At 52.1% G+C, this 112,905-nt stretch carries 128 protein-coding genes and 3 pseudogenes (2 of these 131 cut by a window edge); 75 read left to right on the top strand and 56 right to left on the bottom strand.

The window, feature by feature from the left end:
• On the bottom strand, nt 1-1,743 hold the 5' portion of the coding sequence (locus B5G37_RS15900; protein WP_087252983.1) for a tyrosine-type recombinase/integrase. 393 nt of this gene lie to the left of the window's left edge; the window shows 1,743 of its 2,136 coding nt (coding positions 1-1,743); its start codon is at nt 1,741-1,743; the stop codon falls past the left edge of the window.
• 365 nt (nt 1,744-2,108) lie between these two features.
• Between B5G37_RS15900 and B5G37_RS01255 the strand changes: the two genes are divergently transcribed.
• The 3 genes from B5G37_RS01255 to B5G37_RS01245 all read left to right on the top strand — a co-directional run bounded on the left by B5G37_RS01255 (nt 2,109) and on the right by B5G37_RS01245 (nt 4,371).
• Nucleotides 2,109-2,717 carry a DUF6088 family protein gene (locus tag B5G37_RS01255; RefSeq protein ID WP_087252981.1) on the top strand — a complete coding sequence of 203 codons (609 nt, stop codon included), beginning with the start codon at nt 2,109-2,111 and terminating at the stop codon, nt 2,715-2,717.
• On the top strand, nt 2,718-3,716 hold the full coding sequence (locus tag B5G37_RS01250) for a nucleotidyl transferase AbiEii/AbiGii toxin family protein (protein ID WP_087252979.1): 999 nt from the start codon (nt 2,718-2,720) through the stop codon (nt 3,714-3,716). It abuts the gene before it with no gap.
• Between the two features lie 61 nt (nt 3,717-3,777).
• Complete coding sequence (locus B5G37_RS01245; protein ID WP_158099322.1) at nt 3,778-4,371, top strand: helix-turn-helix transcriptional regulator; 594 nt, start codon at nt 3,778-3,780, stop codon at nt 4,369-4,371.
• Between the two features lie 42 nt (nt 4,372-4,413).
• On the opposite strand, the gene B5G37_RS01240 is transcribed toward B5G37_RS01245, so the two are convergent.
• The 20 genes from B5G37_RS01240 to B5G37_RS01160 all read right to left on the bottom strand — a co-directional run bounded on the left by B5G37_RS01240 (nt 4,414) and on the right by B5G37_RS01160 (nt 18,762).
• Nucleotides 4,414-4,959: a GNAT family N-acetyltransferase gene (locus tag B5G37_RS01240; protein WP_087252975.1), complete on the bottom strand. Its 546-nt coding sequence runs from the start codon at nt 4,957-4,959 to the stop codon at nt 4,414-4,416.
• Nucleotides 4,960-4,980: 21 nt separating this feature from the next.
• Nucleotides 4,981-5,127 carry a hypothetical protein gene (locus tag B5G37_RS15135; protein ID WP_158099321.1) on the bottom strand — a complete coding sequence of 49 codons (147 nt, stop codon included), beginning with the start codon at nt 5,125-5,127 and terminating at the stop codon, nt 4,981-4,983.
• 323 nt (nt 5,128-5,450) lie between these two features.
• Nucleotides 5,451-5,861, bottom strand: coding sequence for a winged helix-turn-helix domain-containing protein (locus B5G37_RS01235; RefSeq protein ID WP_087252974.1), 411 nt, complete (start codon nt 5,859-5,861; stop codon nt 5,451-5,453).
• A gap of 73 nt (nt 5,862-5,934) precedes the next feature.
• Nucleotides 5,935-7,752, bottom strand: a complete 1,818-nt coding sequence (locus B5G37_RS01230) for an LPXTG cell wall anchor domain-containing protein (RefSeq protein WP_087252972.1) — start codon at nt 7,750-7,752, stop codon at nt 5,935-5,937.
• Nucleotides 7,753-7,974: 222 nt separating this feature from the next.
• Nucleotides 7,975-8,544, bottom strand: a complete 570-nt coding sequence (locus B5G37_RS01225) for a hypothetical protein (RefSeq protein WP_143482847.1) — start codon at nt 8,542-8,544, stop codon at nt 7,975-7,977.
• Between the two features lie 102 nt (nt 8,545-8,646).
• Complete coding sequence (locus tag B5G37_RS01220; protein WP_087252968.1) at nt 8,647-9,723, bottom strand: hypothetical protein; 1,077 nt, start codon at nt 9,721-9,723, stop codon at nt 8,647-8,649.
• Between the two features lie 36 nt (nt 9,724-9,759).
• Entirely contained in the window at nt 9,760-10,644 is an 885-nt protein-coding gene (locus B5G37_RS01215) for a mechanosensitive ion channel family protein (RefSeq protein ID WP_087252966.1), read from the bottom strand.
• 162 nt (nt 10,645-10,806) lie between these two features.
• Nucleotides 10,807-10,968 carry a hypothetical protein gene (locus B5G37_RS15130; protein ID WP_158099320.1) on the bottom strand — a complete coding sequence of 54 codons (162 nt, stop codon included), beginning with the start codon at nt 10,966-10,968 and terminating at the stop codon, nt 10,807-10,809.
• Between the two features lie 162 nt (nt 10,969-11,130).
• Entirely contained in the window at nt 11,131-11,262 is a 132-nt protein-coding gene (locus tag B5G37_RS15845; RefSeq protein WP_275532969.1) for a hypothetical protein, read from the bottom strand.
• Between the two features lie 230 nt (nt 11,263-11,492).
• Nucleotides 11,493-11,837, bottom strand: coding sequence for a hypothetical protein (locus tag B5G37_RS01200; protein WP_071442141.1), 345 nt, complete (start codon nt 11,835-11,837; stop codon nt 11,493-11,495).
• A gap of 52 nt (nt 11,838-11,889) precedes the next feature.
• Complete coding sequence (locus tag B5G37_RS01195) at nt 11,890-13,026, bottom strand: hypothetical protein (RefSeq protein WP_021950629.1); 1,137 nt, start codon at nt 13,024-13,026, stop codon at nt 11,890-11,892.
• A 33-nt stretch (nt 13,027-13,059) separates the two neighbouring features.
• On the bottom strand, nt 13,060-14,247 hold the full coding sequence (locus B5G37_RS01190; protein ID WP_087252964.1) for a hypothetical protein: 1,188 nt from the start codon (nt 14,245-14,247) through the stop codon (nt 13,060-13,062).
• 42 nt (nt 14,248-14,289) lie between these two features.
• Entirely contained in the window at nt 14,290-14,943 is a 654-nt protein-coding gene (locus tag B5G37_RS01185; RefSeq protein ID WP_275532968.1) for a glycoside hydrolase family 3 N-terminal domain-containing protein, read from the bottom strand.
• Nucleotides 14,930-15,592, bottom strand: a complete 663-nt coding sequence (locus B5G37_RS15840; protein WP_087252960.1) for a glycoside hydrolase family 3 N-terminal domain-containing protein — start codon at nt 15,590-15,592, stop codon at nt 14,930-14,932. The genes B5G37_RS01185 and B5G37_RS15840 overlap by 14 nt, the downstream gene beginning before the upstream one ends.
• Nucleotides 15,593-15,626: 34 nt before the next feature.
• On the bottom strand, nt 15,627-15,953 hold the full coding sequence (locus tag B5G37_RS01175; protein ID WP_087252958.1) for a hypothetical protein: 327 nt from the start codon (nt 15,951-15,953) through the stop codon (nt 15,627-15,629).
• 57 nt (nt 15,954-16,010) lie between these two features.
• The gene (locus B5G37_RS14895; RefSeq protein WP_143482846.1) at nt 16,011-16,331 is read right to left on the bottom strand and encodes a hypothetical protein; all 321 of its coding nucleotides are present in this window, start codon (nt 16,329-16,331) and stop codon (nt 16,011-16,013) included.
• A gap of 45 nt (nt 16,332-16,376) precedes the next feature.
• Complete coding sequence (locus tag B5G37_RS15645; protein WP_242962724.1) at nt 16,377-17,225, bottom strand: helix-turn-helix transcriptional regulator; 849 nt, start codon at nt 17,223-17,225, stop codon at nt 16,377-16,379.
• A gap of 30 nt (nt 17,226-17,255) precedes the next feature.
• The gene (locus B5G37_RS15640; RefSeq protein WP_242962723.1) at nt 17,256-17,789 is read right to left on the bottom strand and encodes a hypothetical protein; all 534 of its coding nucleotides are present in this window, start codon (nt 17,787-17,789) and stop codon (nt 17,256-17,258) included.
• 39 nt (nt 17,790-17,828) lie between these two features.
• The gene (locus B5G37_RS01165; RefSeq protein WP_071442138.1) at nt 17,829-18,041 is read right to left on the bottom strand and encodes a helix-turn-helix transcriptional regulator; all 213 of its coding nucleotides are present in this window, start codon (nt 18,039-18,041) and stop codon (nt 17,829-17,831) included.
• Between the two features lie 223 nt (nt 18,042-18,264).
• Nucleotides 18,265-18,762, bottom strand: a complete 498-nt coding sequence (locus B5G37_RS01160) for a DUF6462 family protein (protein WP_242962722.1) — start codon at nt 18,760-18,762, stop codon at nt 18,265-18,267.
• 661 nt (nt 18,763-19,423) lie between these two features.
• On the opposite strand from B5G37_RS01160, the gene B5G37_RS01155 reads away from it, so the two are divergent.
• The 12 genes from B5G37_RS01155 (at nt 19,424) to B5G37_RS01100 (ending at nt 34,192) form a co-directional block, all read left to right on the top strand.
• On the top strand, nt 19,424-20,560 hold the full coding sequence (locus B5G37_RS01155) for a helix-turn-helix domain-containing protein (RefSeq protein WP_087231558.1): 1,137 nt from the start codon (nt 19,424-19,426) through the stop codon (nt 20,558-20,560).
• 15 nt (nt 20,561-20,575) lie between these two features.
• Entirely contained in the window at nt 20,576-21,127 is a 552-nt protein-coding gene (locus tag B5G37_RS01150) for a hypothetical protein (protein ID WP_058963687.1), read from the top strand.
• Nucleotides 21,128-21,376: 249 nt separating this feature from the next.
• Nucleotides 21,377-21,775: a fimbrial protein gene (locus tag B5G37_RS01145; protein WP_204217826.1), complete on the top strand. Its 399-nt coding sequence runs from the start codon at nt 21,377-21,379 to the stop codon at nt 21,773-21,775.
• Nucleotides 21,776-21,814: 39 nt separating this feature from the next.
• A complete protein-coding gene (locus B5G37_RS01140) occupies nt 21,815-22,525 on the top strand; it encodes a hypothetical protein (RefSeq protein WP_006573828.1) in 711 nt (236 codons plus the stop codon).
• An 11-nt stretch (nt 22,526-22,536) separates the two neighbouring features.
• Nucleotides 22,537-23,535 carry a hypothetical protein gene (locus B5G37_RS01135; protein ID WP_087236008.1) on the top strand — a complete coding sequence of 333 codons (999 nt, stop codon included), beginning with the start codon at nt 22,537-22,539 and terminating at the stop codon, nt 23,533-23,535.
• Nucleotides 23,535-24,911, top strand: a complete 1,377-nt coding sequence (locus tag B5G37_RS01130; RefSeq protein ID WP_087231549.1) for a C39 family peptidase — start codon at nt 23,535-23,537, stop codon at nt 24,909-24,911. Before B5G37_RS01135 ends, B5G37_RS01130 begins: the two co-directional genes overlap by 1 nt.
• A 32-nt stretch (nt 24,912-24,943) precedes the next feature.
• Nucleotides 24,944-28,006 (top strand): PrgI family protein, encoded by a 3,063-nt coding sequence (locus B5G37_RS01125; RefSeq protein ID WP_087236007.1) that lies wholly within the window; start codon nt 24,944-24,946, stop codon nt 28,004-28,006.
• A 191-nt stretch (nt 28,007-28,197) separates the two neighbouring features.
• Nucleotides 28,198-28,725, top strand: coding sequence for a DUF5697 family protein (locus B5G37_RS01120; RefSeq protein ID WP_087236005.1), 528 nt, complete (start codon nt 28,198-28,200; stop codon nt 28,723-28,725).
• A complete protein-coding gene (locus tag B5G37_RS01115; RefSeq protein ID WP_006573834.1) occupies nt 28,726-29,388 on the top strand; it encodes a DUF6100 family protein in 663 nt (220 codons plus the stop codon).
• A gap of 243 nt (nt 29,389-29,631) precedes the next feature.
• Nucleotides 29,632-30,660, top strand: a complete 1,029-nt coding sequence (locus B5G37_RS01110; RefSeq protein WP_204217828.1) for a hypothetical protein — start codon at nt 29,632-29,634, stop codon at nt 30,658-30,660.
• A gap of 83 nt (nt 30,661-30,743) precedes the next feature.
• Nucleotides 30,744-32,606 (top strand): type IV secretory system conjugative DNA transfer family protein, encoded by a 1,863-nt coding sequence (locus tag B5G37_RS01105; RefSeq protein WP_343214169.1) that lies wholly within the window; start codon nt 30,744-30,746, stop codon nt 32,604-32,606.
• Between the two features lie 26 nt (nt 32,607-32,632).
• On the top strand, nt 32,633-34,192 hold the full coding sequence (locus B5G37_RS01100; protein ID WP_087231537.1) for a S1 RNA-binding domain-containing protein: 1,560 nt from the start codon (nt 32,633-32,635) through the stop codon (nt 34,190-34,192).
• 79 nt (nt 34,193-34,271) lie between these two features.
• Here the strand turns inward: B5G37_RS01100 and B5G37_RS01095 are convergent, their stop codons facing one another.
• Nucleotides 34,272-35,804, bottom strand: a complete 1,533-nt coding sequence (locus B5G37_RS01095; protein ID WP_087231533.1) for an ABC-F family ATP-binding cassette domain-containing protein — start codon at nt 35,802-35,804, stop codon at nt 34,272-34,274.
• A gap of 522 nt (nt 35,805-36,326) precedes the next feature.
• Here B5G37_RS01095 and B5G37_RS01090 point away from each other — a divergent pair.
• Nucleotides 36,327-37,511: an ATP-binding protein gene (locus B5G37_RS01090; RefSeq protein ID WP_087231530.1), complete on the top strand. Its 1,185-nt coding sequence runs from the start codon at nt 36,327-36,329 to the stop codon at nt 37,509-37,511.
• Complete coding sequence (locus B5G37_RS01085) at nt 37,508-38,236, top strand: hypothetical protein (RefSeq protein ID WP_087231527.1); 729 nt, start codon at nt 37,508-37,510, stop codon at nt 38,234-38,236. The genes B5G37_RS01090 and B5G37_RS01085 overlap by 4 nt, the downstream gene beginning before the upstream one ends.
• Before the next feature lie 328 nt (nt 38,237-38,564).
• On the opposite strand, the gene B5G37_RS01080 is transcribed toward B5G37_RS01085, so the two are convergent.
• From B5G37_RS01080 to B5G37_RS01045, 7 genes are all read right to left on the bottom strand, one after another.
• Nucleotides 38,565-38,768 (bottom strand): DUF4368 domain-containing protein, encoded by a 204-nt coding sequence (locus B5G37_RS01080; protein WP_242962721.1) that lies wholly within the window; start codon nt 38,766-38,768, stop codon nt 38,565-38,567.
• 129 nt (nt 38,769-38,897) lie between these two features.
• Entirely contained in the window at nt 38,898-39,332 is a 435-nt protein-coding gene (locus B5G37_RS01070; RefSeq protein ID WP_087231524.1) for a sigma-70 family RNA polymerase sigma factor, read from the bottom strand.
• A 486-nt stretch (nt 39,333-39,818) separates the two neighbouring features.
• Complete coding sequence (locus B5G37_RS01065) at nt 39,819-40,529, bottom strand: biosynthetic peptidoglycan transglycosylase (protein ID WP_087231521.1); 711 nt, start codon at nt 40,527-40,529, stop codon at nt 39,819-39,821.
• Nucleotides 40,530-40,579: 50 nt separating this feature from the next.
• Nucleotides 40,580-40,933, bottom strand: a complete 354-nt coding sequence (locus tag B5G37_RS01060) for a YxeA family protein (RefSeq protein ID WP_087231518.1) — start codon at nt 40,931-40,933, stop codon at nt 40,580-40,582.
• Between the two features lie 12 nt (nt 40,934-40,945).
• The gene (locus B5G37_RS01055) at nt 40,946-41,563 is read right to left on the bottom strand and encodes a hypothetical protein (protein ID WP_087252957.1); all 618 of its coding nucleotides are present in this window, start codon (nt 41,561-41,563) and stop codon (nt 40,946-40,948) included.
• A gap of 16 nt (nt 41,564-41,579) precedes the next feature.
• Nucleotides 41,580-42,383 carry an ABC transporter permease gene (locus B5G37_RS01050; RefSeq protein ID WP_087231513.1) on the bottom strand — a complete coding sequence of 268 codons (804 nt, stop codon included), beginning with the start codon at nt 42,381-42,383 and terminating at the stop codon, nt 41,580-41,582.
• Between the two features lie 14 nt (nt 42,384-42,397).
• Nucleotides 42,398-43,210, bottom strand: coding sequence for an ABC transporter permease (locus tag B5G37_RS01045; RefSeq protein WP_242962729.1), 813 nt, complete (start codon nt 43,208-43,210; stop codon nt 42,398-42,400).
• A 42-nt stretch (nt 43,211-43,252) separates the two neighbouring features.
• On the opposite strand from B5G37_RS01045, the gene B5G37_RS01040 reads away from it, so the two are divergent.
• On the top strand, nt 43,253-44,026 hold the full coding sequence (locus tag B5G37_RS01040) for a VanZ family protein (protein ID WP_242962720.1): 774 nt from the start codon (nt 43,253-43,255) through the stop codon (nt 44,024-44,026).
• Nucleotides 44,027-44,432: 406 nt separating this feature from the next.
• On the opposite strand, the gene istB is transcribed toward B5G37_RS01040, so the two are convergent.
• Both istB and B5G37_RS01030 read right to left on the bottom strand, forming a co-directional pair.
• Nucleotides 44,433-45,167, bottom strand: coding sequence for an IS21-like element helper ATPase IstB (gene istB, locus B5G37_RS01035; RefSeq protein ID WP_087231493.1), 735 nt, complete (start codon nt 45,165-45,167; stop codon nt 44,433-44,435).
• Nucleotides 45,160-45,699 (bottom strand): hypothetical protein, encoded by a 540-nt coding sequence (locus B5G37_RS01030; protein WP_140400329.1) that lies wholly within the window; start codon nt 45,697-45,699, stop codon nt 45,160-45,162. The genes istB and B5G37_RS01030 overlap by 8 nt, the downstream gene beginning before the upstream one ends.
• 75 nt (nt 45,700-45,774) lie before the next feature.
• Between B5G37_RS01030 and B5G37_RS01025 the strand changes: the two are divergent.
• The 12 genes and pseudogenes from B5G37_RS01025 to B5G37_RS00965 form a co-directional block, all read left to right on the top strand.
• Nucleotides 45,775-46,635 (top strand): annotated as a pseudogene (locus tag B5G37_RS01025) (type IV secretory system conjugative DNA transfer family protein); the annotation flags it as partial.
• 91 nt (nt 46,636-46,726) lie between these two features.
• Nucleotides 46,727-48,607 (top strand): recombinase family protein, encoded by a 1,881-nt coding sequence (locus B5G37_RS01020; RefSeq protein WP_087252955.1) that lies wholly within the window; start codon nt 46,727-46,729, stop codon nt 48,605-48,607.
• 26 nt (nt 48,608-48,633) lie between these two features.
• The gene (locus B5G37_RS01015; RefSeq protein ID WP_087235951.1) at nt 48,634-48,987 is read left to right on the top strand and encodes a TnpV protein; all 354 of its coding nucleotides are present in this window, start codon (nt 48,634-48,636) and stop codon (nt 48,985-48,987) included.
• Nucleotides 48,988-49,140: 153 nt separating this feature from the next.
• Complete coding sequence (locus B5G37_RS01010) at nt 49,141-49,824, top strand: response regulator transcription factor (protein ID WP_087235953.1); 684 nt, start codon at nt 49,141-49,143, stop codon at nt 49,822-49,824.
• Nucleotides 49,821-50,852: a HAMP domain-containing sensor histidine kinase gene (locus B5G37_RS01005; protein WP_087235955.1), complete on the top strand. Its 1,032-nt coding sequence runs from the start codon at nt 49,821-49,823 to the stop codon at nt 50,850-50,852. The genes B5G37_RS01010 and B5G37_RS01005 overlap by 4 nt, the downstream gene beginning before the upstream one ends.
• Nucleotides 50,853-50,971: 119 nt before the next feature.
• Nucleotides 50,972-51,637 (top strand): ABC transporter ATP-binding protein, encoded by a 666-nt coding sequence (locus B5G37_RS01000; protein WP_087235957.1) that lies wholly within the window; start codon nt 50,972-50,974, stop codon nt 51,635-51,637.
• Nucleotides 51,638-51,651: 14 nt separating this feature from the next.
• Nucleotides 51,652-54,225, top strand: a complete 2,574-nt coding sequence (locus tag B5G37_RS00995; protein WP_087236626.1) for an ABC transporter permease — start codon at nt 51,652-51,654, stop codon at nt 54,223-54,225.
• Nucleotides 54,226-54,785: 560 nt separating this feature from the next.
• Nucleotides 54,786-55,199, top strand: coding sequence for a sigma factor-like helix-turn-helix DNA-binding protein (locus B5G37_RS00985; RefSeq protein WP_087235959.1), 414 nt, complete (start codon nt 54,786-54,788; stop codon nt 55,197-55,199).
• Between the two features lie 103 nt (nt 55,200-55,302).
• Nucleotides 55,303-55,755, top strand: coding sequence for an RNA polymerase subunit sigma-24 (locus B5G37_RS00980; RefSeq protein ID WP_087252952.1), 453 nt, complete (start codon nt 55,303-55,305; stop codon nt 55,753-55,755).
• 10 nt (nt 55,756-55,765) lie between these two features.
• A complete protein-coding gene (locus B5G37_RS00975; RefSeq protein WP_087162339.1) occupies nt 55,766-56,227 on the top strand; it encodes a sigma factor-like helix-turn-helix DNA-binding protein in 462 nt (153 codons plus the stop codon).
• Complete coding sequence (locus B5G37_RS00970; protein ID WP_087235965.1) at nt 56,224-56,763, top strand: sigma factor-like helix-turn-helix DNA-binding protein; 540 nt, start codon at nt 56,224-56,226, stop codon at nt 56,761-56,763. Before B5G37_RS00975 ends, B5G37_RS00970 begins: the two co-directional genes overlap by 4 nt.
• Complete coding sequence (locus B5G37_RS00965) at nt 56,703-56,999, top strand: DUF3847 domain-containing protein (RefSeq protein ID WP_087235969.1); 297 nt, start codon at nt 56,703-56,705, stop codon at nt 56,997-56,999. The genes B5G37_RS00970 and B5G37_RS00965 overlap by 61 nt, the downstream gene beginning before the upstream one ends.
• Before the next feature lie 111 nt (nt 57,000-57,110).
• Here B5G37_RS00965 and B5G37_RS00960 read toward each other — a convergent pair whose 3' ends face one another.
• From B5G37_RS00960 to B5G37_RS00845, 23 genes and pseudogenes are all read right to left on the bottom strand, one after another.
• Nucleotides 57,111-58,139 (bottom strand): tyrosine-type recombinase/integrase, encoded by a 1,029-nt coding sequence (locus B5G37_RS00960; protein ID WP_087235971.1) that lies wholly within the window; start codon nt 58,137-58,139, stop codon nt 57,111-57,113.
• Nucleotides 58,129-59,115 (bottom strand): tyrosine-type recombinase/integrase, encoded by a 987-nt coding sequence (locus B5G37_RS00955; protein ID WP_087203496.1) that lies wholly within the window; start codon nt 59,113-59,115, stop codon nt 58,129-58,131. Before B5G37_RS00955 ends, B5G37_RS00960 begins: the two co-directional genes overlap by 11 nt.
• Nucleotides 59,112-60,083, bottom strand: a complete 972-nt coding sequence (locus tag B5G37_RS00950; RefSeq protein ID WP_087203495.1) for a tyrosine-type recombinase/integrase — start codon at nt 60,081-60,083, stop codon at nt 59,112-59,114. Before B5G37_RS00950 ends, B5G37_RS00955 begins: the two co-directional genes overlap by 4 nt.
• Before the next feature lie 157 nt (nt 60,084-60,240).
• Nucleotides 60,241-60,537, bottom strand: a complete 297-nt coding sequence (locus B5G37_RS00945) for a DUF3847 domain-containing protein (protein ID WP_087235973.1) — start codon at nt 60,535-60,537, stop codon at nt 60,241-60,243.
• Nucleotides 60,477-61,016 carry an RNA polymerase subunit sigma-70 gene (locus tag B5G37_RS00940; protein ID WP_087235975.1) on the bottom strand — a complete coding sequence of 180 codons (540 nt, stop codon included), beginning with the start codon at nt 61,014-61,016 and terminating at the stop codon, nt 60,477-60,479. Before B5G37_RS00940 ends, B5G37_RS00945 begins: the two co-directional genes overlap by 61 nt.
• Complete coding sequence (locus B5G37_RS00935) at nt 61,013-61,474, bottom strand: sigma factor-like helix-turn-helix DNA-binding protein (RefSeq protein ID WP_087252950.1); 462 nt, start codon at nt 61,472-61,474, stop codon at nt 61,013-61,015. The genes B5G37_RS00940 and B5G37_RS00935 overlap by 4 nt, the downstream gene beginning before the upstream one ends.
• A 10-nt stretch (nt 61,475-61,484) precedes the next feature.
• On the bottom strand, nt 61,485-61,937 hold the full coding sequence (locus B5G37_RS00930) for an RNA polymerase subunit sigma-24 (RefSeq protein WP_087252948.1): 453 nt from the start codon (nt 61,935-61,937) through the stop codon (nt 61,485-61,487).
• 102 nt (nt 61,938-62,039) lie between these two features.
• Nucleotides 62,040-62,453: a sigma factor-like helix-turn-helix DNA-binding protein gene (locus B5G37_RS00925; protein WP_087235979.1), complete on the bottom strand. Its 414-nt coding sequence runs from the start codon at nt 62,451-62,453 to the stop codon at nt 62,040-62,042.
• Between the two features lie 524 nt (nt 62,454-62,977).
• Nucleotides 62,978-64,732, bottom strand: a complete 1,755-nt coding sequence (locus B5G37_RS00915; RefSeq protein ID WP_087235981.1) for an IS1182 family transposase — start codon at nt 64,730-64,732, stop codon at nt 62,978-62,980.
• A gap of 218 nt (nt 64,733-64,950) precedes the next feature.
• Nucleotides 64,951-65,643, bottom strand: coding sequence for an ABC transporter permease (locus B5G37_RS00910; protein ID WP_087235983.1), 693 nt, complete (start codon nt 65,641-65,643; stop codon nt 64,951-64,953).
• Between the two features lies 1 nt (nt 65,644).
• Nucleotides 65,645-66,556, bottom strand: coding sequence for an ABC transporter ATP-binding protein (locus B5G37_RS00905; RefSeq protein ID WP_087235985.1), 912 nt, complete (start codon nt 66,554-66,556; stop codon nt 65,645-65,647).
• A gap of 74 nt (nt 66,557-66,630) precedes the next feature.
• Nucleotides 66,631-67,551, bottom strand: a complete 921-nt coding sequence (locus B5G37_RS00900; protein ID WP_087235987.1) for a HAMP domain-containing sensor histidine kinase — start codon at nt 67,549-67,551, stop codon at nt 66,631-66,633.
• Nucleotides 67,552-68,244, bottom strand: coding sequence for a response regulator transcription factor (locus tag B5G37_RS00895; RefSeq protein WP_087235989.1), 693 nt, complete (start codon nt 68,242-68,244; stop codon nt 67,552-67,554). It lies immediately after the preceding gene.
• Complete coding sequence (locus tag B5G37_RS00890; protein WP_087235991.1) at nt 68,234-68,425, bottom strand: helix-turn-helix domain-containing protein; 192 nt, start codon at nt 68,423-68,425, stop codon at nt 68,234-68,236. The genes B5G37_RS00895 and B5G37_RS00890 overlap by 11 nt, the downstream gene beginning before the upstream one ends.
• A 110-nt stretch (nt 68,426-68,535) precedes the next feature.
• The gene (locus B5G37_RS00885) at nt 68,536-68,889 is read right to left on the bottom strand and encodes a TnpV protein (protein WP_087235993.1); all 354 of its coding nucleotides are present in this window, start codon (nt 68,887-68,889) and stop codon (nt 68,536-68,538) included.
• A gap of 26 nt (nt 68,890-68,915) precedes the next feature.
• Nucleotides 68,916-70,274 (bottom strand): DUF4368 domain-containing protein, encoded by a 1,359-nt coding sequence (locus B5G37_RS00880; protein ID WP_242962719.1) that lies wholly within the window; start codon nt 70,272-70,274, stop codon nt 68,916-68,918.
• The gene (locus tag B5G37_RS00875; RefSeq protein WP_242962718.1) at nt 70,171-72,057 is read right to left on the bottom strand and encodes an AAA family ATPase; all 1,887 of its coding nucleotides are present in this window, start codon (nt 72,055-72,057) and stop codon (nt 70,171-70,173) included. The genes B5G37_RS00880 and B5G37_RS00875 overlap by 104 nt, the downstream gene beginning before the upstream one ends.
• 15 nt (nt 72,058-72,072) lie before the next feature.
• Complete coding sequence (locus tag B5G37_RS00870; RefSeq protein ID WP_087235949.1) at nt 72,073-74,070, bottom strand: MobA/MobL family protein; 1,998 nt, start codon at nt 74,068-74,070, stop codon at nt 72,073-72,075.
• 32 nt (nt 74,071-74,102) lie between these two features.
• Nucleotides 74,103-74,393 (bottom strand): annotated as a pseudogene (locus B5G37_RS00865) (type IV secretory system conjugative DNA transfer family protein); the annotation flags it as partial.
• Nucleotides 74,390-74,881, bottom strand: a complete 492-nt coding sequence (locus B5G37_RS00860) for a PcfB family protein (protein ID WP_087235946.1) — start codon at nt 74,879-74,881, stop codon at nt 74,390-74,392. The gene B5G37_RS00860 and the pseudogene B5G37_RS00865, both read right to left, overlap by 4 nt.
• Nucleotides 74,882-75,799, bottom strand: coding sequence for a DUF6017 domain-containing protein (locus tag B5G37_RS00855; protein WP_087235943.1), 918 nt, complete (start codon nt 75,797-75,799; stop codon nt 74,882-74,884).
• Nucleotides 75,800-75,970: 171 nt separating this feature from the next.
• Nucleotides 75,971-76,285: a DUF5720 family protein gene (locus tag B5G37_RS15895; RefSeq protein ID WP_343214168.1), complete on the bottom strand. Its 315-nt coding sequence runs from the start codon at nt 76,283-76,285 to the stop codon at nt 75,971-75,973.
• Between the two features lie 564 nt (nt 76,286-76,849).
• A complete protein-coding gene (locus B5G37_RS00845) occupies nt 76,850-77,644 on the bottom strand; it encodes a helix-turn-helix transcriptional regulator (protein WP_087231487.1) in 795 nt (264 codons plus the stop codon).
• A gap of 606 nt (nt 77,645-78,250) precedes the next feature.
• On the opposite strand from B5G37_RS00845, the gene B5G37_RS00840 reads away from it, so the two are divergent.
• From B5G37_RS00840 to B5G37_RS00815, 6 genes are all read left to right on the top strand, one after another.
• Complete coding sequence (locus B5G37_RS00840) at nt 78,251-78,673, top strand: DUF4320 family protein (protein ID WP_227603392.1); 423 nt, start codon at nt 78,251-78,253, stop codon at nt 78,671-78,673.
• Between the two features lie 8 nt (nt 78,674-78,681).
• Nucleotides 78,682-79,182, top strand: coding sequence for a hypothetical protein (locus B5G37_RS00835; protein ID WP_087231484.1), 501 nt, complete (start codon nt 78,682-78,684; stop codon nt 79,180-79,182).
• A 60-nt stretch (nt 79,183-79,242) separates the two neighbouring features.
• Nucleotides 79,243-79,830 carry a DUF6550 family protein gene (locus B5G37_RS00830; RefSeq protein WP_343229674.1) on the top strand — a complete coding sequence of 196 codons (588 nt, stop codon included), beginning with the start codon at nt 79,243-79,245 and terminating at the stop codon, nt 79,828-79,830.
• 80 nt (nt 79,831-79,910) lie between these two features.
• Nucleotides 79,911-81,611 (top strand): hypothetical protein, encoded by a 1,701-nt coding sequence (locus B5G37_RS00825; RefSeq protein WP_087231479.1) that lies wholly within the window; start codon nt 79,911-79,913, stop codon nt 81,609-81,611.
• The gene (locus B5G37_RS00820; RefSeq protein ID WP_242962716.1) at nt 81,586-82,092 is read left to right on the top strand and encodes a prepilin peptidase; all 507 of its coding nucleotides are present in this window, start codon (nt 81,586-81,588) and stop codon (nt 82,090-82,092) included. The genes B5G37_RS00825 and B5G37_RS00820 overlap by 26 nt, the downstream gene beginning before the upstream one ends.
• 14 nt (nt 82,093-82,106) lie before the next feature.
• Nucleotides 82,107-82,979, top strand: a complete 873-nt coding sequence (locus tag B5G37_RS00815) for an RcpC/CpaB family pilus assembly protein (protein WP_242959222.1) — start codon at nt 82,107-82,109, stop codon at nt 82,977-82,979.
• Nucleotides 82,980-83,013: 34 nt separating this feature from the next.
• On the opposite strand, the gene B5G37_RS00810 is transcribed toward B5G37_RS00815, so the two are convergent.
• Nucleotides 83,014-84,438 (bottom strand): ATP-binding protein, encoded by a 1,425-nt coding sequence (locus B5G37_RS00810; RefSeq protein WP_087398884.1) that lies wholly within the window; start codon nt 84,436-84,438, stop codon nt 83,014-83,016.
• A 106-nt stretch (nt 84,439-84,544) separates the two neighbouring features.
• Here B5G37_RS00810 and B5G37_RS00805 point away from each other — a divergent pair, with 106 nt between their 5' ends.
• The 29 genes from B5G37_RS00805 (at nt 84,545) to B5G37_RS00670 (ending at nt 104,715) form a co-directional block, all read left to right on the top strand.
• A complete protein-coding gene (locus B5G37_RS00805; RefSeq protein WP_087235932.1) occupies nt 84,545-85,348 on the top strand; it encodes a hypothetical protein in 804 nt (267 codons plus the stop codon).
• Nucleotides 85,341-86,717 (top strand): CpaF/VirB11 family protein, encoded by a 1,377-nt coding sequence (locus B5G37_RS00800; RefSeq protein ID WP_087235930.1) that lies wholly within the window; start codon nt 85,341-85,343, stop codon nt 86,715-86,717. Before B5G37_RS00805 ends, B5G37_RS00800 begins: the two co-directional genes overlap by 8 nt.
• A gap of 3 nt (nt 86,718-86,720) precedes the next feature.
• Nucleotides 86,721-87,653: a hypothetical protein gene (locus tag B5G37_RS00795; RefSeq protein ID WP_058963712.1), complete on the top strand. Its 933-nt coding sequence runs from the start codon at nt 86,721-86,723 to the stop codon at nt 87,651-87,653.
• The gene (locus B5G37_RS00790; RefSeq protein WP_087235928.1) at nt 87,650-88,528 is read left to right on the top strand and encodes a hypothetical protein; all 879 of its coding nucleotides are present in this window, start codon (nt 87,650-87,652) and stop codon (nt 88,526-88,528) included. The genes B5G37_RS00795 and B5G37_RS00790 overlap by 4 nt, the downstream gene beginning before the upstream one ends.
• 198 nt (nt 88,529-88,726) lie before the next feature.
• Nucleotides 88,727-88,873, top strand: coding sequence for a hypothetical protein (locus B5G37_RS15500; protein WP_164496941.1), 147 nt, complete (start codon nt 88,727-88,729; stop codon nt 88,871-88,873).
• A 51-nt stretch (nt 88,874-88,924) separates the two neighbouring features.
• On the top strand, nt 88,925-89,155 hold the full coding sequence (locus tag B5G37_RS00785) for a DUF6133 family protein (protein WP_087235926.1): 231 nt from the start codon (nt 88,925-88,927) through the stop codon (nt 89,153-89,155).
• Between the two features lie 103 nt (nt 89,156-89,258).
• Nucleotides 89,259-89,606, top strand: coding sequence for a hypothetical protein (locus B5G37_RS00780; RefSeq protein WP_242959225.1), 348 nt, complete (start codon nt 89,259-89,261; stop codon nt 89,604-89,606).
• Nucleotides 89,607-89,666: 60 nt separating this feature from the next.
• Nucleotides 89,667-90,083, top strand: coding sequence for a zinc-finger-containing protein (locus tag B5G37_RS00775; protein WP_087235924.1), 417 nt, complete (start codon nt 89,667-89,669; stop codon nt 90,081-90,083).
• Nucleotides 90,084-90,097: 14 nt separating this feature from the next.
• Entirely contained in the window at nt 90,098-90,673 is a 576-nt protein-coding gene (locus B5G37_RS00770) for a sigma-70 family RNA polymerase sigma factor (protein ID WP_087235922.1), read from the top strand.
• Between the two features lie 59 nt (nt 90,674-90,732).
• Nucleotides 90,733-91,434, top strand: coding sequence for a hypothetical protein (locus B5G37_RS00765; protein ID WP_006573859.1), 702 nt, complete (start codon nt 90,733-90,735; stop codon nt 91,432-91,434).
• Complete coding sequence (locus B5G37_RS00760; RefSeq protein WP_087235920.1) at nt 91,431-91,934, top strand: hypothetical protein; 504 nt, start codon at nt 91,431-91,433, stop codon at nt 91,932-91,934. Before B5G37_RS00765 ends, B5G37_RS00760 begins: the two co-directional genes overlap by 4 nt.
• Before the next feature lie 146 nt (nt 91,935-92,080).
• Nucleotides 92,081-92,686, top strand: a complete 606-nt coding sequence (locus tag B5G37_RS00755; RefSeq protein WP_087235918.1) for a hypothetical protein — start codon at nt 92,081-92,083, stop codon at nt 92,684-92,686.
• Nucleotides 92,687-92,960: 274 nt separating this feature from the next.
• Nucleotides 92,961-93,368 carry a single-stranded DNA-binding protein gene (locus B5G37_RS00750; RefSeq protein WP_087235916.1) on the top strand — a complete coding sequence of 136 codons (408 nt, stop codon included), beginning with the start codon at nt 92,961-92,963 and terminating at the stop codon, nt 93,366-93,368.
• 110 nt (nt 93,369-93,478) lie between these two features.
• Entirely contained in the window at nt 93,479-94,294 is an 816-nt protein-coding gene (locus tag B5G37_RS00745; RefSeq protein WP_087235914.1) for a hypothetical protein, read from the top strand.
• Nucleotides 94,295-94,327: 33 nt separating this feature from the next.
• Entirely contained in the window at nt 94,328-95,401 is a 1,074-nt protein-coding gene (locus B5G37_RS00740) for a DUF932 domain-containing protein (RefSeq protein WP_087235912.1), read from the top strand.
• A gap of 38 nt (nt 95,402-95,439) precedes the next feature.
• Nucleotides 95,440-96,285: a hypothetical protein gene (locus B5G37_RS00735; RefSeq protein WP_087235910.1), complete on the top strand. Its 846-nt coding sequence runs from the start codon at nt 95,440-95,442 to the stop codon at nt 96,283-96,285.
• 101 nt (nt 96,286-96,386) lie between these two features.
• On the top strand, nt 96,387-96,926 hold the full coding sequence (locus B5G37_RS00730; protein WP_087235908.1) for a sigma-70 family RNA polymerase sigma factor: 540 nt from the start codon (nt 96,387-96,389) through the stop codon (nt 96,924-96,926).
• A gap of 53 nt (nt 96,927-96,979) precedes the next feature.
• The gene (locus B5G37_RS00725) at nt 96,980-97,225 is read left to right on the top strand and encodes a hypothetical protein (protein WP_087235906.1); all 246 of its coding nucleotides are present in this window, start codon (nt 96,980-96,982) and stop codon (nt 97,223-97,225) included.
• A gap of 89 nt (nt 97,226-97,314) precedes the next feature.
• Complete coding sequence (locus B5G37_RS00720; protein ID WP_087235904.1) at nt 97,315-97,998, top strand: YkgJ family cysteine cluster protein; 684 nt, start codon at nt 97,315-97,317, stop codon at nt 97,996-97,998.
• 195 nt (nt 97,999-98,193) lie between these two features.
• The gene (locus tag B5G37_RS00715; RefSeq protein ID WP_087235903.1) at nt 98,194-98,637 is read left to right on the top strand and encodes a hypothetical protein; all 444 of its coding nucleotides are present in this window, start codon (nt 98,194-98,196) and stop codon (nt 98,635-98,637) included.
• A 95-nt stretch (nt 98,638-98,732) separates the two neighbouring features.
• On the top strand, nt 98,733-99,161 hold the full coding sequence (locus tag B5G37_RS00710) for a DUF6809 family protein (protein WP_087235901.1): 429 nt from the start codon (nt 98,733-98,735) through the stop codon (nt 99,159-99,161).
• Nucleotides 99,154-99,663, top strand: a complete 510-nt coding sequence (locus tag B5G37_RS00705) for a hypothetical protein (RefSeq protein ID WP_006573873.1) — start codon at nt 99,154-99,156, stop codon at nt 99,661-99,663. The genes B5G37_RS00710 and B5G37_RS00705 overlap by 8 nt, the downstream gene beginning before the upstream one ends.
• 193 nt (nt 99,664-99,856) lie before the next feature.
• Nucleotides 99,857-100,738, top strand: a complete 882-nt coding sequence (locus B5G37_RS00700; RefSeq protein WP_058963728.1) for a hypothetical protein — start codon at nt 99,857-99,859, stop codon at nt 100,736-100,738.
• A gap of 42 nt (nt 100,739-100,780) precedes the next feature.
• On the top strand, nt 100,781-101,338 hold the full coding sequence (locus B5G37_RS00695) for a decarboxylase (protein WP_087235899.1): 558 nt from the start codon (nt 100,781-100,783) through the stop codon (nt 101,336-101,338).
• Nucleotides 101,335-101,844, top strand: a complete 510-nt coding sequence (locus tag B5G37_RS00690; protein WP_087235896.1) for an adenylosuccinate lyase — start codon at nt 101,335-101,337, stop codon at nt 101,842-101,844. The genes B5G37_RS00695 and B5G37_RS00690 overlap by 4 nt, the downstream gene beginning before the upstream one ends.
• A 114-nt stretch (nt 101,845-101,958) precedes the next feature.
• On the top strand, nt 101,959-102,189 hold the full coding sequence (locus tag B5G37_RS00685; RefSeq protein WP_087221820.1) for a hypothetical protein: 231 nt from the start codon (nt 101,959-101,961) through the stop codon (nt 102,187-102,189).
• A 25-nt stretch (nt 102,190-102,214) separates the two neighbouring features.
• Nucleotides 102,215-102,964, top strand: coding sequence for a hypothetical protein (locus tag B5G37_RS00680; RefSeq protein WP_087235895.1), 750 nt, complete (start codon nt 102,215-102,217; stop codon nt 102,962-102,964).
• Nucleotides 102,965-103,216: 252 nt separating this feature from the next.
• A complete protein-coding gene (locus tag B5G37_RS00675; RefSeq protein WP_087235893.1) occupies nt 103,217-104,023 on the top strand; it encodes a DUF4313 domain-containing protein in 807 nt (268 codons plus the stop codon).
• Entirely contained in the window at nt 104,020-104,715 is a 696-nt protein-coding gene (locus B5G37_RS00670) for a hypothetical protein (RefSeq protein ID WP_204217825.1), read from the top strand. Before B5G37_RS00675 ends, B5G37_RS00670 begins: the two co-directional genes overlap by 4 nt.
• Before the next feature lie 296 nt (nt 104,716-105,011).
• Here the strand turns inward: B5G37_RS00670 and B5G37_RS00665 are convergent.
• Nucleotides 105,012-105,335: pseudogene (locus B5G37_RS00665) on the bottom strand (helix-turn-helix transcriptional regulator); the annotation flags it as partial.
• A 196-nt stretch (nt 105,336-105,531) separates the two neighbouring features.
• Between B5G37_RS00665 and B5G37_RS00660 the strand changes: the two are divergent.
• The 10 genes from B5G37_RS00660 to B5G37_RS00615 form a co-directional block, all read left to right on the top strand.
• On the top strand, nt 105,532-106,224 hold the full coding sequence (locus B5G37_RS00660; protein WP_058963734.1) for a response regulator transcription factor: 693 nt from the start codon (nt 105,532-105,534) through the stop codon (nt 106,222-106,224).
• Nucleotides 106,225-106,296: 72 nt separating this feature from the next.
• A complete protein-coding gene (locus B5G37_RS00655) occupies nt 106,297-107,205 on the top strand; it encodes an ABC transporter ATP-binding protein (protein ID WP_242962715.1) in 909 nt (302 codons plus the stop codon).
• Nucleotides 107,183-107,947, top strand: coding sequence for an ABC transporter permease (locus tag B5G37_RS00650; RefSeq protein ID WP_058963735.1), 765 nt, complete (start codon nt 107,183-107,185; stop codon nt 107,945-107,947). The genes B5G37_RS00655 and B5G37_RS00650 overlap by 23 nt, the downstream gene beginning before the upstream one ends.
• Before the next feature lie 7 nt (nt 107,948-107,954).
• Nucleotides 107,955-108,857 (top strand): HAMP domain-containing sensor histidine kinase, encoded by a 903-nt coding sequence (locus B5G37_RS00645; protein WP_058963736.1) that lies wholly within the window; start codon nt 107,955-107,957, stop codon nt 108,855-108,857.
• 106 nt (nt 108,858-108,963) lie between these two features.
• A complete protein-coding gene (locus B5G37_RS00640) occupies nt 108,964-109,137 on the top strand; it encodes a hypothetical protein (RefSeq protein ID WP_058963737.1) in 174 nt (57 codons plus the stop codon).
• A gap of 12 nt (nt 109,138-109,149) precedes the next feature.
• Nucleotides 109,150-109,839 carry an ATP-binding cassette domain-containing protein gene (locus tag B5G37_RS00635; protein WP_058963738.1) on the top strand — a complete coding sequence of 230 codons (690 nt, stop codon included), beginning with the start codon at nt 109,150-109,152 and terminating at the stop codon, nt 109,837-109,839.
• Nucleotides 109,839-110,594 carry an ABC transporter permease gene (locus tag B5G37_RS00630; protein ID WP_058963739.1) on the top strand — a complete coding sequence of 252 codons (756 nt, stop codon included), beginning with the start codon at nt 109,839-109,841 and terminating at the stop codon, nt 110,592-110,594. Before B5G37_RS00635 ends, B5G37_RS00630 begins: the two co-directional genes overlap by 1 nt.
• A 96-nt stretch (nt 110,595-110,690) precedes the next feature.
• Nucleotides 110,691-111,110: a winged helix-turn-helix domain-containing protein gene (locus B5G37_RS00625; protein ID WP_058963740.1), complete on the top strand. Its 420-nt coding sequence runs from the start codon at nt 110,691-110,693 to the stop codon at nt 111,108-111,110.
• A gap of 110 nt (nt 111,111-111,220) precedes the next feature.
• Nucleotides 111,221-111,889, top strand: a complete 669-nt coding sequence (locus tag B5G37_RS00620) for a response regulator transcription factor (RefSeq protein ID WP_058963741.1) — start codon at nt 111,221-111,223, stop codon at nt 111,887-111,889.
• Nucleotides 111,867-112,905, top strand: partial view of a HAMP domain-containing sensor histidine kinase gene (locus tag B5G37_RS00615; protein WP_077138511.1) — the 5' portion only. 482 nt of this gene lie beyond the right edge of the window; 1,039 of the gene's 1,521 nt are visible here — the first part of the coding sequence; its start codon is at nt 111,867-111,869; its stop codon lies off the right edge, out of view. Before B5G37_RS00620 ends, B5G37_RS00615 begins: the two co-directional genes overlap by 23 nt.

Below are 112,905 nucleotides of genomic sequence, written 5' to 3'. Positions count from 1 at the left end.
CTCCAATTCAAATGCTTCTTTGACTCCAGAAATCATGGGAATCTCGCGGCATCCAGCTTTTGTTTTGGGCGTGTTAATTCCAAAATACGTACCTCTCTCATCCCGATGATTGTAGTATACCAACGTATGATTTACGTTAATACTTCCTTTTTCGAAGTCTACATCCTGCCAGCGAAGCCCAGTAATCTCACCAACTCGCACGAACTTTTTAACTGCATTGGAACGATCAAGTTCCTTCTCACCCTCAAAGGCTATGAAGGATTGCATTTCATAGAGTTCCTTATTAAGCTTGCAAAGCATACGGCCAGGAACATCCTTCGGCTGCATTCTGCAGCGGTCAAAGATGTTCATGTATTCGCCTGCATCATTACATCTAAATGAAAGTCTGCACGCGAAGTTGGACATGTATCTATAGCCAAGGCCATTTGTAGATGCATTGGTTACAAGTATAGAGATACCACAAGAAACACCTTCACGAGTAAGATATACAAACTGATCCTCGTATGCTTCTGCATAAACTTCCTTGAAAGCGCTGAAATTGTCAATTACAAAGAAGATATGAGGCAAATCTGTATATCCAGCTTCTCGATACGCAGCATAAGAGCTCAAACCACAATCCAAGAATCTGGCTTTTCTCCGCTGTACCTCTTCTGTTAGCAGTTTAAAAAGGTTTTTGAACTTTTCACCTTCAGAAATGGTTACTACGCCACCAACGTGATGCAAAGTTTCAAAATTTTTAAGGTACATAGCACCAAAGTCTGCAATGTAGAAAACAGCATCCTTCGGTGAATACTTACTAGAAATGAGTCTAATAATACTTTGAATCAGGTTTGTCTTACCGATCTGAGAGGCACCGATGATCATTGTGTTATCATCGCAAAGATTGAAATGTGCCAAACCTTGGTACTGAGAACCAGGATCGTCATACACACCTAACGGAATAGACTCCACGGTATAATCACCAAGATTCGTAGGAACCGTAAGGTAGTCCTCAAGCGGCGGCAGGCAGATATTCGACAATCTGGCTACGCCCTTACTGCTACAGTAGGATGCAACATAATCCACAATTGCGTCTAACTGAGTAGTGTTTACACCCTCTGCTTTCTTTCTCTTTTGGGTATATACAGGTGTTCTTCTACCACAAGAAGACAAACTGTATATTGAGAATTCTTTGATGGAGGTATCGTCCATTTTCTCAGGAGCACCACTGTAGGCAGACTGTAGGAGTTCAAATACTTCATTATTACCGACAACGTAGATTTCTTTTGCGATTAGATTTATCTGGTCAAGTCGAAGATTAACACACTCCGATCTACGAATGCCGGTATAAGTATAGAGAGTCACAATGGCGAAGTCTCGCTTATTACCACCCTCAAGCAGACGTTGCCTGAATGCTTCTACATCCTTCTGCTCGACAGTACAGGGATTGGCATACTGGGTTTGAATTTTCATAAAATCATTCTTTACGATCGCCAGTTCTGTCTGACGACCGGAGAAGATCAGGAACTCATTAAAACTTCTCAAGGAAGACAAATGGTTATTTACAGACTTGGGACTGTATCGCTTAATTGTCTTCATGTATGAAATGTAATCAAGCACATTCGCACGGTACAACTGCTGCGGTTCACTTCCGAAGCTATCCAGGCACCATTTGAAGTAAAGCTTAACCTTGTCACAATAGTTCAGCGCCGTGTTCTCAGACTTACCTATACCGAGCAAATATTGTTTGAATTCATTTAACATCGAATTCACCTCCTACCCTTATTACACGAGACAAGGGGCAGGGATACAACAAAAAGATTATGTTTAACTCGGTTTGGCAGAAAAACATTTTGATTATGTTTAACTCAGATAAGTATTTCAATCGTGTTCATTTTGTGGGTTAAACATAATTATTCTTATGTTTAACTTATTTGTATCGCACTTTCCAGAGCAAAGAAGGGTTAATAAGCATCAAAAAATAGTCGAATTAATTTTGTCCCAAATTTTATGTTATTTTTGGGACATTTGATTTTTGCATAAAAAAGAGTGCTTTGGAAACAATATAAATAACTATTGCAAAACTGTCCCAAATATGATATAATATTTGGGACACAGGAGGTGTGACTATGAGTTCGTTCTATTCTGATATGATATATGAAAAAATTGTAGAGGCAGGAAATGAGGCTGTTTTTATTGCAACCGACTTTCTTGATATAGCCGATTACGAGACTGCGCGTAAAGCTCTTAACCGTCTTGATAGTTATGGAAAAATAAAAAAGATATGCCGTGGTGTCTATTACAATCCCAAATTTAGTGAGCTCCTCGGCGAATATGAAGCACCTTCTCCTCATAATGTCGCTCTTGCCTTGGCTCGTAAATTTAATTGGAATATTGCTCCTTCAGGAAATACGGCATTAAACCAGTTAGGGCTTTCAACACAGGTAACAGCACACTGGACATACATTAGCGATGGACCATACAATAAATTTACAATCGGAAACATCGAGATTGATTTTAAGCACAGAAGTAACAAAGAAATCTCCGGTATGTCCTATAAAACAGCGCTCGTTATTCAGGCCCTCAAAGCGCTGGGGAAAGACAATATAGACGAAAGCGTCATTACTAAACTCAAAAAACAGTTATCCTCAGAAGAAAAGGATAATCTCATAAAAGAGGCCAGACAAACAACCGCTTGGGTTTATTCTGTAATCCGAAAAATTTGTGAGGCGAAGTAAATGTATTCAATAGCGAGATTACCTGAAGATGAGCGCAGAATTCTTTTTAGAAATACGGCTCAAAAGATGGGAATGAACGAAGCCATCATCGAAAAGGACTTTTGGGTCTGCCTGACCTTGGACTATCTTTTCCATCGATGTGAGTGGAAAGATGTATTCACATTCAAAGGCGGCACCAGTCTTTCTAAATGCTATGGTCTTATCACACGCTTTTCAGAAGACATCGATTTGATTTTAGACTGGCGCGCCATTGGTTATTCTCTCAACGAGCCGTGGGAAGATAGATCTAACACAAAACAGGATGCCTTTAACAAAGAGGCAAATGCCCGAGCAGAAGTTTTCTTACGTGACACTTTGCTTCCTATCTTTAAGCGTGATCTTTCGGAGATCATAGGGCAGGAGGCAACCATCTACATAGAGGAATCAGACCCGCAGACGATAAATTTTGAATATCCGCATATCTTTACAACCGAATCTATTCTGCAGGCAATCCGGTTGGAGATTGGTGCATTGGCAGCCTGGACTCCTGCGAGGGAGAAATCCGTTACTCCTTATACCGCTGAATGCTATCCCAAAGCCTTCGACCAAGCAACAAGTACGATCCTTACAGCTGCAGCCGAGCGAACCTTCTGGGAAAAGGTTACGATTCTTCATCACGAGGCAAACCGTCCTGAAAATTTGGCAATGCCCAAACGATATTCGAGACACTACTATGATTTATACTGCATAGCACATTCGGAAAACAAAAATGCTGCTTTTGAAGATCTGGAACTCCTCAAAAAAGTTGTAAACTTCAAAATGAAGTTCTTCCCTCGCAAATGGGCAAAATACGAAGAAGCAATTCCCGGAACAATCAAGCTTGTTCCTCCGGCTTTTCGTTTTGATAGCCTACGTACCGATTATGAGGATATGGCTGAAATGATGTTTGGACAATATCCTTCGTTTGATGACTTGATGGACTATATTCAAACCCTCGAAAATGAGATTAATGCTCTGTAATGAGCAACTTAAAACATTCGCTTCTGACACAATATTTGCAGCGAAAAAAGGTGGTGATAGATTGGCAAGACAATATAAGAATGCACGTAAAAGCAAAAAGCTGATTGTAAAAGATGCAGCTTCCAAGCTCGATATTTCACCATCTACTCTCAGCGCATGGGAGTCTGAACGCAAGGCACCTTCGATTGAAAGCTTAGAAGCGATGGCAGATCTGTATCAGGTTTCTACTGATTATCTTCTTGGCAGAGAGGAAACGCCCCCAGCAACTTCTCTTCCCCTCCCAGGTGAATTGCTAAAGATATATCATGGTAAATCAGTCTGGTCGTCCGATTTCGGATGGGTATTGGTAAACTCAATAAAGAATGTACTGGTTTGTGTTGATGGTTCTTTGGTACCGTTTGATAACGCCGGTTCTGTTTATGTGGCACAGCCTCCGTTCTATGAAGCATCACTTCCAGATTCAAAACCGTTAAGCAAACCGGATCTTCAAAATTATGGGAAAATCTGGCTTGAACCAATCTCTCACGATACGGAACTCAGAGAACAACTTCGAGGAACCTATCGGGTTTACGAACACTGGGTAGAGAATAATTTCGGAAATCGCTTCTCGCTCGATACCTACGGAGTCAAATGGTTGGCTTTCAGCAATAAATAATATTCAAGGCAGGGTTGTCGTAATTGACAATCCTGCCTTTTATCATAAGTATTTCTGCATATAGAACTCACTTCGGTAAGTGCCGTCCTTGAGCTTAAACATATTCGGTCTTTCGCAAACAACACGGAATCCGAATTTTTCGTACAAGTGTCTTGCACGGTCATTGCCCTCTATGAACTCCAGCTCCATAATCTCGGTTCCTCGGTTCTGTGCCGCCGATACAAGCTCCTCGAACATTGCAGAGCCGATACCGAGGTTCCAATAGTCTTTGAGAATAGCATTGGCAATGGTTGCACGATGCGATACTTTCATGTCTCCTCTGAAGCTGATCTCACAGTTGCCGGCATCCTCACCGTCAACGTAACAGGTGATACCCAATGTATCAGGGGCAGAGCGCAAGCGGTTTACCCATGCTTCCTCTTGCCCGATAGTTGTTGTCCATTCTTCGGGATAGCGTGCAAGAAAATCAGTTTCACTACAAGATTTCTTTATGTAGTTCAGTAATTTTTCCGCATCCTCAACACATGGACTTTTTAAGATGGCGGTCCTGCCATCTTTCAATATGATTGTTTTTTCTTCAAATATCATTTCGATACTCCTTTCGGTAAATTACTCCTCGATTGAAAAGAGTGCTTTAATCATTTTTGCAACTTCATCTGGAGCCGGATTTGTATTGTCAAGTTTCATATAGTTCTCAAACGGCAGTTCTTCGCCGTCATAGGAATTAAGGCGATACTTTTCGCTCGTTGCCCTCATTTCAGATTCGCTCCAATTGAGATCACGCTTCCGTTTGCTTTTTTATCCCCGGCATTTTATCCCCCTGCGGGGATAGGACAACCGCCCGGTATGTTTATCCCCGTTCATAATTGTTGATATAGGGATTATACCGTCTAATTTTGTAGATTTTTCCGAGATTTTCCGTAGAATTTTCGTAGTCGGTCGCAAGTTTAGACAAGAACAAACAACAAAATGCTGTATAATGTCAAATTTTACCGCCCTTTGAATACTGCACCGTAAGAAAAGACTTTATGGCTCAAATAAATAGGGGAAACGACCTGCTATCAGGTCGTTTCCCCTATTTATTCCGTAATATTCTCAAAACAAAAGCCAACTTCTCGAACACAACGGATAGCAGAAGGTAAGCTGAGTGCTATCTCACGAAATTTTCTGCGCAGGCCGTATACATGACAGCTTACCGCATTGGCTTCATTTCCCATTGGATCTTCTCCCCATACAGCCTCATAAAGCTGCCTGTATGACAACACCCGCCCTTCATACAAGGCCAGTCGGTAAAGTAGTTCATACTCTTTTGTTGTCAGTAATACCTCCTGCTGATTATAGTATACCTTTCTTTTTCCTGTGTCAATTATGAGGTGGTTAAAAATCAATGTCGGTTCAACTACCATTTCAATCAGCTTCAAATCAGGATGACGCTCCAAAATCTTTGAAATTTCCTCTAAAGCAACATTATCCTGGTCTGATAGTTCCAAAATCACAATTCGTTTGATAGTCCCACCTTCCTTCTAAAACAGCCGCCATCTGTCTGATGGCGGCCGTAAAATGTTATATATTCTGTTCCTTTTTCTTTCTGCTGTAAAGCGTCATGCCATAGACGCCGGCTCCGGATGCAGCCAGAAGACCAATCCACAGCATCATGTTGCTGCCGTCCCCGGTCTGCGGAATAGTTGTATCGGAAGACTGATCGCCCGCGCCGGTCTGCTCTCCGTCCTGAACCGTACTGGTTGAAAACGGTGTGTTGGAGCCAAGGATAGCATACTGGCTCAGATGGGTAGTCTCAAACACCAGGAAGTCACCTTCCGCCACCGCGTCAAAGCGTTCCAGCTCTTCACCCAGATATACCGCCTGGTAGTATTTGTAGCCCTTCAGGTGGTCGTTCATCGGGATTTTGACCGTCATGGGGTTATCCTTGATTTCCAGAGCTTTACCGTCTTTTCTAACGCTGATCTCGTAAATGGACAGCAGGCCCGGCAGCTCCTCTTTCAGTTCCGGACGGCTTCCCAGCACGCTTTCCTGTGCAATGGTGTCGGCATAAAGCTCTGCACCCTCTGGCACTCCATCGGTCAGGGAGATGGAAACACCGGTTTCGGAAGCAGTCAGATCTTTGGCGCCAGTATCCTCACCAGGTTTTGTTCCAGGATCAGTGCCCGGATCGGTAGAAGTCCCGGACGGGGATACTTTGATCACATCATTGGTGCAGTAGTAGCTATACATGCCGGTCTTTACCACGTTGGTGGTATAGCCTGCCGGAATATCTTCTTCGGTCGCACCGCTGACGCCTTCTCCAGCCACAGGCACTACAATTTTTGTCAGGGTTGTCTGACCCCAATCCTCCGCAGTTACGTCATCAACGGCGGTCTGATAGACCAACCACTGGGATTGATTCGGGTCTGCTCCCCAATAAAACCTCTGCCCGTCCTTGATCAGCACTGTCATAGAGCTGATATCGCCTGTTTTGGCGCTGATGGTTTCCCCTGAGTCGGTATATCCCTCAGGCAGAGCGTCCTTTTCAAGTCCGTCAACGGTAGCAATTTGAACGGCAAGATATTCTTTTTGGCTAGGAAGTCCTTCCACCTTCACCAGCTCGTGGATATAGCCCACAGGCTTGCCGTTTGTTAAATCGCTGCCGGTGTAGATTGTTCCGTAACTAACGCCGTATTTCTTTCCGTCCTCGCCCTTGGTGAGAACCTTCCAGTCTTGAGCAACATAGTTACTTTCATATATGACATTTTCCCATTCGGTGGTCTCCCCCTCGATGCCGGAATTGGCGGTCAGGGCAAGCTCTGTTTCCAGATTACCTGTGAAGGGAAGGGTTGAGGATGTTGTCGATACAAAGGCCGCAGAATAAGTGTTTTCACCTGCGCTCTTATACGCTGTCACAGAAGCGTTTGAGCCGACCTTGAGCAGACCCTGTGTTCCCTCGGCCATAAAGCGAATCGCCGCAGTCTGAGACGTTTTGTTTTCATTGATGGTCAGGGAGCCGTCTCCGGTAATTTCCAGATTGCCGCCCCAGCCGAAGCCCCATACAACCAGTTCGGCGATATGATTGTCACCCACCAGATGAAGCTTCAAATCGTCGCCCATCTCGTTGGTGGCAAGGGTCATTTCCGGGTGGTTGTAGTTTGTCAGGGTGATGGTGTTGGTAGCCTTGTCATAGACAGCGCCCTCCACCGTGTCAGCCTCGCCGCCGTTGCTATAAAGTACATAGCCATCGGGTTCTTCTACACTGCTATCATACAGCTGCACCCATGCAGCGCTCATGTCCCCGGACGAGGGGCCGTTCGCCGCAAATGCCGGCACAGCCATTCCAACAGCCATACAAAGCGTCAGCAGTCCTGCAAGCAGTTTTCGCTTCAATTTCATAACTGATTTTTCTCCTTTCAAGATAACATTCATGTGAATAAACGGTTTGATGATTCTCTTTGGGGTATCACCGCCTTTTTCTCTATATTTCTATGCCATCCGTTCCCCGGTGCGCCGGTTCAGGCAGCCAGGGCGGAACGAATAACCTTCTTTGCCGCAGTTAAAGTTCTTTATGCTTTGGTGAATACCAAAGCATAAAGAAGGGATATCCCTTCTGCGTTTTCAGCTTTCCTGCGTCTCCCATTTGGCGTAGAGATCCATCGGCGCATAGGGCGCTTCCCTGACGGGACGCTCTTTCAGCTCTTCAAGGATTTTAAGCCCTGTTACCGGGCCGGCGGTGCAGGCTTTATCCCTGTACCAGCCGGTGAATACCTTGCCGCTGCTCGTCGGTTTCAGGCAGGTAGCCTCCACATAGAAAAGCTCCTGGTCTGCAAATTCCAGCGACCGCGGCTTCATATACAGCAGATCGGTCCCGTCCGCTTCAAAAGCCCCGCCGTTGGCATGCAGCCTGACGGCGTACCGGGGATTCCCGTTCTCGTCATTCAGGGCATACTCATCTGCCATTTCCGAACGGAACGCCGCCGTGATGAGAACCTTACGCCGCTTGACTTTCTCCGTCTCCACGGCAGGCTTTACCGCTTTGGATGTGACGGGATCTTCCAGGGCCTTGTAGCCGCCGTTTCCGTCCTTTAACATCCATGCGGCAAAGCTTACGGTGACCGGCTCGGCGCCCTCGCCGCCAGGGAAGTGATAGTCCACACCATCCGGCAGGGGGACAGAAAACTTATGCATATGCGCTTTTGCAAAGGCCATGGAGTCGACCACACCAATATCGGATGCCTTTGTCCGATGAAACACTGGACTCAGTTGATACAAATTACTCATCATAAAAACTTACCAGTAGATGTCCCTCGGGGCAGTGCTGATAGGCAGACTATAGGTAAAAGGCTGGCCGGAGAGGGTCATGTGGACGGCGCAGCTCAGGGCGGACTCCGCAGCCAGAGGCTGGGGCAGGGAGGCGGTGGCCACGGTGATGTAGGTGTATCTCGTCAGAAGCACATCTGGATTGTCCGAGGTGGAGTACTGGGATTCCTCGCGCACCTGGCTCAGGGCATAGGCCTCCGGCGGCAGGGGCTCCCCGTCCACATAGACGGTGACGCTTAGGGTGTCGCCCTCGGCCTGCTCCGGCGCGACGGGCACCACCTGTGGGAAGTCCTCCCCGTCGTCCCACCAGACCTTCATCGTCACGGTGTTGGTTGTTTCATCATACTCTCCCCGCAGCTGGGGGCATCGGCCCAAGTCGGCAGCGGTGTAGGTCTCCGTTTCCCCATTTACCTGTTCCACCGTCAGACGCATCTCAAAGGTGGGGTAGGTGTCCGCCCCCGCCTCTGCCCAGTAGTCGTCGAAATCCGGGGGATAAACCACATAGAAAGCGGTATACAGCCCGGCATCGATGTCCGCCCGGGGGATGCCCTCACCGAAAGTATCCTCATAAAAAGGACGCTGGGTGATGGTGTCAAACTGGGTGACCTTGGCCGAGGCAATGGTCTCTGGCTCCGGGAAGGCCACCTGCAAAAAACCCTCGGATCCGTTCATCATGGCCGAGAAAAAAGTGATGGGTTCCGGCGTCTGGACTGGGCCGGGGCTTTCCTCTCCGCCCGGAGGCGTGGTCTCCGGCGGCACCGTGGGGAGCGGGTCCCCGGCTGACGTCGGCGGCTCGGGAGAGGGGAGCTCCGCTGCCGGGACGGCGGCCGCTACTGTCAACAGAAGGGCCATGGCGACGGAGGCCAGTATCCGCCAGCCCCGCCGGCGCTCCCGATTCCGGGGCGCACCCCTGCCGCCGCCCTGAAACTCCGGGGGAAGCGGGGCCGCCTCCGCCCCGGGGCGGGGCTCCTCCGGGACGCCAGGCTCCCAGGGCAGGATGAACTCCGGGGGAAGTTTCCATTCCTTTGGCGGTGCGCTCCGCTCCATCGGCGGCGCGTTCCGCAGATTCTGCCCGCCCATGGCTCACATAGAGTGGACGTCCAGCTGGGGGAAGGGGCACTCCACACCCAGCTGGCGCAGGCCCAAGAGCAGATCCCGATTGAGGATCCGCGCACCGCCATAGATGTCCTTTTCTTTCACGTCCACGCAGAAACGCAGCACCACGGCGCTGTCAGCCAGCTGCTGCACCCCCAGGTAGACCGGCGTGTCCAACATGACGTCCGCACGCTTCTGCCGGATCTCCTCCAGCAGGGACGGGAATTTCTCCTCCAGTGCCTCCAGATCACAGGTATAGGGGATGGAGATGTCGCAAAAGGACTTGGACACGTGGTCGGAACGGTTGAGGATGTTCCGCATATCCGCATTGTTTACAATCTTGATGTTCTCGCTGGCGTCGGTGATAGAGGTGGTGCGGATGCCGATGTCCGTCACCACGCCCCGGAAGCCGTCCACCTCTATGATGTCCCCCACATTGTACTGGCTATCAAAGAGGATGAACACGCCCGTGACCAGGTCGGCGATGATGCTGTCGGCGGCAAAGCCGACGATTAAGGCCAAAACACCCAGGCTGGCCACAATAGCCAGAATATTCACACCCAGGAGGTGTAGACCCCAGCAGAGGATGACAATGGCTGCGGTATAGCGCAGGAAGCTACGGGTGATGGAGAGGATGGACCGGGCCCGGTGGGTCCTGGGCTTGCAGAGGGTCAAGAAGAACTCCGCCACCCACTCCGCCAGCAGCACCCCTGCCGCCATGGCCGCCAGACGCAGGATAGCCCTCAGGCTGAGGGTCCAGTCGGCGGTCAGGGCCGCCGTTTTCATGGCACCAGTGGCAAAGCCGGCGGTCAGGGCCACTGCCAGGATGACCGCCAGAATCAGGAACTTAATAATGCTTTGTTTTTCTTTCATCGTTTGTTTCCTTCCTTTCTGACAATGCTGTGTGCTTGTGTGGGACGGCCCCGATGGATGGTCAGGCGGAGTGACCAGCAGTCGCTGGTGATCTGGACCACGCTGCTGTGTATCAAAAGCTCGTTTTCCAGATACCGTACGATCCGCCACGGCGGTTATGGCTCACTCTTTTCCCTGTTTGGACAAGCCCTCGCAGGGCTGCAGCAGGGTGACCTTCAGCTCGGTACCCATCTCCTGCTCCTCAGCAGAGATGGAAAAGGTGCTGGGATTACCGTATGCCTCCGCTTTGGCCACAATGGTCTCCTCTCCCTTTTGGTAAGTCACCCTCTCGCCGTCCAGCACATCATAAATCACCAGGAGCACATACCGCCGGGCATATCATTCATTTTTCCTAAACAATCTACTAATCCAACTTTCCTTTCGTTCCTCCTGCTCAGTGCCGCTCCCATCAGATAGCTGTTGTTTAATAGTTCCCGCGTGAAGAGCCTAGCCTTCTGTGGTTTCGGCGCTCTGTACCTCCATCCCTTTGGCGGAGGACAGGAACGACGATACGGCGTTCGCCACTACCTGGGTACTCATACCGGCGGGCAGCCGGAATACTCTCGATTCATTTGCCATAGATATCCCTCCAGATATTCAGATTCATTGTCTGTTTATTCGCTCTGCCGGGAGAGCGGCGCCCCGCATTCCGGACAGAATTTCACGCCCGGGGCAGCGGACGCGCCGCACGAGGGGCATACCGTACCGTCAGGCGCGGCCGGAGTTTGTGCAGCAGTCTGCGCAGCCTTGGCCGCTTCCGCTTCCGCACGGATCCGGCCGATTTCCGCCTGTGCCTGCGCCGCTGTTCCCTATACGGCATAATGCCGGTCCGGCACGAAACAGCGGCGGTTGATCATCAGCTCGTTCTCAAGGTACTGGGCAACCTTATCGGCTACGGCGGTCACCGCCCGTTCCTCTCCCTGGGCCGACAGGCCGGGACAGGGTTCACGCATGGAAACCGTCAGTCCGGTCCCCACATCCTGTATCTCTGTCGAAAGGCTGAAGGTGCTGACGTTCCCGTAAACCGAAAGCCGGGCGACCACCGCGCCGCTTTCCTCTTTCCGGTATTCCGCCCCCTCCGCGTCCAGCACGTCGTAAACGGCCATCTGCACATACCGCCGGACATAGGGAAGGAGCCTTTTCACCTGACGCATTCCGTTTCCCTCCTTGTCATGTATTCCTTGTTTGCGGTTTTCCGCCGCTTCCCTATTCGATGTAACCGCTGATGGGCTCTGCATACATTTTGTTTTCAGTCACCGGCTTGTAGCGGTCACTGCCGGTGCTTTCATACCATCCGGCCTCCGCCCGGTAGATTTCGCCGGTCTGCGTGTCGTACACGCGCTCGTAGCCGCCGGTTTCGTCGCTCTGCATCTGGCTGGTGATGTCCTGCTCGACGTTCCGGTCCTCCCAGGCCGCCATGATGATTTCCAGCCTCTCGTTGGTGATGCGGCTGATTTCCTTTGACATCGCCACCTTTTCTTCACCGGCCTGCTCAGTGGCTTTTACGAAACTCTCAGAATAGGCGAGCGTTCCAAGGCATTTGGTGAGGACGCTCTCCCATTCGATGAAGGTATCCTTCGCGGCGGTGACCGCCATGACGTTGTATGCCATGTAGTAGCCGCCGTCCGCCCGGGGGATGATATATCCTACCGGCAGTCCTGCGGCAATATCAACGCTTCCGAAGTCCACCACCGACGCGGCGAACATCCCCTCGCCTTCCTTGCCGTTTTCGGTAAAGGACGCCCGCAGCGTCTCTTCTCCCAGAGCATACGAGGACAGGAGACTGGCCGAGGCAAAGCGGTCGGTCACGGCAAAGCCGTCAAACCGGGGGAAGGTATAGCCGGCATAGCTCGGCTCCCACTGCTCTACAAACGCCGCGTATTCCGAAAACAGCTTGAAAAAGTTTTCGGTGGAGGGGGTTGTCAGCACCGGCGCCTGGGAAAGCATCTGCGCCCATGTGTTCCCCATGGTGACGTTATACGCATAGGCGTCCTTTCCCTCCTGGCTGTGCAGCAGGCCCTCCGCCTTCAGCAGGACAAACATCTGGTTGAGGGGCTGGCTGGGATCCTGCACCCGGATGGAATGGTACATGGCCGTACCGCCGCTGGTGACTGTCCAGCCCTTGGGGATCTGCAGGCTGAAATCCGCCGTTTCATACAGCTCGGTTTCGATGGACCTGGCCGCTGTCTCAGTGATTTTTACGTCGTTTTCTTCTTTCGTGATGGTCCCGTCGCTGTTGACGACAGGCTCCTTTCCGCCCGGCTGCCCCTGCCCGGCGCAACCGGCGAGGGAGAGCGCCAGCGCCGCCGCCAGCAGCAGGGATAATACGCTTTTCTTTTTCATAGCAGAATGCCTCCTGATCGATTTTTATTAATTTCAATAGCCATCCAGAGCGAGGAGCTTCTCCATCACATCCGGCGGGTATGCGATGTAGCCCGATTCATAGTCCTCGCCTATCGCCTCCGTGGCGGGGAGAAGCTTGTAGTCCGCCGTGATGATATAATCATGGGCGATGGTGAGCACGTCGCTGTAATACCGGCTCAGCAGCTCCAGCTTTACAAGCCGGTAGCGGTTGCCGCCGCCGAATTTTGGGAGATAGGCGGCGGGGGTGCCGTCGGCGTTGGTGGTCTTTTCCTCATAGCTCAGATCATTCTCGGAGATATCGTCGTACATGATCTGGTAAAACGCCTGATCGGTCGCCAGGATGTTCCCATTTAAGATGGCAACCGCTTTTTCTCCGTCCCCCACGGCCTCGTCCGCCACCTCGTAAACAATATAGCCGTCCTCACCGTCGTCAAAATAGTACCCGTCAGATGGGATTTTCCGTTCTGCCGCCGCCTCCAGCTTCCCGTCTGCGATCAGCAGATAGCTGCCTCCGACGTGCACAATCCGCTGGGCTCTGTCCCGCAGCCCGACGTCCTCGGTCAGCGTTTTTCCGTCTGCGTTGTAGCGCCAGGCGTGCGTCAGGACAGGATGGAGATACTTGCTCTCCGTCGCAGTGTACGGGCCGTTGTTGCTGGCAGACTTGACCGAATACCGTTTGCCGCCCCGGTAGACCACCTCCAGGTCGGCGCCGTTGAAATCGTTGGCCTGGAGGTAGACGGGCTGTTCCGCAAGGGGCAGGGTTCCCACCTCCCGGCAGTTCTGTCCCCCCGGCAGGGTCGCGTCGCAGCGGTACTGATAGATTTTTCCGCCGGACAGGAAGACGCTGGACAGATTGCCGCCGGCCTTTTTGGGGTTGAGATCCGAAAAGACGGTTTGCAGGCTCAGCACGCCTTCTGCGCCGGTAAAGGTTTTGTAATCCGACTGGTCAAAGGCGACGCCCCGCTTTTTCAAAAGCTCCTGCTCCAGCGTTTCCGGCTCAGGTTCCGGCTCCGGCGCCGAAGCGGCAGGCGTGCTGCTGGCGGACGCTGTGGAGCTGCCTGTATCGGAAGACGGCTCCGAAGGCTCCGTCCCGCCGGAGCAGCCGACAAGCAGCAACCCCATCGCCAGCAGAAGCGGCAGCAGCCGCCTGCAGAGGCTTCGCTTTTTGGTATATTGAATCAAATCGGTTTGTTCGTTCATTCTCTTTCCTCCTGAAGCTGGTGTGCGGACAGCAGGGCTTTCTCAGCCCTCCAGTTTCAAAACCCCGCGGTTCACCTTCATGGCAAGGATCCGGCGCACACTTTGGTTGATCCGCTCTTCGCTGATTTCTCCCAACGCGACCGCTTCCTCCAAAGCGGAGACGGCCGCCTGCGGGTTTGACGGGCAAAGCAGGATATCTACTCCTGCCGACACCGCACGGCGGGCGATTTCCCCGCTGGTATAGGAGTCGGTCAGCGCCTTCATCTGCAGCCCGTCGGTAATGACCACTCCCTGAAAGCCCAGCTCCTCCCTGAGCAGCTCCGTGACGATGCGGTAGGAAAACGGCGCGGGCTGGGCGGCGTCGATTTCGGTCAGGATCAAATGCCCGATCATCACCATATCGCTGCCGGAGGCAATCCCCGCCCGAAAGGGCAGCAGTTCCTCCCGGCGCAGCTGTTCGAGGGGCTTCGACACATATACAGCGCCGTCATGGGAATCGGCCAGCGCATCCCCGTGGCCTGGGAAGTGCTTCAGCGTGGTTGCCACGCCGCCGCTGTGAAAGCCCCGGACCGCCTCAGGGATCAATTCAGCCGCCTGTGCGAAATCGTCGCTGTAAGCCCGGTCGCCGATGACCGTATTGTCCGGATTCGACCACACATCCGCCACCGGAGCCAGGTCGGCGTTAAATCCCAGCACCCGCATATCCGAAGCAATGGTGTGGGCGTTCTGCCTCGCGGTTTCCGCCCCCCTGGTCCCTATACCCGAACATCGGCCCGATATATGTCGTACCCACCGTACTCATCAGCCGGTTGACGCGCCCGCCTTCCTCGTCGCAGGTCAGTATGAGCGGTATTTTGGAATAGCTCTGGGTGTTGGACAGCATTTTACATACCTGCTGCCGGCTTTTCAGGTTGGGACGGCTGTATATCAGGCCGCCCACCGGCATATCAACAAGCGCCTGCCGTGTGGTTTCTCCGGCCGCTGTTACACCGGAAACGCCGGTGAGCAGTTCCGGGCTGAGAACCAGCATCTGGCATATCTTACCGCGCAGAGACATCCCTGCCAAAATATCGTCTATACTGCTCCAGGCGACAGAGGGCCTGCCGCTCTCCGGCGGCTTGCTCTGACTTTCAGGAACGCTTGACGACGGGGCGGACGGTTCGTACGCACTCTCCGCCATCTGAGATGGAGCCTGTGTCTCAGACGTTTCCTGCGACGCCGGTATGCCGGATTCCTGGGAAACAGAACTGCCCGAAGAAGTGCTGGGATTTGCACACCCGCCGGATATGGCGATGAAAGCGCAGCACAAGGCGGCGAGCATTCTCTTCCATTTTATCCCCGTCATTTCTCACACCTCCTGTCCCCTGAAGCGGCGTTTTTTAAGCGTCTTCCTCCCCTTTCGTCATCAGGGTATTTTCCAAATGCCGGACGATCTGGTCCAGCATCTCCTGCAGAAGCCGGTACGCTCTCTGCTCCGGTATCCCGTCGCAGGGGCGGCGCAGCGAAACCGTCAGTTCGGTTCCAAACGCTTTTTCCTCCGCCGTTATGGAAAGGGAGACGTCTGTTCCGTCCTCTCTCCATTCGGCAATAACCCTTCCCGGCGCTTCCTCCCCAAAAGCAATCCCTTCCTGCCGCAGCATACCATACACCGAGCGCAGGACATAGGAGCGCACATAGGGAAGTTCTCTTTGAACGTATTCCATCATTTCTTCTCCTCCTGAATTTTTGGGGAATCGTGGCGGACGCCGGGAAGAAGTAGATTCCTACGCCCTCATTTTAGGTGAAAAGAGGCCGGATTGTCTATGCGTAAACCCCGCCAATCGTATCAAAACAGGTGGCGGTGAACCGCCATTTTTCAAAAAACCGATGGCGGTCAACCGCCATTTGTTCATATTATATAAATCAAAGCAACTATTTTGATGCTTTATATATGCACAACTTCTAATCGTTCCAAATAGGGGTTGAGGTGTACTTTTCGTTCCTGATTTTTCCTTTCCCGGATGCCGAATGGCGTAAATTTCATTTTTCAAGTGGGGAAAACGATGTTTTTTATCAGGACAATTCGTTACCGCACACAAAAACACCCTGCCTCTCCTGAGAGAAAGCAGGGTGTTCTTTTATCCTGTATGTTAATCGTTACGGTAAAGCAGGTACATAGTGATGCGGGATTTTGCGCCCGTCTTTTCGTACAGGGCGGAGATATGCCGTTCCACCGTCCGCTTGGACAGGAACAGGCAGTCGGCGATCTCCTGGGCGCTGCTGTCCGAAGAAATCATCTGGGAAAATACATCCCATTCCCGTTCGGTCAGCCCGTATTTTGCGATGAACGCCTCCCTGCGCTCTTCGTCCGACTTTTGGGAAGCAGGCGGCTCCTTGGGCTCCATGACGGCGTTCATGCGGGCGGTATACACGGCCATAGCAACGCTGACCGCCACGAACAGCACCAGGGCGATGACAATGGCGGCCAGGCTGTTGCCGGTGGACAGCAGCGCCACCGATCCGCTGGCGATCAGGGCGGCGCTCACGTTATTCATGGCGCGGCCCATGCCCGCCCACAGCGACGGCAGGCGCATATGCCGGGAAAGCTCCATAAAGCCCGCTGTGAAAAAGACAACGAAAAAGCCCGAGGACAGGTAAAAGACCACCAGTCCGATCAGGAACGGAGCGCCCAGGTTCAGTACCACAATGGACAGAACCGACATCATCATCACGCAGTACATAATAAGCCCCATATACTTCCGCTTGCGGATATCGAAGACAAAGCCTGCGGCGAGGCCGCTGAATGCCAGCAGCAGGCGGGGCCACTGCCCGATATCCGTCCCGCTCGCATGACGGAGAGTCACGGCATTGTCCAGTGTGCTGAACACGCAGGCCATCAGCACTACCAGCAGCGCCAGCATAATGCCCGCCGTCCGTTTTTTCCGGGTGAGGGAAATGTCTTCCGCAGGTTCCGAAGAGGCGCCCGCAGTCTCCGTCATTTCGATGCGGCTTTGGGCGGCCTGTCTCGTTCAGATGACCAGCAGGCTCAAAGCCGCCAGGAATACCGAAAGAAACGCCGCCTCCGCAACCTCCAGGTTGACAAGGTTGTTGTTTGCATACTGGAGCAGAATTCCCAGGGCGTAGGCGATCCCCGCCAGCCGTGCCAATGCATTGTCGCCGTCTATGGTGACGGCAGCCAGATAGTGGACGGCGCTGCCGAAAACGCCCAGCAGCAGGAAGAGCACCATCCCTGCCGTCATGGTCGCCGCATAGGAGATATGCTGCTGGACAATGAAGGTACAGATAATCGCACCCAGCGCCAGGATAAAGGTCAGCGCGCTTTTATAGCGCCTCCCGCCCCAGCGTTCCATGGCCGGATACAAGAAAAAGCCGACGGCGCTGGCGCCCAGCGCATAGTTCTGGGCAATGACAGTTCTCCCTTCCGTCACCGACAGAGAAATCATATTGACAAACAGATATTCCGCCCCTAAAAAGACAAAAGTAAAAATACCGATCAGCAGAATGGCGTTGACAGACGCCGGCTTTCTCAGTTCCCCTTTCATCGTACCACCCTTTCCACAGAAGCCGCTGCAGGCGTCCCGTTATTTCTCCGATTCTTCCGTCAGCTCCACTACATCCCCGATGTCACAGCGGAGCGCCCGGCAGATCCGCTCCAAAACCTCCAGGCTCACATATTCGTCCCGGTTCAGCTTTGCTATCGTAGAGGAGGACACATCTGCCAACTCTGTCAGGGCGGATTTTTTCATCTTTTTATCAATCAGCAATTTCCACAGCCGGTTGTACTGGACAGCCATACGCTTCATCTCCCGCCTTGTTTATGGAAGACAGTATAGCACAAAAATCGTGAAAAGCCAATGGATTTTATGAGATGTCACATATTTTTACGAATGTTAAGCCAAAAGAAAGCAGCCGCTCCTTTTACAGGCTCCTTTTACAGCCATAGACATTTACCGCTTTTTATTTCCAACGAGGTGAAGAAGCTAAAATACAGGGGAAAGGAGTACGATTATTTTCTGTTTACTCTGCAATGTTTATTACCTCGACACCTTTGCTCTTAGCGTAGTTCACTGTATAAAAAGTTCCGCCCTTGTTTTCTGTGAGATAAGAAATACAAGCAGAACTGTTATCAACCAGATGGCGATTGCGTTTATGCATACAGCCCCTCGTGTACTCCTGAGAAGTATATACAACTTTATCGGCCTTCTGTTTGATGTCATCGTATATCTCTATATCTTCCTGCGACCATCCTCTCGTTTGAGAGAAGCAAGGAAGCACGAGGATCAGACGAATATCAGGATAACGTTCCTTCAATTTGAGAACCGCAAAAACAGTACCATCCATACGGTAAATGGCTCCGGCTGCACTGGCAAGTTCTAATATTTTTTTGTGTTGCAAACTATAGATGATTTCGGCATCTTTATATCGCAGGAACTGTCTGCGAATCCTTTTAGCACTCTCCCTTACATCGTTACGTTTTTTCAGGTCATAATATGCTCTTGTCTCTTCACTAATCATTGTCTTTGTTCCTTTCGGTTTTAATTTTGTCATGACACAAGCAGACCTAACAAAAAAAGAGAACACCTTCTGAAATTACTTTCAAAAAGTGTTCTCTATACAGCAAGTACTGTATTGTGTTTTATCCTTACAACAATTCATTCTGCTTCACAATTCTTCAAAATTATATGAAAAATTGTTGTCAATTTGTTGTCAACTCGGATTTGAGATGCCGAAAACCCTTGATTTTACTGGATTTTTTAGTCCAGAGGCTTCATTGTGGGGAACACCCCGCCGGTCTCTTCATCCGGTTTCGTCACGGCCTGACGTGTTGAAAAAGCGCCATTTTTACGAGGTTTTTCTAACTTTTTGGATTCCATAGGATGTCCTCCTGCTCCGTCTGATTCGGGGCAAAAGTTGTAGAAAAGTTGTAGAAAGTTGTATTGGCACGAAATCGGCTCAATGACGACTTAAAATTGGCACAACGAATGGCTACATTGTTTTCAAAGGGAACATTTTGAAAACCGCCCCACTTACAGTAAAAACTGCACGAACTTTGTATAGGATTGCCAAGCAAATCCATACATAAACAAGTATAGCATAAGTCTCAAAGATATTCAAGTCAACGGTTTTTTCGTTGGCGAACTCAATTTCATACCTTATATATAAAAAGGAGAAAGCTATGCCAACCTATCAATTACAAATTAAACAGGTGGTGGACTACCCACGCTGCCGGATCTACCGGCAGTTCGTCCGCTTTCTGATGGAGGACCGGAGCATTCGCGTAAGCGGAGGCTCCGGCCTTTTTTATTTTACGGTACTTTGCAGTTACGCAAACTTCCGCACCTCATACCGCCGCATCGACGGCATCAGCTATACCGTCTACCCCGGCGAATGGGTCTGCACCCTCAAAGAACTGTCCCAATGGTTCCGCACCCGGTTCCAGTGCCAGGCGCTGGCCGAGCTGGAACGGCTACAGAAGCAGCACCTCATTTCTTTCCAGGCCCTGGGCCGCGGAAATGTAGTCCGCTATAAGATCTGCGACTGGGCGCGGCATAACACGGTCCTGGAATACAATGCCCCCTGCCAGAAGGACACCGGCTTTTTCTTCCTGCCGGTTTCTGTTGCTACCGATCTTATCAGTTCAGACCGCTGCTCCGAGATGGACATTGTGCTGGACCTGTGGATCTCCGCCATCTACAACGACAATCAGGTGCAGGGATCAGACCTGGGGCCAGTGGTCTATTTCCGCAACGGCACCGGCAATCCCCTTGTTACCTACACGGAGCTGGCTGCCCGCTGGGGGCTGTCCCGGGCGACAGTCGGCCGTGTCCTGAAAAAGCTGGCCGCGCTGGACTATCTCTCCCTCATGTCCTTCCCGGGCCGGCATGGCAGCGTGATTTATCTGCAAAAATATCTGTCCACCATGTTTGAGATCTCGGATGTGATGGTAGATAAAGAGGAGGTCGCTATGACGCTTAACATACGCCTGGAACTCCCGAAGGAGGACAGCGCAGGCCACGACGCTCCTGCCTTGGAGCATGAGGTCATCGTTTCAGATGAACTCGCCAGCGTTTCAAAATCGCACATTGAAATTATCCTTCAGAAAATGGCGCAAATCCTGATGGCACAAGGGATTTCGTGCTTTGGCTGCCCGCTCTCTCGCTACAAGTTATATCCCTTATCGGGCGACTGCCGGGAAGATTTACTTCCCCGCGCGCGAGAGCAATCCCTGCTGCGTTTCGGCCTTGCTGTTCTGTGCGGGAACAAGCAGGTCACCACTTTTGAACTTACACTCTCTCCCTCGGTGGAGAATTGAACAGGAGGTCTTACCATGAAGAAATTTGTTGAAAAAGATGTCGCAGAGAACCCTCTGTACCATGATACCTGGAAACTGCTGAAAAAATATCGCGACGTGGTTTGGAGCTTGGAGATTTCCGTCCAGCATGTGCGGGCCAAGTTCGAGATCGAATACGGCACTTCCATCGAGGAATTTCTGGATTCCGTCTACCTGGCCGGCGCAGACCTGAACGGGAGTGACATTGAGCACCATGCCAAGTGCATTGAGCGCAGCCACAAGATGCTGAAACTCCTGGATTCGGCAGTCGAATTGCTCCGCACCCGCCATAAGAACGGCGAGGCGTATTACTGGCTGCTGTACTACTCCTTCCTCTCTCCCCAGCAGCTGAAGAATGTGGAGGAAATCATCGAGAACCTGCGCCCGCACATCCGGGACATCTCCTTCCGCACCTACTACCGCAAGCGGCGGGAGGCCATTGACGCCCTCAGCTCGGTGCTGTGGGGCTACACCTCCAAGGACAGTCTGGATGTGCTGGAGCAGTTTTTCCCGGAGCCAAAAGCCACCGAAAAAAAGGCGGGCAAATAATTGGCACACTTCGGGATTGAAATTGGCGCGTTCCTGCCCTTGAGCCGTAAATCCCTATGTGTTAGACTGAATATGCTCAAACTTGTATCCAAAACTGAACGGGCGGCGAACAGCACCTTTTCCAAGGTGCTTTTTTGCTGCCTAAATGGTCTTTGGCCGGAGAAGGAGTCCACATCTGCACGACGGATGCGGGCTCATTCTTTGCTTCTTTGAGCGACGAACATCACATTTGGATTGGAGGTCCGCAAATTGAAAAAACTGAAAATTCTTCAACAGCAGCGGCGGGAAGACGATAGCAGCCCGCCTCGTCGAGTTTCCATCGGCCGGATCGCCTATACGGCGTTCCTCTGTGTGACGATGGCAATGATGTTCTGCCAGCCGGCCTTTGCCGCAACCGATGTTTGGACGAAGGCCAAGGAGATCATGCAGGATGTCTACACGCAGATCCTCGCCATCTCCACCATTGCGGCCATCGTGACCGCCTCGGTGGCGCTTCTGCTCATGAACTTTTCCCGCTCCGGCCGGACAGTCGATGAGAGCCGGGCATGGCTGAAGCGTATCTGCATCACTTGGGCCGTCCTCAATGGTCTTGGATTCATCATGGCTTATGTGACGCCTCTGTTCTCTGGTGGTCAGTGGACAGGCTGATTGCCGCCGCAATATACCCACTGGAAGGAGGCGTAAGCTATGGGTATCCTGGATGGCATCGTTGAATGGATCGCGGAGCAGGTAATGGCCGGCCTTGACCTTGTGACCACTTCGGTTTTGGGCGCTCTGGGCTGTGACATGGCTGTGTTTCTGCGGTACTTTCCCGCTGCCGAAACGATGTATAGCGTCTTTGTGGCGCTGGCTGTCGGCATTATCCTGCTGAATTGGGTCTGGCAGCTGTTCAAAAACTTCGGTCTGGGCGCAGGGATTGAGGCGGAAGATCCGGTCAAATTGAGCATCCGGTCGGTCATTTTCATCCTGCTGGCGCTCTTTTCCGATGAAATCGTCAACATTGTCCTGACCATCGGCGGCACACCGTACCGCTGGATCATGGATTCGGAGCTTCCGCCCCTCAGCTTTGCCGATTTTAACTCGGTCATGCTGGTGATCATCGGTGTCTGCGCCAATGGCGCTGTGGCGTTGATCACCCTGATCCTCGTCATCATCCTGGCCTGGAACTACCTGAAATTGCTGCTGGAGGCGGCGGAACGGTATGTTCTGCTGGGCGTGCTGGTCTATACGGCGCCGGTCGCTTTTTCAATGGGCGCAAGCCAGACCACATCGAACATTTGGAAATCCTGGTGCCGGATGCTGGGCGGGCAGATTTTTCTGCTGATTATGAATGCCTGGTGCCTGCGCCTGTTCACGAGCATGGTTGGCTCTTTTATTGCCAATCCGCTCTCTTTGTAAGGAGGGGCGCTTTGAAAAAATTTAAGAAAATTTTGTTCCTCGCGCTGATGATTGCGACTCTCTCCTGCCTGTTCTGCCAGCCGGCTTTTGCCATTTCCGAGGAAGAGGTGCAGGCCCAGGTAGACGCTGTGGGCAAGGAGACGGTTTCCGGCAATGTCCTGATCTGGTTCATGTGCGCGATAGGCTTTCTGAAAGTCTCGCAAAAGATTGACTCATTCATGGCAAGCCTGGGCGTCAATGTGGGCCACACCGGCGGCAGTATGCTGGCTGAGGCCATGATTGCGGCCAAGGGCATCGGCGGCTTTAAGAACTTCTCCAGTCACCATTTTGGCGGCGGACGCAGCAGCAGCTCCACCCATGTCAATGCCAATGGCGGTGGTGGTAAAGGCGGCGCCGCCGGATTTGGCGCAGGCTTTGCCAGCGGCGGTCTGGCCGGTGTGATCAAGCGGAATGTCACGAACAATGCCGTCAAAACGGCCACAACGCCCTCGGACGCCAAGCCTTCCGGCCTGGGCGGTCTTGTGGGCGGCGCTGCAGGCGGCGTCGGCGGCCACATTTATTCTTCCTCGGTGAGCAAGGGCGGTGATTTCGCCAATCATGTCGTCGGCTCTGTGGCAACCGGGAACATCACCCAAATGGGCACGATCACCGGCGAAAAGGCTGTTGAAGCCCTGCACTCCTATATGGGCCACACGGCACTTGGGCCTGGGGCAGAGAATATCCCCACCTACCAGAATGTCGAGATCGGCGGCGGCCGTATCACCGGCACGGAGGTCACGCCGGAACACCCGGAGGGCATTGCCTTCGGTATGTACCATGCGGACCAGTATGTTGCGCCGGAGGGCCAGTACACGACAGTTCACGCCGCAGACGGCACCGCCTGGTATAAGCAGTATGCGGTGGACGCAGTGGATAAGACGCCCTACATGGCCCCGGACGGCTCGATTGCCTACAACGAGTCCATTGTAAAGAAGCTGCCGCCCACCCCAAAACGAAAGGATAAGATCTGATGGCTGAAGAACGCAAGGACAGCTTTGCTGAAACGGTAGACACTGCGGCCTCCGCAGCGCATACGGTCAAGAGCGCCATCAAGGCCGGCAAGGCGATTTCCGGCGCGGCCAAGGGCGCTGCCGCCGGCGGTCCCTATGGGGCTGTGGCCGGGGCGGTTTGGGCCGGGCGCAAGCATATCGGCAAGATCATCGCCGTCATCATTACTCTGCTTTTGCTGCCGGTCCTGTTTGTTTTGATGCTGCCCGGGCTGATTTTCGGCGGTTTGATCAACGCTTTTTCACCGGCGGATACAGAACAGCCTATCTTAAACAGCGAAACTGCTATCGTGGAGAGCGCCAACGACATCACTTTTACCATCAACTCTATCTTGGGCGAGGCGCTGGACGATGTGATGACCCGCATTGAAGCAGACTTTGCTTCTTCCGGCGCTGACCAGATGGAGGTCAAAAATCCCTATTCGGCCGGCCCCGTCTATAACGCCAATCTCATCGTCTCGCAGTATTGCGCTGCCCGGGATGAGGATTTTGAGAGCATTTCGCTGGATGATCTGGCCGCTGTCCTGCGGGAGAACAAAGAGCATCTCTACTCTTATACCAGCGTGCGGGAGAGCCGTGAGGTCACATCGGAAGACCCGGAGACCGGGGAGGAAACCACAACCACCGAGATCTGGATGGTCTACACCATCCGCTACAACGGCGAGTCTTATCTTGCTGACCATATTTTTGCGCTTACGGACGAGCAGAAAGAGCTTGCCTCCGATTATGCCTCAAACCTGAGCATGTTCCTGGGGGACGGCCTGCTGCAGAACCTGACGGAATGGACTGGAAACAGCATCCCCTCTCTGGGCGATGTTACCTTTACAGACGGCGTGACGCCGGTAGTCTATTTCAACCAGCTGGACGAGCGTTATGCCAGCCAGCCCTACGGCACCGACAATATCGGCGGCTACGGGTGCGGGCCTACCGCTATGTCCATTGTGGTATCCTCCCTCACGGATGAAACTGTGGACCCGGTGGCGATGGCTCAGTGGTCTTACGAAAACGGCTACTGGTGCAAGAGCAGCGGCTCTTATCACGCTTTGATACCCGCCGCCGCTGAGGCATGGGGCCTGCCGGTATCCGGCTGCACGACTTCCGAGCCCCAGCGGATACTGGACGCCCTGGCTGAAGGAAAGCTGGTGGTGGCGATTATGGCAGAGGGCCATTTTACTTCATCCGGGCATTTTATCGTTCTCCGTGGCGTGAAAGACGGTCAGATTATGGTGGCGGACCCGGCCAGCTACAAGCGCAGCGAACAGCTCTGGGATCTATCCATCATCCTAAACGAAGCAAGCCGCCGTGCTGGAGCAGGCGGTCCTTTCTGGATCATAGGCTGACCTGCCCCTCGGCTGCGGAAACGAGGTAATACATGAGCAACAAAAACGACCATGATACTTATATCATACCGCCGAATTTTATAGAAACAGGCACTTTTTTCGGCGGTATGTTCCGTGCGCGGAATGTAATCGAGGCCGGCATCCTGGTGTTTGCCATCGGGGCGCCGGTTTTTCTGTTCCTTCCGTTTGGGCTGACCACCCGCATCATCATTTTGTGCCTGACTGCTCTTCCGGTGGGGCTGGTCGCTTTGATCGGCATATCCGGGGAGAGCCTTTCGCAATTCCTGGTCATTTTTTTGAAATACCTGCGGAACCGCCGCGTTGTCGGCGGTGATGGTGCGCAGCCGGAGGAAAAAGCGGCGCCCTCCAAATCGGCAGGCAAGCATCTCAAACAGCGGCCTCCCAAGGAGAAAAAGCCCAAGGCCCCGAAGCGCCGGCGGTCTGGCGAGGCAGATTTCCCGGCTGAGTTTGATGAAGTGCGCGGCTATGAGATCCGTGAAAAGCTGCGGCCCAAGAAAAATTCCAAAAAGGAGCGTCCTGCCAAGGCCAATAAGGCGAAAAAGAAAGCAAAGGAGCGCCCTGAAAAGGAGCGCCTGCCTAAACGCCCTGCCCATGTCAAGGAGCAGAAGCCCGCCTGTCTCAATCCGGTGGCGGATTATCTGCCCATCGAGAAGGTAGAGAACGGCATTATCTACACCAAGGACCATCGGTTTGTCAAGGTGGTCGAGGTGGTCCCTATCAACTTTATGCTGCGGAGCGCCCGGGAGCAGAGGAATATCATCTACTCCTTCGTTTCGTACTTGAAAATCTCGCCCGTCAAGCTTCAAATCAAGGTCCTGACCCGCCGCGCGGACATCAACCGCCACCTGGACACGGTGCGCCGGGAGATGGCCCATGAGGAAAACGAGCAGTGCCGCTTGATGCAGGAGGATTACCTGAACTTTGTGCAGCAGGTCGGCTCCCGTGAGGCTGTTACACGGCGGTTCTTCCTGATTTTCGAGTATGAGCCCTGGGCCAATACCCGGCGGTCGGAGCAGGAAGATGAAGCAATCCAGTCCCTCCAGAGCGCCGTCCATACGGCCTCCAATTATCTGCGCCAGTGTGGAAACGAGGTCATCGCCCCTGAAAACGAGGATGAATTTACCGTTGATGTCCTCTACAACCTGCTGTGCCGGAACGAGAGCGCCGTCAAGCCGCTGTCGGTACGGGCGCAGGAGGTGGTGGCGCAGTATATGGAGCACGGGCGGGAGAATGAAATAGACCATATCCCGGCAGCGGAGTTTGCCGCCCCCCGAAGCATTGATTTTTCCCACGGGCGCTATATCTGCATGGATGGATTGTACTATGCCTATCTGCTGATCCCCTCGGACGGGTATAAAACGCAGGTGCCCGCGGGCTGGCTGAGCCTGATCGTCAATGCCGGCGACGGCATCGACATGGATATGTTCCTTGCCCGCCAACCTAAAGAACGCATCATCCAGCGGGTGGGCCAGCAGCTCCGTATCAACCGCTCTAAAATCAAAGACGCCAGCGACACAAACACCGATTTTGATGACATTGACGGCGCTATTCGGAGCGGATATTTCTTGAAGGAAGGTCTTGCCAACAACGAAGATTTTTATTACCTGAATCTGCTGATTACTGTGACAGCCCCCTCTGTGGAGGATTTGGAGTGGAAAGTCAGCGAAATGAAAAAACTCCTGCTGTCGCAGGATATGAATGTCAGCGCCTGCCATTTCCGTGAAGAGCAGGCGTTTCTTTCTGCCCTCCCGCTGGTTTCCATGGAAAAAGGGCTTTACGAGCGCGGCAAGCGCAACCTGCTGACGGGCGGCGCGGCCAGCTGCTATCCCTTCACCTCGTTTGAGATGTGCGATGACAATGGCATTCTTTTGGGAGTCAACAAATATAACAGCTCTCTGATTATCGTGGATATTTTCAATTCCGCGATCTATAAGAACGCCAATATGGCGATCCTGGGCACCAGCGGTGCCGGTAAGACCTTTACTCTTCAACTGATGGGGCTCAGGATGAGGCGCAAGAACATCCCCGTTTTTATCATTGCGCCGCTAAAAGGGCACGAGTTCCACCGGGCCTGTGCCAATGTGGGCGGAGAATTTATCCAGATCTCCCCGGCCAGCCCGCACTGCATCAATGTCATGGAAATCCGCAAGGTGGATCGGTCGGTCAATGAAATACTGGATGGCCCCGGTATCCAACTCTCGGAACTGGCGGCGAAGATCCAGCAGCTGCACATTTTCTTCAGCTTACTCATTCCCGATATGAGCCATGAGGAGCGGCAGCTTCTGGATGAGGCGCTGATCCGCACCTACAATGCCAAAGGCATTACCCATGACAACGCCTCTCTGGAAGACCCGGCCAATCCGGGCCACTACCGGGAGATGCCGGTGCTGGGCGACCTGTATGAGATTTTGAAGGCCGCCCCGGAAACCACACGAATGGCCCATATCCTCAACCGTCTGGTGAACGGTTCCGCCAGCACCTTTAACAAGGCCACCAATGTGCGGTTGGATAACAAATACACCGTACTGGACATTTCCTCCCTCACCGGCGACTTGCTGACTGTGGGGATGTTTGTCGTGCTCGACTTTGTGTGGGACCGCGCCAAAGCTGACCGCACCGAGGAAAAAGCCATTTTTATCGACGAGTGCTGGCAGCTTCTTTCCGGCGCCGGCGCCACGGGCACCCGGCTGGCCGGCGATTTCGTACTGGAAATTTTCAAAACCATCCGCGGCTATGGCGGTTCAGCGGTCTGCGCCAGCCAGGACCTGAACGACTTTTTCAATCTGGACGAGGGCCGTTTTGGGAAAGGCATCATCAACAACAGCAAGACCAAGATCATCCTCAATCTGGAGGATGACGAGGCAGAACGGGTCCAGGAGACCCTGCACCTGTCCGACGCGGAAACGATGGAGGTCACCCACTTTGAACGCGGCAACGGCTTGATTTCCACCAATAACAACAACATCATGGTGGAGTTTAAGGCCAGCCCGCTGGAAAAGGACCTGATTACCACCGACCGCCGCGAGCTGCGTGAAATTTTGGAGCGCAAACGCCGCGAGCAGGAATCTGCGTAGGTTCAAATGATATATATGCGAGGTGAATCCCATGTTTTGATGTACCGCGCTGGGTGTGCGTCTATATGACGCCTTCCATGAAGAAAAGCGCCGGTTTGACGCCCAGATGGCGTCTTTCCGGCGTTCCAATATTCGATAAGGCGTTCCGATGACGCCTTGATGACGCCATTTGATAAAGGAGGTGAGCCCCCATGAAGACCAGGGCTGAAATCTATGGAAATGAGGCTGCGGACTTGCTGCGGACGGTCACAATGTACCCTGGCCTCAGTGAACAGCAGCTTCTTTGTTTTCACCCTGGCAAAGAAGATACGGCAAAGGCCCTGCTCTCCCACCTGGAGAGGCAGGGCCGCATTTTTCAAACAGAGAGCGGCGGCTATTTCCCGGCCGGCCAGTCAGCTAAAATTGACCAGGCGCTTGTCCGGGCAGTATGGGTCCTGCTGGACTTCATTCAGCGGGCCGATTACCATGCTCCCGCTGATTTTCCTGTCAAGCTCGTTTTCTTTGCCGATGGCGAACTCTACGAGGTGGCCTGCGTTGAGGACGGGCAGGAGGCGCTTGTCTGCCATGCCCTGCGGGGCAATAAGGGAGGCAGCCGCCGCATTATTCTGGTCGATACACCGGCGCAGATCGCCAAAATCGACTGTCCCGGCATTTCCGGGTTCTGCACCGTAGAGGAAAACGGCCAGACACACTATTTCAAGAAAGCAGGAGGCACATGATTGGACCGAAAACTTATATCCCGCCGGATCGGGAGCATTCTTGATGATATATCCCGGCTGAGCAACGCGCTGTATGCGATGGACACCACCGACATCCAGCGTTACCCCGATAACTATGAGACTCTTTCCACCGATGCCGCGCTGCGGGCAGAGCGTATCGCCTGCCGGCTGCGGCATCTAATTTATTCCAGCACGACGATCCGCAAGGGCGATTATCTTAAATCCGCCAGTGTGATGCACGGTATCACCATCACCTATGAAAACGAGGTTCTTGCGGTGACGCTGCCCAGCCTTCTGCCAAAGCGCAGGCAGCGGCAGAGCGCCGAGTTTCTGCTGGACCCCCTCTATTTTGCCCTGGAGCAGTACGCCAAAGAGAACACTTTGCCCCATTACCGGGAATGTGTTGTCTGCTTCGCCCAGGTGTATGACCAGGCGCTCCCCACCAGGCGGGTGCGCGACTATGACAACTTGGAGGAAAAGCAGATTTTAGATCTGCTGTCCTCTTTTGTAATGGCTGATGATACCGGCCTGCTGTGTGATGCCTATAACACCGCCGAGCTGGGCGAGCAGGACTGCACGATGATTTTCGTCATGGAGAAGCACCGCTTTCCCGGTTGGCTTGCAGAGCATAAATCAAGCCTGAAATCCATCTCGGATTTTTGAGCATTTTGGGCCCCTTGCGGCCCGACATCCCGCGAAGCCGCCGAAAGCCCCGGATTTTCAGGCTTGCGGCCACTTGGGAGAAGCTTTATTTTACCGAAGTTCTCAGTCATTACGGTAAAAATCCAGCACCGACAAAGGAGGTGATCCCTTGGGAAAAGCAGCCGCACTTTTCCACAGCCGGATACGCTCCCGTTCCGGCTTTTATCGCTGACCGCCATCTCTGGAGAGTTCCCAACCAGCCAGCTGAACCGTCTCCCGGCCAGCCCCTACTATTTGGAGGCGGTCGTGACCTCGCTTAAAAAGAGCGGGCTGCTGCGGACCTACTACCGCGACAGGCTCCGGGGCTATCGGCTGGGGGCAAAGGCCAAGGCCGCCCTGCTGGACGGCTGGCCAGAGCGTTTCTCTTCCTACCTGACCGGCGACACCGACACCAACCGCCTCAAGAGCGAGGTGAACCGGCGGCTCCGGCTCCACCGCCTCGCGGAAACCTATGTCACGATGGACAATGCGGGGATCGGGCTCTTTCAGGATGAAAAGCCGAAGGTCTTTTCGCCGCAGGGCTATTGTGGCGAAGCCATCGAGTATCCCGCCTTTTACAGTTCCCGTGAGGTCAAGGAAATGGGGATCGACACCACGCAGGTGCGAAGCTCCCGGTTCGCAGGGGTGCTTCTGGCGCCCACCGGCATTTTTGTCACCTACAACAGCAGCGCAGCCCTGATGAAATGGCGCTGCAAGTCTGAGATGCGGGTAAAGGCGCTGATGTGGAGTGTCCTGTGCCAACAGCGTCTGGCCAGTCAGTACCGCGCCGAAGATGTGCATGGGCTGGTGCTGGGCGAGAGCATGGAACTTGCCTACCAGATGCTCACCAGTACCGGCGGGGCCAAGCACGACTATTTCATGCTGGACGGCAGCTACGACCATTTTTATTTTCTCACAAATAACCACCAGGGGGAGGTGATCCTTGCTTTACTGTGTGACCCCTTGAAAACCGCAGAGCTTAACCGCATTCTGTCCCAGGGCTTGATTACCGGAAATGCCGGAAGGGCCATAGAGCAGGATGCCGCGGAGCGGGACGGCACGCCGGTGCTGTTCGGCTACTCCTGCGACTTGCCCCGGATCGCACGCTTTAACACCTCCCTCGACCTGATGGAGCGCCCCGGCACGCTGATCTGTTTTGACTTCCAGGCAGATGTGCTGCGCCGCTACTGCGGCGGCCGGGTCCGCTTTCAAACCATTGATTTCACAAAATTCGAGGGGAGGTTGTTCCCATAGACAAGAAGAAACTCATTGCAGGCCTGATCGCTACGCCGTTCGCCATCCTTGCGATTCTCTACGCAGGCGGCTTTCTGGGGCAGATATTGGGCAACTACGCGGCATGGAAACAGGGCGGCGGCATCCCCGGAGACGGCACATCTCCGGCGGCAGCGTCGCCCGATTTTATTACCTGCCTGACCTCTGTGCTCCATCCGCCCTATGGGGTGTACGGGGTGCTGATCTGCATTGGCCTGCTGGCGATCCTGCTGCTCATGGTCATGAGGATGGGCTACAGTGATACCGGCGAGTATGACACAGACCGGAACTTTGTCTATTCGGCCAAGGGCACCTACGGCACCTCCGGCTGGATGGGCCGCAAGGAAATGAAGGGTGTGCTGGATCTGGTGCCGGACCTGCGCAAGCACAAAGGTATTGTACTGGGGATGCTGGACGGGAAAGCCGTCTGTATTCCCGAGAATCCCCGCATCAACGGCAACCTGGCCGTGTACGGCTCGTCAGGCAGCATGAAGACCCGCTCATTTTGTATGAACCGCATCCTTCAGGCGGTGATCCGTGGGGAATCGCTGATCATTTCAGATCCGAAAAGCGAACTCTATGAAAAATCCAGCGAATACCTGCGGGATCAGGGCTATTGCGTCAAGGTTTTCAACTTGGTGCTGCCGGAAAACTCAGACAGCTGGAACTGCCTTTCCGAAGTGGAAGGGCAGGAACTGATGGCGCAGCTTTTTGTGGATGTCATTATCAAGAACACCAACAGCACCGGCAAGGGCGACCACTTCTGGGACTCCTGTGAGATGAACCTGCTGAAAGCCCTCGTCCTCTATGTGGACCAGAGCTATGCCAAAGAAAACAGGAATATCGGCGAGGTGTACCGGCTGCTGACGCTGAACGGGGAATCCGACTTGGATAGCCTGTTTGATGTTCTGCCGCCCACCCATCCGGCCAAAGCGCCCTACAGCCTGTTCAAGCAGGCCAGCGACACGGTGCGCAGCGGCGTCATCATCGGCCTTGGCTCCCGGCTGCAGGTGTTCCAGTCGGAGCTCATCAAGAAGATCACCACCCGGGATGAGATCGACCTGGAACTGCCCGGCCAGGAGCGGTGCGCCTACTTCCTCGTTACCAGCGACCAGGACAGCACCTTTGATTTTCTGGCAAGCCTGTTCCTGTCCTTCTGCTTTATCAAGTTGGTGCGATATGCAGACAAGAACTGTGAGGGCGGCAAACTGCCGGTTCCCGTCCATATCTTGGGGGAAGAGCTCACTGCCTGCGGGACCATTCCGGACCTCTCCCGCCGTCTCAGTGTGATTCGATCCAGAAACATATCCATGAGCTGTGTCTTCCAGAACCTTGCGGGTCTCCAAAACAGATACCCGCTCAATCTCTGGCAGGAAATACTTGGAAATTGCGACGCGCAGCTGTTTTTGGGCTGCACAGACAGCCTGACGGCGGAATTCATCTCCGAGCGCACTGGTCTGGCCTCTGTGTCAGTGTCCAGTAAATCCAAGCAGCTGGGTACCTGGCGCATCTCCAATTATACGCCGGAATACCGGGAGACCTCCGGCGTCGGCAAACGACCCGTCCTCACCCCGGATGAAGTGCTTCGTCTGCCGATTACGCAGGCGCTGGTCATTATCCGCGGCCAAAAAGCCCTGAAGGTAGAGAAGATGGACTACTCCAAGCACCCGGAATCCTCCAAGCTCCGCGACTGCAAAGCCTCGGCGCACATTCCTGAATGGCGAAAATTGGAGGAACAGGCGCAGCCGAAGCCTGCCGCCGCACCGTCCCCGCCCCCCAAGCCGCAGGGGACCGCCCCCAAAAAGCCGGTAAAGAGAAAGCCCAAGGCAGCCGGCACACCCGCCGGCGCCAAGCAGGCAGCTCCGGCCCCTTCCGCTGAGGCCCCGGACGGGATCATCACCACAGATAAGGACTCGATCCTTTCTTAAATTCACATCATAGGAGGTTTTTACTTATGGCAACCAAGAAAAAGGAATTGCTGGAGCAGGAAAATTCCGCTCCTGAGACCACGGTTCCCGTGGAGAACACTCCGCCCCCTGATGAAGCGCAGGCTGATATGGCGGCGCCTTCTGATGGCGGCGATTTGAATGAGCTGCTGGCCTCTATGGACCAGACTGATGAAGATGCTGCCCCCATGGCGGATGGCGGTACCCTCCCGGAACTTACCGAAAGCGAGGTGTTTAGTACGGCAGCTGCCGATACTGCGGCGGCAGACGCCCTCCCCGGCGAGGACGACACCGCTGTTCTGGCAGAGGGCCCTGACAGTGATGATGGCGAAGATACCTCTGCTGTTCCCGCTGATGATAGTGCGGCCGATGTCCCCGGTGAGCCTGTTTCTGAAGCGGCTGAGGAACCGGAACCGCCCAAGCCCAAGCGGGCCACCCGCAGGAAAAAGACCGCGCCGGCCGAAAGTATGGAGCCGGCGGAAGGAGTTCCCGCAGAAGCAGAGCCTCCTGAGCCGATGGCTCCCGTTGAGGAAGATGCGCCGTCTGATGATAGCGAAGCGGCTGCGGCAGAAACTCCTGCCGCTCTGGCCGAACCGCCGGCAGAGGCAGCCCCTACTCCCGCTTCTACTCCCAGGCGCACCGCCGCTCCCCGCCGCAGAGAGCCTTCGATCCTTACCATCCGCAGCCGGGAAGATGTGGAGACACAGGAAGACCGTGAGGACATCATCTGGCATGAGATCCACAACGCCTACCGCACCCGCCGCATCCTCACCGGCAAGCTGGGCGGCATTGAGCAGCTGGACAACCGCAAAACGGTGGCTGTGGTGGACTACAAGGGATTCAGAATCATCATCCCCCTGAAGGAAATGATGATCAACCTGGGCCGCAGCCCCTCCGGCCAGGAATACACTGACCTGATGCTGCGCCAGAACAAGATCCTGGGGAATATGCTGGGCGCCGACATTGACTTTGTGGTGCGGGGCATTGACTCCAAGACCCGCAGCGTGGTAGCCAGCCGCCGGGAGGCCATGATGCGCAAGCGCCAGACCTTCTATTTCGATTTGGACCCGGATGGGATGTACCGCGTCTACGAGGGCCGCATTGTCCAGGCCAGGGTCATCGCTGTGGCGGAAAAGGTCGTCCGTGTGGAGGTGTTCGGCGTGGAATGCTCCATTCTGGCCCGCGACCTTGCCTGGGACTGGATCGGCGACGCCCATGAGCGGTTTGCTGTGGGCGATGAAGTGCTGATCCGTATCCTCAGTGTACGGCGCAACAGCCTGGAGGACCTGGGCATCCGGGCCGACATCAAGAGCACTTCGGAAAACACTGACCGGGACAACCTGCAGAAGTGCCGCATCCAGGGCAAATACGCCGGAAAGGTCACCGATGTTCATAAAGGTGTGGTCTATGTCCGGCTCGCCAATGGCGTCAATGCGGTAGCCCACTCCTGCTATGACTACAGGATGCCCGGCAAGAAGGATGATGTGTCCTTTGCCGTCACCCGCCTGGATATGGAGCGGGGCGTGGCCGTGGGCATCATCACGCGGATCATCCGGCAGAATTTGTAATGCACAAAAGCCGCTTGGGAAGTGCCGAATGCGCACTTTCCAAGTGGCTATTTTTATTACTATGCACTGTTACAAAACTCTATTTTTTCTCAATGTTAATAACTCGTTGTGTCCAATTTCGGTAAAAGGCTTCTTCATGCGATACGAGCAGTACCGTTCCCTCAAAAGTTGAAAGGGCTGTTTTCAAAGCCTCTTTTGCCTGTACATCTAAATGGTTTGTAGGTTCATCCATAATTAAGAAATTGCAGGGAGTCAGAGTAAGCAGACACATTTTTACCTTTGCCTGCTCTCCACCGCTTAATGTTCCTATGGCCTGCATAGCGTGTTTACTGGAAATCCCACATCGCGCCAAATGTTTGCGGACATCTTTTGTCACCATATTGGGATAAGCATTGGCAACAATTTGAATGGGCGTCAATTCAGGTTCTTGCCACTCTAAATCCTGTTCAAAATATCCGATAGTAACCTGATCGGAAAATTTGAAATGGCCCTGCATAGATGGAATTTCCCCAATCAGGGTTTTTAACAGTGTCGATTTTCCAATCCCATTAAATCCAGTAATAACAACTTTTTGTCCTCCCTTAATGCTAAATTCAACGTTTGATAAAACGGGGTAATGGTAGCCAACTGCCAGATGTTTCACCAACAAGTGTTCTGTATTGGTTAATGGAAGTACGGGAAAATGGAAGTACGGAATAATTTCCTTTTGGTCTAAGGCCTCCATCTTTTCCATCCGGTCAAGCTGCTTTTGTCGTCCTCTCGCCATCTTTGCTTTTCTTCCCGCTATGTTCTTCCGTATAAATTCCTCCGTCTTTTTAATTTCCTTTTGCTGGGCCGCATATTGTCTTACATAATCTTCCCGCAGCAAAGTTTTCTTTCGCAAAAATTCGGAATATGTGCCATAGTATTTCGTGATAGTATCGTTATCAATATCACAAATGCGGTTCGCTATCTTGTCCAGAAAGCCATAATCATGGGAAACTACTAAAAAAGCATTTTCCAAAGCAGATAAATATTCTGCCAGCCATGTCACATGGTCTTTATCAAGGAAATTGGTCGGCTCATCCAGCAACAAAACATCCGGTTTTTCCAGCAGCAACTTCGCTAAAATTACTTTGGCTCGTTGTCCGCCACTCATTTCTGCAATCGAACGGTCAAGGCCAATAGCCAGAAGTCCTAACCCATTGGCGACACGCTCAATGGCTGTATCTATCGAGTAAAAATCGTGGGCTTCAAGCTGCTCCTGATAATGGGCGGCCAGTTCAAGGCTTTTCATATCGCCGTCAGCAGCTTTTTCATAGAGCTCCATTGCCTGTGCTTCCATATCAAATAGCTTTGAGAAAGCAGATTTAAGGAATTCCTTCATCGTTAGGGAATGGTCAATTTCCGCATATTGGTCTAAATAACCAACCGTAGTATTTGGTTGCCAGACGATACGCCCGCTGTCTGGAATGATCTGCTCCGTACAGATTTTGATTAAAGTGCTTTTGCCGGTTCCGTTCTGTCCGACAATACCAATATGTTCCCCCTTGTTGAGTGTAAAGCCTGCATTTTTGTATAGCACATTCTCTCCAAAAGAGTGTGTCAGTCCGTCAATTTCTAATAAGCTCATGTTTATCAATCCTTTCCTGTATATTCTGGACAAAAGAAAACGGCAGAAAGCAAAGATACATAAGTGTATCTGCCTTCTGCCTCTGGCATAGTAGCTCAAAAACAAAAGGCTATGGACAAAACATTGTCCATAGCCTCATACACATTATAACTGCATGGGAAGCCACTTTCTAAAAATGGGTATAAAATCCCCTTTGATGGCTTCCCGATGAAATCTAAATGCGTCGTTTATACGCTATACTCTGCACAATGTTTCATCGGTATGGATTGTACAGAGTCGATTCTCTTTTTACGCTGATCGGTTAAATGAAAATTCATATTCATGGCTCTATCTCCTTTTGAGAGGTATAACCCCTATTTTTAATAATACTATGGAAAACATGGTTTGTCAATCATGATACGCCGTTATTGCCCTGCTCCTAATAACAACGCATTTTACAAATTAGATATTGCCTTTTTTTTAAAATATGCTGTATTTAATTTTGAAAATGTGCTATACTGATATTTAGAAAGGGGCGATCACATGAATCTGAAGAAAATAAGTTTTGGAAACTTCAAATGTCTTTATAAGGCATCTTTTGAGCCGGGAAAGGTCAATGTATTTATCGGAGCCAACGGCTCTGGTAAATCCACCATTCTGGAAGGAATCGGTTTGTTAAGCGCGGCCATGACTGATCGGGTTGATGCTGCCAGTCTCCAGCGCAAGGGAGTTCGTCTCAGTGTTCCTGCCCTCTATAAGTCAAATTTCAAGAGCATCAACCGGCTAAAGTCTACCGTTGATCTTTCTTTGGAATGGGATGATGGTAGCAGCTCGGATGTGTACCAGTATGATGTTCACTTAACTACCCCTACGGATACAGAGTACTGGAAATATCATTCTGAAGCATTTTTCCAGAATGGCGAAAGGTTATGGGGACGCAGCAACGCCTCTTCCCAGCAGAGTAACAATTATATTGGTTTCTTTCTCATTGATGATGCGATCAACTTGAATGCCAGCCGAAAAATTGCAGAGGATTTTTCGGCATATGGTATTTTTCAGCCTAACACAATTACATTGCGCGGTACTGCACCTGACACGACCCAAACGACCCCGATTGGGTTGAACGGCGGCCGCCTCGCAGAAGCTATTAAGGCATTGATCCACTCCGAGGATGATGAAGTGTTTTTCGGAAATCTCTATATGGACGACATTCTCGATATGATTGACTGGGCCGCTGACATTACAGTGGCTGCCCCGAAGAAAAGCAATATCAACGCCAATGTTCCAACTACTCGTGATATTATCGAGTTCACAGACCGCTACATGAAAGACACCGCTCAGTTTACCGGCTACGATGCAAGCGAAGGCGCTCTTTATGTACTATTCATGCTTGCACTGGCAATGCACCCGCAAGGTCCATCCATTTTTGCAGTAGACAGCTTTGATCACGCATTAAATCCGCGCCTGGCAAAAAAAATGATGGAGGTCTTCTGCAATCAAATTTTGCAACAGGGCAAGCATGTTTTTCTGACTACCCATAATCCGCTTGTCTTGGATGGATTGGATTTGAACAATGACAATATTCGCTTGTTTGCAGTGGATCGTGATTCCAACGGCTACGCCCAGATCCAGCGTATCAAAGTTTCTCAGGAACTGATCAATGAAGGCCAGCCGCTGTCCCGGCTTTGGATCAATGGCCGGTTGGGAGGTGTGCCTACTCTGATATGAAACACATAGGAATTGTTTGCGAAGGTCCCACCGATTATATTATTTTGAAAGGTGTTATTGACCAGATCACTGGGGCAAAAAACACATATGTCATGCTCCAGCCAGAAAATGACCTGACCGGAAAATACGGGAACGGATGGAAAGGCGTCTGGAAATGGTGTTATGACAATGCATCTATCCGTAAGGAATTGATGAAGGGCATCCAGCCGGCTCTGGATTTTTTAGTTATCCAAATGGATGGTGATGTATCACGGAAAGAAAAATCTTCTCATTGCTGGTGCGAGACGACACAATGTGTTCATAAGGGAGAATGGAATCCTTTAGAGTGCGATATTACCCCCGAAGGGCGAGCTGTCTGTCCCATCGTTCTCCCGTGCCCGGGGCATACTGCTTCTGTAGCAGGATATGTGTCCCACCTCAAAGGCCTCCTTACCACATGGCTCAAAGAAACAGATGATACCTGTATTGTTATCCCATGTGACAGTACTGAGGCCTGGATTGTTGCAGCATATGATCAAACCGATGGAATTGAGACGATTGAAGAGCCGTGGGAACATATCATTGCACACGGGAAATATTATCACAACATTCGGATTCCAGGCCAGAAAAAGCGCACCCGCATATTTGAGCAGTTTGTACCTACTGTCTGTGAGAACTGGTCCAAAGTAACCGAACTTTGCCAGAGCGCACATGATTTCGAGGAATCTCTTTTGGCACTTGTATAAATTCTTCAGCCGCATAAAGGCCGCATGGGATGCAAAACCCCATGCGGCCTTTATGTTTTGCCCTTGAAATCAAATTTCTATGAGCCTGATCTCTCGCCCCTGAACATGGGCATCGCGCAGCGTGAACAGCGTCCCCCCTTTGTCCCGTCCATCATACACCGCAATCACACGTTGCGACTGGGCAACCATATAGCGATTGCGGTTCATGTAGCACGAAGGAACATAGTGGTCGGAGATCACTTTCACGCCATCGCAGGCATGGCGAGTGTTCTTATAGCATTTGAAAAGCTGTAAGAACACTCGTCTTTTTTTGTTGCTTTTGTTGCTTTCATCCGGCGATAGTGGATGGGGCGTAGTTGACGACTACGCCCTTTCTTGTGTTTACGGACACCTCCGGCGCGGGTAGCGGGATCAGCTCCGGGATCTCAACGACCCCTACGCAGTTATAGTGAATACGGAGCCGCTGTTCCCACACACCGTCTATCTTCTCGGCGTTGAACACTTCGATCTTCTCGATGAGCTCGTTCAGCATCCGGGGAGTCAGCTTGCGGGCGCGGGTGTATTTGCGGACCAGGGAGATGAACATAGTGAGCGACCACGGCGGCAAGGGCGTTCTCGTCGCCGCTTACGGCTGCCAGGATCACCGGCACCGGAATCGACTTCACTTGTCCGGCCATTCAAATCCCTCCTTCATCAGGTACTCGCGCAATTCTTTCAGCGTAACGAGCCGCCGCTTGGATACGGTCTGATGGACGATGTTCAGCTTCTCGCTGATTTCACGGTCCGTCATTTCCAGGAAGTAGGCAAGCAGGATGACATCTCGCTTGCCCTCCGGCAGCTGCGCCAAGGCGTCAGCCAGAAGATCGCCGGTCACGACTACCGGGAGTCCCAGCACTTCAAAGACATGCTCGCTCATAAAGTGCTTGTCCCACACGGCGGTCTGCTCCAGTTCAGAAGCTGTCAGCTCGCCCAGGGATTTCTCCTGGGATTGGAGACTGGCAAGTTCGCGCTGGATGTACCGGGCCTCATTCTTCAAAACCTTGACGCAGAAAGCGCCAAACTGATTTTGAATACGCTGCTCATAGGAGTCTTTCATTTTCTCACCTCCCTTCGCGCCGCACGGGTGCGGGGTGGTGATCTCCTCCCTTTCGCCTCAGTAATGCAAGGCTTGCGATTTTGGCAACCGCGAGCGGGAAGAAATTTTTATGAAAGGCTCCGCTGTATAGCGAAGGCCCGCATAAACAGCAAAAAGCGCCTGTCTGCAAAACGCAGACAGGCGCAAATGAACTATTAAACGCTTTTATGTAATCATACAGTTCATACTCATAAGCAGAATGTGCCCCGGTGGTGACCGGGCTTTTTTTGATGGTGCGGGTATTGTCTTATTTTGTCGAAATTCTCCTTGCCTCACGGCGGCTCCCTCCTAAAGCCGCCATAATCTTTAGCGTGTGGTCGTCGTTCCTTTTGGGGGACAAAAAGCGGCGGCCTTGATATTCAAAGCCGCCGCGATAAAAGGGCATGGATAGTGTCTGCTGAACGACGGCTTTTTTTCTTTTGCCGTCGCCCGGCAGATAGATTTCAGCTATGACTGTTCTTGTAAGATAGTTTGTGCCTCACTCTCGCTTATGTAGCCATATTGGATCATTTTCTGGACAACATACTCTTGACGTTGCTCTGCCAGTTCCGGGTTTGCGGTCAATGAATAAATCGAGGGCGCATTGGGAATACCTGCCAAAAGTGTACATTCATAATCCGTCATATCTATGGGGGCTTTCCCAAAATATCCTTGACTTGCATCGTAAATACAGTAGTAGCCGTCTCCGAAATAGATGGAATTGACATACAACTCTAAAATCTCGTCTTTCGTATAGGCGTTTTCCAGTCGGAAGGCCATAAACATCTCAGCAATCTTACGGATAAAACTTTTTTCCTGCGTGAAATACAGGTTTTTGGCAAGCTGCTGTGTTATGGTGCTGCCACCCTCACGCAGACTCCAAGAGGTCAGATTATTCCAAGCGGCTCGGCCTATGGCAATCAGGTCGATCCCAAAATGCTGTTCAAAACGGTGATCTTCTACCGCCACAACGGCGTCCAAATAAATCTCCGGGATTTCAGCAAGGGTAGTATAATTGGGATCGGCTTGAATCTCTGCGACTTTCTGATCAAGAGGTTGCTCGGCAAGTGCATCACGGTACATTTTATAACCAAATCCGCCCAAAACACTGCCAGCAACGAGCATGGCCAGCATCGCTAGAGCGAAGAAGCGAAATAGGAACTTTCTTATTCTTTTCATACTGCACCTGCCTTTCCGTTTGAAATAGCGTCTATGTCATAGGCTCCGGCTTACGAATTGCCACCGTATTGTTCCTGCACGGCGGCAGGCATTTCATCAAATTGCACTTCCGCCCAGGTGACAACGCCTCGGAATGGAGCCACCTTCAGACATAGATATGCATCGTCAGTGAGAATTCGGCTCGTTTCAAAGCTCAGTTCTCTTTCTGCCCCGGTCTCGTCGTAGGTACTTAATGTGTAGCGATAATTCATCGCTCCATGCGGTGCAATCTCGGTTACACAGTCATTATCAATTTGCGTGTAGTAGTCCGAGCTTCTCTGTGTAGCCAGAAAAGCAACGATGATAAACGCTACCAACAAAATAGCTATGGAAGCAATGATGATTGTTTTTTTCTTTGCGTTCATAATGAGTACTCCTTATTCAATCTCAATGGATACGGTTCCGTCCGCCTGGTCGCCCCACACTCCGATATAAGTGCTTGTGCCATCCACTTCAACTGTGCCATCGTACTCACCGCTCTCCGAGAGAAGAATGGTCGGATCATCTGCACCTGAGCGAAGAAAAACCGCTGCCTTGCCACTTTCGAGAGAAAGAGAACAGGTGATGTGGAGTGTACTTCCCGCTTCGCGCTCCAGGGTAGTACCACCAAACAAAATCTCTGTACCTGCAAAATCGGAATACGTTGCTTCATAGGACCCCGTGTAATCATCTGCACCGTTCTTTTTGTGGCCTTGCAGTTTACTTTGGGGCGTCAGCGCAGCAGTCCCCGCATCATCAACAAATTTGCCAAAGGCTTCCAAGATGCTGTTTTTTGCCTGACCGTCATCAGCTTCGGATAAAGCATCAAGGGCCTGATTAGTGCCATCCGCCAATCCGTTCAGTACAATATCCGTGCCATCCGTCAATCCACTTAACACAGCATCCGTACCGTCTGCCAACGACTGCATGACCGTTGAGCATCCAGACAGGCTGACGACACAAAGAAGCGCACAAAGAAAAACGCAGATTTTACCTTTATAGTTTGATTTTCGCATGAACTCTCTCCTTTCGTTAGGCGCGACGCCTGCCGCGACCTTTTTTGGCTTTTTTCTTTTTCGTATTGCTCGCCTTTTTGCTGGGGCGGGAAAGCAGCAATATTGCCATCGTCAAAACCAACACTGCCGCTATGCCTGCCAGCGCCAGCAAAGTGCTTGGGGCCTGTGTAGCGCCGTTATACGCCTGCATATCAAAACCGGCGAGAATCAGCGCCGCCGAAAACGGGTAGGCAGAGAGCAGGAAGCCGCTCTTGAAGAACAAAATGCAATACCCCAGGAAGAACGTCAGAAGCGACCCGCCCAGGTAGGCCCCACGCATCTGGCCGAAAATCAGGATCATCGGCATACAGACCAGGCTGGTATTGAAAGCGGCTGCGACTAACTGCACGCCCTGCCGCAGCAGAACAGCGGCAGAAAGCCCATCCAAACCGGCGAGCGTGCCGGTCAGAACCGTTACGGCTACACTATAAATCCCAAACAGGATTGACAGGAAAATCGTGACGATCAGTTTCCCGCCCAGCAGCTTTGGGTATGATACCGGCACCGTCAATAGATTCTTCATGGTGTCATTTGTATTCTCACGGTCGATCAGCCAGCCGCCGATCATGACAAGCGAGATTGGCAGAAAAATCTGCGTGTTTCCCCAAATCACATTGGCAAACAGTTTGACAAAATCAAAGTTCTGATCCCGCATCTCCGGGTTGATAATCAGCTGGGTGCCATACTGCACGACAGGGCAGAGCGCCAGAGCCACAATACCAACCAGCAGGATCTGGCAGCGCCGCAGCTTGCGCCATTCTCCTTTTAGAATACTCCACATGACTTTACACCTCCTTAACAGCTCTGACGCTTATAGACCAGCGCGATCAATGTCAGGAACACCGCCGACTCCAGGATAACGACCAGGAACGCCTGAGGCGTTGTCACAAAGTAAGGACTGATCCGTTCCATCAATTCCGTCATCTGTGCGCTGGAGCTGGATGTGTCCAGATACTGAAAGAACCAGCGGAAGGTCAGCGGTCCAGGTAACAGCGTACCCGCATTGAACCCAAAGGGCTGCATGATGAAATAGTCGTTGGTGCCAAAAATATAGTTGACCGCCGTATAGAAGAACGTGATGATTACGGAGATAATGTAACTACGGTTCAAAAGCACCACCAGGAGGACGCAGGGCAACGCCCCGGCCCACATCATAATTCCCTGTCCGATGCCTACAAAAAACAGCTTCCAAAAGCCGACCGGCTCCAGCCCGGATGCCAGCACGATAGCCAAATTGACCAGGCCGCCGACAGCCATAAACGCGACGGAAAACAGAAACAGCAACGTCATCTTCGCCAAGGCCAGCGCAGGTTTGCTCACGGGAACAGTCATCAGGTTCTTTAGGGTATCGTTGTCCTGTTCTTCAAAGAGCAGATTCGATGCCAAAACCACCACAGCGGGCATCAGAAGCAGATAGGCGCTCAACTGGAACAGAGTGGACATCAGGCGATCCACCGCTTCCGCGCCACTTGAAAACTCCTGCATCTCCGGCAGAAACAGCGCACATCCCAAGGGGATCAAAGCCGAAATGGCCGCAGCCGCAAAGAACAGGGGCTTTCGTTTTAGCTTGGCAAACTCACAGCGCAAAAGTTTAAGCAATGCCCTCACCCCCTGTAACCTGTTTGAAGTAATCTTCCAGAGTGTCCTCATATGACAATGCCTTTCGGTGTCTATCTGCGTTACTACTTCTGCTATAATTGGCGCAAAACTTTGAGACTATCTTTTTTGCTCTCTCTGTTTTTCGAGCTGACCCAACTCAGCGGCCTGTATTTTGTCTATCCAGGCAGCTACCGCCTGTTTGACGTAGACGACCTGATCGTCAACACTGCGGGCAGCATGATTGGATTTGCCTTGGCCGGGCCAGTGAGCCATCTGCTGCCTACCCGACAAGAATTGGATACCGTTAGTTTCCGGCGGGGTGCGTCCATCTCCTTTACGCGGCGTGTTTTCTCATTTCTGGCCGATATGGCTTGCCTGACCTTTGCATCAGGTATTCTGGCCGTAGTTGTGGTCTCGTTTGGAATCACTCTCTCCATTCAATGGATGCCAGTTCTATTTATTGCCTACTTTGGGCTGCTGCCCATTTTGCTCCACGGTCAGACGCCCGGCAAACGGCTGACCCGCATGAAAATCATGCAAAGGAATGGCGATGCGGCACATTGGTATCAATATTTTCTGCGCTATGGCCTGCTGATTGCAGGTCTGGTCGGAGCACCATATTACTTGAACCGGCTACTATTTATTCTGATGGACGTATTGCATCTGGACAGTTTAGCATCACTCGTACTGCATGGGTTACTGATCGGTGGGTATTTGTTCTGGCTATTCTTTGCCGGGATTCGTATGGCCCTGCACAAGCCCTTGTTCTATGAGCGATGGTCACGGACAAAATTGGTAAGCACGGTGAAACACACATCGAATTGAGCATTGGCTTGATATTCATACTTTTTTGCGTCTAACAAAACTTCAAAAAGCATTTATAATGCCAAAAATCAGGGATAGGGCGAATGGCTAAAAACCATTCGCCCTATCCTTACTTTTGCGCTGTATTTTTTGCCCGTTATCTGCAATATGAATTATATTGGTGTGTTTGTCAAACGAAAATGTGAGCAAAAGGGCCCCAAAAAAGTGAGCACCTTCAGCACCAGATTTCATGTCGTGAGCAATGCTTTTCCCAAGTACCAAATGCTCACCTTTTGAGTACCCGGAAAGATGAGGGCCTTTTGCAAGAGTGGGTACCCTGGGGGGCCTAATGCTCACATCAGTCCCCTGGGGGGGGCCAAACGCTCACATCGGTGTCCAAAGCCCTTTTGCACTAATTTTGAGTACCCTAAGTGTATGCTCTCTGGCGGTTTAGGGACTGGGTAAGCCGGTAGCTCTCCCCAGAGAAAATCACAATATGGCTGTGGTGAATAAGCCGGTCAACAAGTGCCGCAGTCAGGCGGTTGTCGCCAAAGACGGTGTTCCACTGAGAGAACTCCAGGTTTGAGGTAATAATCAGGCTCTTGCGCTCGTAGCAATCGGAAATCACTTGGAACAGCAGTTCAGCGGCATCCTTGTGCAGAGGGACGAAACCAATCTCGTCAATCACAACAAGCTCTACCTTTTTCAGCGTATCCAGGTAGTTGTTCAAGGTCCCCTTGGTGTTCTTCTCCAGCAGGATGTTTGCCAACTCCGCCGCAGTAAAGAAGCGGACACGCCGCCCCTCCTGGCAGGCTTTCAAAGCAATAGCCGTAGCCAGATGGGTCTTTCCCGTCCCAACGCTCCCCATAAAAATCAGGTTTTCTTTTGGGGCAAGGAAATGGAGGTCGGTCATGTATTCCTGTGTCAAGCCGCCAGGAAGTTCAATGGCGGAGTTCCACACAAAATCATCCAGTGTCTTCATCACCCGGAAACCAGCCGTCTTTACCATGCGGTTAATCCGGTTGGCCTCTCGTTCCTGTAATTCCAGCGTCAAGAGGTCGGTCACATATTGCTCGGTATTTTCGTAGGGGACGCTCCGCCAGCCTTTCGCCATGCCGCCCAGCTTCACTTGCCGCATGAGCTGTTCAATCTGTTCAGCCATGAGCCTCACCTCCCATCAGGCCATCATAGGCTGAGAGGTTTGGATTGTAGTTCAGCAATGGGGCTCCGGAGAGTTTAAGCGGATCTGGGCGGTACTCCTTCTTGGCAATCATGTAATAACACTGCCGCAGGCTGTCCACATCGGCCCGGCCATTGGCGGCTGCCATTTCCAGAGCATCATCACAGAACTCAGAGTTTCCGTCAGCAACGATTTCGCTGAGAAGTTGCAGGGCGCTCTTCCGCTCTTTTCCCTTGGTGGAAGCAAGATAATCCTGCCACCGTTGCGGCATTTGGTGGAAGAAACGGGTATGCTCAATCGCTCCTGGCTTTTTGCAGAGGGTGGACACATACTGCGTCCAGTCGTAGACCTCATCATTGGTTTTGTAGCTTCTGGGAAAGCGTCCAACCGGTCTGTGGTCGTGGTAAAACGCTACATGGTCATAGAAGATTTTGGCCTGTACTTTTTCGCCGGCCAGCATGGGAGATAGCCCGTATTTATTCGTCTCAATCGTTGCAAAGCCTGTTTTACTCACGGTAAGCGTCGTTTACCACAACGGCCCGTGGGTCGGCGGCCTGTATCTCTGCAAGCCGCGCTCTGTCCTCTGGATATCGCCCCCGGCGCAGACTTCGGGACAAAGCTCATGGGGATGCTCGACACCTTCCCCAAAGCCTTTGAAACCTACTGGCCGGGACTGGGCGGCATTGACCTGCTGGTGGGCCTCGCCGGTGCGGCTGGGGTGTATCTGCTGATACAGTCCAAAATCAAGCAGGCAAAGAAATTCCGGCGGGATGCGGAGTACGGCACCGCCCGCTGGGGAACAAAGGAGGATATAAAGCCGTTTGTAGACCCCAAATTTCAGAACAATGTTATTCTGACCGGGACGGAGTTTCTTACCATGAACACCCGCCCGAGGATACCCGCCAACGCCCGCAACTTAAACGCCTGCGTCATCGGCTCGTCCGGCTCGGGCAAGACAAGGTTCTGGCTGACCCCGCAGCTCCTTCAAGCCCATTCCTCCTATGTGGTGGTGGACCCGAAGGGCGGCACCCTCGACCAGTGCGGGCGGTTCCTGCAACGGGAGAAATATAAGGTGCGGGTGTTCAATAGTATCGACTTCTCCAAATCCATGCACTACAATCCGCTGGCCTACATCAAAACGGAAAGCGACGTGCTGAAATTCGTCACCGCCCTGATCGCCAACACCAAAGGCGACGGCAAGGAGGGCGACGAGTTCTGGACCAAAGCCGAAACCCTTTTGTACTGCGCCCTTGTGGCCTACATCGTGTTTGAGGGGCCGGAGGAAGAACGCAACATGAATACGCTGGTGGAAATGATAAACAGCATGGAGGTCCGGGAGGATGACGAAACCTTCAAAAACGCGGTGGACTATATGTTTGACGGGCTGGAGCGCCGGAGTCCCCAGCACTTTGCTGTGAGGCAGTATAAGAAGTACAAGCTGGCAAGCGGAGATGTATGCTCTAAGTGACTTCTTAATCATGGTTTTTGTCATGGTTAGTGAAGCAGTCACTTAGAGCATTTTCATTTCAGGAGGTACAGCCATGAGAAACGAGAAAATCACCCCTCTGTATGAGCGTTTGAGCCGCGATGATGAGTTACAGGGCGAGAGTAACTCCATATCGAACCAGAAAAAGATGTTAGAGGACTATGCCCGCCGGAATGGGCTACCGAACCCCACCCACTTCACCGATGACGGTGTATCGGGAACCCGTTTTGACCGTCCCGGCTTTCTGGCGATGATGAAGGAAGTCGAGGCCGGACGAGTGGAGGCCATTGTTATCAAAGACATGAGCCGCCTGGGGCGTGACTATCTGAAAGTCGGCCAGGTTATGGAGATTTTGCGGCAGCGCGGCGTCCGGTTGATCGCCATCAACGACGGTGTGGACAGTCTGAAAGGCGATGATGATTTTACCCCGTTCCGCAATATTATGAACGAGTTTTACGCCCGCGACACCAGCCGGAAAATCCGCTCCGTGTTCAAGTCCAAGGGCATGAGCGGCAAGCACCTGACCGGCACTGTCATTTACGGCTATCTGTGGGACGAAAAGCGGGAACACTGGCTTGTGGACGAAGAAGCCGCCGAAGTGGTACGCCGTATCTTTTCCCTGACGATGGAGGGCTATGGCCCCTATCAAATCTCCAAGCTGCTGTCCGAGGCAAAGGTTGAAATCCCCGCTGTCCATCTGGCTCGCTTTCACGAGGGCGTAAACAGGTCAAAGCCGGTCAAAGACCCCTACGGCTGGGGATCGTCCACCATCGTGAACATCCTGAAAAAGCGGGAATACCTGGGCCACACCATCAATTTCAAGACACGCAAGCACTTTAAGGACAAGAAAAGCCACTATGTTGACGAAAGCGAGTGGACGATTTTCGAGAACACCCATGAGGCCATCATCGACCAGGAAACCTTTGACAATGTGCAGCGCATCCGGGCGAATGTCCGGCGCTACCCGGACGGCTGGGGCGAGGCCCATCCCCTGACCGGCCTGATGTACTGCGCCGACTGCGGCGGCAAGATGTATGTTCACCGAACCTACAACGGAAAACGCGACCCGCAGTTTACTTGCAGCCAGTACACCAAAGTCCCATGCGGGACGCTCTGCGGCACACAGCACCGCATCCGGGCCGAGGCCGTCCTGACCCTGATAACCGATATGCTCCGGGCCATCGCGGAGTATTCCAAGAATGACCGGGCCGAGTTTATCCGCACTGTTCAGGAAACGCAGGCCGCCCAGCAGGCCGCCGACATATCCAAGAAGCGGAAACGGCTGGCCGCCGCCCAAAAGCGGGCCGGGGAACTGGAAAAGCTGATTTGCAAAATCTATGAGGACAACGCCCTGGGCAAGCTGCCGGACGCCCGGTATGAGGCCCTGGACGCACAGTATGCCAAAGAGCAGGACGCTCTCAATGCGGAAATCACGGAACTGGAAAAGGCCGTTATCGGCTATGAGCAGAGCCGGAAATCTGCGGAGAAGTTTATTGCCTTGATTGACAAGTATGAGAATTTCGACACGCTGACAAATACCATGCTCAACGAGTTTGTAGAGAAAATTCTTGTCCATGAACGCGCCCGCAAAGGCAGCCAGGACACCACTCAGGAGGTTGAAATCTACTTCAATTTTGTGGGCCGGTATATCCCACCCGCCTTGCAGCCGGTTCCCCTGACCCCGGAGGAACAGGAAGAACTGCGGAAGAAGGAGGAACGCAAGGACAGGCTTCACCAGAACTACTTGCGCCGCAAGGCAAATGGCAAGCAGAAGGAATGGGAAGAACGCTACAACGCCAGGCGCAAGGCAAAAATGGATGCGGCAAAGGCCGCGATCCGGGCCGAGGACATGGAGAAGGGCATTTTTACCACCGTTAGCCAGTTACCCAGGCAGGAGCCGCGCAAGGCCACCGTATCGGCTAGCGCCGCAATTTAACCATCACAGTGCAAAGGAGAATGAACATGAGCGAATTGACTTATACCCGTTGCGGAGATTACTACATCCCCGATCTGAAACTGTCCGAGCAGCCGGAGGCCCCCATCGGCAAGTATGGCCGTATGCGGCGGCGCTACCTGAAGGAACACCGCCCCGGCCTTTACACCAGCCTGATTTTGTGCGAAAAGCTGTATCCGCACCTGTTGGAGATTGACCGGGCGGCGCGGGAGCGCATGGACGTCATGCTGCCCCGCATGATGGAGGCGGCGGGCGTGACCGAGGATTTGAAGGCCCGTGACCCCATGCGCTGGGTGGGGCTGATAAACACATTGAAAGCGCAGGCGGAGGAAATAATTATTACAGAAATCATTATGGAGTGATGAAGGGTGCGGGGAATATTCTCCGCACCTTTTATCAAATCGTGCTGCTTGTTGTCATTCCTGATATGCGGTAAAATATTTTTTGGGAACTTGTTTTTTGCGAGGTTTCTGTGACATTTGGGTGATACTCTACAAAGAAAAGGATGTGAGCGCATGAGAATTTTAGTGGTCGAGGATGACCGCCTTTTGAATAATACCCTTTGCTATAACCTGTCTGCCGCAGACTATGAGGTCGCTGCTGCTTTGACAAAAAGTGCTGCGGAACGTCTGTGTAAAAAACAGGAATATGATTTGATTGTCCTTGACATCAATCTGCCGGACGGAAACGGATTTGATTTTTGCCGGGATATAAAAGAACGGCACCCGGACACAGCGGTCATTTTCCTCACGGCTAACGATATGGAAAGCGATATGCTGAAAGGGTACGAGCTGGGGGCGGATGATTATGTGACAAAGCCCTTTCCCATGAGCGTATTCCAGAAAAAGGTGTCCGCTTTGCTGGCCCGTATCCGAAAACAGTCTGGCGGAGACTGCTACAATGACGGCGATCTGTTTATCAATTTTACGGAAATGACCGCCCTACTTCACGGGGAAAGCATCGCCTTTACCCCGATGGAGTACCGTCTTTTGAAGGTGCTGACGAAAAATCCGCAGATCGTTTTGACCCGGCAGGTGCTATTGGAAAAGCTGTGGGATATTGACGGAAACTTTGTGGATGAACACGCCCTGACTTCAACCATCAGCCGGGTACGAACAAAAATCGAAACAGAAGGCCGCCAGTACATCAAGACAGTGTACGGCATGGGCTACATGTGGATTGGAGGCTGGAACAAATGAAAACAGTAAAGTTATCAGTAAATAAGGCTTGTGTTGCCATCTGCGCGGTACTTGTTTTGCTTTCGTTGTTTTTACTGTCTGTCGTGTATTATTTGACGCAAAACACATTTGCACTGGTTTGTGTACTGCTCTATGTGGCCAGTGTTATCGGATGTATGGCCATATTTCTGACCTTTATACGCCGTAAACTAACCTTGTTTTCAGATGCCTTGTGCAAGCTGCTTGACGATATGATGTCAGCAGATCAGGCCCCGCCACAGTACACCGAGGAAGAAAACCTGTTTTATAAAATCCAGCACCGCCTTTCCCGTCTCTATGAAGTGCTGCGGGAAAGCAAAAGCAGCATTGCAAAGGAACGGGCCGACTTGCAGGAATTGATTTCGGATATATCCCATCAAGTCAAAACGCCGATTGCAAACCTGAAAATGTTGGACGCGACGCTGCTGGATCAGACGGTGACGCCGGAAAAGCAGAGAGAATTTCTTGTTGCTATGGACAGCCAGCTCGACAAGCTGGATTTTCTCATGCAGGCGCTGATTAAAACTTCCCGTCTTGAAACCGGCGTGATTTCTTTGGAGCCGCAGCCGCAGGCCATTTATGATACCCTTGCCGCGGCGCTGGGCGGTATTCTGTTGCACGCCGAGCAGAAAAAGATTGCAGTCACAGTGGATTGCCCGGAAACGGTCACTGCGGCCCATGACCGGAAATGGACAACCGAAGCCCTGTTCAACATTCTGGATAACGCGGTAAAGTACACGCCAGAGGGCGGGAAAATCCATGTGGCTGTCGTGAGTTTGGAAATGTATGTGAAGATTGATATTTCTGATACAGGCATTGGTATTCCCGAACAGCATCAAGGGACGATTTTCAAGCGGTTCTATCGTGAAAGCAGCGTACATGACGCCCCCGGTATTGGGATTGGTCTGTATCTGGCCCGTGAAATTATCACCCGGCAAGGCGGCTTTATCCGCGTATCTTCGGAACTCGGCACCGGCTCCACTTTTTCAGTTTTCCTGCCCCATTCTTGAAATGTCACAGGATTGTGACATTTCAAGGCGTTTTCAAGGGAAATTCAAGAACCGTTGTGACATTTCTGTGAGGATTGCATTTTACAATGGAACCATCAAAAAGAAAGGTGGTAGCACTTATGCCTATTTTACAAACAACAGATTTGAAAAAATACTATGGTGAAGAGCCAAACATTACGAAGGCTTTGGATGGCGTTTCCCTTTCGGTAGAACAGGGAGAATTTGTCGCCATTGTCGGTACATCCGGCAGCGGCAAGTCCACACTTCTGAACATGATCGGCGGATTGGATGTCCCTACTTCCGGCAAGGTCATTGTGGACGGCAGGGACTTGTCCACCCTGAAAGACGAGCAGCTTACCATTTTCCGAAGGCGGAAAATGGGCTTCATCTTTCAGAATTATAATCTTGTCCCCGTCCTCAATGTCTATGAAAACATTGTTCTGCCGGTGGAATTGGACGGCGATCAGGTGGACAATAACTATATGCAGGAAGTTGTTCGGATGTTGGGCCTGGAAGATAGGCTGAACAATATGCCGAATAATCTCTCTGGCGGCCAGCAGCAGCGCGTGGCGATTGCACGCGCTCTGGTATCGAAACCGGCGATTGTTTTAGCGGACGAGCCGACGGGCAACCTCGACAGCCGGACGAGTAATGATGTTCTTGGCCTGCTGAAAGTAAGCAGCCAGAAATTTCACCAGACCCTTGTAATGATTACCCATAACAACGAGATCGCCCAGCTTGCAGATCGGATTATCCGTATTGAGGATGGGAAAATTTCTGAATGATGGGGGTGTTGAAAATGAACGATATTTTATTTGGCAACAATAACAGACCCATTATTAAGAAATTGTCCAGGCGGTACTTTAAGGCCAGCAAAAGCAGGAATATCATTGCTATTGTTGCCATTATTCTTACAACCGTCTTGTTCACAACGATCTTCACACTGGGTTCCGGTTTAATTGATACGGTGCAAGACCAAAATATCCGAAAGATGGGCGGGGACGGTCAAGCTGTTCTCAACTACATTAGTGACGAAGTTTTTGATGATGTAAAGGGCAACGAATTGATTGACCGAATTGCCTATACAAAGGCAGTTTCTTACCATCTTAACAATCCGGGGCTTGCGAAATGGCGTTCTGATATGTGGTATATGGATGATACCGCATTGGAATTTGCCAGATACGAGCCGACAACAGGACACCGCCCCGAAGCTGAAAATGAGATCATAGCCGACACAAAGACATTAGAGGCATTGGGGGTTCCGGCTGAAATCGGCGCGACAGTCACCCTTGATTATGAAATCAAGGGCAAGAAGTACACAACTGATTTTACACTGTGCGGCTTTTGGGAAACAGACAGCCTAAGTAATATCGGACGTATTATCATATCGAAAGCCTTTATAGATAGCCATGCCGACTTACTCACCTATACCTATCCTGTGGACAATGATTATTCTGGCATTGTGACGGCGTATATCATGTTCCGTGGCAGCGGCTCCGTAGAAGAAAAATTGCAGCAGCTCCTTACAGAAACCGGCTACACCTGTGACACGCTTGGAGGACAGCCCACAGACGAAAACTATATTGTCGCCCGTGTCAGTCCCGCTTATCAAAGCAGCCCTATCAGTGAAAATTCCGCCCTGTTTATTGCCGGTATTGTGGGAATACTCGCGATTATGGCAACAGGCTATTTGATTATCTACAATATTTTTCAAATCTCTGTTATTCAAGATATTCAGTCTTACGGGCAGCTTAAAACATTGGGAACCACGAGGCGGCAGATCAAAAAGATTATCAACAAACAGGCCCTGCTTCTGTCTGCGGTAGGTATCCCCATTGGCCTGATTATCGGCTTTTTCATTGGCCGCGCTTTAGTTCCGGCTCTGATGAACGGCACAACTTATACTTCCGACGCTGGCGTTGTGGTGACAGTAAATCCGCTGATATTCATTGGCTCGGCTATCTTTGCTTTTGTTACTGTTTCTATCAGTGTGCGAAAACCAGCTAAAATAGCGGGAGCGATCTCACCGATTGAGGCTATCCGCTACACAGAAAATGACGCAGGCGCATTTCAAACAAAGAAGCGTCTGGCTGTAAAAAAATCAACCAGCGGCGCAAAAATTCATCGGATGGCCTTGGCAAATTTGGGGAGAAATCGAAAACGAACAATCCTTGTAATCGTGTCTATGACATTGAGCTTGGTACTGTTTAACACCGTATTTACTCTATCCAGTGGTTTTGATATTGATAAGTATGTTGAGAAGTTCTTAAACAAGGATTTTATCATTTCTTCCGCGGACTATTTCAACTATAACTTCGCCCGCAGTGAAACATACTTGTCCGAAACCTTTATCAGTGCAGTCCAACAACAGGACGCCTACGAGGATGGCGGCAGACTATATTCCAGCAAGGTGACAGAAGAAAGATTTTCCGCTGAAACAGACGCCGTAACAAATTACAACAAGGACGAATATGGAAATCCTCTTATTGCTCTGTATGGGGCAGACGATTTTCTTCTAAACTCGATGGATGTAGTCGAGGGCGAAATTGATTGGGACGCTCTTAAAACGGGAAAATACACGCTGTACGCGCTTACAATGGATGACAATGGGAATATAATTGACAATCCATCTATCCATGTTGGAGATACGATCACCTTTCATCACTGGAAGATGAACGGGTTAGCCGGTACACTGGATAACAGCTTTGACCTTACCGTTATGGCAAAAGTTCTTATCAATGAAAATACCGATACAGAGCGAAACACGGGCGCGGCACGTTTTTATTTGCCCACAGAACAGTTCAAGCCGCTCTGCCTCAATCTCCTTTTGGTAAGTTTTCCGTTCAATGTTAAGGACGGGACGGACAGCGATATGAACAGCTTTTTAAGCAACTATGTGGAAAATATTGAGCCAAGTATGGACTATGAATCGAAAGAAACCTATGTTCAGTCTTTTAATAGCATGACATCCCTTATTATTACAATCGGCGGTGCTTTAAGTGTTATTATTGGTCTGATCGGTATAGTTAATTTCATCAACTCGGTATTGACAAGCATTATTACGCGGCAAAAAGAATTTGCTATGCTCCAAAGTATTGGCATGACAGGCAGACAGCTCAAACGGATGTTGTCCTATGAGGGCTTGTATTATGCTGTGGGAACAATTATAGCCTCGTTGATCGTTGGGGTGCTGTTCTCTCTAATCATTGTGCAGGCGATAGCAAGTAGTTTCTGGTTCTTCACTTATCACTTTGTAATTTGGCCGATGTTGATTGTTTATCCGTTTCTTATCTGCTTGACAGTAATTATTCCCACAATTCTTTACCGACAATTTGCCAAAAGCAGCATTATTGAAAGGCTTCATCAAAATTGAGTTTGTCCGGCATAGGTAGCTGAATAAGGACATCTAAATAAGCGACTGAATCCATTAGAAAACCGGGGGCATTCTGCCTTCGGTTTTCTAATTGTCACAAACTTGCGAGATTTCAGCGTGTTATTATGTCGAAACGCTGTTATGCTGTGAGGATTTTGTGAGGATTATAGGCTAAGATATAAGAAATTGAGGAAAGAATGTACTGCCCGGCGGCAGAAAAGAAAAAACCGCCGAAGGGCAGGCTGCTTAACACGCCCATAATGTCTGGAACGGCGGTATCATGGAGGTATCGCCGTGTTTCTTTGCATCGTTCATCCGCCTAATTTGTTAAAAAAAGCCCAGCCACCGAACCTGCCCCGTCTGGCAGCCAGTGCGAAAATTGTCACAATGTAACTGAATACCGTGTTTTTTGCGCTCGAATAGCTTCATGCTGTCCGGGCGCTTTTTCATACCTGTGGGGCCGGAACATCGGGCCAACATGGCCCGAACCTTGCCCCCGGTGTCGTTCCCCGCCGCCCCGTTCAGATTTTCCCGCAAAAATCTGAACGGAGGAAAGGCAGATGGAAGTCACCATCAATTATAACGGACAAGCTGTGGCCGTGGAGGTCACACTGGAAGTCTATGAATTTCTTGACCGGGCCGACCACAAAGCCGAGAACCTGTCCCATGAGCAGCGGCGGCATTGGGATGGCCGGGAGTTTGACGAATACATAGTTGCCACCGAGGGCGTGGGTATCTACGGCGAAACGCCGGAGGAATACCTTTGCCGCATGGAAACGCTGGGTGAGCTGATGGCCGTCCTGGACACCTGCACCGAGGCCCAGCGCCGCCGGTTCCTGCTCTATGCCCTGGACGGGCTGACTCTTGCGGAGATCGGGGCGGTGTGCGGCTGCTCCAAAGTGGCCGTGTATCAGAGTGTGGAGGCAGTCAGAAAAAAATTTATAAATTTCTTTGAAAACAGGCTTAACGAATGACCTGTTTTCGGGCTACCAAGTGAAAGGGATTGTTTCCCTTATCCCAGCGGGAGGCGGACAGCGGACAAGCTGCCCGCCTCTCCCATTTTCAGGAGGTAAGCCTATGAAAACAATCAATCTGCGGTGGATTTATCCCCACTACCGGCATGACGAGTTTGTGGAGGTCAGCGATGAAGTTTGGGAGGTCATGCGGCAGGCCCAGCGCGAGATGAACAACTATGAGCGCCGGAAGGTCTACCACCGCGCCTACTACTCCCTGGACGCATATAGCTGGACGGAGAACTACGCGCTGGAACACGGCAGATCGCCGGAGGAAATTCTTTTGGAGCGCGAGGAACGGGCCGCCCATCTGCGTCTGCTGGCCGCCTTGCCGGAGGCCCTGGCCCATGCCACCCCCACTCAGGCCCGCCGCGTCCGGGCCTACTACATCGCCGGTATCAGCCAGCCGAAAATTGCCCGGATGGAGGACGTACACAGCAGCAAGGTCAGCATTGCAATCCGGCGGGGGCTGCGAAATATACGCCGCTGCTATGACTGCCTTTTCCCGGCAGAGTGAGGGCGGGCCTATGCAGACCATCAACCTCAAACAGTATTACCCGTTCTGCACCGAGGACACCTTTGTGGAGGTGTCGGATGAAATCGTTGAAGCGTTCCTGCTGGACAAGCGGGCCGAGGCCGCCAGGGAGCGCAAGATGTACCGCTACAAGGCGTTTTACTCCCTTGACTGCGACGATGGGATTGAGAACGCCGCCATCGGCTGGGCGCAGCCATCGCCGGAGGATTGCCTGATGGAAAAGGAGGCGCAGGCCGAATACGCCGAACTGCTCCGGCGGCTCTATGAGGCGATTTCCTCTCTGACCCCAGCGCAGGCCCGCCGCGTCCATGCCCGGTATATGCTGGGGATGAAAGTGAAGGACATTGCCGCGATGGAGGGGATCACCCCATCCCAGGCTGGGAAGTCCATCCATGCGGCGCTCCGGCGGCTGCGCCGGTACTTCATACGCCGGAAATGGACAAGCGGCCTATGAAAACCCTCAACCTGAAAAAATACTACTACCCGATTTGCAAGAAGGACACTTTTGTGGAAGTGCCGGACGAGGTTGCAGACGCCATTGTGGAGGAAAGCCGCGCAGAGAACGCAAATGACGCCAAGCAGCACTATCACTGTTATTCTCTGGACGCTTCCCCCGGCATAGAACACCATTTCCCGGAACAGGTCATCTCCCCGGAAGATATTCTGATGGAGAAAGAAACGGAACGGGAACAGGAGGCCGCCCATGCCCTGATGATGGAACGGCTCCGGGAGGCCCTTGCCACCCTGACGCCCCGGCAGGCGAGCTGCCTTCATGCCCGGTTTTGGGAGGGCAAGCAGTTTAAGGAGATTGCCAAGGCCGAAGGCTTTACGACATCAGCGGCCATCGTCACGGTTCGCAACGCCATTATCAAGTTGCAGAAATATTATATCAAGCGCGGCTGGATGGAGCCGCTGAAGGAGGACGCGATATGCACAAAGAAATCACCACCCAAGCGAAACAGAAAAAAGACGGGCGCGAAGAAGTCCTGAAGGAAATCCGTCAGCTTGAGAATCGCCAGAAGATTTTGGAGAACAAGCAGCGCAACGAGGAACGCAAGGCCCGCACCCGCCGCCTGATTGAACGCGGGGCTATTTTGGAGGGCATTTTCCCTCTGGCCCCCGACCTTCCCGGCGTAGAGGTCAAGGCGTTCCTGATTGCCCTGTCCCATCTTCCGGGGGCGGCGGAACTGGCCGCAAAACTGCCGAAATCCGGGAACAAGCCGTAAGTCCCTTGTTTACAAGGGCGCATTATCCGAGATATTCAACTATCCGAGGAAATTTTCAAATAGTGGCTATATATAAGGATTTCAAAGAAATTTCCTCGGATAATGTAACAACTATTTTAGAAAGTCCGGCAACTGATTCTCCTTTTTCCGTTTTACAGAACTTTCCTTTTGCTGGGAGAACCATTTCTCGTTCCAATCCCGGATATGCCTGTTCACAGTCCCCTGTGAAAGCTCAGCGTACCGTTCGGTCGTAGAGATTGAGGAATGCCCGAGGAAGTTCTTGATTGCCATCATTGGAATCCCGGCCTCTAACATATGCGTGGCGGTTGTATGCCGCATGGTATGTGGGGTATAGCGTTTTTCCAAAAACATTCCCGGGTTCTCGGCCCTCGCAATGGCAACATACTTTTTATAAATCTCTTCGATGCAGGAAATCGTCATCTGCGGATGGGTCTGGCTGGTAAAGATATATGCATCTGCCTGTCCGGCACGCCCTGTTTCTATCAGATACCGTTCCAGAAGGATTCCGCTGGGGCTTGCGATTACGATCCTGCGGGTTTTATTCCCTTTTCCAGTGATTGTCAGTTTATACAGATTTTTTTCCTTAAAGAAATCCCTGACTTTGAGGTCGCAGATTTCCTGTGCCCTTGCCCCGCTGGCATACATCAGGTTCAAAAGAACCTGGTCACGGAATCCAAGGCGTTTTTCAGGGTCTGGGAGCCGGAGCAGGACGGACACTTCGCTAAGGGTAAAGATAGTCCTCGGCTGAATGGCTTTCTTTTTTACAGGCACCCTCCTGACCGCATTGGCAAACACAGTCGTCGCTTCAAAGTTCCTGTTCTGTGCATAAGCGGCAAAAGAAGCAAGCGCTGAAAGCCGGAGGTTCCTTGTGGATACCGAGCATCCCCGTTCTGTCTCAATCCACCGTAAGAATCCGTCAACTGTCTCATAATCCAGATCCCGGAACAGTATCTCACCGGCTTCTTTCTTTTTGACCTGATGGATGTACTGGAACAGGAGACGGAAAGAATGCTTGTAGGATCTGACGGTATTAGGGGAAAGCCCTGATGAGAGCGGCATATATTCCGTAAAAAACTGTTCCAGGAGGAACGTGAATTCAGGAAGTTTTTTATTCCTCATATGCCACCTCCGCAAATACGCCGGAAGCAAAATCTTCAAACAGCTCTATATATTCCGGAAACATGTCGCCGCTGAATTTCAGGTATTTTTCTGTCTCATCCATGTCATGGTGTCCAAGATAGACCGACAGGAAGGGCACAGAATCTTCCGCTGGCCGTCCGTTCTGTTCTGCCTGCGCAAAGGAATGGATGGCAAAATAGTGACGGAAACAATGAAGGCACTGGCCTCTTGAATGGGCCTTGCCCGGAACATACAGGCCGGTTTCCTGTAAAAGGTTCCGGAAGCGTAAATCAAAAGTCCCTTTGCTGACGGCAGCCCCTTTGTTTTTGGATGACGGGAACAGATAGCTTTCCGGCTCTGTTTTGATCCCCATAGCGATGCAGTATCTTTCCAGCATCTGCGTCAGGGTCACATCCATTGGGATGACACGCTGTTTATTGTTTTTAGCATGGCGGATCAGGATGGTTCCGCTTTGGAAATTTATATCTTTGACTTTGGCGGCGAGCGGCTCACCCAGCCGGAACCCGCACCCAAGGAGCATCCGCAGCAGCATACAGAACTCCATGTCGGTCTGACAGATTTTCGGGTCTGTATGTTTGTCGGCCCAACTGTCGGCGCGGGCCAGAAGGATTTGTATTTCCTCGTCTGAAAAGATATATGGGACATAGCTGTCTGATGTTTTGGGGCAGTCCGGCATAAAAACACGGTAACCTTTATACTGGAGATACCGCAGGAATTTACGGAGATAACTTACCTTGTCGCTGACCGTTTTGGCTGCGTTTGTCTGGCGGATTTCTCTGATCCATCGATTCACTGCCGCTTCTGAAATCACATTTGTATTTTCTTCCGCCAGCGATGAATCGAAGGAAAGCAATACTCTGCGTGTATTCCGCAAGGTGTCCTCATTGACAGTACCCTGATTGATTTTCAGGTATTCTTCCAATTCGTTTCTGAAAACGGACTGAAACTCCTTCATAACAGGGAGCACCTCCCCTCAAGGAAAGCGGCGAATGTGCCCGCCGCCTCCATTACCGGGAGGGCGTATCCCCGAAGCTGTTCCAAATCCAGCCGGGCATAGGAACGGATGGCGTTCTGGTCTGTATGCCCTAGAGTTTTCCTTACCACTTCATAAGGGATGTTGTCATTGACCATGGAGCTTGCAAGGGATGAGCGGAAAGCATGGGGGCCCTGTTTTCGCCCGTCAGGGTCAATCCCGGCTGCCGCTATGGCAGTCCTTACAATCTTAGTGATTGCCTGAACAGAGATATGGCTGTAAGGCGGGACAATGCGCAGGAACACATATGGGCTGTCATAGTCGGAACGTTCTTCCTGTAAATATCTCTTTAAAGCGTCTTTTACATCTGGAACCATGGGAAGTTCAATGGGAATGCCTGTTTTGTGCTGCGTAAGCCGGACTAAATTCCCCTCAAAATCCAGCTCCTTAAACGTCATGGATGAAATATCGCCGCTCCTGATTCCAAGGCGTGTCGCAAGGAGCAGAGCAGCGTAGTCACGTTTCCCATGCGGAGAATCCTGGTCAACACTGTTTTCAATCTTCAGGATTTCCTCTGCCGTGTAAACAGAGGGGTACGGCTGCGGCCTTTTAAAGAGAGGGACGACACCGCTGTAATCCCTGCCGGTATATCCGGAATGATAAGCATACCGGAGAAAAGTGCGGATATGTGAAAGATACCACCTGCTGCGGATTCTCAGGCAGGCAGCCCCTATACTGTGGGCATCCATTTCCTGTGGCTTCAAACAGCCTGTTTCAGTTACAGCGGATAAAAAGTAATGGCCGATCTTGTCATGGAGATGGATGGTGCTTTCCCGCAAACCTCTGTGCCGCCCATCTTCAAGATATCCCGCAAGGAAAGCGTCCATCTCTGGATTCAGTTCCTGATACACACAAGATGTTGATTTGTTTTCATTTGTTTTTTGTCTCATGGTTAAAGCCTCCTGTTTTCTTTGGTGACTTTAACTGTATCATGTAGAGAAAGATTATCCGAGGAAATTTCTTTGAAATCCTTATATATAGCCACTATTTGAAAATTTCCTCGGATAGTTGAATATCTCGGATAATGCGCCCTTGTAAACAAGGGACTTACGGCTTGTCCCCGGATGTCGGCAGTTTTGCGGCCAGTTCCGCCGCCCCCGGAAGATGGGACAGGGCAATCAGGAACGCCTTGACCTCCACGCCGGAAAGGTCGGCGGCCAGAGGGAAAATGCCCTCCAAAATGGCCCCGCGTTCAATCAGGCGGCGGGTGCGGGCCTTGCGTTCCTCATTACGCTGCTTGTTCTCCAAAATCTTCTGGCGGTTCTCAAGCTGCCGGATCTCCTTCAGGACTTCTTCGCGCTCGTCTTTTTTCTGTTTCGCTTGGGCGGTGATTTCTTTGTGCATATCGCGTCCTCCTTTGGCGGCTTCATCCAGCCGCGCTTGATATAATATTTCTGTAACTTGATAATGGCGTTGCGAACCGTGACAACGGCCGCTGATGTGGTGAAGCCCTCGGCCTCGGCAATCCCCTTAAACTGCTTGCCCTCCCAAAACCGGGCATGAAGGCAGCTCGCTTGCCGCGGCGTCAGGGTGGCAAGGGCCTCCCGGAGCCGCTGCAACATCAATTCATGGGCTTCTTCCTGTTCCTGGCGCGTTTCTTCTTCCAGCAGAGTGTCCTCAGCGGAGAGGGCATGATAGAGCAGGTGGTATTCCAGGCCGGGGGAATAGTCCATCGAGTAAGTATGGCTCCATAGCCGCTGCTCGGAGTTGTGGTCGGTGCGCCATTCCTCTGCGATGGCGTCGGCAATCTCGTCCGGCAGTTCTATGAAGGTGTCCGTTTCGTAGAGGGGATAATAATACTTTTTCAGGTTGATGGTTTTCATAGGCCTCTTGTCCATTTCCGGCGTATGAAGTACCGGCGCAGCCGCCGGAGCGCCGCATGGATGGACTTCCCCGCCTGGGATGGAGTGATACCCTCCATCGCGGCAATGTCCTTTACTTTCATCCCCAGCATATACCGGGCATGGACGCGGCGGGCCTGCGCTGGTGGCAAAGAGGAAAGGGCCTCATAGAGCCGCCGGAGCAGTTCGGCATATTCGGCTTGTGCCTCCTTTTCCATCAGGCAATCCTCCGGCGATGGCTGCGCCCAGCCGATGGCGGCCTTCTCGATCCCGTCGTCACAGTCAAGGGAGTAAAACGCCTTGTAGCGGTACATCTTACGCTCCCTGGCGGCCTCGGCCCGCTTGTCCAGCAGGAACGCCTCGGCGATTTCATCCGACACCTCCACAAAGGTGTCCTCGGTACAGAACGGGTAATATTGCTTGAGGTTGATCGTCTGCATAGGCCCGCCCTCACTCTGACGGAAAAAGGCCGTCATAGCAACGGCGCATATTCCGCAGGCCCCGCCGGATGGCAACGCTGACCTTGCTGCTGTGTACGCCCTCCATCCGGGCAATTTCCGGCTGGTTGATACCGACGATGTAGTAGGCCCGGACGCGGCGGGCCTGTGTGGGGGTGGCATGGGCCAGGGCCTCCGGCAAGGCGGCCAGCAGACGCAGATGGGCGGCCCGTTCCTCGCGCTCCAAAAAGATTTCCTCCGGCGATCTGCCGTGTTCCAGCGCATAGTTCTCCGCCCAGCTATATGCGTCCAGGGAGTACCAGGCGCGGTGGTAGACCTTCCGGCGCTCATAGTTGTTCATCTCGCGCTGGGCCTGCCGCATGGCCTCCCAGACCTCGTCGCTGACCTCTACAAACTCGTCGTGCTGGTAGTGGGGATAAATCCACCGCAGATTGATTGTTTTCATAGGCTTACCTCCTGAAAATGGGAGAGGCGGGCAGCTTGTCCGCTGTCCGCCTCCCCTGGGATAAGGGAAACAATCCCTTTCACTTGGTAGCCCGAAAACAGGTCATTCGTTAAGCCTGTTTTCAAAGAATTTTATAAATTTTTTTCTGACTGCCTCCACACTCTGATACACGGCCACTTTGGAGCAGCCGCACACCGTCCCGATCTCCGCAAGGGTCAGCCCGTCCAGGGCATAGAGCAGGAACCGGCGGCGCTGGGCCTCGGTGCAGGTGTCCAGGACGGCCGTCAGCTCGCCCAGCGTTTCCTTGCGGCACAGGTAATCCTCCGGCGTTTCGCCGTAGATACCCACGCCCTCGGTGGCAACTATGTATTCGTCAAACTCCCGGCCATCCCAGTGCCGCCGCTGCTCATGGGACAGGTTTTCGGCTTTGTGGTCGGCCCGGTCAAGAAATTCATAGACTTCCAGCGTGACCTCTACGGCCACAGCTTGTCCGTTGTAATGGATGGTGACTTCCATCTGCCTTTCCTCCGTTCAGATTTTTTGCGGGAAAATCTGAACGGGGCGGCGGGGAGCGGCACCGGGGACAGGATTCGGGCCATGCTGACCCGATGTTCAAGCCCCATAAATATGAAAAAACGCCCGGACAGCATGAAGCTATTCGAGCGCAAAAACTCCAATATTCACTTACAGAATGACAATTTTCGCACCGGCTGCCAGACGGGGCCTGTTCGGTGGTTGGGCTTTTTTTGACGGTAGCGCAAATATCGTCTGAATTTGTCGGCAGTCAGTGTGCTTCATGGCGGCTCCCTCCTAAAGCCGCCGTGTTGGCGTATGGGCGTCACTCCTTTATTGAGGGCATAAAAGAAGGGGCTGTCGGTTAATACCGATTTTTAGCCCCTGATATGCGGGAAAGAGACACTTCCACAAAATTCAGGCTTTTTCAGGTCTGAATTCACTGTGAGGGTGTCTCTTCCTTTTTTCACTGCCCTGTTTTTGGGCGCAAAAACCCCTTGTTTGGACTTTTTGAAGCGCTCCATCAGCTAAGCTGCTTTCTGCCCCTTTTTCCCTTCATATTTTTCGATTTCATGTTGTAAAAACCGGTGGTATTTCATGATATTCCTGCCCATCGCATACAGCATGAATTCTTTATATACTTTCTCCTCTGACCGGTAGTTAAAACGACGGAAGTTTTCATTTTCCTTGATATCTCCAAAGTGGCCCTCCGTCTGGATCGAACGGGTCTGACGTTTCAGGATCCCTTCCTCGCTCTGGATATTCGCATGGGACTCTTCCTTCAGTTCTTCCCACCGTTCGTTGACCTTCACGATTTTATTCCGATCAGGATTCTTTTCCGCATTGTATTTATATAGACATTTGGATTTATGCTCACAGCCGCTGCAGTCTTCACAGCCATATACCTCTATCGTCTGCGTATAGCCGTCCTGCTCTTTGCTTTCTGTCCGGATATGGTGCAGTTCCCTTCCATCATGGCAGATATAATAATGCTCATCTTCAAAGACGGCGTATGTCATGTTGTAATACTTCCCAATGTCTTCTTTGTATGCCCGTGTCTTCCTCTTCTCATGGTCCTGCAGCTTGATATAGCTCCGGATCCCGTTCTCTTTCAGATACACCAGGTTCTTTTCGCAGCAGTATCCGCTGTCGGCAGTTACTGCCTCCAGTGTGTCTCCAAACGCTTTCCTGTGCTTTTCCAGGACGGGGACCAGCGTATTGTAGTCTGTCCGGTCATTGCTGACATATCCGTGGACAATAAAGTAATTCTCTACCGCGATCTGGACGTTATATGCCGGTTTTAACTGCCCATTCAGCATATGGTCTTCTTTCATCCGCATAAACGTTGCTTCCAGATCCGTCTTCGAATAGCTGTTCCGGTCTTTCCCCATGATCTCAAAGCATTTCTTATACTCCATCAGGCGCCTGCCGCATTCTTCCAGTTCCTCGTAGAGTTTCTGGATTTCCGGCTTATGCTTCCCTTTTCCGAAAACGAATCCGATCCCTTCCCCTTCTGCGATCCGCACCAGGTTCTTCTGCAGCTTCAGGATCTCAAGAGGGGAACAGGAATCAATCTCAAGGATCGTGTTATTGGAGATCTTCTTATGCTTTGTCAGTTTCCGCTTCCTGTTTTCTTCGATAACTTTCCGGACTTTGTCCATCCCCTCGATCACGAACATATGGGCATCCCCAAGATCGTATTTGGGGCCATAGCCGTTCTCAAGCAGGAAGGCATTGTACTTTGCATAAAGGGCATCGATGGTGTCCAGCAGGCCGGCAAGGTGATAGTTGATGCTGCCCCGCCAGACAAAGGTGTACCGGTTTGCGTTCGCTTCGATTTTGGTCCCATCAATGTAAAGTTCTTTCAGCGTAATAAGGCCTTCCTTCTCCAGGCGGCGCATGAACTGGTAATTCAGATCGTCCAGGACTTCCTCCGTCAGCTTTTTTCCTTTAAAATCGTAAAAAGCATCCCTCTGGGGCTTCTGCCCTTTGGTCAGCCAGATAAAAGCAAGGTCTCTCCGGCATAAATCTACAATACGGTCAACAGCCCTGACCCCGCGCATGTTTGCGTAGGTAACAACAGCATACAGCATGATTGGATTATACCCGGTTCTTCCCTTATCCGAATAGCAGGCCAGCAGGCCTGAAAAATCTAATTCCTCCATCACTTTTTTCAGGGTATAGACTGGATCGTCGTCGGGTAGCCTCAATTCGAAGAAACTGAAGTTAATTTTCTGTTGCCCAATTTCAAAAAAGTCATTATAATAATCTTTGGTTAGCATAGTTCCATTATAACATGGAACGGGGAGAAAGATGGCTGTCGTTAGTCATCTTTTTCTCTTTTTTGAGGATAAATTTCAGGGGCAGGCGTGACTCGCATGAGTCACACCTGCCCCTGTTTGGAACTATCTATTTCCCGACAGCCCCCTGGTCGTATGGGCGTGTCAAAGGGCTGCTGAACGACGGCTTTTTTTCTTTTGCCGTCGCCCGACAGATGGAATTAATATAGTTCTGGTACTTTCTTCTTGAAAATAAATAAAGCCATTCCAAACGTAATGATTGCAATCAAAAGGATTTGTAGCAAGGACTCCTGATATGTTGTATTTTTACTGATAATGAGTTGCCGGAACACAATGACAATCAATGAAGTTACGATTGTGGTGGGAACAGATTTTCGGATCATGCCAATGATAAATGGCCAGAGCGATAGTACCGTGCATACAACTACCGCAGTTATTGCCATTGGTATCCATGTCTGAAGCATGGAAATTTGGAATGTTCCCTCCAGCATATCAAAAAATCTGTCCACAAGCACGATATAACCGCTGCAACAAATATATCCAATCGCCATTGAAATTGCCGTATAAACCATAATGATAATCAATTTGCTGGCAATCAATTTCATGCGGTTCAAAGGATAAGAAAACATAATCGTGATTGTCCGCTGACTATATTCTCCAATTACCAGACGTGCAGTTAAAACCGACGAGTACACAAGGAAAATAAAGGACATCAGCAAGCCAATAACAAGATATGTACTTTCAAACGTGTCTTTGGTTTGCTCCGGGTCTGTCATACTATCCCACAAAGATACAGTAATGAACAGTATGCTGAAAAGGATTGCGGCAAACGTAAAAATTATATTTCGAGCAGTCCCAAATTTTTTCAATTCCAGTTTAATAAGGTGTGCCATTTTATTTTCCCTCCTCTGTGAGCTGAAAGAAATAATCTTCCAGAGTGTCCTGTTTACGCCCTAAGCTCTCTAAACCAACACCACTTTCAATGAGGGCTTTTGACAAAACTTTGCCAGAAATGTTCGAGTCATAAATCCGGATGAACTCTTTATCCAATATGCTAAAGTTTGTAATGCCCATCTGTTCCAATAAAGTTGCTGCATGGGCTACATCATCAACTTGTAGACTGATATACTCCGTTTGATGCTTATGGATTTCCTCAATGGGCAGTTCTGCCAGTAGGTTGCCATGTTGAATAATTCCAATCGTATCAGCAATTAGATCAACTTCGGATAGGATATGACTGGAAATAAAAATGGTCGTTCCATCTTCCTGATTAAGCCGCTGGAACAGGTTCCGCATTTCGCGGATACCTTCGGGGTCTAATGCGTTAATCGGTTCATCTAAAATTAGAAATTCTGGCTTTGCAAGGATAGCTCTTGCGATTGCTAACCGCTGTTTCATACCTAATGAATAATGGCGGATTTGCTTTCCCTCTACATTTTGCAGATCAACCATTTGCAGAACTTCATCAATGCGCTCTTTATTGGGAAATCCCATATAGTCGCAATGAAGCTCTAAGTTTTGCCGGGCCGTCATTTTCTCGTAAAAGTACGGATTTTCGATAATGGAACCCACCCGTTTGAAAACTTCATAACTTTGATCGGTGACTTTCTCTCCAAAAAGCTGAACTTCTCCGGCTTCTGGCTGGATAAGGTTCAGGATCATTTTCATTACCGTACTTTTACCGGCACCGTTCGGCCCGACAAAGCCATAAATAGCCCCTTTGGGAACATGGATATTCACATCGTTTACAACGACATTTCCTTTATAGGACTTTCGCAGCCCTACGGTTTCCATGATATAATCCATTTTGTATTCCTCCTGTACGGCTCCCATTATACAAAACAGACTTCTCTTTTCTCTGCCTGAAATCTAACTTTTTTCTAACTTTTCAAAATGACCGAGAAAACCGTTTGCTCATTCTGTATGCTGTGAACCTGCAATTCTGCTCCTATCTGCATAGAAAGTTTCTTTGCAATCGCCAATCCCAGACCATTTCCTGATGATTTCGGGGCAGTCGTATAGTTTCTTGTGAATATCTGCTTTTGCTGTTGTGGCGACATTCCTTTCCCGTGATCCTCTATTTCAATGACACTTTTTCCTTTTTCTGCTGTAAGACGCAGGGCAATATACTTTCCATCACCCCCATGCCGGATTGCATTGTCTATTAGGTTTTTCAAAATACGCTGCAAGGCGTCCCGGTCTGTGTCTGCATAAATCGGCGTGGCTGGTATCTGTATATCCACCTCAAATTGCTGCTTTTCAAGCAGATCATAATATTCCAAAATGGTGTCTTGGCATAATCTTGAAACATTCTCCTTTTGCAGTTTCAGAGGAAGATCGCCGGAAGCAATTTTGGACATTGTAAAATAGTCGTTTATCGTTGTTATCAAATCATCTGCTTTACGGTCAATTTTGGTAGCCATGGTATGAATGACCTCCGGCACAGATACATCATCCACTTTAGCAGCTAACATTTCACTGTTTCCTTTCAGCACAGTCAGAGGGGTACGAATATCATGTGAGATATTGGTAAGAACCTGTGCCATCGCCTTTTGTGCCTGTTCATATTCTGACTTCTTTTCGTAGAAATTTTGAAGCAATGTGTTAATCGCAGCCCCTAATTTTTTCATGCAGGCATGATCGGTAGGGAGAAGAACAAAGCCATTTTCAGAAGTAATAGAAAGCGTTTCCAGTCGGTTACTGATATAGTTGATTTCTTTTTGCAATTTCCTATACTGTATTCTCTGCCAAATGCAGATGAGCAGCAAAGCGGCTGAAAGCGCAGCAAACAGAACCCACATTTATTTATCCTCCATCTTGTAACCTATTCCCCATAAGGTCTTAATATAGGTTGTCGTATCTTCTTCACCGTTTTTCAGTTTCAGGCGCAGTCGATTGATATGGGTATTTAATACGTTTTCATTACCGAAATATGGCTCTTTCCAAATAAGTTCATACAAGCGTTCTTTCGAGAAAGCCCGTCCCGGATGGGTTGCCAGCAGATACAAAATTTCAAATTCAATGGGCGTTAAATCTATCAGAGTTCCTTGGCGGCTAACAGTATGACTGATTGGGTCAATCTCTAAATCCTTAATCTTTACGCCTGCATCGTTTGGCATGGCTTGATAGGTTCTGGCACGCCGAATATTGGCTTTAATCCTTGCAGTAAGCTCAATCAGAGAAAATGGCTTTACAACATAATCATCGGCCCCCAAATTCAGCCCTAACGATTTATCGGTATCATTGTCCTTTGCGGTGATAATGATGATCGGGATCGTGCTGACCTGCCGAATAGTCTTAATAATCTCCATACCACTCATATCTGGCAGCATAAGGTCTATGAGTGCAAGAGAGTATTCATCATAATTCTTGATAGTATGAATAGCTGTTTTACCATCACTAAAAGAAAGCACTTGAAATTCTCCTGACAAATAGTCTTTCACCATGCTTCTGATTTCTTCGTCATCTTCAATCAATATAATCCTATTTTCCATTGCGATTGCTCCTTGCTTTTTTTGTCCTGCCATCAATGGGCTTTTCTGCGTTCTTAGGAATGAGCCAGACAGTCCCCATTTTCACAGCGCCGGGAATGCGGCCCGAAGAACAGTAATAATTTATCCAACGAGGGGTCACGCCCCATTTTTCGCCAGCTTCTTTTAATGTCATATAGTCCATATTGCACCTCCAACCTTAACATTATAATTCGTTTTCTCGAATAGTACAAGGCAGGAAATGTGTCGAAATGATTATAAAATTAGGCAGAGACCAAAGCCTCTGCCTAAAAACTAATTGTAAATCAGTTCGTCTTGAATAATTTCCTCCACCTGCGCTTTCAGCGTGTTCATCAGCCCCACCCAGCGCATGGGGTCACGGGCTTTCAATTCCTCGGTGACGCCTGCCGCCGCCATCATGCGGGGCAGCATGGCGTCCATTCGTTCATGCGCTGCCCGGTCAATCTCCAACAGGTGCGGGTACAGCTTTTCGCTCAAAATCAAGCTGCTGTAAAGGCCAGGCCGGTGTTCCTTCAGATAGCGTTGCCGCATACGGCCATACTTGCCGATGGGGGCCTCCGGCTGCTCGGAAAGTTTCAGGTCGGGGATGTAGTAATCCCCGTAGCGGGTGTAAGTCAATTCGTTCATGTTCGTCCTCCTTTGCACTGTGATGATTAAACTGCGGCGCTGGCCGATATGGTGGCCTTGCGCGGCTCCTGCCTGGGTAACTGGCTGACGGGGATAAAAACGCCCTTTTCCATGTCCTCGGCCCGGATCGCGGCCTTTGCTGACTCCACCTGGGCCTTGCGCTTGGCGTTGTAGCGTTCTTCCCATTCCTTCTGTTTGCCATTGGCCTTGCGGCGCAAGTAGTTCTGGTGAAGCCTGTCCTTGCGTACCTCCTTCTTCCGCAGTTCTTCCTGTTCCTCCGGGGTCAGGGGAACCGGCTGCAAGGCGGGCGGGATATACCGGCCCACAAAGTTGAAGTAGATTTCAACCTCCTGCGTGGTGTCCTGGCTGCCTTTCCGGGCGCGTTCATGGACAAGGATTTTCTCTACAAACTCGTTGAGCATGGTGTTTGTCAGCGTGTCGAAGTTCTCGTACTTATCAATCAGGGCAATAAACTTCTCCGCAGATTTCCGGCTCTGCTCATAGCCGGTAACGGCCTTTTCCAGTTCCGTGATTTCCGCATGGAGAGTGTCCTGCTCTTTGGCATACTGTGCGTCCAGGGCTTCATACCGGGCATCCGGCAGCTTTCCCAGGGCGTTGTCCTCATAGATTTTGCAAATCAGCTTTTCCAGTTCCCCGGCCCGCTTTTGGGCGGCGGCCAGCCGTTTCCGCTTCTTGGATATGTCGGCGGCCTGCTGGGCGGCCTGCGTTTCCTGGACGGTGCGGATAAACTCGGCCCGGTCATTCTTGGAATACTCCGCGATGGCCCGGAGCATATCGGTTATCAAGGTCAGGACAGCTTCGGCCCGGATACGGTGCTGTGTACCGCAGAGCGTCCCGCATGGGATTTTGCTGTACTGGCTGCAAGTAAACTGTGGGTCACGCTTGCCGTTATTGACGCGATGGACATACATCTTGCCGCCGCAGTCGGCGCAGTACATCAGGCCGGTCAGAGGGTGGGCATCGCCCCAGCCGTCCGGGTAACGCCTGACATTTGCCCGGATACGCTGCACATTGTCAAAGGTTTCCTGGTCGATGATGGCCTCATGGGTATTCTCGAAAATCGTCCACTCGCTTTCGTCAACATAGTGGCTTTTCTTGTCCTTGAAGTGCTTGCGGGTCTTGAAATTGATGGTGTGGCCCAGGTATTCCCGCTTTTTCAGGATGTTCACAATGGTGGACGATCCCCAGCCGTAGGGGTCTTTGACCGGCTTCGTCCTGTTTACTCCCTCTTGAAAGCGTGCCAGATGGACAGCGGGGATTTCAACCTTTGCCTCGGACAGCAGCTTTGAGATTTGATAGGGGCCGTAGCCCTCCATCGTCAGGGAAAAGATACGGCGTACCACTTCGGCGGCTTCTTCGTCCACAAGCCAGTGTTCCCGCTTTTCGTCCCACAGGTAGCCGTAGATAACGGTGCCGGTCAAGTGCTTGCCGCTCAAGTATCAGTTTCTCGGCTTGCTCGGTCTTGGTGGCGGTGTTCCCGCCCGCGCCGGATAGCAGCTCGTCGGCGGTTATGTCGTATTCGCCTATCCATGAAAAGCCTGTTTCCGGGTCAAGGCAAAAGGCAACGGGCTTGCCCTCCGGCGCAAGGGAAGATTTGTCATGGACGATAACGCGCACATTTGGCTCCCGCTTCACGCGCCCGATCAGCAGGACGCTCCTTGCTGCGGCGCGGAAGTCAATAGAACCTAAGCCCCGGTATGCGCTCTGCCCTCCGGCGGCTTTGTTCAAGTGCCCGATAAGGATAACGGCGCACCCGGTACGCTCGGCAACATCGGCAAGGCGGCGGAACATGGGGCGCACTTCGTTTGCCCGGTTCATGTCGGTCTTTTCGCCCATGTACGCCTGTATGGGGTCAAGGATAATCAGCCGCGCCCCGTTCTGCGTGATTGCCTTTTCTATGCGCTCGTCGGAGAGGGTAAGCTCCCGCTTGGCTTCATCAATCACAAGCACGCGGTCAAGGTCGGCTTCGGCTTCTATCAAGCGGGGCTTGACGGTATCGCCCAGCCCGTCCTCGGCGGTCTGGTAAATCACTGGGAATGGCGGCAAGGGCTTCATTCCCGGCAGCGTTCCCCCGGTGGTGCAGGCGGCGGCAAGGCGTAGGGCAAAGGTGGTCTTGCCCTCGCCGGGGTTGCCTTGCACAATGGTTACTTTCCCAAAGGGGATATACGGCTCCCATAGCCATTCAACGGTCTGTGTGTCCACCTCACTCATGCGGATAATCTCGACGGTTTCTTCCTGCGGCGGCTCTTTCAAGCCGTAGACCGCTTCCCGGATATACTTCCCGTCTGTGATTTCCGCCCGGTGCTGCAATACCTCGTTCCAGTCCTTGTGAAGCGGCACAAGGCGGTGGACGGTCAAGCCCTCCGGCACAAGCTCCGCAAGGCGGCTGCAAGCGTCGTTTCCGGCTTGGTCGCTGTCAAGGCAGAGGTAAACGGTCTTGATGTTCGGGCGGTCAGAGAGGAAACGCAACAGGGCTTTTTCTCCCACGCCGCCCAATGACAAATAGCTCTGCTTCTGCCACGCCTTTTTGAACAGGCAGAGGAAAGAGAGCAGGTCAACGGGGGCTTCAAAGACAAAAAGCCTGTCACCCTCGCCTCGGTAGCAGAAATTAAAGGCTTTGTCGCTGCCTTTCACATCAAACCGGAAGTTTCCCGCCGTTCCCTTGCTGTGGGCGTAGCGCGGTATTCCGTCCTCGTCCCGCCCCACAAATACGGCGTTGTGGTGGGCTGCGTCCTCGTAAATATCGCCGCGGGCAAAGAAAAAGCCCGTCACATCATCATCAATGCGGCGGGCTGCTGTGAGGTAGTTCCTCGCTATTCTGTTGTCGTTGTTTGGGGGCGGTAGCCGGAAGTCGGAAAGGGACGCGTGGCAAGGTCTGTCCGGCGGCGGTGCGGCTCCCTTTTCTCCTGTGAGAAGTTCCACGGCTTCGGTGAAGCTCTTGCCGAAAAACTCCATGACAAAATCAACGGGGCCGCCGCCCTTGCTCTGGCTGTGCCTGTACCATTTGTTTCCCCGGACGGTCAGGCTGTCGTGCCGTTTCCAGCGGTATTCATTCCCGGCGCGGGTAAGCTGCTCGCCCTGTGATTGCAGGAAAGAAACAAGGTCGGCTTGGTTCGCCCGGTCTATCTGTTCTTGGGTGTAGTACAAAAATCTCAACTCCTTTCATCGTTCTAAGTCGTGCTGCTTGGTGCGGGTCTGCTCCGGCTGGTCGGCTTTCAGCGCAATATCAACGCACTTGCGGATATTGTGCAGCTCGGCAACCTCGGCGCGGGTTTCTTTCAGCTTGGTATATTCCGCTGTTCTCTGCCCGCTGAGGGTGGCGTACTCTTTTTCCCATTCAGCGATAGGCAAGCTCTTTGTCCCTTTCGGCAGATTTGCATGGAGATAGCGGCTCGCTGCGTTCCATAGCGTAAGCTCGGCGCGGTGGGCTTCCTCGTACTTGTCGCGCTTGCTCGTCCAGCCATTTTTCAGCTTTTTCAGCTCGTCGTGAATGGGCTTGTACTCGGTGTAGTTCTTCCCGTATTCAATCAGCTTTTGTAATTCTTTCATGCGCTTCTCGGCGGTTTTCATGCCCGCCCGGATAGCGTCGGCTTGGTCGCTGACAGAGGAAAGGGTAGCGTCCAGCTCCGCAAGGGTGGAAATGCCATGCTCGGAAAGATAGCCTACTGCCTTTGCAACGGTTTTCAGTTCATCGGCGGCGTGCTGCCTTTGCCAACTTTGCGAATACTTCCGGCTCTTTTCTCTCTGAACGCTTAAATACTTCATCAGCAGATTTGCAAGGCCGGGGGATTGCGGGGGCTGCTCCGGGGCGTTTTCCCGCGCCTTGAACAGTTCGCCAATCCATTCTTTGAGCTTTCCAATCTGCGCCCGGATTTCCCGGATAAGGCGGTTTGCCTTTTGGATATTCCGGTTCAGCTCGCCTTTCTCGGTGGCTATGCCTTTCTTCTCCATTTGACAAGCCGCTACGCCCATGTGGACGGTAGGCAGCTCGTCAATGCCGCGCTCGGCGTTACTGCGGTGGTCGATACGCTCCGGGCGTCCGGCGCGTTCAAGGTAGGCATTTGAAATATCCGCCCATGCCTTGCGCCATAAAAGCGCGTTGCCCTTGTCGTTCCAGCCTGTGAGGTCAACTTTGTGTGTCTTGTATCTGCCGCTTGGTAAGCGTATGCGCTCGCCGTTCTCGTCAATGTCATATTCCTTTTTGGACTTCGCCGCCCATGCGCCGCGCTCGTCAAGGGGGCGCATAGTAAGCATGATATGACAATGGGGGTTGCCGCTGTCGGTGTCGTGAATGGCAAAATCAACGCACATTCCTCTGGAAACAAATTGAGAGGAACAGTATTCCCGGACAAGCCGGATCTGTTCCTCTCTGGATAATTCTATGGGGAGTGCTGCGTCAATCTCTCTGGCAAGCTGGGCGTTCCCGGTTTTCTCGTAAAGCTCCACACTGTTCCATAGGGTAGCGCGGTCAGAGAAAGAGGGCGGGGCATGGGGCGGCATTTGCTCGTTTTTCAGATATACGGCGATTTGGTTGCGGTTCTTCCCGCCGATAAACAAACGGAAAATAAGGCGCACAACCTCGGCGGCTTCCTCGTCGATTATCCAAAAATCCTTGTTGTCCGGGTCTTTGACATAGCCGTAGGGGGCTTCGGTGGCAATCGGCTTTCCGCTCATGCCTTTGGTCTTAATGCCCGTTTTCACTTTCTTGCTGATGTCCTTTGCGTACCACTCCGACATGATGTTGATAAAGGGCGCAAACTCCAATGTGTCGGGCTTCTCGCTGTCAATGCCGTTGTTGACCGCGATAAAACGCACGTTGTTCCGTCTGAATATCTCCATAGCGTTGCCGACTTGGAGATAGTCGCGCCCCCAGCGGGTAAGGTCTTTCATAATGCAAACGCCGATTTTCCCGTTTTCAACGTCCTCCATCATGCGGGAGTAGGCAGAACGGTCAAAAAATCTGCCGCTTTCATCGTCGTCGATGTAGTGCCGGATATTCGTCAGCCGCTGCCCTCTGGCGTAGTTCTCCAAAAAGATTTTCTGGTTCTGTATGCTGTTGCTCTCGCCGCCGTCCCTGTCCTCGTCCCCTACGGAAAGACGGGAGTAAAGGGCTGTGATTTTGTTGTAATCATTCATGTGCATATCCTCCTGTGCGTCCATGTAGAGTTCCTTTACACTTAAGATTATGCACTCCAACGCGCGGAACCGTATTCCATGCCTTTTCGGTATTTCTTCGCGTTTTTGCCTTTCATGTAAACGGCAAGCCGGATAATGACCGCCCCCGCAACGCCGATAAGCAGATCGGCGGGGTGCAGGCTCGGCGCGATACTGGAAAAGGCAGCGGCAAAGCCTGTACCAAGCTGCAAGAGTTTTTCGCTTGCGTCTGCGCCGGGGGTAAGGCGTATTGCTGCGCCTATCTTGTCAAAGAGATAGACAAAGAGCAGATAGGGGAGATTTGCCAGGATCAGTTTTTTCATGTTCATCGCTGCACGCTCCGATCCCTGGTTTTGACTTTCTCCCGGTCCAGTGTCCGGTGCTCCGGTTTCCGCTCCGCCTGTTCCTTCGCCTGCTCCAGCCGGTCCCGGATGGCGGGTTTTTCCTCCCGGCCCATCCTGCGGCCGGCAAACTCCTGGAAGGCCGCCGTGATGGCGTCCGCGTCCCGGCTCTTGAAAAAGACCAGGTAGCGGGGCTGCTCGGCGGCGGTGTCTTTCTTCAAGGCAAAATCCACATGGTATTTCTTCGCCACATGGGTAAAGGCCTTGATATTCTTGTCGCTGATCTCGATATTGGCAAGCCCGGCGTTCTGGGAGGCCAGCTGTTTGAGGGTCTGCTTTCCCCGGTATATTTTCGGCTGCCTGCTTTTCTGGATTTCCTCCAGGAACTTCTTTACCGCCTTTTCAAACACCTGCTCGCTCATTTTGGCCCCGTTGACGATTAGGGTCACGGTTTTGCCGGTTACTTCTTCCTGCATTTAACCCCTCCCTCGCTTACCGTCCCCGTACATGTCATGCTGTACCAGGGAGGAATAGTAATTGCTGATGGTGGACGGAGCGTTATACAGGGCCGCCAGCAGATACTTCTTGATGTTGCGGACATAAGTGGTGTTGTCCCGCATACAGTCCATGACATACCGTACATGGGAACTGTCCAGCTTCATAAAGCGGGATTTGACCACCTCCGCCGGGTAATCATCCCCGGCAATGCGGATCGTCTTTCGCGCGGAGCATACCGTATCCACGATCAGCTCCGCGATCTCGTCCAGCTGCTCCCGGTCGATGTGGTTATCCTGGATCAGATACTCATACTCGATGTTGTCCAGGATAATTTCACGATAGACCTCTCTGGCTCCCATCCCATCCGTTCCCATCCCTGTCCCTGCTGGGGGATGCCCCATAAGGGGCTGGGGATTTGATTGGATAGGATTTGATAGCTCCGTATTTGATAAATCAGTTATTGATCCATAGTTACTTGATTCTTTCGTATTTAATTGTGCGGGGTTTCCCTGTTCAGGTTTTCCCAATACAGGGTTATCCAAGACTGGATTTGCCTGAACTGGATTTTCCCGTCCAGGTTTTTCCCGTTCAGGTTCCGGCTGCCTGGGCTGCTCCAGGATGGTGTATTCGATAGCCCCAAGCTGCCCGTTGGCGTTCCGGACACGCTCCCGGATCACATAGCCCTGTTCCTCCAGCTCCCGCACCCCGGCGCAGATACTGTCCACGCCATCTTTGCAGATACGGGCAAGGCCCTTTGTGGTATAGTCCCATCCTTCCGGCAGGGAGAGCATGAGGGATAAAAGCCCTTTCGCTTTCAGGGACAGCGCCGTGTTCCGCAGATGGTGGTTTGACATGACCGTGTAATCACGGGTCTTTTCGATACGGAAAACCGCCATGCCGTTTACCTCCTTCCTCATGGATTGAAAAAGTGTTGATTTTCGCGGAAAATACCCTCTGTAATCTGCCGCCCTGTCCATCAGGGGAAAGAATATGGGCGGCTTTCATACCGCCGCCCACAGAAGGAAAAACAGAGGATTTTCCACCCCTTTTGACACATTTTTTAAGCCCTACAGCTCACGGTCACGCCGGTCATAGAGCAGATCGCCCCCGCACACCTTCGCATGGTTCCTGATCTTGATAAATCCCTTCTCCTGGTTCTCCAGGGCTTTGCCATAACCGGCTTCGGTTAGGAACAGACGCATTTTTTCTCCTTTCCATCCCATAGGGGACTCATGGGAGAGGACGTCAAAGACGATCATGTGCCGGGTGTCCGGGTCAAACCGTTCCAGGGCCATGATATCGTGTCCGGCCAGCTTCTGTGCCCCGGACTTCTGTCTGGCCTCCGCCAGCATTTCCCCGATGGTCTGGGGCTTCCCCGGCAGACGGTAATTTGCCTGGACCTCCCGGATCAAATCCATGCACTCGCTGTTTGACAGGGTGCGCAGCTTCGCCATGAGGCTTTCCGCCGTATCCCTGGTGGCCTGGTTCCTTGACAGGCGCCAGGTCATATAAATTTCATTCAGGACAGCGTTCGGGTCTGTACTCTCGATCTGGTACGCCATCCTCATTTCTGCTTCATTCAGTTTCATCTATCCGGCTCCTTTCCAAAAATGGGCACAAAAAAACGCCACAGGTTTTTGTACCTATGGCGTCAGTGTGGAGCAACAGAAAAGGGATACCATTGACGAAAACGGTATCCCTGCTCTGTAAACTTATTCAGTTTTAATTGTCGCATTGCCTGTTGCTGTCCACAAAGCCTTGATTTTACTGGTTTCTTGCTACCATCCTTATCAAAGCCTTGTATTTACAGGCTTTTTCGAGATAATCAGAGTTGTTGAAAATAATTGTGAATGCAAATACGGCTTTGTGATCCTATACGCAACAAATATCATCAGTACTCCAATATTTATTGCACATCATTCAAAGTAGAATATTTTGATATAGAATTAGCCAAAGCTCGTAGGCATACTCATTCTAATAATTATCAGAATAGATAAAATACCAATAGCGAAAACTGCTGACCAAACCCATAACTTTTTGGATTTCCAGTCAATCGTGCTTTTGGTGATTTTTTCAAAGATAATACCCATTACAATGGAGAATGTAAAGATACCGCCCCAAATAGCCCAACCGTAATGACCGTAACCGTATGCTGCTCCTGCGGGGTTTTGGCCCCCTAATTCACCAATAAGTAGTCCAAGCGCAAATCCTGCCAGTGTTGTAAATGAAAAATACTTTTTCCCAAACAATGCAGGGATTACGGATACCGCCATAGCAATCCAAAATATATTTTGATGTAGCAGCCAACCATATAAATAGCTTAACTGTGCTGGATCATCTCCAAATAGCCACCCTATTACACTTGTTTGCTGCCCAGTTGTACCGAAAATGCGTCCAACAAGATAGACAATGACATACCCAACGGCAACAACCAGTGTAAAAAATATATTCTTTTTTATTTTTTTACGGCGTTCTTCACGTTTCTTTTCTTGCTCCATTTTGTAAAGATAGTAAATCTGTTCCGCCGGTGTGTCCTTTTCTTCTTCATCGGAAGCTAACAGTATATCTACTGTCGTGCCGAATATCTCTGCCAGCTTGAAAAGATTCTCTGTGCTTGGGGCGGATTGACCTGTTTCCCACTTTGTTACTGCTTGTCGGCTTACACCGACAAACTCAGCCACTTTTTCTTGTGATAATCCAGAGCTTTTTCGTTGCTCCTTAATCCTTTCGCCTAATGACATATTCTTCACCTCCACCTATATTGTAGCGAAAGCGGCACTCTCATTCTACCAACTATTTAGCAACTATCGGTTGCATTCCAAAATTCGCATCAATTTATCACTTTAACCCTCTGACGGATATGTTTTTGAGCATTTTAGGATTAAGTTTATTATACCAAAGGGCTCATGAACAAATCTACATCATTTCAGCCTGTCAGCGGCATTGTTATCTCTGGCACACTGCCGCGCTGCTTCCCGCCGTTCCTCACTGTATGGGGCAGTTAGGCGGAAAGAGAAGCGGCCTTTCTCAATGCCGAACTCCTTTCTGTTCTCCTATTACTCAATAGTGGCATTTTCGAGTGGTTTCGGCCCTTGACTATCAGACTTCGATTACACAAATCTAGAATTTCATTTTGGATTTGTATAATCGCCATCGCTAAAAAGAATTGGCACAGGATTGCCCATACATTGGCGCAGTCCTGCCCTTTCGCCGTAAATCCAAATCTGCTATACTTGGTACAGTCAAAACTTTGTAATGCAGCCGTTCCGGTCGGGACGGCTGTTTTTCATTTGTAAGTAAAGGTGGTGGTTCACATTCATACTTTCCTGCAAAAAGTCCGCAGGACATTGAAGAGCGAACGGGGCGAGGCCAACTATTTCTCCACGGTGGTGTTCATCTTCATCGCCGTCATCCTGCTGGCCTTTATCATTGACCTGTTCGGCATCATCTCCACAAAACAGGAGTTAGACCATGCGGCAGATCAGATGGTCAAACAGATCCAGCTGTCCGGCGGCATCAACAGCGAGACCGACTCGCTCTTTGACTTTCTGTGCTCGGAGATCGAGGGGGCGGAGAATATCACATACTCCATCGATGCCACATACAAGACGCCTACGCCGTCCGGGATGTCCCGGGCCATCCAGCTTGGGACGCCCTTCTATATCACCATTGAGGGCGAGGCCAAACTGGGCGGCTTCTGGAACCTGGATCTGGTCAACATCACGGTGGTGGCCCGCGGCTCCGGCGTCAGCGAGCACTATTGGAAGTGAGGTGGCCTATGAAGCGTTTTCTTTCATGGCTGCGCCGGCCGCTTCGCAACGAGCGGGGCGAGATTACTTTCTTTGCCTGCTTCTTTGTAGTCGGGGTCGTCATGCTCATCTCTTTCCTGCTTCTGTACGCCTCGGTGCGGATCACCTGCATCAACATCCGCAACGGCGCCAAAATGGAGCTGAACAACCTGAGCGCCACCATCTATGCGGACACCTACCGCTCCCAGCGGGAGACCAACTTCGAGGAGTACCTGCGCACCCTCTATTCCAGCAATGACTATACGGAAATGCTGGAGGCCACTGTCGCCGGCGGCCTGGCAGAAAAGATCCCGCTTTCCACAGAGGACTATGAGGTATCCGACATCAGCCTGGAGTTCAATGTGGTGGGCGACCGGGTGGAGTATATCTTCTATTGTGATGTGGAGTTCTATGTGCGCATGTTCGGGCACAGTTACCCCACCATCACCCAGCGGGTGGAGCTGACCGGCTACCACAACACCAAATTTTAGCGGCGCTGTTGAAATTCCAGTCAGCTCCGCAGTATAGGCTTTATATAACAGCAAAAAGGAGTGTGGACACACATGAAGAAGTTTTTCCAATCCAAAGGCTTTATTGTTTCAATCCTGGCCGTCCTCTGCGTTGCCATTCTGGGCGTCTGCTGGTTTGTGAGCCGGGACCGCACGGAAGAATTCCAGCCGGATGAATCTCCTCCCAGCAGCACCAGCAGCGACTGGTCGGATGGCGGCGCACAGTCTGGCGACGGGAGCGGGGGCGCAGACGCCTATGCACCCGGCCAGTCTTCCAACGCCGAAGAGGAATATCCCAAGGTGACCTCAGAATCTGAGGGCGAGGTTGAAATCGACTTTACCGATACGGAGAAGCCGGATGAAACACCGCCCCCTGTGCCGGAAGGCAAGACGGAGATCGAAGATCCCGGCGAAGAGCATGAGGTCAATCCCGACCCGGCAGTACCGGAAGTCACTGCCCCTCCTGAAGAGGAATCCACTTCCAGCAATGAGCCGGCCCCCGGCTCCAGCAATGGCAGCGGCGCTGTTTATGATCCGGTGTTTGGCTGGGTAGTCCCCGGCGATGTGCAGCAGTCTACCGGCGACAGCGACGGTGATCTGAATAAGCAGGTCGGCAACATGGGCGGCTGACCACCTACAACTGAATATGGACTTGAAAGGCCGTCACAGGATTGTGGCGGCCTTCTTATTTTCAAAAAGAACGGAGCGTGATGTATTTGAAACGACTTCTCGCCCTCTTATGCAGCCTCGCCCTGGTGTTCTGCCTCGTTCCCTCCACGGCATTTGCATCGGGAGGCAACGGGAACATTGACGGTGGCGGCGGCGGGATGGGGCAAGGCACATCCTCAAACTTCTGGAATCCCGGCAACGATGGCGTGCGCATCACGGTTGTGGATGCGGAAAGCGGCGCTGCCGTGTCCTCACCGCTGGACTTTTCCAACCGGACACAGAAAAGCAGTATCCTCCATTTCGGCAAGGTCAACAAGCTGCAGTACCTGAGCGGCTCCGGCCTCTCCCTCCAGTCCGGGGTGGCCTATTCCTGCATCAAGCCCGCGCAGTCAATGCCCACCATCGTCAGCAGCAAAGGCCAGAGCAACATTGACGCCATCAAGCGGTACTTCTGCTCGGAGTACGCCTGCATGATGGTTGCCCAGGCTGCGGGCGTGGACTACGAGCGGATGATCGCCGGCGAATATAAGCTGCTGATCGAGCCCATCGCCTACTTTACCCACAACGGCCAGTATTACTGCATGACAGCCACTGAGGCTGGCCTTTACGATCAGATGTCCGGCGGCAACCTGCGCCGAACCATGACCTCGCTGACCCATAAGAACCTGCCGCTGTCCATGTTTCTGGAGTTCAGCGATCTTGGCATTTCCGCCTGGACCGGCAACACCACCGGGACGCAAAACAATTCCGACATCATCAATACACTTGGCGTCGGCATCGTCTGGTTTGATGAAGCCCCGCCCGAGGGTGAGATCGAGGCCCCTGATGTGGAGTACCGGGTGGATACCGATGTCATCACCTCTGTCACCCTGCGGACGGATACCGACCTGACGCCGGATAATCCCGCTTCGGTGACCTTCCATATCCTCGGCACCACCTATCGCGTCAACGATATCGTAATCCCCGCTGGCGATAGCCAGGTAGTCTGGGTCAAGTGGCATACCCCCACTACACCGCAGACAGTCACCATCACGGTATCCGTCAGCGGCGCCTATACTGCCCAGGATACCTTTGTGGCAAAGATCGTGGACCTGAACGAACATATCCCGCCCGACCCGGTAGCCACAGACACCAATCCCTCCTATACTGTGCCGTCCCTGCCCAATGAAACGCAGAAACTCACGGCCAACTGGGGCGTCTGGAGCTGCTACTGGGTGCCGGTATGGGTGTGGTGCGATCACGGGGAAGACGGTGGGCATTGGGTGGATGAAGGCTACTGGGAATATGAGTACACCGGCTATTCCGCCTCCATCAGCGGCGTCATGTCCCTGATGCCGGACGATATTGTGCCGACGGCCTCCGGAAAGTCCATGAAGAGCGGGTACGGCGTCAAGCAGGATGTGACCGCCACGCTCTCCACCGACGCGCCCACCAGCCACATCACCCATCCGCAGACGGCCTTTTCGGTGTTCCCGGAGTTCCAGTATGAAACCTATCTCCGCCTGCTGCAGCGAGTGTCCTGCGGCCGGAGCGCCAAATTCACTTTCCAGCCCAATGAGTTCTCTACTTACAGCCGGGAAGTGCACTTTACCCCCATCTGGTTCCCGGATGCGACGAACTACACCGTCTTCACCCAGGTCTGGGATACCTGGACGCCGGACGGGATGCTGAGTATCAACCTGAATGACTATGTTTCCATTGACGGGAGCCTCTATGATGACTGGTACACCAATCGAGAGTAATGTGTGGATGGCCTACCTGCTCACTGTTTTTCTGGTGGTGACGGGCTTTGCCGTCTATGACATCCTATACAGGCGGGTGCCCGACCGGGCGCTCGTCTTTTTTATCCCCCTGGCCGCGCTGGCCCCGCTGATCCAGGTCTGCTTCATTCTGGAGTATGACCGGACGCCTATTTTTATCTGGCCCGTTGTGGCCGAGGCTCTGGTGGGTGCGCTGCTGGGCTTCTGCATTCCGCTGGCCGCTGCTATGGCGACCGGCGGCAGCGGTATGGGAGGCGGGGATATCAAATTCTGCGGGGTACTGGGTCTGGTCTATGGCCCCTCCGGCATGGCCCTGGTATTTTTGGTAGCCGCCGGCTTCGCCATGCCGGTGGTGCTGCTGTATCGGCGGCTCTTGCGGGACAAACAGCCCACCGCGATCCCGTTTTTACCTTTTCTGGCCTGCGGCTGCTCTGTGGCGACGCTGGCTGAACTATTTTTATGACAGGAGAGATGCTTATGAAACTCAACAACCGATTTATCTTCGGCATTCTGTCCCTGGTTCTGGCGGCGGTCATCGCATTTGTGGCACTGCCCACCATTGCCCGGCAGACCAACGGCAAGACGGAGATCGTCCGCATCACCCAGCCGGTGCTGAAAGGCGAAAAGATCACCAGCGACAATGCCGAAGTCGTAGAAGTGGGCGGGTACAATCTCCCGTCCAATGTGGCCCACAGCATGGAGGATGTGGAGGGCCTGTATGTAACAGCCGACCTGGCCGCAGGCGACTATATCCTCACCAGCAAGGTCAGCACCGTACCTGTTTCCTCGGATGTGGCGCTCAACGATATTCCCTCCGGCAAGGTCGCCATCTCGCTGACTGTAAAAACGCTGGCCTCCGGCCTGTCGGATAAGCTGCAGCCGGGCGACATCATCCGCATTTATCACTTCCTGGAGACGGCGGAAGAGGTGCCGGAACTGCGCTTTGTCAAGGTGCTGTCGGTCACCGACTCTGACGGTATCAATGTGGACAACACCAAGGAGCCTACCGAGGACGAAGAGCCGCAGCAGTCTGCCACCATCACTGTGCTGGCAAGCCCGGAGCAGGCCCGTATCATTACCGAGATGGAAAATGACGGCGTGGCCCATGTGGCGCTGATCTCCCGCAACAACGACCAGCTGGCCGAGGAACTGCTGGCTGAGCAGGACAAGACGCTTCAGGAGATCTACTTCCCCGAAACACTGGTTGAAGAAAATGCTGAAAGCCAGGATGGCGGAGAAACTGCTGAAGGCGCCGCAGATAGCGAGTCCACAGGCGAAGCGGGCACCGAAAATACGGAAGGCGGTGTGGAAACAACTCCTGCGGACAGCATCCCGGAAGACGGCGAATAAAAATGGGCGGTGAACAGATTCACCGCCCGATTCCTCACTGCTGGGTAGAAAGATGATCCTCGTTAATCAGGAAAAGCTGTGGATTTTCTTTGCCCAAGTCAACAAGACGCTGGGTAAAACCGCTTTTAGAAAATATCCCAAAAATAGGCTGATAGCCTTTCCATACCTTTTGGATTTCGCCAGAAGCCTGCACCTTATCGCGGAGAGCAAAAAAGACAGGCGCATCCACCGGCTTATTGTGGTATTTGCACTCGCCGGCAAAGAATCGCTTGTTTTGATGGTCCACCGCCATCACATCAATTTCCGTATCGCTGTCCAAATCATTCAGCCAGTAAGCTCCGATCCGCGAGGGAACAAAGTCAATGGCACCTTCCCTGCAAAGGTCTGCAAAAATGGATCTGCAGACATCTTCATAGGCGAAGGCCACAAACTTCTGTACGAAGTCTTTTCGGATTTCATCCAGAACAATCTGCGTATTGTCCAGTTCCAGTTCCCCTTTATATGGATAGACATACCGGAACCAGAAACGCACAAAGTTATCAGAGATGAAATAAAGGCCTTTACGGGACTTCTCCGGATTTTTCTCCGTAACCGGCGTTTCCTTCACGACAAAGCCAAGGTCGCTGAGCGTGGAAAGATATGGCGTCAGCGCGGAAGTTTCTGTCCCCAGAGCTCCCGCAATTTTCCCCAGCTTGTGGTTTCCATCCGCCATCACGCGGATAATGGAAAAATAGTTGACAGCGGATACCACTTCATCTTTCAGCAGAAAGTTTGGTTCTTCATACAGAAAACCGTTCTTCGAGAGAACCGCAGACTCCACCTGTTCCAGCAGTCCTTCCTGATCGTTGAAAAACTCCAGATATTTGGGTACGCCGCCGGTAATCGCATATTGCTCCACCGCACGCTCAAAAGAAAGATGCTGAGCGGCATACACATCCGGGAACGACAAAGGCGCCAACCGGATCTGTGCAGTCCGGCGGCCATACAGGGGGCTGTCATAAGACAGCGCGTGTTTTTGCATCATTCCAATCAAGGAGCCGCAAAGAATCAGCATCACATTGCTGTCCTTGAGAACTTCGTCCCATGCGTTTTGCAGAATAGACGGGAACGCCGGATTGGACTTAACCAGATAGGGAAATTCATCAATAACCAGGACTTTCTTTTCCTCCGGCCGGAATTCCGCAATGATATGGAACAAATCCAGCCAGTCGGAAAAGGCTGCACGCTGCAGCAACGGATTCCGTGTTACCCGGGACACAACACCAGACAGCCGTTTTATGCTTTGTGATTCCACTTCCTCCGTTGCGAGAAAGTAGAATGCCAGCTTACTCTTGATAAATTCTTTAATTAGTGTTGTTTTTCCTACACGCCGCCTGCCGTAAATCACAACAAAGCTGCTGTCTTTTTGGTATTCCCTTTCAAGAGACTCCAGTTCTCGTTGTCTGCCGATAAACTTCATGTTAACGCCTCCTTTATCATAATTCATTTTATGATAATCTATCTTATATTATACATTTGTTTTGCAAAAAGTCAAGGGCATTCCACCCTTGGGAAAGGAGTTTCCTATGGGAAAAGTCATTACTGTCTGGGGCAGCCCGGGGAGCGGGAAAAGCATGTTTTCCTGCATCCTGGCAAAAGCCCTGACCCGCGACAAGCGGAAAGCCATCATCATCAACGCGGAGATCAGCGTCCCCATGCTCCCGGTCTGGCTGCCGGAGCAGATCATCCAGACCAACGCCTCGGTGGGGCAGGTCCTGAGCAGCGTGGAGATCGACACCACACTGGTGGCAAGCCATGTTACGGTGCTCAAAAGCTATCCTTTCATCGGCCTGATGGGCTATTCCGCCGGTGAGAATCCGCTGAGCTATCCGGAAGTCAAATATGCTATGGTACTCCAGCTGGTCAACGCTGCCGCAAAGCTGGTGGATTTCGTCATTCTGGACTGCAGTTCCAGCATGACCAATGTGTTCACTCCGGCAGCAATCGAGTCCGGTGATCTGGTCATCCGCCTGCTTACCCCCGACTTAAAGGGCGTCAACTATCTGAAGGCCCATCAGCCCCTGCTGGTAGATGGCCGGTTCCATTATGACCGGCACATAACTTTTGCCGGCATGGCCCGCCCCTTCCACGCTCTGGATGAAATGGGCTATATCATTGGCGGCTTTGACGGCCTTCTGCCCTATGGTAAGGAGATCGACCGCTGCGCCACCGAGGGCGGGATGTTCCAGGCCATCAAATACTGCAATCCCAAGTACACCGCCTCACTTAACAAGGTGCTGGACGCCCTGGAGCAGATGGAGCTGGCCGAGCAGGCGGCAGAGGATGCGGACGACGAGGACGAGTTCGAGGAGGATGACGCCGATGAATAATCTCAACGACATATTCTTCACGCCGGCGGCCAACCAGGACCTGACCTATGACCAGGTGCTGGAGGATGTGCAGCGGTATTTTGCTGAAAATCACGCCTCCACCATTGCCGAGGCCGGCGAGGGAAACGCCGAGCGGGCCACCACACTGCTCAAAGAGCTGATGGTACAGTACATCGTCAAGCGGAAATACGCCATTGAAGGGCTGACCACCGAGGAACTGTGTGAAAAACTCTACGAGGATATGGCCGGTTACTCCTTCCTCAAGAAATGGATCTACAAGCCCGGCATTGAGGAAGTCAACATCAACGCCTACAACGACATCGAGGTGATCGAGGCCGGCGGGCGCAGCATCAAGATCCCGGACAAGTTTTCCTCCCCGCAGCACGCCATTGATGTGGTGCGCCGTATGCTCAACGCCTGCGGCATGGTCATTGACGACACCATGCCCAGTGTGGTGGGATTTCTGGACAAAAATATCCGTATCTCTGTGGACAAGACGCCCATTGTGGACCCGGATGTAGGGATCAACGCCTCCATCCGTATCGTCAACCAGCAGACAGTCTCCGAGCAGAAGCTGCTGGATTCCGGCAGCGCCACCGCCGAGATGCTCCACTTCCTGATGGCCTGCATCCGGTATGGCGTCAGCGTGTGTATCGCGGGCTCCACCGGCTCCGGCAAGACCACCATCATGGCATGGCTGCTCTCCAATGTTCCCAACAACCAGCGCCTTATCACCATTGAGGAAGGTAGCCGCGAGTTTGATCTGGTCAAGCGGGATGAAAACGGAAATATCTTGAACTCCGTCATCCACCTTCTGACCCGGCCCAGCGAAAATCCGGCGCTGAACATCAACCAGGACTTCCTTTTGGAGCGGGTGCTGCGCAAACACCCCAATGTCATCGGCGTCGGCGAGATGCGGTCCGCCGCAGAGAGCCTGTCGGCCGCCGAGAGCTCCCGCACCGGCCATACCGTCTGCACCACCATCCACTCCAACTCCTGCAACAGCACTTACCGCAGGATGATGACCCTCGCCAAGCGCAAATACAGCATGGACGACGCCGTGCTCATGGAGATCATGGTGGAGGCCTATCCCATCGTGGTATTTACCAAGCAGCTGGAAGACCGTTCCCGTAAGATCATGGAGATTCTGGAGGGCGAGGACTACCGGGACGGACAGCTCATTTCCCACACGCTCTACAAATTTGAGGTGGAGGACAATGTGACCGATGAAAAAGGAGAGATCCATGTGGTGGGCCATCACCGGAAGGTGGGCCTGATCTCGGATACTTTGAAAAAACGGCTCCTTGACAACGGCATCTCCAATAAGGAGCTGGCGGAGTTCATGGACGCCCCGAAGGAGGTGGATTAAAGGTTGCAGTGGATCTACATCATTTGCTTTGCGCTGATCAGCGCGGGCCTCCTGGCCCTGTTCGGTGTGCGGCCGGGGGATTTTATCGACGCCCTGTTCCGCTCCCAGCGCAAGGCAGCTACCTTGTCTGACGAACTCAATGTCCTGATGGGTACGCCCGCCAAGGGCTTCTTCAACCAGGACTATGAGCTGAAACAGATTTTGAAAGGCACCGGCCGCTCCGACCGCTATGAGGCGGTCAAGCGGCTGTCGCTGATCCTGTTTGCGGTGGGCGCTGTGCTGGCGCTGCTCATCAACAATGTGTATATGGTGCCGATCCTGGGCATTGGCTTTTCGCTGGCCCCCATCTGGTATCTGCGCAGCACAGCCGCCAGCTACAAGAAGCATCTGAACGAGGAACTGGAGACCGCTATCTCCATCATCACCACCTCCTACCTGCGAACAGAGGACCTGATACGGGCGGTCAAGGAAAACCTGCCCTACATCAATGAGCCGGTGAAGGCCAACTTCGAGGCATTTGTGTACGAGGCGGAACTGATCAACGCCAACCTGACCAGCGCCATCAACTCGCTGAAGATGAAGGTCCCCAACCGGGTATTTCATGAGTGGTGCAACATCCTCATTCAGTGCCAGTCTGACCGCTCCATGAAAAACACACTGCCCACCATCGCCCAGAAGTTCAGCGATGTGCGAGTGGTGCAGTCTGAACTGGAGGCCATGATGCAGGGCCCGCGCCGTGAGGCCATCACGATGATGTTCCTGGTGGTCGCCAATGTGCCGCTGCTTTACTTCCTCAATGAAGACTGGTTCCATACGCTCATCTTCACCACACCCGGCAAAATTGCCCTGGCGATCTGCGCAGCCATCATTCTCTTTGCCCTGACGCAGATCATGAAGCTGAGCAAGCCCATTGAATACGGAGGTGACGGCGCATGACCCTTTTGGCACTTGTGGCGATCATCTTCTTTGGTTTTGCCACCTACAACCTGACCTGCGCCTTTGTGGATATTCCCACAAAGAAGACCTCCCGCATGATGATGCTGGCCCGCAAGCAGCAGGGCGTAAAGTCCGAGAAACTGCTGGATGTCTACATCACCAAAATCGCCGGACTGATCGCCCCGTACCTGAAACTGGATAAACTCAAACGGAACAAGCTGCAGCGGGCGCTGGATATTGCCGGTCTGGAACTGACGCCGGAGGTCTACACAGCCCGGGCTTGGGTCACGGCAGGCGCCGTCGGCCTCAGCTCTATCCTGATGGTGTTTCTGGTGCCGCTGATGGTTCCCGTGCTGATCGGGCTTGCGGTGGCGCTGTGGTTCTCGACCTATTACAGCGTCTTCGATTTCGTTAAGAAGCGCCGCAAGCTCATTGAAAGCGAGATCCCCCGGTTCGCCCTGACTATTGGGCAGAACCTGGAGAACGACCGGGATGTGCTGAAGATCCTTACCTCTTACCGCCGGGTAGCGGGCAAGGACTTCGGCGCGGAGCTGGACCAGACCATTGCCGACATGAAAACCGGCAACTATGAGAATGCCCTGATCCGTTTTGAAACCCGCATTGGCAGCCCCATGCTGTCCGATGTAATCCGCGGCCTGATCGGCGTGCTTCGCGGCGACGACCAGCGGATGTACTTCAAGATGATCTGCTTTGACATGAGGCAGATCGAGCAGAACAATCTGAAAAAGGAAGCGGCCAAGCGCCCCAAGAAGATCCAGCGTTACTCCATGATGATGCTCATTTGCATTATGATCATCTATCTGGTGGTCCTCTGCACCGAGGTCATGAGTTCCCTGGGCGCTTTCTTCGGCTGACAGGTATCCGCCCACGCCTCTGGTGTGGGCTTTCCATATACCCGCTCCCATCCGGGGGCGAATCTACGATGGAGGTGATGTTTTGTACCGCAGTGGGTTCCCATAGCAGCCGCTATGCCGGCTGCCTTCCATCCATTTCCCCAGGGCCGACCTGCTCTCAGGCCGGTCCTGAACCTATCGTCTGAACAGGAGAAATCCATGTCGAAGAAAAAATATATTCCGCCTGACGGCGAAGATGTGCGGCGGCGCCGGTTCCGGTGGCTTTTGCGCCAGAAGCCGAAAGCGTATCCGGACAGGCCCCGCTCCAACAAAAACAGCCTGCTCAAGCCTATCCGCCGGTCCTGACCGGCCATAACCATACCCAAATCCAATATCACATTTACAGGAGGTATTTCCATGAAGAAGTTTACCAGCTGCATCTGCAGCAAAGCGAACGGCCTCGCGCTTCGGGCCCGTATGGCGCTCTCCAACCAGCGCGGCGATTTCTACATCTCTGATGCGGTCAAAATCATCATCGCCGTTGTGCTGGGCGCCCTGCTGCTGGCGGCCCTGACCCTCATCTTCAACGATACGGTCATCCCCCGGATCACGCAGGAGATCGAGGGCCTGTTCGGCGCGGCCAACTAAGGGCTTGTTCGCTTAAATGCCGTCAGCGGGGATCAGCTTGTGGACATCCACAGCTGGTCCCCGCTTTTTTATTTTCTCAAAAAACGAATAACGGAGGTAGAGGATGAAAACATCCTGCAAATTTTATTCCTTTCTGCGGGCCGTCCGTGGGAACTGGCGCAATGCCATCTTTGTCAGCTGTGGCTGCGATGCCTGTATGTATGGCCGGGAGAAGCCCTGTTCCGGATTCCTGCTGACAGTGGATGAGTGTGGGCAGGTCATGCTTCTGCCTGCGGAAACCGTACATGAGCTGACCGGTGAGGAAGTAGAGCCCACCGAGTGTAGCGATGTCCTGTCGCACCGCTCTTTTGACGCCGCTTTTTCCAAGTACATCGAATGGCATGCGCCGAACTCTTCCGCATGTACGCTCAGGCAGCTTTGTCTGGACCCCAGCTGCAGCCAGAACAGCTGATTTTTACACAGAAAGACGCCATCGCGCCGCCTTTGGCGCGTCTTTGGAGGTGATGATTTTATGATGAAGCAAAAACAGATCAAATGTCCTTATTGCCATGCCAATGCCTCTCTCCGCCCTGCCAGCGTGGTTTACGGCTTGAACCGCCGGTCCCAGGGGAAATTTCTCTATCTCTGCGACCGCTGGCCCGCCTGCGATGCCTATGTGAGCGCCCATGACAGGACGCACCGGCCTATGGGAACTTTGGCAAATGGAGATCTCCGACACAAGCGCATTTTGGCGCACCGGGCATTGGAGCAGCTGCAGCAGAGCCGGCACATGGAAAAATGGGAGGTCTACATCTGGCTCCAGGCAAAGCTGGGGCTGGATGAACGGCAGGCCCATATCGGCCAGTTTTCCGAATGGATGTGCGATGAGGTCGTCCGCCTCTGTAGGCAGGCCTCAGCTCCTCCCGCCGCCGGACAGGCGGCAGCCTGACGGGAGGTGAGCAAATGACCAGCCTGACAAAACAGCAGCAGGAACTCGTTGCTCAAAACCTGCCAGTGGTGCATTGGGTGATCTGCGACTATATCCATGTGAATCCGACTATCTGCGGCCTGGAGTACAGCGATCTGTTCCAGGAGGGGTGCGTCTGGCTCTGCAAAGCCGCGGCCACCTATAAGGACGATGGGCGGGCACAGTTTGCCACCTACGCCAAAACGGTCGTAAAAAACGGGCTTCTGTCCTATTGCCGGACGATCTGCAACAGGGGCAAGATGTTCAGCCGGCTCATTATTGGGGAGCATGGGGAACTGGCCGCCGACGGTGAGGCCCTGGAGCCGCAGTCCGACGCTTTTGACGCCCAAGTGTCCCTGATGGAAACGCTGTCGCTTCTGGAGACCAGCAAGCAGGACTATGACGGTGTGGCCCGGCTTGGGATTGAGGCTCTGGCGCTCAAGCTCCAGGGGATGCGGGTCACGGATATTGCGGAACTCTACCAGGTTCCGCCCTCTCATGTGGGTGCATGGATCTCGCGCTCGGTCGCCAAACTGCGCAGCGACCCCCGCTTTCTGGCAAGCCTGCTTTGAATCTGTTGAAAACCACGGCCTTCCCGCAGTAAAGGATATATAAAAGGAGGCATTGATCAATGGAACAGAAAACCTTATATACTGCTATCGGCCGTCTGGAGCGGGAAACCAATGGCTGCGGCCGGTCCTGCCCGGTCATCCGCCTTGGCGGTCAGCCCTACATGGTGGATATGCAGGAGCTGGTTGTTTGGACTGCCCTGAATTGGCGGATCTCCAAGTGGGAGGATATTTCTTTTCAGTGCGATAAGCTGGCCTCATCTATGGGCGGTGCTGTCAGCCGGCCCTGGGATGACTGCGTGAACCGCCTGCTTACCCGCGGCCTGCTGGTTTCCGGCTGCGGGGAGACCGAATACGATGCGCTGTATGATCTATTGAGTTCCCTGGGCATCATTCCTACCAGCGGCTCTGCCCTGGTGCGCGGCGTATCGTTTATGAAGCTGGTATTCAGCCGTCGGGTTTCAGTCGGGCAGGCGCTGAAGCTGTTTCGCAAAGACCGCCGGACCGACTATGAATCCCGCGTCATGCGGCTTTCCCGGCAGGCCCTGCTTTCCACTGCTGAAATCATCAAATGTGTGGAGCAGGATGTCTTCTCCCTCCCCAGTGAGCGGGTCCTGATGGAGAAGGTGTATGGCGACAGCGAGACCACCTGCCAGAATATCGCCAGCCTGATGAAGAACAGCCGGAGCAGCCAGGCTGTAACGCTGGCCGTTGCCAACCTGTATCTGCGCCAGCAAATCATTTTTGAAAGGATCAGCACATGAAAAACCAATGGAGTCAATTTCCCTTTGTCCTGCGCCGCAAGATCCTGCTGACATTTCTGGCCGGAGTCGCCAGCATCGCAGTCAGCCTTGTTATCTTCACTGTCGCCGCAGACCGCATCCTTCTGGTGCTGGGTGGATTCATTTTTGCCGCTTCTCTGGTGCTGGGCAGCAGCCTGTGGCGCACCGCCGCCCGGGGCCGGTACGAAGTGGTGGAAGGAATCTGCGCCGGCGTCAGCACCCCTATGTTGCGTCGTTACCGCAAGATCCAGCTGATTGATGAACAGGGTGCGGAACGCACCTTGCTGTTGAGCAAAACTGCCAAGTTCCAGATTGGCGTCCGCTACCGCTTTTATTTTCAAAAAGGGAGCCGGCCTGCCGTCGGAAACGACTATCTGGACGCTGCCCTCTCCACCAATAGTTTTCTTGGATACGAGGTACTGGAGAACGCAGCATCCTGTGATGAAGAGCTGGAAAGCAGGGAGCAAACACCCCATGAGTAAGAAATAGGGATACGGCACCAAAGCCATAGCTTCAGTGCCGTATCCCTCTATTTTTGACAGTCTTATAAAAAAGCAAATGATCTTGCAGAAAATTGATTTCTTTTTCCTATTTAATAGGCGGAATACTTAAAAGGAGGTCCATCCCAATGTATAAGCCCCACACCATTGAGCAATACAAAATCCAGCGTTTTCTGGACGACACCTTTGCAATGGAGCATTTCCTGGTCTCACCGCTGTCCCGCACCTCGCTCTTGCTGGAGGATGAAACCGGCGAGCAGCTTGCTTTCGGCTTTTTAGATGACGAAGTGCGTGAGATCCCGCTCCCTCCGCCGGCCGACCTGGAAAAAATCAAAGATTTCATCCGGCGCTTCCGGGCCCTCAATCCCAAACCGCGTCTGCGTACTTTTGAAGATATTACCCGCTGGTGGCTGGACCACCCCAATCCCCTGACCTACCAGCAGGCCCTTGGGCTGTCGGAGGAGCTCTACCGCCATTTTCTTTCCCACCCCATGATCGACGAGGAAGACGCCTATCGTCTGGCTTCTTCCGGGCTTGTCAGTGAAGATGATTACCGGGATATTCAGCTCTGGTATCTCGATGGCAACACCATCTCCCACTGGCTCGGTCCCTTCGGCGTGGATGGGACAGGCAATCTCTATCGTCTGATATTCAGCTACGGGACGCCGGCAGCCCGAGCACTCAAATTCTATCTGCTGGATGATTACTACCGCGACATGAACCATATATTGTGATTCGCCTCGCTTAAATATCTATATATAGTATAATACCACTTGACAAACACAAGATATAGTGCTACACTTATCCTGTAATTGATTTTTGTGCGTTTCCCCTTGTGGGATACAGACTTAGCTTCTGTACCGCAGATTAAAAATCTGCATTGCACACGCAGTCAAGGTTGTATGCTGTATCAAGTGTCAGTGGTATTGCCGCGCCCTTTCGGGGCTGGTATCCGCTGGCACTTTTTATATATAGATATTAACGCCAGAGGCGAAGAAAGGAAGTGTTATGGCACAAATCGTTGTATTTGGCCGAGTCATGCACGAGCTTGTCCCGAAAGAGGGCCAGTCAAAACAGCAATATGTCTGTTTCGACCTGATGGAGCGTTCCGGCAACACCCCGCCGGACTACTACCAGGTATGGGCCCGCGGTGACGATGTTACCCGGCTCATGCGGCTCAAGGTCAAAAAGGGAAGCATGATCTGGCTCACCGGATCGCAAAAACTGGTGGATGTTCGCCAAAAGGACGGAACCACAGTCAAGAAGCTGAAAATATGGCTGACGGACTTTGGATTTCTCCCCGGGCAGTCCTCCAAAGCAAAATCCGAAAGTGGACAGCATGACCCTGACGACGCGGCGCCTGTTCCGTCACCTCCCGAGGTGATGAACGGCGACCGTGAACCCCTGCCGGAATAGCTCCCGGCATCCAAGAGGGACCGTATCAAGTTTTCAGAATGATCTGAAGCTTGGTGCGGTCCCTCTTTTTTTGTTTTCAGGCAAAATTCTAAAGGAAGGACGGTAAAGAAATGAGTAATGACAAAGGACTTTTGAGCGGCAGCATCACCATTTTGATCGGTGCTGTCATTGCCATCATGGCTCTGGTGCGCGGGCCGTGGCAGGCGTGGCTGCTGATTGGGGTATTCACCCTTTGGGGGCTTTGGGTCGTTCTGATCCTCCTGCTCCCGTATATGCAGCAGGCCAAACGCCGCCGGCAGCGCCAGCAGAGAGAGCGCCGGCTGCACGCTGAAGGCATTTCCCAGAGCACATTCCAGGTCCCGGAACTGGAGGAACCTGTTTCAGACGACCTGCTGCTCCGTTATGCCAACCATCGGATTCTGGCCTATCTGCGCTCGTCGTATGCTGACGCCTGCTTTGAGTGGTGTGAAAAACGGCCGGCAGAGCTGATCCGCACCAACGGAACTGGGCGTATCCGGCTTCATAATGTAGATGGATTCGACCATGCAGACATCACATTCGGCCAGGACGCGACTATCAAGTGTGACCTGCTCAAAATCGTGCCTCTGTCCAAGGCTGGCACAGAACAGGGCGATGAGGCCAATATCCCACCCAACAAGCAGCCCATTGACCCGCGCATCTGGTACGAAAACTGTGGGCGCGAAGTCATGGAAACACTGATCGCCGACCTGAATTCCCGTGGACACAGCAAGCTCACATTGCGGGAAAACGGCGACATCTGCATCCAGCAGGACGATGAACTGGTGCCGCAGGAACATCTTGCGAACTTTCCCGCGAAGGTCTACTGGCCCCGCTTGGTGGAAGTGTTTGAAAGCAAGGGCCTGTCGGCTGAAACCACGGCGCAGGGCATCCAGGTCTCCTGGTGACCGCCATCACCCAGAGAGGGGAGTGAAATCACAATGAAATCAGGGATCAGTCTTGTAGACATGGCAAAGGAGATCCAGCGCCAGGCTGATTTGAAAGCCGACTATATGCTGGACACCCGCAGCCTTCGTCTGGAGCCTTTTGACTCGAAGCTGTACCTCAACGCCTATGACCAGTCCGGTGTCCCGGCGCTTGAACCGCTGGAGGTTAATTCCATTGCCCACCGGCAGATCGGCACACACCTGAAGATCCCGGCAGCCTACTATGACAAGATGATGGAGGAATATCCCCAGCTGCTGGCGCAGAATGTGAACGCCTGGTTCCAGCGGGAGCCCTCTGTCCGTATGATCCGCACCATTGAGGGTACGGCACGGGCATTTTTAAGCAACCGCTACCGGCGCATTGACAACCTTGATATTGCGAGTATCGTCCTTCCCGTCCTTCAGGATATGGAGGGAATGCACTTTGAGAGCTGCCAGCTCACGGAAAGCCGCATGTATATCAAGGTAGTCAACACCCGCCTGGAGGCCGAGGTCGTGCCTGGCGACATCGTTCAGTCCGGCATCATCATCAGCAACAGCGAGGTGGGACTCGGTTCGGTGAACATCCAGCCGCTGGTCTACCGGCTGGTATGCAGTAACGGTATGGTAGTCAACGATGCCCAGACGCGCCGCAACCATGTGGGCCGCGTCAACGAGGCTTCGGAGAACTATCAGCTGTATTCGGAAAAGACGCTGGAGGCCGACGACAAAGCCTTTGCCATGAAGATCCAGGACACGGTGCGGGCCGTGGTAGACGAGGTGCGCTTTACCCGTGTAGTCAACATGATGCGGGAGGCCAAGGAGGCTCGCATGAATACCACCGATGTCCCCGGCATTGTCAAGCTGGTCAGCAGGGACTTCCATATCACTGATGAGGAAAGCTCCGGTGTGCTGCAGCGGCTGATCGAGGGCAACGACCTGACGCTCTATGGTTTATCCAATGCGGTGACCCGCCACAGCCAGGATGTCCCGGACTATGACCGGGCGACTGCACTGGAGGGCATCGGTTACAACATTCTCTCCATGCCGGCAAGGCAGTGGAGCCGTATCAACCAGCTGGCCGCCTGAGTGGCTGCCAACCATCCAATTTTAAGGAGGAACGAACTATGTACGAACAGAACACTTCTATGATGAACACTCCTGAGCGGAACACTTTCCTGCTCCCTGCGATGGTGGAGGGTGATTTCAGCAGCGATGAGATCGCGGAGGATGCGGACGGCCTGCAGATGATGAGTTTCCAGCGGGTGAAAATTCCCGCCGGCGGCGCCCTGCAGTTCGAGATCCCCACGGAAGACCCCGACAATCCGGATTATGCCCGGACCCTGGAAGGAGTCATTCTCTACAATCATTCTGCCTATACCCTGTGGTCGGAAGGCAGCGAGTATGACGAGGACACCAAGCCTCTCTGCTCTTCTGTGGACGGCAAGACCGGCATCGGGGAACCGGGCGGCGCCTGCGCCACCTGCCCGATGAACGCATACGGTTCGGCCAGAGACGGCGGCCGCGGCAAGGCCTGCAAGAATATGCGGGACATCTACCTGCTGCGCAGCGGCGAGTATATGCCTCTGCTGATTTCTCTGCCGCCTACCAGCATCAAGCCGTTCAAGGAGTTCCTGAACCGGGCCTTTGTCTACCGCCGGCGCGCCACCTATGGCAGCCTGATCCAGATTGGGCTCAAGAAGGAGAACAATGGCAGCAACGACTACAGCGTTGCCACTTTCCGCCTTGTGCGCGACTTCCAGGGCGAGGAACTGGCTCAGATCCGCGCCTATGCCAATGGCTTTAAGGAGCAGATTAAGGCTATCAACATCCAGCGGGCCCTGATCAACGAGGAGCAGCGTGCCAACGACTGCGACTATGTAATCCCGGAGTCCGCTACGGCGCCCGGCAGCCCCGATGGGAGCTATGTGGTCGGCGAGATCAACGGCAGCTACGAGAAGCTGCCTGCGTAATGAGTTTTGTTGCGGCCTCAGCTGCATGACATGTCATCAAGGGATACCTTCGGCTCTCGCCGGGGGTATCCCTTTTTTGCTTTAGACTGGAGGAAATATATATGTTATGTGAAGTACCGTTAACGAAGGAGCAACAGGAGTTTGCCGCTGAACATCACGGCTTGGTCTACAAATTTTTGAACGACAACCACCTGCCGGAAGACGAGTTTTATGATGTCGTCATTTTCCCTTACCTGAAGGCAGTACGGGATTACTGCGATAGCACATCTGCCCAAGAGTATTCTTTCAGCACAATCGCCATAAGGCAAATGAGGTTTCGCCTCTATGACTATTTCCGTAGTCAAGAACGCCGCAAGCGCAACGCTGAAATCCTCAGCATTCACATTGGCCTGTACCCGGACGGAGTGCCCCTGGAGGAACTGCTGCCGGCGCAGGATGATCTGATGCAGGAATTTGAGATGAAGCAGCTGCTTCACGACCTGGCTGGCCGTGTCTCCAGACAGCAAATGAACATCGTCCGTATGAAGGGCTGCGGCTACGGCATCCGTGAGATCGCCAGCCACGAAAAACTCCCCATGAAACGTATCAAGGAGCTTCTGGAAGAGGTTCGCGCGGTGTTCCTGGAGTTGTGCTATGAGTAGATGCCTGTCGTCCCTGGCAGGTCAAAGTTAAAATTGAATGGAGGCTGATTATTATGACGAAATCGAAAAAGTCCATTGTAATGCACGGAATGCTTTTGTGCCCGCTGGTTCTCGGCCACTGCGCCTTCCTGCGTGCCAACGGCTCCGACTACCGGACCTCGCCCGTTGTGGCGATCCATCAGCAGTCCGGGGATCTGGTGCATTTCGAAACGCTCAACTCCAACTACTTCCTTTCGATGGATCCTTTCCCGCTGGCGGCCGCCAGCCCGCTCCCGACGGTTCTGGCCGCGTGCGCGTAGAGAAGTCAAAACAATAAGGGGTAATGCCCCATAGGTCCCGGCCGTGGCAGGCACACTTGTCTGCCGCGGCCTTTTTTATGGAGGAATGTATGGAACAATCCAAAACCCTTGCTGTTTCCGTAAGCGCCAAGGAGTTTGTCACATACCAGTGCAGCCAATGCGGCCATTGCTGCCGCCGCATTGAGGGCTGTGTCATGGTGGAAAGCCTGGACGCCTACCGGATGGCAAAACACCTTCGAGAGCAGCATTGCGGTGTCCGCAGTACGGATGATGTGCTTCTCCAATACTGCGAGCCCACACCGCTCACCGATGAAGGGTATCCCATTTACACACTCAAAACGGTTGGAGCAGAAGCATCCTGTGTTTTTCTGCAGGGCAACCAGTGCAGTATCTATGCCGCCCGCCCTCGAACCTGCCGCCTTTACCCGTTTTCGGCGGGGCCCGGTGAGCGCGGCCGGGATTTTGAATACTGCCTCTGTTTTGATGATAACCAACAGTATCACTTCAGCGGCGGGAAGGTGCTTGTCAAGGACTGGCTGTACCGAAACTTTCCCCGGGAAGATAAGGAATTCCTGAAACAGCAGTACCGGGCCATCCCGGAAATCGGCAAGCTGATGCGCCGCATACCAGAGGAACTGCGCCGGGCATCTGTGTTCAAGATCTTGTTCTATCACTATTACAACTTCGACCTGGATCAGCCGTTCCTGCCCCAGTATGAACAGAACAACCGCAGCCTGCTGCATGATCTTCGTCAGCTGGCGCTTCTGGACTGAGGCGGCGCCTATGATGTACGCACTGGAACACTTTTCAGCGCAGGGAACCGGCGGCCGCCCATGTCGATGCTGGATACAGTACGCTATCTGCGGAAAATATGAAATTTTAGAAAAGGTCTGCCAAAACCAGCGCCGGCCGGAGGAATGGCGGGTAATTTCTCTGGCAGCAGGCGTACCAGAAGAAAGGAGTGCCGCATGAGTACCAACCAATACCAAGAGATGCGCAACCGCCAGCAGGCGGAAGTAAACGCATTTCCCATGTTCTTTGCTTTTAATAAACAGCAGTTTGCTGAAGGAATGCGCAAGCTGGGCTTGTCCCCCTCGGACACCCGCCAGGTATGCAGCATTTTTGGAGGCGGCTACTGCCGTAAAAGCGATGTCGCAAAACTGAATGAAATGTTCACCCTACACCGAAAAGAGCTGGAAGATGCCATTGCCGGCGACAAAACCGGGCAAGGTTTTATCTGTGATATGTTCCTCCAGGAGTTGGAGAACCATGAGTACAGTTATACCGGCGATGTGCAGGAAACTCTTGATGCTTTGGGCATTACGGCCCAGTATATGGAGGCTGTTCCGCAACTGCTGGATGGCCTGGCTCTGGCCTGTGAAAAGGCTATGCAGCACGATTGTTTCGACTGACCCAGAAAGAAACCATGCCCCACCGGGGTCCGAATCAACAGCCGCCGCAGCTCATATGCCGCCGGCGGGCTTTTCATTGACAGGAGGTGCAATCTTTGAATTTTCACGAAACGATATGCGGCCGCCGCTTTTTTGACGCCCAGCTGCCCCATCTCACCAAGGCCCTGGAACGCATTGCCGATGGCCTTACCCAACCAAAAATGTCTTTGCCGCATGGCATGACTATTGAGCCCAATTTCCTGCATGACCTCTATTACGGCGAGTACGAACCGAGTGTTTTTAAGGAGCAGGACAAAAAGCAGCAGGTACTTAACCACACAGTATCTGCGGCTGAGACCGCCCTACGCGGGGAACTCTCCAAAACTCCTGCAGCTCTGGCAGCTTTCGAGGTGTACCAAACGGCCGCCGGTGAGCGCAACAGCGCTGTGATTGAACAGGCTTTTGAGTCTGGATACCGTACTGCCATGCAAATGCTTTTTGCTGGGCTGGTATCTGCTCCGCCGGAGGACCACGCCAATGGATGAACAGCAGCACAACGCTTTAGAATTGCCAAAAGGATTATACGAGCCTGTGCTCCGGCAGCCGATGGAGTTAGACTTCCTGCTGGGGCAGGAACTCTCCCTTTGCTTTCATGATTTGGACGGCTCCCATGTGTTCAAGACCTGCTATGGCGATATCTGCAAAGCAGTCAATGCCTTACGGGACTATGCACGGCTGCTGGAGATGGCCTGTGAGCAATGGGACCTGACTGGTTTCCATCGTGCCCTTTATGAGTATCATGCGGAAAAAATGAGGGAAATTGCAGGCAAATTTCAGGCCGGCATCGGCTATGACTATGACGCTGCCATGGAAAAATGCCGCAGGAAAAAGAAACGCAAGAAGAAGGAAGATGATTTTGGTGAGGATGCTCTTGTTCTGGCCTTCAAGCGGACAAAGCAACCCGCCGAGCAGATGAAGGAGGCAGATACTGATGTTGATGACTCTCCCTGGGAAGAGGACGAAGACGAACAGGAAAGTGACGACTGATCACAACACGACCCGCCCCAGCGGGTATCGGGATCGCCAGTCTGGTAAGCTGCAAGCCTACCGCTCTTTTGCTGCCACTCATTTGCATGTGTATGAGCGGTGCCGCCATTTTCGTCGCGGATAACTGAACGATTTTTTGATCTGCGGGGCTAGGGCATTGTACCCAGCCCCACCCCACAAAAAGGAGGGAGCAATGATGATTTATCATCAGCCTGGAGAAGAATTTTGGCATGAGGGTGTCTGCTACAAAGTCGGCGGACGCATTGTTGCCAATGAAGCGAGCGATTACGCAGGGCTCTTCGGAAATATCCTTGAAATCCGCACCGAGGATGACCGGGAGACTGACAACGACACGCCGGACATCTACTGCGCGTTTGAAGCGCCGGTGCTCTCTGCGGACCGTCTTGCGCTGGAGCAGACCTTTTCACAGCTTTACCGTGAGCAGAAACACATCGAGGATCTTGGCCTGGATATGGTCATTATGGGGCCTGAAATGATTGTTCCCCTTGAGCATCCTGCCCAGGTATATCCCACAGGGACGCTCTATGTAGTCGCCGTCCACTGGGCTACCGATGGGGAGTATGGTTCCTATGAAGCGATCTTCACGGAGCGCACCGATGCCCTACATCAATTTCACAATGATCTTCGGGAAGAATTTCTGGCTGGAAGCATTCCACGCTGGAAAGAAAGCAGCCAATTCGTCGAAGAAGAGTCTGACAACAGCTATGAGTGCTATCTGGACGGCGAATACTGTGAGAACCATTTTTCGATTGCGCTGGAACAGCGGGCGCTGCCTCTTTCCCCTGCATTTTGCCGCAGCACGGCAGAATTGTACCGCGCAGAATGCCTGCGGGATGATTTCAGGGAGCATATTGAGAACTGTGACGATTTTCAAGAGCTCTCTGACACACAGAAAGAAGCACTACTGCGTTCCCCCAATTTGCCGCAGCGGATCGCCAACCAGCTGGAACACAGCTGCGCCTACGGTGAGGCTTACTGGCAGGCGGTGTCCGATGTGGCACGCACTCTGCTGAAAGAGTTGCGCCAGCAATCCGCAGGACATAGCCCCTGCTGACGCTGTGACACATAAATCATAATAGATTGGAGGTTTGACTACATGGACGAAAAAGAAAAGAAACTGCGTGAAGACCTGGAATTCCATCTGGATACGCTCCGGCGCAACCTGGAGGTCGTTTCGATGGAAGATCTGAAAGCGAAATACGCAAAGCCATTCAAAGACCTGAAAGATAACATCTGTAAGACTGCCACCGCATACACTCAGTACATTTCCCTCGGTGGTATCCGCGTCAAGAGCCACTACGGCGACGAGGCCGTGAAATACATAAATGAGGCAATCAAAGATACTCCGTACCTGAAAAAGATCTCCGAGGCCGCCTTTGAGCGACAGGACATGGATGAGATCGCGGCACTGGCAAGGCAGCTCCGTGAAGTAGTTTTGCAGAGCCTGCATGTGTTCAGCCTGCCGCTTTTCTGCCTGTATGTTCCTACGGAGTGTATGAATGACTACCACACTCCCCCGGAGATCTATAATGATGTCACTTCACAGGTCTTGCGGAACGGGGAATGGCAGCTTGCGGAGCATATCCGCCCCGGAGAACTGATTCCTGTGCAGATTATTTATGAGGTGCCTGCGCCGTCTGAGGAAGCGGCATGAAGCGGCCGCAAAAATACTTGAGCAGCGAGGCTCACGGCTATTTACAGGAGGCGGAGGCCTGCTCCCTGATCCTCAAAGACCTGGAGCGCATATCCGCCAAACTGCAGCGGCGAATCGATAAAGAGGCCGCCGCAAGGCAAGCTGACTTTGAAGCCGCCATGCAGTACCACAGCGAGGCGGAAATTCAGGATGCTTACGGCTGGGAGTTCATCACTGAGGCACAGTATCATGCCTATTTAGATCTGTTCCGCCGTGGCAGAGAAGCAATAGAAAACCATCCTCCCACCATCTCTGAAATGGCGCTCGCCATTATGCGGAAGGTCATTCGTGATTTAGAATCAGACAAACGGGAATATGAGTTTTCCGCTCTCACACCGGAGCAACAGGTCGTGGAACTGCAACGCGCAGAACAGGCCCGAAAGGAATGGAAGGCACATATTGCCCAGCTGCGGGAGAAACAGGGCCGTGTACTCAAATCCGAGGATTTGGAGGCTTCACATCCTTAGTTTTCCTGCGCCAGCCAAATGCTCTGCCAAATAGGCAGAGGCCATCATTACAAAGGGATCGGCAAACCGTACCGCTACGGTCTGCCGGTCCCTTTCTTTATAAAGGAGTAGAATATGAAGAAAAAACCATCTCACCCAATGCTGAGGAAATACACCGTAACGATTGAAGAACAGATCGTTCAGGAGTTTCCCGTGGAGGCTTATGACCTTTCCCATGCGCTGGAAACAGCCGAAGCTGCCTACAAGCAAGGGGAATTGGTGGTACAGCCCTCAGCACCGACTACCCGCCTGATCATGGCACGGCACAACAAGACCGGAAAAACAACCGGATGGAGAGAATTTTAACCATTACCACAAGGGAGAGATAAATATGAACTTATGGCATGACAAGTCCTATATTTCGCCTTCAGGACCGGAATGGGTCGAACGGGGCTACGCTATGTACGATGTTCATTCCGTGCGCTTTCAATTTGTCTATACGGAAGAACAGAAGAAAGCCAACCGCCGTGCGCATACAGCGGCTGATGAGGGCCAAGCCCTGGTTATGGCTGCTGAGGTACGAAATTCTATTATGGAGCCCGTTATGGACGCCATCGCCCAAAATTTCGTCTGCTATCAGTATGAGGATACCGAGCCGGCGCCTTTCGGGAGCTGTCAGTGGGATCTCTTCTTCTGGTGCAATGATTTCAGCAATACGCTCCACGGCTGTGGCCTGTCCGGACGGGATTACTCCTACTTTACATTGAGTTTCAATGAGAATCAGACCGTGGAAAAGCGTGCCGAGGTCTGCTGGCGGCTGCTGCAATTTCTGGAACACCGCTGCCGGAAAAACCGCAATCTGGATGTTGCCGTCCAGTACAGCATCTGGTACGACCATGAGAAGATCGAAAAAGATGCTGACCGAATGAAATGTCTGCTGGCGGGCTGCAGCTGCACCTATGGCAGTAAGGACGGGAAATTCCTGTTTGATGATGGCATTTTCTGCTTCCGTCCCAAGTACGCCAAGCGGCAGCTCTATCGTGTTTCTGATTCCGAGGTTCTTGCCCTGTGCTGGAAACTAGGCCTGACAGACGATGCTGCTGATGGCAGCCCTCTCGCAACGGGGAGGCACAGCGCATGAAGTACAGAGAAATCTATGCCGCATTGGCAAAGCAAAGGATGGATGTCCCGGGGTTCCGCTTTTTTGAAAGCACAGTTGATGCGGCCTGATGATTGCATCAAAAGGGCAAGCAATGCCCCAATACCATTTTAGACTTCAAAGAAAACGGGGGTGTTTTGGACACCCCTACACACTGCCCTTACCGGCAGGCCTATCACGAGGACCGGCAGGCTGTGCTTTACAGTCTGCTGGCCCTTGTTTTTGGAGGAAATCATGAAACCAATATCCTTTAGTATGAAAGGAACGGAATATGCCCTGACCATCAAGATTGCCACCTATCCGGAGGGCAATCTCGCCATCAAACTCTATCAGGAAAGCTTCGGCCAGTTGGTATTCTGGGACAGCCTCACGGTCAATCTGGGCGGCCTATGTCCCAAAGATTGTGGATATATCAATATCAGGTCCGCTGGCAAACGCTTTTACGCCTGGATCAAGCGTAATGGCCTGGGAGAACGCACCGGACAGGTTCGATTGGAGGACGGCGTAGAATATGTGGAATACCTCTTCAATGCCAAAAAACTAAAAAAACTGGACCCAGAGGGTTATACCTACTACGAGCGGCGCTTGAAGGGAGAACTCGGCCGGCGATATGAGCGGCTATATCAGGCGCTTCGGCGGCTGGCAAACTACATTCCGGATTTCCACTACACCGATTACAGCGGGTGGCGCGGGCTGCAAAATTCCCTTGGCGCGCCCCCACTGCGGGTCGAGGCCGAAGATCCGTCACATCACCGGCGCTTCACTTTTGAGCAGCGCGGAATTATCCTGCGGACTACGATCACAGACTGCGACACCAATCTTGCGCGGAGCAGTTTGTATCGCCGCCGGGAGGATATGGCCGCCGATCTGCTGGCGTTGTTTCAGGGCGAGCTGCCCGCTTCTATCCCCTGGTCCGAAGCCCGCCGCAGAGAAAGCGACGCAAGGCATGACCCGCCTCTTGCTCAGACATTCAAAGAAACAGCCGAAGCCCGCCAGCGGGCAGCAATAAAGAAATCCAGAAGGAGGAGCACAAAATCATGAAAATCAAATTATATCCCAAAGACCTGTTGGAGACTGCCTGGCGTAAAGATAAAAAGCTGTATGCAGACGGCGATGCTGTAAAGCCGCCCCAATGCCTGCGGTGCGGCGCCCCTCTGGCAGCCCACCTGATGGTCAATGCCCTCAGCCGCTATGCGGATGTGCAGATCTGTGAAGCCTGCGGCATGGACGAGGCCCTTCGGGATGCCGCCCATGCTCCTTTGCCCCTTACAGAATGGGATGCGGTGAAGCGCGGCAGACTTCCGGCCTCTGAAAAAGGGCGCGTATGCTATTTGGATACCATCTGCACCTTTGAGGAAGTATTCCGGCACACCGATACACCGCCTATGCAGCTTACTGGCCGGCCCGTCAGCGAGATCGCCTACTCCCGCTCGGATTATGACGGCCATCGGTGGTGGACAACTTGGCACGATGGACCTGGGAAAAAGGCAGCGCCGGAGCTGGTGAAGGAGATCGACGATTTCCAGAATGCCCTGTTCAAGCTGCCTGCCTTCAAAAAGCTGAATACTATGCGGCGGTTCTGCAGGTACGCGCAGGCCACCAGCGAGGCGACGGAGTTCAACCTCTATTCCGAAACAGATCACTTGTATATTTGGATTCGGATGATCACCCGGTTCCGGGATTACAATGTCTATGTTCACTATTACGATAAGGCGGCTGTTGGAGGTAAGTAATGCGGCTGAGATACTACGACAAGCATGGTGCAGAAATTCAAGTCGGAATGCTGCTGCGCCATGATGGCGGCGCTATCGAGCGCGTCCTGGAGGGCGTCAATAGCAACGGAGACATCACGCTTGGCTTTGAGGCATCTGCCTCTGAAATTTATCCGCTGAGTGAGTTCAACTTGAAAGAATGGGAAATTGCGGCAGAGTAATTTTGCCGCAGTGAGGCCGCAGGTTGGGGATTTCCCGGCCTGCGGCTTTTCAGTTCTTTTGTGATTCCTTGTATTCTTGAAAAGGAAAAAATAATACGCTGTAGCCTCCATGACAACAAGCTCTTTTTCGTTCATGGAGTCTAAAAGTACATCAATGTGTTTCCGGCAACTGTCTCCGCCACGGTTGCCCTCCGTATAGAAAAACTGGTCTACGGATATATCGAACAGCGTGACGAGCTTAAAAAACAGGTTGAAGCTGGGGTGCTGGCCTTTGTTCTCAATGTTCATAATGGTTTTGTCAGTCTTGCCGACCAATTCCGCAACATAGGCTTGCGTCCAGCCCTTTGCCTCTCTGGCCTGTTTCAGTGCCAGACCGAGCCCATGAAAGTCAAACCTTCTTTCATCTTGGTACATTTTCATATCACCCTATATCATTGTACATTTCGGGTTGAATTATGAAAATGAAGTGAAATTTGATATGAGGTGATATTTTATTTCCCGTCAGAGGGGAGGTTCGCCCTTGTCCTATTTCAGACCAGGAATTATAATAGAGACATCTGATAATTGATTTATAGATTATGTCGGAAAGGAAAACCGATTGGCAAGGAGCATAGACATGGAAAAAATTTTTAGTATTTTAATCATCGAAGATGACGTGCCACTCAACGACATGACAAAGCGACTTCTCACCCAACACGGCTATTATGTAACTTCTGCCTACTCGGGGAGCGAGGCGCTTCTGTTGATGGAGAAAGGCACTTTTGACTTAATTTTACTTGATCTGATGCTGCCCGGCATACCGGGAGAAACAGTATTGGAGAAGATAAAAAGTGCGATGGATATTCCGATTATCGGTGTGTCCGCTAAAACGGATATAGACAGCAAAGTGAACCTCATACGAAACGGCGCAGATGATTACATCACAAAGCCATTCGACAATCAAGAGCTGCTGGTTCGGATTGAAGCGGTGCTGCGGCGCTTTCAAAAATCCTCCGGCCTCAATAATGGCAAGACGCTTCATTTTAAGGACTTGTCCCTTGATACAGAAGCTATGGAGGCTAAAATCGGGAATACCCCCATTGCTTTGACACGGTATGAATATCTGATTTTACAGCTTTTGATGTCCGCACCCTCAAAAGTATTCACAAAGAACAATATCTTTGAAAGCGTGTGGAATGAAAATTTTATCGGGGACGATAACGCAATCAATGTCCACATTGGAAATCTCCGCAAGAAGTTTGCCAAAGTCAATCCAGAGGAAAAGTATATTCAGACGGTTTGGGGCCTCGGTTTCAAAATGCAGGGCTAATCCTTAGAGAAATCTTATAAAATTTGCACGCCGATCTGCTACAATAAGACGATGTGGAAAGGGGATGATTTTTTGGGGGCTGCTTTGGAAACATCCGGGTTGACCTATGTTTTCCCGGACGGAAACGGGATTAAAAATATCACATTTCAGGTAATGCGTGGAGAAATCTATGCACTGTATGGCGGTCATAACGCAGGAAAATCTGTACTGTTGCAGGCCATTATTGGCACACTCCGACCTCAATCTGGTACTCTCAAATTATTTGGCAATATAGACTATCAGCAGGAGCGCCGCCGGATTGGATTTGTACCCCAAAAATCTGTGACAATCGGCTCTCTGCCACCGGCTGATATGCTACACTATTTTTCTTCTGCTTTTGGAAGTACAGAAAGCCGTTTTTTAGATATATTGCATCTGAACCTGAAAGAAAAAAAGGCGGTGCGGCGATTGCCATTATCGACCCAGCGTTTAGTGAATTTAGCGGTTGCCCTTTTGGGAAATCCAGATATGATAATTCTGGACGACCCTTTTTCCGGGCTGGATAAGGGAGAATGTGAACACCTGCTTTCTGTTCTGACCTATCTGCATGAAATGAACCATACCACGCTTCTAATCTCTGGACAAGATTATACGCTGCTTTCCCGGCTTGCATCCCAATATGGCGTGATGGCAGATGGCAAGCTGCTTTGTGAGCTTACGGCTGGGGAATTGAAAGAGAGCTGCCAGCGGTGCATAAAGATAAGAACCCCGCAATTAGAACGGGCTATTACGATTTTAAGCCAGCGGTTCCCAGATTTTGAAGTGTTGGGCCATGACCTGATTAGAATTTTTCATTGCAATGAGCAATCCGGGGAAATCAATACGCTGCTGGTTCATTCCGGGATAGAGGTATCGGAAATCTGGCTTGCCGGTATGGAGCCGACCGACTATCTTTTGAAAATGACAGGAGGTGCAAAGAGTGATCCAGACGATACAAAGTGAGTTATTCCGTATCCGCAAAAATCGCCTGTTTTGGGCCTGCCTCGCACTGGCTGCTTTTTTTGTCTTTGCGCTTGCCCTGACATTTTATCATAATTCGGTAAATGGTATGCTTCCGGCTATATCACTGGTTTCGTTCACGGAGTTTCTATTTTCAGATTACAGCCTGATTTTTCCGTTGACGCTCTTTTTGTGCCTGTACTTTACAGAAGATTTTCATACCGGCACATACAGTATCGCACTTTCTAAAGGAACAAGCAGAGTACATCTATTTTTTGGAAAACTACTGGCCTCATGGATTGGCGTTTTGTTTTTTCTGTTTGTATGTTTTGGTGTTGCATATTTGTCCATTTTGATAATGGGAGCATCCCGGTATGACATAGACTATTCGTTTTCTGCAATCGGAGCCTTTCTTCTGCTTCAATGTCTGTGCTTTTTAGGGTACACCGCATTTCTCAATCTGCTAAGTTACCTGCTCCGGCATCGGCTAATTGTCACGATTGCCGCATTTTTTCTGCTGGGGGTTTTGTATCTATACCTCACAAAGATAAGCACAGCATTGGATATGGATTATTCGCTCTACAAGTATTGGGTGGTAGGGCTTTCCCATAGCTTGCAGATCAATACCTTTGGGGAGAATTTAATGCCCATTTTGATTACGCTGGTAGTATATTTGTTTTTACCGACAGCCGTTTCGTTCTCCTTGTTTCAAAGGCTGGATTTGCGCGGTTTGGAAAGGCGGTGATGGCCGCATGATTGTGTTATGTATCTTGCTGGCAATGCTTTCCCTGTTTTTGTTCCTGAAACTGATTTATCAGCGGAAACTGGTTCGGAAAATCAAAAAGCAGATTGATTTTTTGACAGACCGGGATACGCAAACAGAAATCATGGTGGAAAAAACGGATAGGCCAATACAGGATCTGGCTACAAGTATCAATCATCTTCTGAAAAAATATCGCAGCATGGGTCAGGAAATCGAACGGAGCGATACCCTGTTCCGGGATACTATCACCAGTCTGTCCCACGACTTGCGAACACCACTGGCAACAGCAAACGGCTATATCCAGCTCTTACAGGAACAGGATTTAACCGGGGATCAAAAAGAATATGTAATGATTGCGGAAGAAAGAATTTCCGCTGTAAAGCTGCTTCTCGACCAACTGTTTGAATTTGCAAGGATTGAGGCCGACGAGCTGAAATTGAATTGCAGGAATACAGATATACACAGTGTACTTCGGGATGTTGTCGCCTCATACTATGGCGATTTTGAACAGAAAAAATGCGTCCCCCATATCGTCATACCAAATTCACCGGCTATCATTTGGGGCGATCCAGATGCCTTGACCCGGATTTTCTCAAATGTGGTTTATAATGCGCTTGTTCACGGGGAGGGAAATTATCAGATCACCGCAGCGTTAGAAGAAGCTCAAACGGTCATAACCGTTAAAAATGCGTCGAGCAGTATTCAGCAGGAAGATATTCCCCATTTGTTTGACCGTTTTTACACCACCGACCAGTCACGGACAAAAAAGACAACCGGGCTGGGGCTGGCAATCGCTCAAAGACTTGTGACCCGTATGGGCGGGCAAATCTCGGCTTCTCTGCAAAACGGTATCTTTGCAATTCAAATCGTGTTTCCCATTGTCAATTTCTAAAGGGCTGCTTCGGCAGCTCTTTTTTCATCCTTAGACTTTCCTTAGACTTTTCTCAAACAAATCCTAAACCTCTTTGGTAAAGTATGAGCCATAGGAGGTACAAACAATGGTTAAAGTAGCTTTAGTAATTTCACTCATCGCCTTTGCGGTGTGCCTGCTCATGGCCTTGAATGGCATATTGAGCGATGGCCTAAAAGGGCTAAAACAGAGATCAAAGCCCATCGGGATTTCATTTTTGATTTATGCTGTGGCCTTTTTACTTTTCATCTTTTTTCAATAACGGAGGAATTTCATGCTGCAAATCAAAAATGTAAATCTGAATGTTGGAAATACTGCCTTGCTGTCCAACATCAACCTGACTTTAGAGCAAGGAAAAATCTATGGTGTTCTGGGGCCAAACGGGGCCGGTAAAACAACACTGTTTAAGTCCATGCTGGGCCTGACCGCCTTTTCGGGAGAAATCCTCTCAGATGGGCAACCCGTTTCCAGCAGATGTTTTGGAAGTTTGATTGAATACCCGGCTTTTTACCCCCGGCTCACCGTAGAGGAAAATTTGAAGCTCCACGCGCAGTATTTAGGTCTGAAACAGCCAAACATTGAAGCGGCGCTCAAACAAGTAAACCTGCTGGACGCCCGGAAAAAGCTGTTCTCTCAACTTTCTTTGGGGATGCGCCAACGGCTGGGAATTGCCCGCGCCTTTTTAGGCAATGTTCAATATTTGCTGCTGGACGAACCTACCAATGGCCTTGATCCGATGGGGATAAAGGAAATCCGGCTGCTTCTGAAAGAACGCCTGAAATCGCCCCAACACTGTATTTTGGTATCAAGCCATAATCTGACGGAGATTGCCGCCGTCACGGATGTTCTTATTTTCATTCGTGGCGGAAAAATCATCAAGATTGTAGAAAACGATTATAACGAAAAGGAACTGGAAGCACTGTATGAGGATATTATGACTTCCGGCCAGAGGGAGGAAGCATAATGGGAATGTTGATTAAAAACGAGTTTTACAAGTTGAAGCGGGAATGGTTTATGGTATTTCTTCTGCTGTTGTCGCTTCTTCCCATCATTACCGGCGGAGCAGGAGCAGTTTTTAACGACAGCACAAAATCGCTTGCTGACCTGTTCTTCTTTATGAATAACCAGTTTTCCATGTTCTTCCCAATGGTGATCTTCATTTTGATTGGTTCGCTGTTTTATCAGGAATACAAGAACAAAACTTACATCAACTGGATTACCTACGGTTTTTCAAAGAAGAAGCTCTTTCTATCGAAAGTCGCTGTCAGCATCGTTATCGGTATCGGCTTCGCGGCTGTCTTATTTATCGCATTTGGCCTGCTTGTGATGGTACTCAATGGAGCTGGCAGGTTGCCCGGAGGTATTTCCCTGTTCCTCAATCTGGCAATCGGGTTTGGAATTGAAGCTGGTGTTGTCGTTTTGATAACTACCTGTTTAGGGGCAATCGTTATCAACTTGAGCCGCAATATCATTGTAACAAGCGTTGTAGGGGTTATATATGGCTTTGCATCCTGCCTGTTTATCGGTTCAGAAAGTGGCTTTATCATTCCGGGCAGCTTCGCATATCGTGTGTCCATGTTCTTCTCGGATAAATCTACTTACTATGAAGCCCCTGTACCGGCCACCATCGGCGGATGTATCAGCATTGTACTTTGCCTTATCGTGATGTTTCTGGTTGGATTGATTGTCTTTTCCCATAAGAAAAAAATCGAAAATTAACTGCTGCCGGACGACGGCAAAAGAAAAAAAGCCGTCGTTCAGCAGTCTTTTCCCCTGCGCCTAATACACTACGACGGCTCATAAGGAGGCGTCAGGATGGAAAAGACCATCATTATTCGAATAACGAATCCAACAAAGGCACAAGATGCTTTGCTCCAGCGGCTCGTGCGAGCATTTCGGGCAGAACATATTGAGGTTCAAGAAAACACTGCTTTTACTTTATTATCTGGAAATCTACAAATCGACCCGCAACGCAGGCTGGTATGGCAGTCCGACCAGACGGTGGACCTGACCCCGATGGAGTTTGACATTCTGCTCCTGCTGGCCCGCCGGCCAGGGCAGGTGTTCTCCGCCCGCCAAATCTATGAGGCTGTCGCTACGGACTCTTTTGATGCCAGCTGGACCGGGATCTCCAGCATGATCTACAAGCTCCGGCGCAAGCTGGGGACTGGCATCATAGAAACAGTGCGGGGACACGGTTACAAATTCATCGTCCCAGGCACCTCACCAAAATGAAGCAAGCGCACAACGGATTTTTCTCCGCTGTGCGCTTCTTTTTGTGATTACTTTCTTTTCTCCATGATAAATTCACAATCCCATGATATACTTCGATTGGGTGATTACAAATGAAACGCATTTTAATTGTGGAAGACGAGCCGGATATTCAGGAGCTGCTGCGCGCCTACCTGGAGGATGCCGGCTACCAGACTGCCGTGGCTGGGGATGGCGTGGCAGCCCTGGCTCTGTTTGGCGGGCAGACCTTCGACCTGGTTCTATTGGACCTGATGCTCCCGAAAATCGACGGCTTTGGGGTCTGCGAGCTGATCCGCCAGCAGTCCCAGGTCCCTATTTTGATGCTCACCGCCCTGGATGGGGAAGAATCGCAGCTCCGGGGTTTCGGTATGGACATCGACGACTATGTGACCAAGCCCTTCTCCATGCCGGTGCTGCTGGAAAAGATCCGGGTCATCCTCCGCCGCCGTGGAACCGCCGGGGAGGACAGCCGCCTGCGGTACCGGGACCTGACTTTGGATCTGGACACGCGGGAGGCCCTGCTGGACGGCCGGCTCCTGGACCTGACCGCCCGGGAGTTTGAACTGCTCCACACCTTTCTGGCCGCGCCGGGCCGGGTGTTCACCCGGGAGATGCTACTGGCAAAACTATGGGGCTATGACTTCTATGGGGACGAACGGGTGGTGGACAGCCACATCAAAAACCTCCGCCACAAACTGGGGCGGAACTATATTGATACTGTAAGGGGGGTGGGCTACCGTGCTGCGAAAGAGGATCACTGAAAGCCTGACAGCCCGGATCTTTCTCATTACCGCCGGCGTCCTGCTCGCGGCCGGGGCGGTCACCTTCAGCTTTATCGCCTGGGCCTCCCCCAGCACCTATACCGCCGTAGTAAATGATGACCTTACCGCTCAGGTGGATGCCCTGGTGGGGAAACTGGCGGACACGACTCCTGCGGACTGTGGCGAGCTGCTGGATGACTTTGTGCTTACCTCCGGGGCCAACGCCATGCTGGTGGGGCCGGACGGGCGCCTGGTGGACACAGGGGCCAAGCTGACGGTGCAGGCTGTGTATGAGGATGATACCATGATTGTCACCACCTCAGAGCAGGAAAGCACCGTCGGTTATCACAGCCAGGACATCCGGGAAGGCGATACGGTAGCGGTCACCATGTCGGAGCAGGCTACCATTACCGCCGAGGTGGTGTTTGCAGGCCAGAACGAGAGCTATACCCTCTATGTCACCCCGCGGATCGAAGTGGAAAATCTGGCGGTGCGGGCGCTGATCCAGATAGCCCCCTGGCTTTTGATGGTGTTATTGGTATTTTCTCTGCTGTGCGCCTTGATTTACTCCCGATACATCACCCGGCCTATCGTGCGCATGAGCGGGATCGCCGGGAAAATGGCGGAGCTGGACTTCCACTGGGAATGCGGTGAAAAGCGCAAGGACGAGATCGGCAAGCTGGGCCGCAGTCTGGATCAGCTTGCCCGGCGGCTGGACACCGCTCTCACCGACCTGGAGAACGCCAATCGGGCGCTCCGGGGTGAGGTGGAACGGGAACGGGAGCTGGACCGCCAGCGGATGGCCTTCTTCAACGCCGCCTCCCATGAGCTGAAAACTCCGGTGACCATTCTGAAGGGGCAGCTCTCCGGCATGCTGGAGGGGGTTGGCGTCTATCAGGACCGGGACAAGTACCTGCTTCGCTCGCTCCGGGTAACGGGACGGATGGAAAATCTGGTGCAGGAGATGCTGGCGATCTCCCGTATGGAAAGCGGCTCTGTGGCTGTGAAGCGGGAGC

This window comes from Pseudoflavonifractor sp. An85 (assembly GCF_002161235.1).
Lineage (GTDB): Bacteria > Bacillota > Clostridia > Oscillospirales > Oscillospiraceae > Enterenecus.
The sequence above is the reverse complement of the archived record's forward strand: the minus strand, read 5'-3'. Positions and strand labels throughout refer to the sequence as shown.

Excerpts from the sequence above, each read along its gene's own strand:
- B5G37_RS01255 (WP_087252981.1), top strand. The coding sequence starts at position 2,109 with ATGAGTTCGTTCTATTCTGATATGATATATGAAAAAATTGTAGAGGCA.
- B5G37_RS01250 (WP_087252979.1), top strand. The coding sequence starts at position 2,718 with ATGTATTCAATAGCGAGATTACCTGAAGATGAGCGCAGAATTCTTTTT.
- B5G37_RS01240 (WP_087252975.1), bottom strand. The coding sequence starts at position 4,959 with ATGATATTTGAAGAAAAAACAATCATATTGAAAGATGGCAGGACCGCC.
- B5G37_RS15135 (WP_158099321.1), bottom strand. The coding sequence starts at position 5,127 with ATGAGGGCAACGAGCGAAAAGTATCGCCTTAATTCCTATGACGGCGAA.
- B5G37_RS01230 (WP_087252972.1), bottom strand. The coding sequence starts at position 7,752 with ATGAAATTGAAGCGAAAACTGCTTGCAGGACTGCTGACGCTTTGTATG.
- B5G37_RS01225 (WP_143482847.1), bottom strand. The coding sequence starts at position 8,544 with ATGCATAAGTTTTCTGTCCCCCTGCCGGATGGTGTGGACTATCACTTC.
- B5G37_RS01220 (WP_087252968.1), bottom strand. The coding sequence starts at position 9,723 with ATGGAGCGGAGCGCACCGCCAAAGGAATGGAAACTTCCCCCGGAGTTC.
- B5G37_RS01215 (WP_087252966.1), bottom strand. The coding sequence starts at position 10,644 with ATGAAAGAAAAACAAAGCATTATTAAGTTCCTGATTCTGGCGGTCATC.
- B5G37_RS15845 (WP_275532969.1), bottom strand. The coding sequence starts at position 11,262 with ATGGCAAATGAATCGAGAGTATTCCGGCTGCCCGCCGGTATGAGTACC.
- B5G37_RS01200 (WP_071442141.1), bottom strand. The coding sequence starts at position 11,837 with ATGCGTCAGGTGAAAAGGCTCCTTCCCTATGTCCGGCGGTATGTGCAG.
- B5G37_RS01195 (WP_021950629.1), bottom strand. The coding sequence starts at position 13,026 with ATGAAAAAGAAAAGCGTATTATCCCTGCTGCTGGCGGCGGCGCTGGCG.
- B5G37_RS01190 (WP_087252964.1), bottom strand. The coding sequence starts at position 14,247 with ATGAACGAACAAACCGATTTGATTCAATATACCAAAAAGCGAAGCCTC.
- B5G37_RS15840 (WP_087252960.1), bottom strand. The coding sequence starts at position 15,592 with ATGACGGGGATAAAATGGAAGAGAATGCTCGCCGCCTTGTGCTGCGCT.
- B5G37_RS01175 (WP_087252958.1), bottom strand. The coding sequence starts at position 15,953 with ATGATGGAATACGTTCAAAGAGAACTTCCCTATGTGCGCTCCTATGTC.
- B5G37_RS15645 (WP_242962724.1), bottom strand. The coding sequence starts at position 17,225 with ATGACGGAGACTGCGGGCGCCTCTTCGGAACCTGCGGAAGACATTTCC.
- B5G37_RS15640 (WP_242962723.1), bottom strand. The coding sequence starts at position 17,789 with ATGAAAGGGGAACTGAGAAAGCCGGCGTCTGTCAACGCCATTCTGCTG.
- B5G37_RS01165 (WP_071442138.1), bottom strand. The coding sequence starts at position 18,041 with ATGGCTGTCCAGTACAACCGGCTGTGGAAATTGCTGATTGATAAAAAG.
- B5G37_RS01160 (WP_242962722.1), bottom strand. The coding sequence starts at position 18,762 with ATGATTAGTGAAGAGACAAGAGCATATTATGACCTGAAAAAACGTAAC.
- B5G37_RS01155 (WP_087231558.1), top strand. The coding sequence starts at position 19,424 with ATGCCAACCTATCAATTACAAATTAAACAGGTGGTGGACTACCCACGC.
- B5G37_RS01150 (WP_058963687.1), top strand. The coding sequence starts at position 20,576 with ATGAAGAAATTTGTTGAAAAAGATGTCGCAGAGAACCCTCTGTACCAT.
- B5G37_RS01140 (WP_006573828.1), top strand. The coding sequence starts at position 21,815 with ATGGGTATCCTGGATGGCATCGTTGAATGGATCGCGGAGCAGGTAATG.
- B5G37_RS01130 (WP_087231549.1), top strand. The coding sequence starts at position 23,535 with ATGGCTGAAGAACGCAAGGACAGCTTTGCTGAAACGGTAGACACTGCG.
- B5G37_RS01125 (WP_087236007.1), top strand. The coding sequence starts at position 24,944 with ATGAGCAACAAAAACGACCATGATACTTATATCATACCGCCGAATTTT.
- B5G37_RS01120 (WP_087236005.1), top strand. The coding sequence starts at position 28,198 with ATGAAGACCAGGGCTGAAATCTATGGAAATGAGGCTGCGGACTTGCTG.
- B5G37_RS01100 (WP_087231537.1), top strand. The coding sequence starts at position 32,633 with ATGGCAACCAAGAAAAAGGAATTGCTGGAGCAGGAAAATTCCGCTCCT.
- B5G37_RS01095 (WP_087231533.1), bottom strand. The coding sequence starts at position 35,804 with ATGAGCTTATTAGAAATTGACGGACTGACACACTCTTTTGGAGAGAAT.
- B5G37_RS01090 (WP_087231530.1), top strand. The coding sequence starts at position 36,327 with ATGAATCTGAAGAAAATAAGTTTTGGAAACTTCAAATGTCTTTATAAG.
- B5G37_RS01085 (WP_087231527.1), top strand. The coding sequence starts at position 37,508 with ATGAAACACATAGGAATTGTTTGCGAAGGTCCCACCGATTATATTATT.
- B5G37_RS01080 (WP_242962721.1), bottom strand. The coding sequence starts at position 38,768 with ATGCTGAACGAGCTCATCGAGAAGATCGAAGTGTTCAACGCCGAGAAG.
- B5G37_RS01070 (WP_087231524.1), bottom strand. The coding sequence starts at position 39,332 with ATGAAAGACTCCTATGAGCAGCGTATTCAAAATCAGTTTGGCGCTTTC.
- B5G37_RS01065 (WP_087231521.1), bottom strand. The coding sequence starts at position 40,529 with ATGAAAAGAATAAGAAAGTTCCTATTTCGCTTCTTCGCTCTAGCGATG.
- B5G37_RS01060 (WP_087231518.1), bottom strand. The coding sequence starts at position 40,933 with ATGAACGCAAAGAAAAAAACAATCATCATTGCTTCCATAGCTATTTTG.
- B5G37_RS01055 (WP_087252957.1), bottom strand. The coding sequence starts at position 41,563 with ATGCGAAAATCAAACTATAAAGGTAAAATCTGCGTTTTTCTTTGTGCG.
- B5G37_RS01050 (WP_087231513.1), bottom strand. The coding sequence starts at position 42,383 with ATGTGGAGTATTCTAAAAGGAGAATGGCGCAAGCTGCGGCGCTGCCAG.
- B5G37_RS01040 (WP_242962720.1), top strand. The coding sequence starts at position 43,253 with ATGACAATGCCTTTCGGTGTCTATCTGCGTTACTACTTCTGCTATAAT.
- istB (WP_087231493.1), bottom strand. The coding sequence starts at position 45,167 with ATGGCTGAACAGATTGAACAGCTCATGCGGCAAGTGAAGCTGGGCGGC.
- B5G37_RS01020 (WP_087252955.1), top strand. The coding sequence starts at position 46,727 with ATGAGAAACGAGAAAATCACCCCTCTGTATGAGCGTTTGAGCCGCGAT.
- B5G37_RS01015 (WP_087235951.1), top strand. The coding sequence starts at position 48,634 with ATGAGCGAATTGACTTATACCCGTTGCGGAGATTACTACATCCCCGAT.
- B5G37_RS01010 (WP_087235953.1), top strand. The coding sequence starts at position 49,141 with ATGAGAATTTTAGTGGTCGAGGATGACCGCCTTTTGAATAATACCCTT.
- B5G37_RS01005 (WP_087235955.1), top strand. The coding sequence starts at position 49,821 with ATGAAAACAGTAAAGTTATCAGTAAATAAGGCTTGTGTTGCCATCTGC.
- B5G37_RS01000 (WP_087235957.1), top strand. The coding sequence starts at position 50,972 with ATGCCTATTTTACAAACAACAGATTTGAAAAAATACTATGGTGAAGAG.
- B5G37_RS00995 (WP_087236626.1), top strand. The coding sequence starts at position 51,652 with ATGAACGATATTTTATTTGGCAACAATAACAGACCCATTATTAAGAAA.
- B5G37_RS00985 (WP_087235959.1), top strand. The coding sequence starts at position 54,786 with ATGGAAGTCACCATCAATTATAACGGACAAGCTGTGGCCGTGGAGGTC.
- B5G37_RS00980 (WP_087252952.1), top strand. The coding sequence starts at position 55,303 with ATGAAAACAATCAATCTGCGGTGGATTTATCCCCACTACCGGCATGAC.
- B5G37_RS00975 (WP_087162339.1), top strand. The coding sequence starts at position 55,766 with ATGCAGACCATCAACCTCAAACAGTATTACCCGTTCTGCACCGAGGAC.
- B5G37_RS00970 (WP_087235965.1), top strand. The coding sequence starts at position 56,224 with ATGAAAACCCTCAACCTGAAAAAATACTACTACCCGATTTGCAAGAAG.
- B5G37_RS00965 (WP_087235969.1), top strand. The coding sequence starts at position 56,703 with ATGCACAAAGAAATCACCACCCAAGCGAAACAGAAAAAAGACGGGCGC.
- B5G37_RS00960 (WP_087235971.1), bottom strand. The coding sequence starts at position 58,139 with ATGAGGAATAAAAAACTTCCTGAATTCACGTTCCTCCTGGAACAGTTT.
- B5G37_RS00955 (WP_087203496.1), bottom strand. The coding sequence starts at position 59,115 with ATGAAGGAGTTTCAGTCCGTTTTCAGAAACGAATTGGAAGAATACCTG.
- B5G37_RS00950 (WP_087203495.1), bottom strand. The coding sequence starts at position 60,083 with ATGAGACAAAAAACAAATGAAAACAAATCAACATCTTGTGTGTATCAG.
- B5G37_RS00945 (WP_087235973.1), bottom strand. The coding sequence starts at position 60,537 with ATGCACAAAGAAATCACCGCCCAAGCGAAACAGAAAAAAGACGAGCGC.
- B5G37_RS00940 (WP_087235975.1), bottom strand. The coding sequence starts at position 61,016 with ATGAAAACCATCAACCTGAAAAAGTATTATTATCCCCTCTACGAAACG.
- B5G37_RS00935 (WP_087252950.1), bottom strand. The coding sequence starts at position 61,474 with ATGCAGACGATCAACCTCAAGCAATATTACCCGTTCTGTACCGAGGAC.
- B5G37_RS00930 (WP_087252948.1), bottom strand. The coding sequence starts at position 61,937 with ATGAAAACAATCAATCTGCGGTGGATTTATCCCCACTACCAGCACGAC.
- B5G37_RS00925 (WP_087235979.1), bottom strand. The coding sequence starts at position 62,453 with ATGGAAGTCACCATCCATTACAACGGACAAGCTGTGGCCGTAGAGGTC.
- B5G37_RS00915 (WP_087235981.1), bottom strand. The coding sequence starts at position 64,732 with ATGCTAACCAAAGATTATTATAATGACTTTTTTGAAATTGGGCAACAG.
- B5G37_RS00910 (WP_087235983.1), bottom strand. The coding sequence starts at position 65,643 with ATGGCACACCTTATTAAACTGGAATTGAAAAAATTTGGGACTGCTCGA.
- B5G37_RS00905 (WP_087235985.1), bottom strand. The coding sequence starts at position 66,556 with ATGGATTATATCATGGAAACCGTAGGGCTGCGAAAGTCCTATAAAGGA.
- B5G37_RS00900 (WP_087235987.1), bottom strand. The coding sequence starts at position 67,551 with ATGTGGGTTCTGTTTGCTGCGCTTTCAGCCGCTTTGCTGCTCATCTGC.
- B5G37_RS00895 (WP_087235989.1), bottom strand. The coding sequence starts at position 68,244 with ATGGAAAATAGGATTATATTGATTGAAGATGACGAAGAAATCAGAAGC.
- B5G37_RS00890 (WP_087235991.1), bottom strand. The coding sequence starts at position 68,425 with ATGGACTATATGACATTAAAAGAAGCTGGCGAAAAATGGGGCGTGACC.
- B5G37_RS00885 (WP_087235993.1), bottom strand. The coding sequence starts at position 68,889 with ATGAACGAATTGACTTACACCCGCTACGGGGATTACTACATCCCCGAC.
- B5G37_RS00870 (WP_087235949.1), bottom strand. The coding sequence starts at position 74,070 with ATGGACGCACAGGAGGATATGCACATGAATGATTACAACAAAATCACA.
- B5G37_RS00860 (WP_087235946.1), bottom strand. The coding sequence starts at position 74,881 with ATGCAGGAAGAAGTAACCGGCAAAACCGTGACCCTAATCGTCAACGGG.
- B5G37_RS00855 (WP_087235943.1), bottom strand. The coding sequence starts at position 75,799 with ATGGCGGTTTTCCGTATCGAAAAGACCCGTGATTACACGGTCATGTCA.
- B5G37_RS00845 (WP_087231487.1), bottom strand. The coding sequence starts at position 77,644 with ATGTCATTAGGCGAAAGGATTAAGGAGCAACGAAAAAGCTCTGGATTA.
- B5G37_RS00835 (WP_087231484.1), top strand. The coding sequence starts at position 78,682 with ATGAAGCGTTTTCTTTCATGGCTGCGCCGGCCGCTTCGCAACGAGCGG.
- B5G37_RS00825 (WP_087231479.1), top strand. The coding sequence starts at position 79,911 with ATGTATTTGAAACGACTTCTCGCCCTCTTATGCAGCCTCGCCCTGGTG.
- B5G37_RS00820 (WP_242962716.1), top strand. The coding sequence starts at position 81,586 with ATGACTGGTACACCAATCGAGAGTAATGTGTGGATGGCCTACCTGCTC.
- B5G37_RS00815 (WP_242959222.1), top strand. The coding sequence starts at position 82,107 with ATGAAACTCAACAACCGATTTATCTTCGGCATTCTGTCCCTGGTTCTG.
- B5G37_RS00810 (WP_087398884.1), bottom strand. The coding sequence starts at position 84,438 with ATGAAGTTTATCGGCAGACAACGAGAACTGGAGTCTCTTGAAAGGGAA.
- B5G37_RS00805 (WP_087235932.1), top strand. The coding sequence starts at position 84,545 with ATGGGAAAAGTCATTACTGTCTGGGGCAGCCCGGGGAGCGGGAAAAGC.
- B5G37_RS00800 (WP_087235930.1), top strand. The coding sequence starts at position 85,341 with ATGAATAATCTCAACGACATATTCTTCACGCCGGCGGCCAACCAGGAC.
- B5G37_RS00790 (WP_087235928.1), top strand. The coding sequence starts at position 87,650 with ATGACCCTTTTGGCACTTGTGGCGATCATCTTCTTTGGTTTTGCCACC.
- B5G37_RS15500 (WP_164496941.1), top strand. The coding sequence starts at position 88,727 with ATGTCGAAGAAAAAATATATTCCGCCTGACGGCGAAGATGTGCGGCGG.
- B5G37_RS00785 (WP_087235926.1), top strand. The coding sequence starts at position 88,925 with ATGAAGAAGTTTACCAGCTGCATCTGCAGCAAAGCGAACGGCCTCGCG.
- B5G37_RS00780 (WP_242959225.1), top strand. The coding sequence starts at position 89,259 with ATGAAAACATCCTGCAAATTTTATTCCTTTCTGCGGGCCGTCCGTGGG.
- B5G37_RS00775 (WP_087235924.1), top strand. The coding sequence starts at position 89,667 with ATGATGAAGCAAAAACAGATCAAATGTCCTTATTGCCATGCCAATGCC.
- B5G37_RS00770 (WP_087235922.1), top strand. The coding sequence starts at position 90,098 with ATGACCAGCCTGACAAAACAGCAGCAGGAACTCGTTGCTCAAAACCTG.
- B5G37_RS00765 (WP_006573859.1), top strand. The coding sequence starts at position 90,733 with ATGGAACAGAAAACCTTATATACTGCTATCGGCCGTCTGGAGCGGGAA.
- B5G37_RS00760 (WP_087235920.1), top strand. The coding sequence starts at position 91,431 with ATGAAAAACCAATGGAGTCAATTTCCCTTTGTCCTGCGCCGCAAGATC.
- B5G37_RS00755 (WP_087235918.1), top strand. The coding sequence starts at position 92,081 with ATGTATAAGCCCCACACCATTGAGCAATACAAAATCCAGCGTTTTCTG.
- B5G37_RS00750 (WP_087235916.1), top strand. The coding sequence starts at position 92,961 with ATGGCACAAATCGTTGTATTTGGCCGAGTCATGCACGAGCTTGTCCCG.
- B5G37_RS00745 (WP_087235914.1), top strand. The coding sequence starts at position 93,479 with ATGAGTAATGACAAAGGACTTTTGAGCGGCAGCATCACCATTTTGATC.
- B5G37_RS00740 (WP_087235912.1), top strand. The coding sequence starts at position 94,328 with ATGAAATCAGGGATCAGTCTTGTAGACATGGCAAAGGAGATCCAGCGC.
- B5G37_RS00735 (WP_087235910.1), top strand. The coding sequence starts at position 95,440 with ATGTACGAACAGAACACTTCTATGATGAACACTCCTGAGCGGAACACT.
- B5G37_RS00730 (WP_087235908.1), top strand. The coding sequence starts at position 96,387 with ATGTTATGTGAAGTACCGTTAACGAAGGAGCAACAGGAGTTTGCCGCT.
- B5G37_RS00725 (WP_087235906.1), top strand. The coding sequence starts at position 96,980 with ATGACGAAATCGAAAAAGTCCATTGTAATGCACGGAATGCTTTTGTGC.
- B5G37_RS00720 (WP_087235904.1), top strand. The coding sequence starts at position 97,315 with ATGGAACAATCCAAAACCCTTGCTGTTTCCGTAAGCGCCAAGGAGTTT.
- B5G37_RS00715 (WP_087235903.1), top strand. The coding sequence starts at position 98,194 with ATGAGTACCAACCAATACCAAGAGATGCGCAACCGCCAGCAGGCGGAA.
- B5G37_RS00705 (WP_006573873.1), top strand. The coding sequence starts at position 99,154 with ATGGATGAACAGCAGCACAACGCTTTAGAATTGCCAAAAGGATTATAC.
- B5G37_RS00700 (WP_058963728.1), top strand. The coding sequence starts at position 99,857 with ATGATGATTTATCATCAGCCTGGAGAAGAATTTTGGCATGAGGGTGTC.
- B5G37_RS00695 (WP_087235899.1), top strand. The coding sequence starts at position 100,781 with ATGGACGAAAAAGAAAAGAAACTGCGTGAAGACCTGGAATTCCATCTG.
- B5G37_RS00690 (WP_087235896.1), top strand. The coding sequence starts at position 101,335 with ATGAAGCGGCCGCAAAAATACTTGAGCAGCGAGGCTCACGGCTATTTA.
- B5G37_RS00685 (WP_087221820.1), top strand. The coding sequence starts at position 101,959 with ATGAAGAAAAAACCATCTCACCCAATGCTGAGGAAATACACCGTAACG.
- B5G37_RS00680 (WP_087235895.1), top strand. The coding sequence starts at position 102,215 with ATGAACTTATGGCATGACAAGTCCTATATTTCGCCTTCAGGACCGGAA.
- B5G37_RS00675 (WP_087235893.1), top strand. The coding sequence starts at position 103,217 with ATGAAACCAATATCCTTTAGTATGAAAGGAACGGAATATGCCCTGACC.
- B5G37_RS00670 (WP_204217825.1), top strand. The coding sequence starts at position 104,020 with ATGAAAATCAAATTATATCCCAAAGACCTGTTGGAGACTGCCTGGCGT.
- B5G37_RS00660 (WP_058963734.1), top strand. The coding sequence starts at position 105,532 with ATGGAAAAAATTTTTAGTATTTTAATCATCGAAGATGACGTGCCACTC.
- B5G37_RS00645 (WP_058963736.1), top strand. The coding sequence starts at position 107,955 with ATGATTGTGTTATGTATCTTGCTGGCAATGCTTTCCCTGTTTTTGTTC.
- B5G37_RS00640 (WP_058963737.1), top strand. The coding sequence starts at position 108,964 with ATGGTTAAAGTAGCTTTAGTAATTTCACTCATCGCCTTTGCGGTGTGC.
- B5G37_RS00635 (WP_058963738.1), top strand. The coding sequence starts at position 109,150 with ATGCTGCAAATCAAAAATGTAAATCTGAATGTTGGAAATACTGCCTTG.
- B5G37_RS00630 (WP_058963739.1), top strand. The coding sequence starts at position 109,839 with ATGGGAATGTTGATTAAAAACGAGTTTTACAAGTTGAAGCGGGAATGG.
- B5G37_RS00625 (WP_058963740.1), top strand. The coding sequence starts at position 110,691 with ATGGAAAAGACCATCATTATTCGAATAACGAATCCAACAAAGGCACAA.
- B5G37_RS00620 (WP_058963741.1), top strand. The coding sequence starts at position 111,221 with ATGAAACGCATTTTAATTGTGGAAGACGAGCCGGATATTCAGGAGCTG.